At 69.9% G+C, this 112,359-nt stretch carries 110 protein-coding genes, 3 pseudogenes and 1 riboswitch (2 of these 114 running past the window's edge); of the genes and pseudogenes, 43 read left to right on the forward strand and 70 right to left on the reverse strand.

Annotated elements, in window-relative coordinates; all coding sequences use genetic code 11:
* Positions 1-148, reverse strand: partial view of a GTP cyclohydrolase II gene (locus ABD156_RS22385; RefSeq protein ID WP_344276826.1) — the start only. Its footprint begins 488 nt before the window's first position; the window shows 148 of its 636 coding nt (coding positions 1-148); its start codon is at positions 146-148; its stop codon lies off the left edge, out of view.
* A 99-nt stretch (positions 149-247) separates the two neighbouring features.
* Here ABD156_RS22385 and ABD156_RS22390 point away from each other — a divergent pair, with 99 nt between their 5' ends.
* Entirely contained in the window at positions 248-1,396 is a 1,149-nt protein-coding gene (locus ABD156_RS22390; RefSeq protein ID WP_344276829.1) for an epoxide hydrolase family protein, read from the forward strand.
* Here ABD156_RS22390 and ABD156_RS22395 read toward each other — a convergent pair.
* From ABD156_RS22395 to ABD156_RS22405, 3 genes are all read right to left on the reverse strand, one after another.
* Positions 1,393-2,124 (reverse strand): FHA domain-containing protein, encoded by a 732-nt coding sequence (locus ABD156_RS22395; protein ID WP_344276832.1) that lies wholly within the window; start codon positions 2,122-2,124, stop codon positions 1,393-1,395. The genes ABD156_RS22390 and ABD156_RS22395 overlap by 4 nt on opposite strands.
* Positions 2,125-2,230: 106 nt before the next feature.
* Positions 2,231-3,055 (reverse strand): FHA domain-containing protein, encoded by an 825-nt coding sequence (locus ABD156_RS22400; RefSeq protein WP_344276835.1) that lies wholly within the window; start codon positions 3,053-3,055, stop codon positions 2,231-2,233.
* Positions 3,052-4,839, reverse strand: a complete 1,788-nt coding sequence (locus ABD156_RS22405; protein ID WP_344276837.1) for a serine/threonine-protein kinase — start codon at positions 4,837-4,839, stop codon at positions 3,052-3,054. The genes ABD156_RS22400 and ABD156_RS22405 overlap by 4 nt, the downstream gene beginning before the upstream one ends.
* Positions 4,840-4,992: 153 nt before the next feature.
* On the opposite strand from ABD156_RS22405, the gene ABD156_RS22410 reads away from it, so the two are divergent.
* The 3 genes from ABD156_RS22410 to ABD156_RS22420 all read left to right on the forward strand — a co-directional run bounded on the left by ABD156_RS22410 (position 4,993) and on the right by ABD156_RS22420 (position 7,583).
* Positions 4,993-5,760 (forward strand): right-handed parallel beta-helix repeat-containing protein, encoded by a 768-nt coding sequence (locus ABD156_RS22410; protein ID WP_344276840.1) that lies wholly within the window; start codon positions 4,993-4,995, stop codon positions 5,758-5,760.
* Positions 5,761-5,917: 157 nt separating this feature from the next.
* Positions 5,918-6,187, forward strand: a complete 270-nt coding sequence (locus ABD156_RS22415; RefSeq protein ID WP_344276842.1) for a DUF3040 domain-containing protein — start codon at positions 5,918-5,920, stop codon at positions 6,185-6,187.
* 334 nt (positions 6,188-6,521) lie between these two features.
* Positions 6,522-7,583 (forward strand): DNA polymerase IV, encoded by a 1,062-nt coding sequence (locus ABD156_RS22420; protein WP_344276845.1) that lies wholly within the window; start codon positions 6,522-6,524, stop codon positions 7,581-7,583.
* A 56-nt stretch (positions 7,584-7,639) separates the two neighbouring features.
* Positions 7,640-7,713, forward strand: a riboswitch (S-adenosyl-L-homocysteine riboswitch).
* 41 nt (positions 7,714-7,754) lie between these two features.
* Here ABD156_RS22420 and ABD156_RS22425 read toward each other — a convergent pair.
* On the reverse strand, positions 7,755-8,507 hold the full coding sequence (locus ABD156_RS22425) for a class I SAM-dependent methyltransferase (RefSeq protein WP_344276848.1): 753 nt from the start codon (positions 8,505-8,507) through the stop codon (positions 7,755-7,757).
* Positions 8,508-8,610: 103 nt separating this feature from the next.
* On the opposite strand from ABD156_RS22425, the gene ahcY reads away from it, so the two are divergent.
* Positions 8,611-10,071 (forward strand): adenosylhomocysteinase, encoded by a 1,461-nt coding sequence (gene ahcY, locus ABD156_RS22430; RefSeq protein WP_344276851.1) that lies wholly within the window; start codon positions 8,611-8,613, stop codon positions 10,069-10,071.
* Positions 10,072-10,327: 256 nt separating this feature from the next.
* On the opposite strand, the gene ABD156_RS22435 is transcribed toward ahcY, so the two are convergent.
* The 3 genes from ABD156_RS22435 to ABD156_RS22445 form a co-directional block, all read right to left on the reverse strand.
* Complete coding sequence (locus tag ABD156_RS22435; RefSeq protein WP_344276854.1) at positions 10,328-10,534, reverse strand: hypothetical protein; 207 nt, start codon at positions 10,532-10,534, stop codon at positions 10,328-10,330.
* A 234-nt stretch (positions 10,535-10,768) separates the two neighbouring features.
* Entirely contained in the window at positions 10,769-11,632 is an 864-nt protein-coding gene (ku, locus tag ABD156_RS22440) for a non-homologous end joining protein Ku (RefSeq protein ID WP_344276856.1), read from the reverse strand.
* A gap of 162 nt (positions 11,633-11,794) precedes the next feature.
* On the reverse strand, positions 11,795-12,160 hold the full coding sequence (locus tag ABD156_RS22445) for a VOC family protein (RefSeq protein ID WP_344276859.1): 366 nt from the start codon (positions 12,158-12,160) through the stop codon (positions 11,795-11,797).
* Positions 12,161-12,265: 105 nt separating this feature from the next.
* On the opposite strand from ABD156_RS22445, the pseudogene ABD156_RS22450 reads away from it, so the two are divergent.
* Positions 12,266-12,394: pseudogene (locus tag ABD156_RS22450) on the forward strand (hypothetical protein); the annotation flags it as partial.
* Between the two features lie 30 nt (positions 12,395-12,424).
* On the opposite strand, the gene ABD156_RS22455 reads toward ABD156_RS22450, so the two are convergent.
* A complete protein-coding gene (locus ABD156_RS22455) occupies positions 12,425-13,717 on the reverse strand; it encodes a cytochrome P450 (RefSeq protein ID WP_344276861.1) in 1,293 nt (430 codons plus the stop codon).
* A gap of 3 nt (positions 13,718-13,720) precedes the next feature.
* On the opposite strand from ABD156_RS22455, the gene ABD156_RS22460 reads away from it, so the two are divergent.
* Positions 13,721-14,296: a TetR family transcriptional regulator gene (locus ABD156_RS22460; protein WP_344276864.1), complete on the forward strand. Its 576-nt coding sequence runs from the start codon at positions 13,721-13,723 to the stop codon at positions 14,294-14,296.
* 229 nt (positions 14,297-14,525) lie between these two features.
* Here the strand turns inward: ABD156_RS22460 and ABD156_RS22465 are convergent, their stop codons facing one another.
* From ABD156_RS22465 to ABD156_RS47840, 5 genes and pseudogenes are all read right to left on the reverse strand, one after another.
* Positions 14,526-15,509: an amidohydrolase family protein gene (locus ABD156_RS22465; protein WP_344276867.1), complete on the reverse strand. Its 984-nt coding sequence runs from the start codon at positions 15,507-15,509 to the stop codon at positions 14,526-14,528.
* Between the two features lie 37 nt (positions 15,510-15,546).
* Entirely contained in the window at positions 15,547-16,218 is a 672-nt protein-coding gene (locus tag ABD156_RS22470) for a VOC family protein (protein WP_344276870.1), read from the reverse strand.
* A gap of 17 nt (positions 16,219-16,235) precedes the next feature.
* Positions 16,236-17,012 (reverse strand): annotated as a pseudogene (locus ABD156_RS22475) (cytochrome P450); the annotation flags it as partial.
* 165 nt (positions 17,013-17,177) lie between these two features.
* Positions 17,178-17,804 carry a TetR/AcrR family transcriptional regulator gene (locus tag ABD156_RS22480; protein WP_344276874.1) on the reverse strand — a complete coding sequence of 209 codons (627 nt, stop codon included), beginning with the start codon at positions 17,802-17,804 and terminating at the stop codon, positions 17,178-17,180.
* Between the two features lie 59 nt (positions 17,805-17,863).
* Positions 17,864-17,971, reverse strand: a pseudogene (locus ABD156_RS47840) (DUF3885 domain-containing protein); the annotation flags it as partial.
* Positions 17,972-18,370: 399 nt separating this feature from the next.
* Between ABD156_RS47840 and ABD156_RS22485 the strand changes: the two are divergent.
* From ABD156_RS22485 to ABD156_RS22495, 3 genes are all read left to right on the forward strand, one after another.
* Positions 18,371-18,997 carry a TetR/AcrR family transcriptional regulator gene (locus ABD156_RS22485; protein ID WP_344276876.1) on the forward strand — a complete coding sequence of 209 codons (627 nt, stop codon included), beginning with the start codon at positions 18,371-18,373 and terminating at the stop codon, positions 18,995-18,997.
* A gap of 41 nt (positions 18,998-19,038) precedes the next feature.
* Positions 19,039-20,772, forward strand: coding sequence for an ABC transporter ATP-binding protein (locus ABD156_RS22490; RefSeq protein WP_344276879.1), 1,734 nt, complete (start codon positions 19,039-19,041; stop codon positions 20,770-20,772).
* 116 nt (positions 20,773-20,888) lie between these two features.
* Positions 20,889-22,778, forward strand: a complete 1,890-nt coding sequence (locus ABD156_RS22495; protein WP_344277621.1) for an ABC transporter ATP-binding protein — start codon at positions 20,889-20,891, stop codon at positions 22,776-22,778.
* Positions 22,779-23,053: 275 nt separating this feature from the next.
* Here the strand turns inward: ABD156_RS22495 and ABD156_RS22500 are convergent, their stop codons facing one another.
* A complete protein-coding gene (locus tag ABD156_RS22500) occupies positions 23,054-24,802 on the reverse strand; it encodes a pyruvate dehydrogenase (protein ID WP_344276882.1) in 1,749 nt (582 codons plus the stop codon).
* Between the two features lie 127 nt (positions 24,803-24,929).
* On the opposite strand from ABD156_RS22500, the gene ABD156_RS22505 reads away from it, so the two are divergent.
* Positions 24,930-25,676, forward strand: coding sequence for an SRPBCC family protein (locus ABD156_RS22505; RefSeq protein ID WP_344276884.1), 747 nt, complete (start codon positions 24,930-24,932; stop codon positions 25,674-25,676).
* A 2-nt stretch (positions 25,677-25,678) separates the two neighbouring features.
* Here ABD156_RS22505 and ABD156_RS22510 read toward each other — a convergent pair whose 3' ends face one another.
* The 3 genes from ABD156_RS22510 to ABD156_RS22520 form a co-directional block, all read right to left on the reverse strand.
* Positions 25,679-26,047, reverse strand: coding sequence for an SPW repeat protein (locus ABD156_RS22510; RefSeq protein ID WP_344276886.1), 369 nt, complete (start codon positions 26,045-26,047; stop codon positions 25,679-25,681).
* A gap of 60 nt (positions 26,048-26,107) precedes the next feature.
* Positions 26,108-26,452 carry an STAS domain-containing protein gene (locus tag ABD156_RS22515; protein WP_344276889.1) on the reverse strand — a complete coding sequence of 115 codons (345 nt, stop codon included), beginning with the start codon at positions 26,450-26,452 and terminating at the stop codon, positions 26,108-26,110.
* Positions 26,453-26,527: 75 nt separating this feature from the next.
* Positions 26,528-27,226, reverse strand: a complete 699-nt coding sequence (locus tag ABD156_RS22520; protein WP_344276891.1) for a DJ-1/PfpI family protein — start codon at positions 27,224-27,226, stop codon at positions 26,528-26,530.
* A 98-nt stretch (positions 27,227-27,324) separates the two neighbouring features.
* Here ABD156_RS22520 and ABD156_RS22525 point away from each other — a divergent pair, with 98 nt between their 5' ends.
* The 3 genes from ABD156_RS22525 to ABD156_RS22535 all read left to right on the forward strand — a co-directional run bounded on the left by ABD156_RS22525 (position 27,325) and on the right by ABD156_RS22535 (position 30,430).
* Positions 27,325-28,302 carry a GlxA family transcriptional regulator gene (locus tag ABD156_RS22525; RefSeq protein ID WP_344276893.1) on the forward strand — a complete coding sequence of 326 codons (978 nt, stop codon included), beginning with the start codon at positions 27,325-27,327 and terminating at the stop codon, positions 28,300-28,302.
* Positions 28,303-28,715: 413 nt separating this feature from the next.
* Positions 28,716-30,086 carry a YibE/F family protein gene (locus tag ABD156_RS22530; protein ID WP_352272269.1) on the forward strand — a complete coding sequence of 457 codons (1,371 nt, stop codon included), beginning with the start codon at positions 28,716-28,718 and terminating at the stop codon, positions 30,084-30,086.
* 83 nt (positions 30,087-30,169) lie between these two features.
* Positions 30,170-30,430 carry a hypothetical protein gene (locus ABD156_RS22535; RefSeq protein ID WP_344276897.1) on the forward strand — a complete coding sequence of 87 codons (261 nt, stop codon included), beginning with the start codon at positions 30,170-30,172 and terminating at the stop codon, positions 30,428-30,430.
* Positions 30,431-30,618: 188 nt separating this feature from the next.
* On the opposite strand, the gene ABD156_RS22540 is transcribed toward ABD156_RS22535, so the two are convergent.
* Together ABD156_RS22540 and ABD156_RS22545 are read right to left on the reverse strand one after the other, a co-directional pair.
* Complete coding sequence (locus tag ABD156_RS22540; RefSeq protein WP_344276899.1) at positions 30,619-31,260, reverse strand: hypothetical protein; 642 nt, start codon at positions 31,258-31,260, stop codon at positions 30,619-30,621.
* The gene (locus tag ABD156_RS22545; RefSeq protein WP_344277623.1) at positions 31,257-31,841 is read right to left on the reverse strand and encodes an MBL fold metallo-hydrolase; all 585 of its coding nucleotides are present in this window, start codon (positions 31,839-31,841) and stop codon (positions 31,257-31,259) included. The genes ABD156_RS22540 and ABD156_RS22545 overlap by 4 nt, the downstream gene beginning before the upstream one ends.
* 136 nt (positions 31,842-31,977) lie before the next feature.
* On the opposite strand from ABD156_RS22545, the gene ABD156_RS22550 reads away from it, so the two are divergent.
* Complete coding sequence (locus ABD156_RS22550) at positions 31,978-32,862, forward strand: peptidylprolyl isomerase (RefSeq protein WP_344276902.1); 885 nt, start codon at positions 31,978-31,980, stop codon at positions 32,860-32,862.
* Positions 32,863-32,869: 7 nt separating this feature from the next.
* A complete protein-coding gene (locus tag ABD156_RS22555) occupies positions 32,870-33,649 on the forward strand; it encodes an aminotransferase class IV family protein (RefSeq protein ID WP_344276904.1) in 780 nt (259 codons plus the stop codon).
* A 6-nt stretch (positions 33,650-33,655) separates the two neighbouring features.
* Here the strand turns inward: ABD156_RS22555 and ABD156_RS22560 are convergent, their stop codons facing one another.
* Genes ABD156_RS22560 through ABD156_RS22570 form a run of 3 tightly spaced genes read right to left on the reverse strand, consistent with a single transcriptional unit; the run spans position 33,656 to position 36,303 of the window.
* On the reverse strand, positions 33,656-34,402 hold the full coding sequence (locus tag ABD156_RS22560; RefSeq protein ID WP_344276907.1) for an N-acetyltransferase: 747 nt from the start codon (positions 34,400-34,402) through the stop codon (positions 33,656-33,658).
* A gap of 44 nt (positions 34,403-34,446) precedes the next feature.
* Entirely contained in the window at positions 34,447-35,226 is a 780-nt protein-coding gene (locus ABD156_RS22565) for an enoyl-CoA hydratase/isomerase family protein (RefSeq protein WP_344276909.1), read from the reverse strand.
* A 54-nt stretch (positions 35,227-35,280) separates the two neighbouring features.
* On the reverse strand, positions 35,281-36,303 hold the full coding sequence (locus tag ABD156_RS22570) for a helix-turn-helix transcriptional regulator (RefSeq protein WP_344276912.1): 1,023 nt from the start codon (positions 36,301-36,303) through the stop codon (positions 35,281-35,283).
* Between the two features lie 88 nt (positions 36,304-36,391).
* Between ABD156_RS22570 and ABD156_RS22575 the strand changes: the two genes are divergently transcribed.
* Positions 36,392-36,841: a cupin domain-containing protein gene (locus ABD156_RS22575; protein WP_344276915.1), complete on the forward strand. Its 450-nt coding sequence runs from the start codon at positions 36,392-36,394 to the stop codon at positions 36,839-36,841.
* 173 nt (positions 36,842-37,014) lie between these two features.
* On the opposite strand, the gene ABD156_RS22580 is transcribed toward ABD156_RS22575, so the two are convergent.
* The 8 genes from ABD156_RS22580 to ruvC all read right to left on the reverse strand — a co-directional run bounded on the left by ABD156_RS22580 (position 37,015) and on the right by ruvC (position 46,320).
* Positions 37,015-39,393 (reverse strand): RelA/SpoT family protein, encoded by a 2,379-nt coding sequence (locus tag ABD156_RS22580; protein WP_344276917.1) that lies wholly within the window; start codon positions 39,391-39,393, stop codon positions 37,015-37,017.
* A gap of 388 nt (positions 39,394-39,781) precedes the next feature.
* Entirely contained in the window at positions 39,782-40,300 is a 519-nt protein-coding gene (locus tag ABD156_RS22585) for an adenine phosphoribosyltransferase (protein WP_344276919.1), read from the reverse strand.
* 5 nt (positions 40,301-40,305) lie between these two features.
* Positions 40,306-41,538 carry a protein translocase subunit SecF gene (secF, locus tag ABD156_RS22590; RefSeq protein WP_344276922.1) on the reverse strand — a complete coding sequence of 411 codons (1,233 nt, stop codon included), beginning with the start codon at positions 41,536-41,538 and terminating at the stop codon, positions 40,306-40,308.
* Between the two features lies 1 nt (position 41,539).
* On the reverse strand, positions 41,540-43,258 hold the full coding sequence (gene secD / locus ABD156_RS22595) for a protein translocase subunit SecD (protein WP_344276925.1): 1,719 nt from the start codon (positions 43,256-43,258) through the stop codon (positions 41,540-41,542).
* A gap of 218 nt (positions 43,259-43,476) precedes the next feature.
* The gene (yajC, locus tag ABD156_RS22600) at positions 43,477-43,911 is read right to left on the reverse strand and encodes a preprotein translocase subunit YajC (protein WP_344276928.1); all 435 of its coding nucleotides are present in this window, start codon (positions 43,909-43,911) and stop codon (positions 43,477-43,479) included.
* Positions 43,912-44,029: 118 nt separating this feature from the next.
* Positions 44,030-45,118 carry a Holliday junction branch migration DNA helicase RuvB gene (gene ruvB / locus ABD156_RS22605; RefSeq protein WP_344276931.1) on the reverse strand — a complete coding sequence of 363 codons (1,089 nt, stop codon included), beginning with the start codon at positions 45,116-45,118 and terminating at the stop codon, positions 44,030-44,032.
* Positions 45,119-45,124: 6 nt separating this feature from the next.
* Positions 45,125-45,721, reverse strand: coding sequence for a Holliday junction branch migration protein RuvA (gene ruvA, locus ABD156_RS22610; protein ID WP_344276934.1), 597 nt, complete (start codon positions 45,719-45,721; stop codon positions 45,125-45,127).
* Positions 45,718-46,320 carry a crossover junction endodeoxyribonuclease RuvC gene (gene ruvC / locus ABD156_RS22615; RefSeq protein WP_037811289.1) on the reverse strand — a complete coding sequence of 201 codons (603 nt, stop codon included), beginning with the start codon at positions 46,318-46,320 and terminating at the stop codon, positions 45,718-45,720. The genes ruvA and ruvC overlap by 4 nt, the downstream gene beginning before the upstream one ends.
* Positions 46,321-46,454: 134 nt before the next feature.
* Here ruvC and ABD156_RS22620 point away from each other — a divergent pair, with 134 nt between their 5' ends.
* Positions 46,455-46,898, forward strand: a complete 444-nt coding sequence (locus ABD156_RS22620) for a cupin domain-containing protein (protein WP_344276940.1) — start codon at positions 46,455-46,457, stop codon at positions 46,896-46,898.
* A gap of 9 nt (positions 46,899-46,907) precedes the next feature.
* Here the strand turns inward: ABD156_RS22620 and ABD156_RS22625 are convergent, their stop codons facing one another.
* The 3 genes from ABD156_RS22625 to pdxT all read right to left on the reverse strand — a co-directional run bounded on the left by ABD156_RS22625 (position 46,908) and on the right by pdxT (position 49,119).
* The gene (locus tag ABD156_RS22625) at positions 46,908-47,429 is read right to left on the reverse strand and encodes a DUF4262 domain-containing protein (protein ID WP_344276943.1); all 522 of its coding nucleotides are present in this window, start codon (positions 47,427-47,429) and stop codon (positions 46,908-46,910) included.
* Positions 47,430-47,667: 238 nt separating this feature from the next.
* Positions 47,668-48,423, reverse strand: a complete 756-nt coding sequence (locus ABD156_RS22630) for a YebC/PmpR family DNA-binding transcriptional regulator (protein WP_116204315.1) — start codon at positions 48,421-48,423, stop codon at positions 47,668-47,670.
* A gap of 60 nt (positions 48,424-48,483) precedes the next feature.
* On the reverse strand, positions 48,484-49,119 hold the full coding sequence (gene pdxT / locus ABD156_RS22635; protein ID WP_344276950.1) for a pyridoxal 5'-phosphate synthase glutaminase subunit PdxT: 636 nt from the start codon (positions 49,117-49,119) through the stop codon (positions 48,484-48,486).
* A gap of 412 nt (positions 49,120-49,531) precedes the next feature.
* Here pdxT and pdxS point away from each other — a divergent pair, with 412 nt between their 5' ends.
* Positions 49,532-50,443, forward strand: coding sequence for a pyridoxal 5'-phosphate synthase lyase subunit PdxS (pdxS, locus tag ABD156_RS22640; protein WP_344276953.1), 912 nt, complete (start codon positions 49,532-49,534; stop codon positions 50,441-50,443).
* 62 nt (positions 50,444-50,505) lie between these two features.
* On the opposite strand, the gene ABD156_RS22645 is transcribed toward pdxS, so the two are convergent.
* The 10 genes from ABD156_RS22645 to ABD156_RS22690 form a co-directional block, all read right to left on the reverse strand.
* Positions 50,506-50,934, reverse strand: coding sequence for a hypothetical protein (locus ABD156_RS22645; RefSeq protein WP_344276956.1), 429 nt, complete (start codon positions 50,932-50,934; stop codon positions 50,506-50,508).
* A 60-nt stretch (positions 50,935-50,994) separates the two neighbouring features.
* Positions 50,995-51,447 carry a luciferase domain-containing protein gene (locus tag ABD156_RS22650; protein ID WP_344276959.1) on the reverse strand — a complete coding sequence of 151 codons (453 nt, stop codon included), beginning with the start codon at positions 51,445-51,447 and terminating at the stop codon, positions 50,995-50,997.
* A gap of 19 nt (positions 51,448-51,466) precedes the next feature.
* Positions 51,467-51,949 carry a flavin reductase family protein gene (locus ABD156_RS22655; protein ID WP_344276962.1) on the reverse strand — a complete coding sequence of 161 codons (483 nt, stop codon included), beginning with the start codon at positions 51,947-51,949 and terminating at the stop codon, positions 51,467-51,469.
* Positions 51,946-53,214, reverse strand: coding sequence for a dihydroorotase (locus ABD156_RS22660; RefSeq protein WP_377927530.1), 1,269 nt, complete (start codon positions 53,212-53,214; stop codon positions 51,946-51,948). The genes ABD156_RS22655 and ABD156_RS22660 overlap by 4 nt, the downstream gene beginning before the upstream one ends.
* Complete coding sequence (locus ABD156_RS22665; protein WP_344276965.1) at positions 53,160-53,333, reverse strand: hypothetical protein; 174 nt, start codon at positions 53,331-53,333, stop codon at positions 53,160-53,162. The genes ABD156_RS22660 and ABD156_RS22665 overlap by 55 nt, the downstream gene beginning before the upstream one ends.
* Positions 53,330-54,457 (reverse strand): acyl-CoA dehydrogenase family protein, encoded by a 1,128-nt coding sequence (locus ABD156_RS22670; protein ID WP_344276968.1) that lies wholly within the window; start codon positions 54,455-54,457, stop codon positions 53,330-53,332. The genes ABD156_RS22665 and ABD156_RS22670 overlap by 4 nt, the downstream gene beginning before the upstream one ends.
* Complete coding sequence (locus tag ABD156_RS22675) at positions 54,439-55,479, reverse strand: PrpF domain-containing protein (protein ID WP_344276971.1); 1,041 nt, start codon at positions 55,477-55,479, stop codon at positions 54,439-54,441. Before ABD156_RS22675 ends, ABD156_RS22670 begins: the two co-directional genes overlap by 19 nt.
* Positions 55,479-57,272, reverse strand: coding sequence for an asparagine synthase (glutamine-hydrolyzing) (asnB, locus tag ABD156_RS22680; RefSeq protein ID WP_344276973.1), 1,794 nt, complete (start codon positions 57,270-57,272; stop codon positions 55,479-55,481). Before asnB ends, ABD156_RS22675 begins: the two co-directional genes overlap by 1 nt.
* Positions 57,273-57,274: 2 nt before the next feature.
* The gene (locus tag ABD156_RS22685) at positions 57,275-58,075 is read right to left on the reverse strand and encodes a cupin domain-containing protein (protein ID WP_344276976.1); all 801 of its coding nucleotides are present in this window, start codon (positions 58,073-58,075) and stop codon (positions 57,275-57,277) included.
* Positions 58,076-58,597: 522 nt separating this feature from the next.
* Complete coding sequence (locus tag ABD156_RS22690; protein ID WP_344276979.1) at positions 58,598-59,182, reverse strand: TetR/AcrR family transcriptional regulator; 585 nt, start codon at positions 59,180-59,182, stop codon at positions 58,598-58,600.
* 286 nt (positions 59,183-59,468) lie between these two features.
* Here ABD156_RS22690 and ABD156_RS22695 point away from each other — a divergent pair, with 286 nt between their 5' ends.
* Genes ABD156_RS22695 through ABD156_RS22710 form a run of 4 tightly spaced genes read left to right on the forward strand, consistent with a single transcriptional unit; the run spans position 59,469 to position 62,798 of the window.
* On the forward strand, positions 59,469-59,894 hold the full coding sequence (locus tag ABD156_RS22695; protein WP_344276982.1) for a GlcG/HbpS family heme-binding protein: 426 nt from the start codon (positions 59,469-59,471) through the stop codon (positions 59,892-59,894).
* Between the two features lie 28 nt (positions 59,895-59,922).
* Positions 59,923-61,125 carry a Cmx/CmrA family chloramphenicol efflux MFS transporter gene (locus ABD156_RS22700; RefSeq protein WP_344276985.1) on the forward strand — a complete coding sequence of 401 codons (1,203 nt, stop codon included), beginning with the start codon at positions 59,923-59,925 and terminating at the stop codon, positions 61,123-61,125.
* Positions 61,085-61,270: a tautomerase family protein gene (locus ABD156_RS22705; RefSeq protein WP_344276987.1), complete on the forward strand. Its 186-nt coding sequence runs from the start codon at positions 61,085-61,087 to the stop codon at positions 61,268-61,270. Before ABD156_RS22700 ends, ABD156_RS22705 begins: the two co-directional genes overlap by 41 nt.
* Before the next feature lie 52 nt (positions 61,271-61,322).
* Complete coding sequence (locus ABD156_RS22710; RefSeq protein WP_344276990.1) at positions 61,323-62,798, forward strand: FAD-binding oxidoreductase; 1,476 nt, start codon at positions 61,323-61,325, stop codon at positions 62,796-62,798.
* Here the strand turns inward: ABD156_RS22710 and ABD156_RS22715 are convergent.
* The gene (locus ABD156_RS22715; protein WP_344276993.1) at positions 62,795-64,213 is read right to left on the reverse strand and encodes an FAD-dependent monooxygenase; all 1,419 of its coding nucleotides are present in this window, start codon (positions 64,211-64,213) and stop codon (positions 62,795-62,797) included. The genes ABD156_RS22710 and ABD156_RS22715 overlap by 4 nt on opposite strands.
* Before the next feature lie 68 nt (positions 64,214-64,281).
* Here ABD156_RS22715 and ABD156_RS22720 point away from each other — a divergent pair, with 68 nt between their 5' ends.
* Positions 64,282-64,782, forward strand: coding sequence for a MarR family winged helix-turn-helix transcriptional regulator (locus tag ABD156_RS22720; RefSeq protein WP_344276996.1), 501 nt, complete (start codon positions 64,282-64,284; stop codon positions 64,780-64,782).
* 4 nt (positions 64,783-64,786) lie between these two features.
* Here ABD156_RS22720 and ABD156_RS22725 read toward each other — a convergent pair whose 3' ends face one another.
* Positions 64,787-65,203, reverse strand: a complete 417-nt coding sequence (locus tag ABD156_RS22725; protein WP_344276998.1) for a VOC family protein — start codon at positions 65,201-65,203, stop codon at positions 64,787-64,789.
* Positions 65,204-65,370: 167 nt separating this feature from the next.
* Here ABD156_RS22725 and ABD156_RS22730 point away from each other — a divergent pair, with 167 nt between their 5' ends.
* Together ABD156_RS22730 and ABD156_RS22735 are read left to right on the forward strand one after the other, a co-directional pair.
* Entirely contained in the window at positions 65,371-66,420 is a 1,050-nt protein-coding gene (locus ABD156_RS22730) for an LLM class F420-dependent oxidoreductase (protein ID WP_344277000.1), read from the forward strand.
* Positions 66,421-66,502: 82 nt separating this feature from the next.
* Positions 66,503-67,018: a DUF1877 family protein gene (locus tag ABD156_RS22735; RefSeq protein WP_344277002.1), complete on the forward strand. Its 516-nt coding sequence runs from the start codon at positions 66,503-66,505 to the stop codon at positions 67,016-67,018.
* A 17-nt stretch (positions 67,019-67,035) separates the two neighbouring features.
* Here ABD156_RS22735 and ABD156_RS22740 read toward each other — a convergent pair whose 3' ends face one another.
* Positions 67,036-67,929 (reverse strand): aminoglycoside phosphotransferase family protein, encoded by an 894-nt coding sequence (locus ABD156_RS22740; protein ID WP_344277005.1) that lies wholly within the window; start codon positions 67,927-67,929, stop codon positions 67,036-67,038.
* Positions 67,930-68,023: 94 nt separating this feature from the next.
* Complete coding sequence (locus ABD156_RS22745; RefSeq protein WP_344277008.1) at positions 68,024-68,335, reverse strand: helix-turn-helix domain-containing protein; 312 nt, start codon at positions 68,333-68,335, stop codon at positions 68,024-68,026.
* 151 nt (positions 68,336-68,486) lie between these two features.
* Between ABD156_RS22745 and ABD156_RS22750 the strand changes: the two genes are divergently transcribed.
* From ABD156_RS22750 to ABD156_RS22760, 3 genes are all read left to right on the forward strand, one after another.
* A complete protein-coding gene (locus ABD156_RS22750; protein WP_344277011.1) occupies positions 68,487-68,762 on the forward strand; it encodes a hypothetical protein in 276 nt (91 codons plus the stop codon).
* Positions 68,763-68,990: 228 nt separating this feature from the next.
* The gene (locus ABD156_RS22755) at positions 68,991-69,422 is read left to right on the forward strand and encodes an Hsp20/alpha crystallin family protein (RefSeq protein WP_344277014.1); all 432 of its coding nucleotides are present in this window, start codon (positions 68,991-68,993) and stop codon (positions 69,420-69,422) included.
* Positions 69,423-69,895: 473 nt separating this feature from the next.
* Positions 69,896-71,137 carry a flavin-dependent oxidoreductase gene (locus ABD156_RS22760; protein ID WP_344277016.1) on the forward strand — a complete coding sequence of 414 codons (1,242 nt, stop codon included), beginning with the start codon at positions 69,896-69,898 and terminating at the stop codon, positions 71,135-71,137.
* A gap of 6 nt (positions 71,138-71,143) precedes the next feature.
* Here ABD156_RS22760 and ABD156_RS22765 read toward each other — a convergent pair whose 3' ends face one another.
* Positions 71,144-71,620: a cupin domain-containing protein gene (locus tag ABD156_RS22765; RefSeq protein ID WP_344277019.1), complete on the reverse strand. Its 477-nt coding sequence runs from the start codon at positions 71,618-71,620 to the stop codon at positions 71,144-71,146.
* Between the two features lie 64 nt (positions 71,621-71,684).
* On the reverse strand, positions 71,685-72,539 hold the full coding sequence (locus ABD156_RS22770) for a MaoC/PaaZ C-terminal domain-containing protein (protein WP_344277021.1): 855 nt from the start codon (positions 72,537-72,539) through the stop codon (positions 71,685-71,687).
* A gap of 117 nt (positions 72,540-72,656) precedes the next feature.
* Here ABD156_RS22770 and ABD156_RS22775 point away from each other — a divergent pair, with 117 nt between their 5' ends.
* A complete protein-coding gene (locus ABD156_RS22775; RefSeq protein WP_344277024.1) occupies positions 72,657-73,634 on the forward strand; it encodes an NADPH:quinone oxidoreductase family protein in 978 nt (325 codons plus the stop codon).
* A 39-nt stretch (positions 73,635-73,673) separates the two neighbouring features.
* Positions 73,674-74,291 (forward strand): TetR-type transcription factor C-terminal domain-containing protein, encoded by a 618-nt coding sequence (locus ABD156_RS22780; RefSeq protein WP_344277027.1) that lies wholly within the window; start codon positions 73,674-73,676, stop codon positions 74,289-74,291.
* A 54-nt stretch (positions 74,292-74,345) separates the two neighbouring features.
* Here ABD156_RS22780 and ABD156_RS22785 read toward each other — a convergent pair whose 3' ends face one another.
* Positions 74,346-75,521 carry an iron-containing alcohol dehydrogenase gene (locus ABD156_RS22785; RefSeq protein ID WP_344277030.1) on the reverse strand — a complete coding sequence of 392 codons (1,176 nt, stop codon included), beginning with the start codon at positions 75,519-75,521 and terminating at the stop codon, positions 74,346-74,348.
* Positions 75,522-75,696: 175 nt separating this feature from the next.
* Between ABD156_RS22785 and ABD156_RS22790 the strand changes: the two genes are divergently transcribed.
* Genes ABD156_RS22790 through ABD156_RS22800 form a run of 3 tightly spaced genes read left to right on the forward strand, consistent with a single transcriptional unit; the run spans position 75,697 to position 78,787 of the window.
* Positions 75,697-77,295, forward strand: coding sequence for an AMP-binding protein (locus ABD156_RS22790; RefSeq protein WP_344277033.1), 1,599 nt, complete (start codon positions 75,697-75,699; stop codon positions 77,293-77,295).
* A 27-nt stretch (positions 77,296-77,322) separates the two neighbouring features.
* A complete protein-coding gene (locus ABD156_RS22795; RefSeq protein WP_344277036.1) occupies positions 77,323-78,345 on the forward strand; it encodes an NADPH:quinone reductase in 1,023 nt (340 codons plus the stop codon).
* Between the two features lie 25 nt (positions 78,346-78,370).
* On the forward strand, positions 78,371-78,787 hold the full coding sequence (locus ABD156_RS22800) for a VOC family protein (RefSeq protein ID WP_344277039.1): 417 nt from the start codon (positions 78,371-78,373) through the stop codon (positions 78,785-78,787).
* A gap of 4 nt (positions 78,788-78,791) precedes the next feature.
* On the opposite strand, the gene ABD156_RS22805 is transcribed toward ABD156_RS22800, so the two are convergent.
* On the reverse strand, positions 78,792-79,355 hold the full coding sequence (locus ABD156_RS22805; protein WP_344277627.1) for a helix-turn-helix domain-containing protein: 564 nt from the start codon (positions 79,353-79,355) through the stop codon (positions 78,792-78,794).
* A gap of 70 nt (positions 79,356-79,425) precedes the next feature.
* Here ABD156_RS22805 and ABD156_RS22810 point away from each other — a divergent pair, with 70 nt between their 5' ends.
* Positions 79,426-80,121, forward strand: coding sequence for an AzlC family ABC transporter permease (locus ABD156_RS22810; RefSeq protein ID WP_344277042.1), 696 nt, complete (start codon positions 79,426-79,428; stop codon positions 80,119-80,121).
* On the forward strand, positions 80,121-80,441 hold the full coding sequence (locus ABD156_RS22815) for an AzlD domain-containing protein (protein WP_344277045.1): 321 nt from the start codon (positions 80,121-80,123) through the stop codon (positions 80,439-80,441). Before ABD156_RS22810 ends, ABD156_RS22815 begins: the two co-directional genes overlap by 1 nt.
* Positions 80,442-80,579: 138 nt before the next feature.
* On the opposite strand, the gene ABD156_RS22820 is transcribed toward ABD156_RS22815, so the two are convergent.
* Positions 80,580-82,172, reverse strand: coding sequence for a M4 family metallopeptidase (locus tag ABD156_RS22820; protein WP_344277048.1), 1,593 nt, complete (start codon positions 82,170-82,172; stop codon positions 80,580-80,582).
* Between the two features lie 445 nt (positions 82,173-82,617).
* On the opposite strand from ABD156_RS22820, the gene ABD156_RS22825 reads away from it, so the two are divergent.
* Complete coding sequence (locus ABD156_RS22825) at positions 82,618-84,729, forward strand: elongation factor G-like protein EF-G2 (RefSeq protein WP_344277051.1); 2,112 nt, start codon at positions 82,618-82,620, stop codon at positions 84,727-84,729.
* An 87-nt stretch (positions 84,730-84,816) separates the two neighbouring features.
* On the opposite strand, the gene ABD156_RS22830 is transcribed toward ABD156_RS22825, so the two are convergent.
* The 11 genes from ABD156_RS22830 to ABD156_RS22880 form a co-directional block, all read right to left on the reverse strand.
* Positions 84,817-85,329 carry an XdhC family protein gene (locus tag ABD156_RS22830; protein WP_344277055.1) on the reverse strand — a complete coding sequence of 171 codons (513 nt, stop codon included), beginning with the start codon at positions 85,327-85,329 and terminating at the stop codon, positions 84,817-84,819.
* Positions 85,330-85,344: 15 nt separating this feature from the next.
* Positions 85,345-85,830, reverse strand: coding sequence for a LemA family protein (locus ABD156_RS22835; protein ID WP_344277058.1), 486 nt, complete (start codon positions 85,828-85,830; stop codon positions 85,345-85,347).
* Positions 85,827-86,969 (reverse strand): glycosyltransferase family 4 protein, encoded by a 1,143-nt coding sequence (locus ABD156_RS22840; protein ID WP_344277630.1) that lies wholly within the window; start codon positions 86,967-86,969, stop codon positions 85,827-85,829. Before ABD156_RS22840 ends, ABD156_RS22835 begins: the two co-directional genes overlap by 4 nt.
* 17 nt (positions 86,970-86,986) lie before the next feature.
* Positions 86,987-87,898, reverse strand: a complete 912-nt coding sequence (locus ABD156_RS22845; RefSeq protein WP_344277061.1) for a phosphatidylinositol mannoside acyltransferase — start codon at positions 87,896-87,898, stop codon at positions 86,987-86,989.
* Complete coding sequence (pgsA, locus tag ABD156_RS22850) at positions 87,895-88,542, reverse strand: phosphatidylinositol phosphate synthase (protein WP_344277063.1); 648 nt, start codon at positions 88,540-88,542, stop codon at positions 87,895-87,897. Before pgsA ends, ABD156_RS22845 begins: the two co-directional genes overlap by 4 nt.
* Before the next feature lie 100 nt (positions 88,543-88,642).
* A complete protein-coding gene (locus ABD156_RS22855) occupies positions 88,643-89,173 on the reverse strand; it encodes a MarR family winged helix-turn-helix transcriptional regulator (protein WP_344277066.1) in 531 nt (176 codons plus the stop codon).
* Between the two features lie 50 nt (positions 89,174-89,223).
* On the reverse strand, positions 89,224-89,766 hold the full coding sequence (locus ABD156_RS22860) for an HIT family protein (RefSeq protein WP_344277069.1): 543 nt from the start codon (positions 89,764-89,766) through the stop codon (positions 89,224-89,226).
* The gene (gene thrS, locus ABD156_RS22865) at positions 89,763-91,790 is read right to left on the reverse strand and encodes a threonine--tRNA ligase (RefSeq protein WP_344277072.1); all 2,028 of its coding nucleotides are present in this window, start codon (positions 91,788-91,790) and stop codon (positions 89,763-89,765) included. The genes ABD156_RS22860 and thrS overlap by 4 nt, the downstream gene beginning before the upstream one ends.
* 155 nt (positions 91,791-91,945) lie before the next feature.
* The gene (locus tag ABD156_RS22870) at positions 91,946-92,557 is read right to left on the reverse strand and encodes a malonic semialdehyde reductase (protein ID WP_344277075.1); all 612 of its coding nucleotides are present in this window, start codon (positions 92,555-92,557) and stop codon (positions 91,946-91,948) included.
* A 157-nt stretch (positions 92,558-92,714) separates the two neighbouring features.
* Positions 92,715-94,265, reverse strand: coding sequence for a sugar transferase (locus ABD156_RS22875; protein ID WP_344277078.1), 1,551 nt, complete (start codon positions 94,263-94,265; stop codon positions 92,715-92,717).
* A gap of 603 nt (positions 94,266-94,868) precedes the next feature.
* On the reverse strand, positions 94,869-95,684 hold the full coding sequence (locus ABD156_RS22880) for a nitroreductase/quinone reductase family protein (protein ID WP_377927592.1): 816 nt from the start codon (positions 95,682-95,684) through the stop codon (positions 94,869-94,871).
* Positions 95,685-96,133: 449 nt separating this feature from the next.
* Between ABD156_RS22880 and ABD156_RS22885 the strand changes: the two genes are divergently transcribed.
* From ABD156_RS22885 to ABD156_RS22905, 5 genes are all read left to right on the forward strand, one after another.
* Positions 96,134-96,673: an RNA polymerase sigma factor gene (locus ABD156_RS22885; RefSeq protein ID WP_344277084.1), complete on the forward strand. Its 540-nt coding sequence runs from the start codon at positions 96,134-96,136 to the stop codon at positions 96,671-96,673.
* Positions 96,670-96,930 (forward strand): hypothetical protein, encoded by a 261-nt coding sequence (locus ABD156_RS22890; protein WP_344277086.1) that lies wholly within the window; start codon positions 96,670-96,672, stop codon positions 96,928-96,930. Before ABD156_RS22885 ends, ABD156_RS22890 begins: the two co-directional genes overlap by 4 nt.
* A gap of 563 nt (positions 96,931-97,493) precedes the next feature.
* The gene (locus ABD156_RS22895; RefSeq protein ID WP_344277088.1) at positions 97,494-99,194 is read left to right on the forward strand and encodes an AMP-binding protein; all 1,701 of its coding nucleotides are present in this window, start codon (positions 97,494-97,496) and stop codon (positions 99,192-99,194) included.
* Positions 99,191-100,993: an AfsR/SARP family transcriptional regulator gene (locus ABD156_RS22900; protein WP_344277090.1), complete on the forward strand. Its 1,803-nt coding sequence runs from the start codon at positions 99,191-99,193 to the stop codon at positions 100,991-100,993. Before ABD156_RS22895 ends, ABD156_RS22900 begins: the two co-directional genes overlap by 4 nt.
* Before the next feature lie 111 nt (positions 100,994-101,104).
* Complete coding sequence (locus ABD156_RS22905; RefSeq protein ID WP_344277092.1) at positions 101,105-102,028, forward strand: TauD/TfdA family dioxygenase; 924 nt, start codon at positions 101,105-101,107, stop codon at positions 102,026-102,028.
* A gap of 21 nt (positions 102,029-102,049) precedes the next feature.
* Here ABD156_RS22905 and ABD156_RS22910 read toward each other — a convergent pair whose 3' ends face one another.
* The 3 genes from ABD156_RS22910 to ABD156_RS22920 are packed head-to-tail and all read right to left on the reverse strand — an operon-like array spanning position 102,050 to position 104,671.
* Positions 102,050-102,763 carry a DUF4097 family beta strand repeat-containing protein gene (locus ABD156_RS22910; protein WP_344277095.1) on the reverse strand — a complete coding sequence of 238 codons (714 nt, stop codon included), beginning with the start codon at positions 102,761-102,763 and terminating at the stop codon, positions 102,050-102,052.
* Positions 102,764-102,767: 4 nt separating this feature from the next.
* Positions 102,768-103,409 carry a response regulator transcription factor gene (locus ABD156_RS22915; RefSeq protein WP_344277098.1) on the reverse strand — a complete coding sequence of 214 codons (642 nt, stop codon included), beginning with the start codon at positions 103,407-103,409 and terminating at the stop codon, positions 102,768-102,770.
* Positions 103,397-104,671, reverse strand: a complete 1,275-nt coding sequence (locus ABD156_RS22920; protein ID WP_344277101.1) for a sensor histidine kinase — start codon at positions 104,669-104,671, stop codon at positions 103,397-103,399. Before ABD156_RS22920 ends, ABD156_RS22915 begins: the two co-directional genes overlap by 13 nt.
* Before the next feature lie 134 nt (positions 104,672-104,805).
* Here ABD156_RS22920 and ABD156_RS22925 point away from each other — a divergent pair, with 134 nt between their 5' ends.
* Positions 104,806-106,944: an MMPL family transporter gene (locus ABD156_RS22925; RefSeq protein WP_344277103.1), complete on the forward strand. Its 2,139-nt coding sequence runs from the start codon at positions 104,806-104,808 to the stop codon at positions 106,942-106,944.
* Between the two features lie 70 nt (positions 106,945-107,014).
* On the opposite strand, the gene ABD156_RS22930 is transcribed toward ABD156_RS22925, so the two are convergent.
* The 3 genes in view from ABD156_RS22930 to ABD156_RS22940 are tightly spaced (at most 20 nt apart) and all read right to left on the reverse strand, a layout consistent with a single transcriptional unit that may run on beyond the window.
* Positions 107,015-108,259, reverse strand: a complete 1,245-nt coding sequence (locus tag ABD156_RS22930) for an MFS transporter (RefSeq protein WP_344277106.1) — start codon at positions 108,257-108,259, stop codon at positions 107,015-107,017.
* A complete protein-coding gene (locus tag ABD156_RS22935) occupies positions 108,256-109,203 on the reverse strand; it encodes an ornithine carbamoyltransferase (protein ID WP_344277109.1) in 948 nt (315 codons plus the stop codon). Before ABD156_RS22935 ends, ABD156_RS22930 begins: the two co-directional genes overlap by 4 nt.
* Before the next feature lie 20 nt (positions 109,204-109,223).
* Positions 109,224-112,359, reverse strand: the final stretch of a protein-coding gene (locus ABD156_RS22940; RefSeq protein ID WP_344277112.1) for an amino acid adenylation domain-containing protein. The gene runs 9,872 nt beyond the window's last position; 3,136 of the gene's 13,008 nt are visible here — the last part of the coding sequence; its start codon lies off the right edge, out of view; it ends in the stop codon at positions 109,224-109,226.

Below are 112,359 nucleotides of genomic sequence, written 5' to 3' on the forward strand. Positions count from 1 at the left end.
CCGGGCCGGGTTTGCCCAGCACGAAGGCAAGATGCTCAAGCCCGTCGGACAGCCCCGTGAACGTGACCGCCTCCGAGGGCACCGCCGGCCCGTCGCCGAACCGCAGCGGGATCCGCACACGGGTGCGCACCTGTGGAACTGTCGTCATCGGGCAACTCCTTTCCCCCTGAACGATTCCGACCCTACCCAGAACCACCGACAGAAACGCGTTCCCGGAGTGCGGCCGAGATCACGTAGGCTCGAGGGCATGGCCGACCGCCCGGAATTGTTCGCCCCGGAAACCGATCCCGCGCAGCTCGCCGACCTGCGCTCACGGCTGCGCGCGACCCGCTGGCCAGACGCCCCGGAAGAAGGCTGGGCGCTCGGCGCCGACGTCGGTTACCTGCGCGAACTGATCACCTATTGGGCGGAAGAGTTCGACTGGGCGAAGCAGGAGGCAGCGCTCGCCCAGCTGCCCCGCTACCGAGTCCGGCTCGGCGAATCGCGGATCCACTTCGTGCACGCCCGCGCGGTCGCGCCGAGCGGTCCGGCGCTGCCGCTCGTGCTGACCCACGGCTGGCCGGACTCGTTCTGGCGCTATTCGAAGGTCGTCCCGCTGCTCACCGACCCCACCGCGCACGGCGGCGACCCGGCGGACGCGTTCGACGTCATCGTCCCGGACATGCCCGGCTACGGCTATTCCGACCGTCCCACCGGCCCAGCGCCCGATTCGATCGCCGTCGCCGGACTGTGGGCCGAGCTGATGACCGTGCTCGGCTACCCGCGCTTCGCCGCGGCGGGCGGCGACATCGGCAGCAGCGTCAGCCGCTTCCTCGCCCTCGACCACCCGGACCGGGTCGTCGCCGTGCACAGGATGGACGGCGGACTGCCCGTGGTCGTCCCGGACGACGTGACGCCGGAGGAACGCAGCTGGCTCCAGGACGTCACGGCCTGGGGCGCGGCCGAGGGCGCGTACGCGGCGATGCACCGCACCAAACCGCAGACGGCTGCCGTAGGGCTCACCGATTCGCCTGCCGGGCTCGCCGCGTGGATCGTGGAGAAGCTCCGCGCGTGGAGCGACTGCGACGGAGATGTCGAGCGCGCCTTCACCAAGGACGAGATTCTCACGAACGTCACCATCTACTGGCTCACCGGGACCATCGGCTCAGCCATGCGGATGTATCGGGCCAACGCCGCGATCCCGCCGGAGCAGTACGCCAGGCGGGTCGAAGTGCCGTCGGGATTCTCGCTGTTCCCGGCTGATCTCGTCCGCACGCCGCGCGCGTGGCTCGACCGGATGGCCAACACGGTCCGGGTCACCGAACCTGAGCGCGGCGGGCATTTCGCGCCGTTCGAGGAGCCGGAGTTGTACGCGCAGGAGCTGCGGGAGTTCTTCCGCCCGTTCCGGACCGCTTAGCTGCCCCAGGTGGACGGCATCCACTCGTCCTCCCCCACCGGCGGCAACGCGGGCGACAGCAACGCCAGATCCGGCGGAACCAGCACCGCCGCCGAAACCAGCGCCGCCACCAGATCGTCGTCCGCGGATCCCGGCCGGAACCGGAATCGCACCGAGTCCAGCACCGCCGCCACGACTTCAGCAGTCCAGCCGCCATCGGGGTCCAGCGCCGACAACCGGCGCGCCGCCAGCGAAACCGGCACCGGACGCGGCCGTTCCTCCCGGCGCAGGAATCCCCGCGCCACCATCGCGAGCACGAGCCGTTCGTCCGGCCGCAGCCGTCCGGCCGGGGCCGGCGTCGGCGTTCCGTCCGCGAGCCGGACCTCCAGCACGTGCTCGCGGTCCCCCGAACCGCGCGCGTACACCGGCAGATAGCCGGGCGGCAGCGGGACCGGCGCGGCTCCGGCGAACAACAACCGCGACCGCGGCAGCCGCAGCGGCACCTTGCCGGTCGCGCGCACCCACCATCGGCCCGCGCGTTGCTCCAGCACGCCGTGACAGCGGCTGACCCGCCGGTCGTCCTCGCCGAGCGGCACCGTCACCTCCGGGGTGTTCCGCCCGAACGTGACCGGCCCGCGCGCCGCCGGCGGCACCAGGACTCCCCCCGCGCGTCCCAGCACCACCAGCGTGCCCGGCGGCGACGCGAACCCGAGCGCGAGGCTCGGGTGTCCCGCGGGCAGCGTCCGCATCGCCTCCCCTGCCACGGACACCCCCTGCGGAGCCGCTGCCGACCCCGGCCGGGCGACCGCGACGGCCCTCCGGGGGCGCGGGGCCGGATCCGCCGCGCACCGCGAGTCAAGCAGGAGGAGCCGGGACCCCTCCCGGATCGTCGCCGGGTTCGAGCAGCGCCAGGTCCGGCGGGACCAGCGACGTCGACAGCAGGAGTTCCTTGATCAGGTTGTCGTTCAACGCGTTCCCGACCGGTTCGCCGACTTCCTCCCTCGTCAGCCCGGCCACTCCAGCACGCGCCAGACGGGCGCGCACCGCGCCGACGAGGTGTTCGACGCGCTTGCCGCTCCAGCGCGCTTCCGGCTTCAGCTCGGACAGCTGCTCCGCCACCTGCCGCCACGCGAGCGGCTGCGGATACTGGTCCTGCAGCAGATACCGCTGCGCGAGCGAAACCAGGACGAGCCGTTCGTCCGGGGTGAGCCGCCACATCCGCGGCGGTTCGGTGACGTCCTGCGGCCGCGAATCCGGGCGGCGGCCGTCCGCGCCCGCGACGTACACCTCCAGCAGATGCTCGCGCCCGGCCGAACCGCGCACGAACGCCGCGGTGTAGCCCTCGGCCAGCGGCACCGGTTCCTCCTCCGGGAACAGCAGCCGCGAGCCGGGCAGCCGGATGGGCAGCTTCCCGGTGTTGTGGATCCACCAGGAATCCCTGCGGCGCACCAGGAATCCCTGCTGCCGGCTGACTTTCCGATCGTCCTCGCCGACGCACACGTGCACGTCGTCGCGGTTGCGGCCGAACAGCACCTGTCGCCCGTCGCGCGGCGGCATCCGCACGCCGCCGGTGACGGCGAGCGCGAAAATCGTGCCCGGAGGGGAAGGCGGAACGCCGTGCGCGAGGCTGCCGTGGTCCGGGCCCAGCTCTTCCGGCGTGCCGCCGGCGAACGCGGTCATGTTTTCGGCAGCTTTCCGGCCAGCGAACCGGCCAAGGTGGACGCTGGCGCGCACAGCCGTTCCGGCGGCCCGCCGCCCTTCACCACGACCCGCAGCCGTTCCACCCTGGGTTCCCCGTGCGCGTCGGTGTAGCGACGGTAGACGAGGACCGCCTGGCAGCTGCCGTCGGCGAAATCGTTGGTCTTGAGGTACGCGTCGTGTCCGCCGACCTGCACGAGCTGGCCGGTCTTGCTGTCCGGCGGCTGGTCCCGGTCGAACATGACGGTGACCGCACGGTCGCTCGCCGGGCTCGTCCAGTCGCACCACCAGCCGCTGAAACCGCGCTCGATCTTGACCGGCGCGGCGACCCCGGCCGCCGGGGAGATCGCGAGCGTGTCCAGCAGCGAGCACGCGTCCACGTACGCCAATGAACCCGCCGGGAACGCCGCCGCGCGCGCCGGAACCCCAGCCGCCGCCATGGCTTTCGTCGCCGAAGCGACCGCGGTGTCGGCGGCCTGGCACAGGTCGAGGCTGTACGCGTCGTCCAGCCGCTTGGCGGTCACTCGCACCAGGAAACGGTCCTGCAGCTGGATCGGCCGCTCGCACTTGCTGTCGTCCGAAGAACCGAACACCGTGAACGGGCCGGACTTCGACTGCGTGCCCTCCAGCGCCGCGGCCGGCGGATCGTTCAGCTCCACCAGGACGTCCGCCTGGAGCTTGCCGCGGCGCAGGATCACGTCGCAGCGGTTGAAGTTCCCGTAGTCCGGGACGACTTCCGGATCGCCGAACGGTTTCAGCGGCGCGGGATCGACCAGCCGGCACGGATCCGCGGCCCGCGGGTCGGGGCCGATCCCGAGCTCCGTCTGGGCCACCGGGGCGACCGGCGGCGAGGTTTTCGCCGGGCGGGTCACGAAATACGTGGCGACCACGACCGCGACCGCCGCGACGACCACCCCGGCGATCAGCAGCCCGCGCCGCTTGCCGGGCGGCGGCGGAACGTCGACCGGCAGGGTGTCGATCCCCTCGGCCAGCAGCTCCCCCGCCGCCACCGCGGTCGGCCGTTCGGCGGGGTCGAGCCGCATCAGCAGCTCCAGCGTCGGCGCGAGCCCGTCCGCGTGCCGCGGCGGCGGGACCGAGCCCTCGGCGACCCGGCGGATGGTGGCGTACTCGTTGCCGCCGGAGAACGGCGGCTTGCCCTCGACGGCGGCGAAAAGCGTTGCCCCCAGGGAAAACACGTCCGACGCCGCGGTGGGCGGATGCCCTTGCGCGACCTCCGGGGCGAGGTAGTCCGGCGTGCCGCCGATCAGCGGCGAATCGGTCACCGTCTCGTCCGTGCGGACCGAGCGGGAGATGCCGAAATCGGTGAGCTTCGCGCGGCCGTCCGAGGCGATGAGGACGTTGCCCGGCTTGACGTCGCGGTGCACGATGCCGTGCGCGTGCACCGCGCCGAGCGCCGCCGAGATCTGGACGCCGATTTCGGCGACCTTGCGCGCGGGCAGCCTTCCCTCCGCGGCGAGGATTTCCGCCAGGCTGCGCGAAGGGACGTACTCCATTACGAGCCACAGCTCGTCGCCGTCGGCGGCGACGTCGAAGAAGGTGACCACGTTCGGGTGCAGCACCCCAGCTGCCAGCCGGGCCTCGCGGCGCAGCGTCCGCCCGCTCACCACGTCGGACAGCCGGGCCTGTTTGAGCGCCACCTCGCGGCCGAGCCGGTCGTCGTGCGCCCGCCAGACGACGCCCATGCCGCCGCTGCCCACCCGCTCCAGCAGCCGGTACCGGCCCGCGATCAGCTGGTCCGCGTCCACCGACGCTCCCCTCGGCGTGGTCCGACCCTCTGTGAGGTAACTCGCAGTAACGATACTGCATCACCTCCGTCGGCAGAAAGCGGCCCGGGACCCCTCCCGCCGATCGGCCCTACCTTCGCCGACGTCCCCGTCCGCGCGATCGAAGGAGTCCCGATGCGCGCCCTCGTCCTCTCCGCCGCGCTTGTCCTGGCGGCCGTCTTCGCCCCGGCCGCACACGCCGCCGACTCGCGGCTGCACATCACCGCCGGCGGCACGCCGGACCAGCCGCGCGTGTACTCCGGCGCCGGGAAATCCGTGTCCGGCATCGACGTCGACGCCGACTGGGTCATCCTCGACGGCTTCACCCTCGACGAACCGTCCGCGCCCGGCGTCGAAATCCGCGGCAATCACGTGACCCTGAAGAACAGCAGAATCACCGCTCCGCACGGCGGCGACGGCGACGGCATCCGGTTCTTCGGCGACTACATCGCCATCGAGCACAACACGATCAGCAAGACGGTGAACCGCGACGGCGCGCACGCCGACTGCATGCAAACCTTTTCCAGCGACAGCCCGCCCAGCAATCACATCCGGATCGAAAGAAACCGCTGCGAGAAAATCGACAACATGTGCCTGATGGCGGAAGGCCCCAACGACGGCCAAGGCGACGGAAAAGGCCACACCACCGATTTCCTCATCAAGGACAATTTCTGCGAGACGCTCGTCGCTTCGCAGACGCTGATGTTCGAGGACGTCCAGCAGGCCACCATCACCGGCAACACCTTCGCCGCCGGTCCGGACCACGCGATCGGCTTGGCGATCCACTCGACCGGCGCCCGCGTCGAAGGCAACCGCGTGGACCCGTCGATCCCGTGCGAGGTCGGCATCGACGACTCCTCGCGCGAGGGCTACGTCGGCCCGGAGCCCGCTTGCGCTCCGTGACCAATGTGGACGGTCCGGCCGACAGCGCACGGTGACCGGACTGCCCGGATTCCCGCCGGATTCGGGCAGTCGGGTGAATCGGAGGCGACGCGGTTCACGACGAGACGGGGCGGGTACTTCCTCCAGGACGGCACGCGGGCCGCCGAAGGAGACCTCCATGCTCAGTCACCACGAACGCGTCGAGCTGGACAAGATCGAGCGCTGGTTCGAAACCAGCGACCCGGAACTGGCCGCCGCCCTGCGCCGCGGCAAACCGGCCCGCTCCGCCGCGCTGCTCTCCGCGTTCGCGATCCTGCTGGACGTCGCCGCGTGTGGCCTCCTGGTGGCCGGTCTCGTCGGGTCGAGCCCAGTGCTGACGGTGTGCTCCCTGTTCGCGGCGGCGGGCGGGGTGGCGGCGCACGTCGCCGGATGCCGCGACCGCGGGTGACCGGCTGACGCTTGCCGCGGGAATTACGGGCGGTCGCGGTCCGGGCTGGCCCGCGTCCAACCCGGACTGAAGCGCAACGACGCGTCGGCAAGTCCTGCGGCAGCTCCTGACCAAGCCGGGAACGACGGTCGCCGCGGCATCCAGCCGGAAAGCCGCTCCGGCAGGGATCGCACTGGGCCGGATCGAGTTCAACCCGGCTGCTCGCCCCGCCCGGAATGCCATCTAGCGCGGGCATGCCCAACCCGCCGCCTCCGGATGCGCCGCCCGCCCGGCACACCGGTCAGCCGCTCCAGCCCACCCCGAACGCCACCCAAGCCCACCCCGCCGCCTCCGGATGCGCCACTCGCCCCGCACACCGCACACTGGTTCCGTGTCCGAGTGGGTGCTGCACGTCGATCTCGACCAGTTCATCGCCGCCGTCGAGGTGGCGCGACGGCCGGAGTTGCGGGGGCGGCCGGTGATCGTCGGCGGGAACGGCGATCCGGCCGAGCGCGCCGTCGTGGCCACCGCGTCCTACGAGGCGCGCGAGTTCGGCATCGACTCCGGCATGCCGCTGCGGCTGGCCGTCAAACGCTGCCCGGACGCCGTCCTCCTCCCCGTCGACGCCCCGGCCTACCAGGAAGTCTCCGACCGCGTCATGGCCCGGCTCCGAGAGTTCCCGGTAGTCGTCGAGGTGCTCGGCTGGGACGAAGCCTTCCTCGGCGCGACCGCCGGCGATCCCGAAGCTCTCGCGGCGGAAATCCGGCGCGGAATCGAGGAGGAAACCGGGCTTTCGTCCTCGGTCGGGATCGGCGACAACAAGCTCCGCGCCAAGCTTGCCACCGGTTTCGCGAAACCGGCCGGAATTTACCGGCTCACCCAGGAAAACTGGTGGGACGTCATGGCGGACCGGCCCACCGACGCGCTGTGGGGAATCGGCCGGAAAACCGCGAAGAAACTGACCGAAGCTGGGTATTCCACCATTCTCGATCTCGCCGCCGCCGATCCGGACGCGCTCGCCGCGCGGTTCGGGCCGAAACTCGGCCCGTGGTACCGCCTGCTGGCCGGCGGCATCAGCGACGCCGAGGTCAGCGCGACCCCGTACGTCGCGCGTTCCCGAAGCAGGGAAACAACATTCCAGCAAGACCTCACCGACCCCGAGGCCATCGCGCGGGAAACCGCGACCCTGGCCGCCCGCGTCGCGCAGGACGTCGCCGACGAGGGACGTCCGGCGGCGCGCGTCGCGGTCAAGGTGCGGTTCGCGCCGTTCCTCACGCACACCCACAGCGTGACGCTGCCCGCACCGTCCTCGGATCCGGCAGTGCTCGCCGCGGCGGCGCAGGACCTGTTGGGCCGCTTCAGTTTCGGCAAACCGGTGCGGCTGCTCGGCGTCCGCGCGGAGTTCCGGCGCGCTTGACAGCCCCGCGCCGGGCTTGCCAAGGTGGAACCCACGCGCCCGCCGGGGCGCGGCTCGGGGCCGAGAGGCGCTGCGACGGGGTTTCCCCGCCACGCTCGGCCCGCGAGAATGCGAACGAAGGGCGCCTCCTGGTTCAGGAGGTGTCGCGTGCCATTGGCGATTCCGGCCCGGTCAGCACCGTCGTGCGAGGTGCGCCGTGTGGTCGGAGACCAGTTCGACCGTATCCGGCAACACTCGCCGGATCCGCTGGAAAACCTGCTCCCGCACCGAAATCGGCAGTATCAGGTACGCCGAGACAGTGGAAAGCAATCCGACAAGGTCGTCCGCGCTGAGCGTCGCGCGCTGCTGGACGACGACCTGCCGAACGTCGGCGAACAACTCCGACTGCTCGAGTTCGGTGCCCGGCCACTGGAGTTCGTCCTCCGGCGGCGTGCCGTCCGGCGACGGGACCTGCGCGCTCTCCAGAAACGGAGCCTGGGCCTCGTCGATCGCTTTCCGCACCGCGGGATCCGCCGGTTCGACGGGTCCGCCGAACGACGCGAACACCCCGCCCGGAGCGAGCAGGGCGGCGATGCGCGGCCACCGCCCGGCCGGGTCCGTCCAGTGCAGCGCCGAGGCCGAGTACACCAGTCCGTACTGCCGGTCCGGCCACAGGTCTTCCAACGCACCCACGCGAGTTTCGGCGGACACGTGTTCGCGCAGTTCGGCGAGCATCGCCGGATCCGGGTCGGTCGCGGTGACCGCGATCCCCCGCGCCGCGAACAGCCGGGTCATTTTCCCTGTCCCGGCCCCGATTTCGAGCGCCTCGCCCACCGGCGTGCCCGCGTAGTCCAGCACCTTCTCGACTAGTTCGGCGGGATACCCCAGGCGGAACCGCTCGTACGCCGCGGCCACCGGCCCAAAACTCAACGCGCGCTCTGTCATGCCGTCATTCTGGCCTGATCCGCACCGCGCGCGCCTCCCTTTTCGGGCGCCAGCAAGGCGTCCGCGACCGAATCTGCCCGAAAAACCTTGAAAGGACCGGAAAATGTCGCCCACCCTGCGCACCGTCGACGGCCTGGAGTTCGCGGTCGCCGACCTGTCGCTCGCCGCGGCCGGACGCATCCAGCTCGACCTCGCCGAGCACGAGATGCCCGGCCTGATGGCCATCCGCCGCGAATTCGCGGAATCCCAGCCGCTCAAGGGCGCGCGCATCGCCGGCTCGCTGCACATGACCGTGCAGACCGCGGTGCTGATCGAAACGCTCGTCGCGCTCGGCGCCGAGGTGCGCTGGGTTTCCTGCAACATCTTCTCCACCCAGGACGAGGCGGCCGCGGCCGTCGTCGTCGGCCGGAACGGGACTCCGGAGCACCCGCAGGGCACCGCGGTCTTCGCGTGGAAGGGCGAAACCCTCGACGAATACTGGTGGTGCACCGACCAGCTGTTCCGCTTCCCGGGCGGCGACCTGCCGAACATGATCCTCGACGACGGCGGCGACGCGACCCTGCTCGTCCACAAGGGAGCCGAGTTCGAGAAGGCGGGCGCGGTGCCCGCCGCGCACGAGGACGACCCGGAGGACTACCGGATCCTGCTGCGCACCCTGGCCGCCAGCCTGGCCGAGGAGCCGCGGCGGTTCACCCGGATCGCCGGAGCGATGCGCGGCGTCACCGAGGAGACCACGGCCGGCGTGAACCGGCTGTACCAGCTCGCGGCCAACGGCGAACTGCTGTTCCCGGCGATGAACGTCAACGATTCGGTCACCAAGTCGAAATTCGACAACAAGTACGGAATCCGCCATTCGCTCCCGGACGGCCTCAACCGCGGCACGGACGTGATGATCGGCGGAAAGTACGCCGTCGTGTGCGGGTACGGCGACGTCGGCAAGGGCGCGGTCGAGGCGCTGCGCGGACAGGGCGCGCGCGTCGTGGTGACCGAGGTCGACCCGATCTGCGCGCTGCAGGCCGCGATGGACGGGCTCGACGTGGTGGAACTCGACGACGTCGTGGAGCGCGCCGACCTCTTCCTCACCACCACCGGCAACTTCGGCATCATCTCCGCCGCGCAGATGGGGCGGATGAAGCACCAGGCGATCGTGGCGAACGTCGGCCACTTCGACAACGAGATCGACATGGCCGGGCTGGCGAAGGTCCCGGGCATCGTCAAGACCGAGGTCAAACCGCAGGTGCACACGTGGCGGTTCCCGGACGGGCACGCGATCATCGTGCTGTCCGAGGGCAGGCTGATGAACCTCGGCAACGCGACCGGGCACCCGTCGTTCGTGATGTCCGCTTCGTTCGCGAACCAGGTGCTCGCGCAGATCGAGCTGTTCACCAAGCCGGGCGACTACGCGAACGACGTGTACCGGCTGCCGAAGCACCTTGACGAGAAGGTCGCGCGGCTGCACCTGGACGCGCTCGGCGTCCGGCTGACGAAGCTCAGCAAGGAGCAGGCGGAGTACATCGGCGTGGACGTGGACGGTCCGTACAAACTGGACCACTACCGCTACTGAGGCCGGGAGCGCCGGATTCTGCGGGGGCGGAGCGGGGGCCGCGCCGGATGCGCGCGGGCCCGGCCGTTCCGCGACGGAGATCGCGCGGGTTCGGCGCACCGAAGCTGAAAGGGGTCCTCCGGCTCCGAGGGGGAGGGAGAGCCGAAGGACCCCCGGTAGTGTTAGCACACTGCCAAGCAGCTTGTACACGGCCCGGTACCCGATCGGGTACCGGCGCCGGGGCCGCGCGAGCCGGTCGACCCGGTGCGGCCGGCGGTCAGGAAGCGTGCCGCAGCAGAGGTTTCGCCGCTCCGGTGCAGGCGCACCCGGCGTCGAGGGTGTGACAGTCGATGATCAGGCCGTGCCGGACCCGGTCGAGGTCCAGGCAGGACGGATCCGTGCACTCGGCGAACCCGCGGTCCGGGTGGACCACCAGAGTTCCGTGACAGTGGTCGATGCCGCTCGTGCAGAACGCGCACTCCATGCTCAGCCGCCTTCCGCTCAGGTTTTCGAATCCCCGGCTCCGCTGCTCCGGGCCGGACTCCTCTTTGGTACCACTGGAAAACTCGCCGCGGCAGGATACCCGGCGGCGTGTCGGCCCACTCGGTCCGGTGAAGTCCGCCGCGCTCGCTCACCGGGCGTGACGATCGCCGTTTTCCGGACAGCGGCGGTGAAATTTCACTGTTCCGCGTCGCGGAACATCCCCGGCCGCCCCGGGTCAGGCGCTCTTCGGCCGCCGAGCCGGCTTCTTCGCCGCCGCTTTGCCGTCGCCGGCGGCTTTCTTCGTCTCCTTGGCGGGCCCGCGGGTCTTCTTCGCCGCCGACACGCTCGCCTCCAGCGCCGCCATCAGGTCGACGACCTCGGCCTTCTCCCCCTGTTTCGGCGCGCCGACCGTCTCGCCGCCGCCCGCCTTCGCCTCGATCATCGCTTCGAGCGCTTCCCGGTAGGAGTCCGAGTATTTCTCCGGTTCGAAGACCGGCTCGGACAGCGAGTCGATCAGCGAACCCGCCATCGTCACCTCCTGCGGGCGGACCTGCGGCGGATCCTCGTGCAGGAACGGGAAATCCGGGACCCGGACCTCGTCGGCCCACAGCATCGTGGTCATCACGAGCACGTCGTCCACGACGCGCAGCAGCGCCAGGCTCTCCCGCTGGCGCACCGCGACCTTCGCGATCGCCACGTGGCTCGCCTTCTGCAGCGCGTCGCGCAGCACGATGTACGGCTTCACCGCGTTCTTCTGCGGCTCCAGGTAATAGGTGCGGTCGAACCGGATCGGGTCGATCGACTCCAGCGGCACGAATTCGAGCACGTCGATCGAACGCTGGGTGGGCAGCGGCAGTTCGGCGAGGTCGGAGTCGGTGATCACCACCATCTCGCCGTCGGGCAGCTCGTACCCCTTGGCGATGTCGGAGTAGGGCACCTCCTCGCCGTCGATCGAGCAGAACCGCTTGTACTGGATCCGCCCGCCGTCGGCGACGTGCACCTGGCGCAGCGACACGTTTTTGTTCTCGGTCGCCGCGTACAGCTGGATCGGGATGCTGACCAGCCCGAAGGACACCGAGCCCTTCCACATCGACCGCATGCCGCGCACCTCCGCCGAGTTCGCCGGTACGTATTCACGCTCGGTGACCACCGTAGCCGCGATCGTCCGAATCCGACAGTCCGCGCACGTAGGGGGCCTGCGCACGGCCACCGCGAGTACGCGACCGCTCCCCGGCAGTGCCCTCTTACGGCCGTGTGCTCGTCAGGCCGGGGTCCCCGGGAAATGCGGGTTTTCGATCACCCCGACCAGATTCCCGTCCGGCGAGCGCACCAGCGCGGTCCGGATCCCGCCGCCGAAGTCGGTCACCGCCGAGTGCTCCGCCGCCCCCTCCCCGACCAGCTTCGCCACCGCGGCTTCCACATCGGACACTCCCCAGTACGTGACCGGCCCGTCGCCGTTCTCCGCGCGGCCGTTCGGGTCGAGGGCAAGCTCGTAGCCGTGCACGCTGTAGCCGACGTAGAACGGCTCGTCGAAGTACGGCGGCACCCCGAGCACGCGGGTCCACCATTCCTTGGCCGCCACGAGGTCGTCGGCCGGGTACACGATCGTGCGCAATCCATCGAACATGTGTTCATCCTGGCACAATTGCCGCTGGTCATGGGGCGGCCGACCGCGCGGTGACGACAGGCGATAGTTGGCATATCCCAGCGCTAGTCGGCATGGCGTTCAGCGATGCGTGACTACGACACTGTGACGGAGCGCTTCAGTTGGCCAGTTGTGGTTGTCGGCGCGTTCGCCTGGCTGGGCAAATCGGTCGGCGGTGTCTTCCTGACCGCTTTGCTCACCGTCATCGGGCTGTCGGTCAACGACTCCGGGGCGGTGGTCTGGATGTCAGTTCCGGTCCCAGGTGACGGGGAGCCGCCACGTCCCGTAGACGGCGGAAGACTCCCGCATCGAGATCTCCTCGGCCGGGACAGCCAGGCGCAGGGTCGGGAAGCGTTCGAACAGCGCGCGATAGGCGATGCGCATCTCGATCCGGGCGAGTTGTTGGCCAAGGCACTGGTGCACACCGTGCCCGAAACCCAGATGGTGCTTGGCATTGGCGCGGTCGAGCCGCAGGGTGTCAGGGTCGGCGAACTGCCGGGGGTCCCGGTTGATCGCGGGCAGCCCCAGGACCACGGTTTCGCCCTTGCGGACGAGCTGGCCCGCTAGGTCGACGTCCTCCAGCGCGGCGCGGTTGGGTGCGCCCAGGTGGACGATGGTCAGGTAGCGCATCAGTTCCTCGACCGCGGTCTCGTCCAGCGCGGAGCCGGCAAGCTGCCGGGGGTGTCGCAGCAGCGCGAATGTGCCCAGGGCGAGCATGTGCGCGGTGGTCTCGTGTCCGGCGACCAGCAGCTGCAAGCCGATGTTGGTCAGTTCCTCATCGCTCAGGCCGGTCTCGACGATCAGGCCGCCCAGCAGGTCGTCGGCGGGCGTGGATCGCTTGTGCTGCACCAACTCGTTCAGGTAGCGGGAAAGATTCCCCATAGCGGCCATGGCTTGTTCCACTGTGCTGTCCAGGCTGGCGACCACCGTGGTCTGTTCCTCGAAGAACGCGTGGTCGCGATAGGGAACGCCGAGCAGTTCGCAGATCACCAGGGATGGGACCGGGAGCGCGAAGGCCGGCACGAGGTCCGCCGGCGGACCGGCCTCGGCCATCGCGTCCAGGCGATCGGAGGCGATCTGCGCGATGCGCGGTTCGAGGGCTTTCATCCGGCGAACGGTGAACCGGCCGGTGAGCAGGCGCCGGTAGCGGGTGTGCTCGGGCCGGTCCATGCTGGCGAACCAGCCGGGCGCGGGAGGCTTGTCATGGCCGCCGGGGCGGACGTTCGGACGGGGCAGCGCAGAGTGCCGCAGCTCGGGCCGGATGGTGAAGCGGTCGTCCGACAGCACAGCGCGCGCGGCCTCGTAGCCGGTCACCAGCCACCCCACGTGCCCGTCCGGGAAGGCGAGGCGGATCAGCGGCTCGCGCTGCCGCGCCAGCTCTGTCAGCTGTGGGGGCGGGTCGAACGGGCAGCCGGGAGTGCGCGAGGCGGGCAAGGCGACCGGGTTGTCACGGTGGTGATCGTTCAACGGACACACTCCATATCGATAGTCGAGTCTCTTATGAGACTGCAGTATCATTTGTGCGTCAAGTATGATCACTGAATGAGCGGGCTGCGTGAACGCAAGAAGGTCAAGACCCGGGAGTCGATCCTCCGGGAGGCATTCCGGCTTTTCCGCGAACGCGGCTACAGCGCCACCACGATCGAGCAGATCGCCGAGGCCGCCGAGGTCTCGCGCGCCACGTTCTTCCGCTACTTCCCGACGAAGGAAGATTTGGTCACGCTGGACCACTTCCCGCCGCTGATCGAGGCGCTGAAGGCGCAACCGCCTGCCGCGGCGCCGGTCAGTGCGCTGCGCGGCGCGTTCCGCACCGCGTTCGCCGGCCTCTCCGCGGAAGAGATCGCCGCCGGGCACGCGCGGGAGGTGTTCGCGGCGACCGTTCCCGAACTGGTGGCGGCCAACCTGCGCAAGAGCCCCGGCTTGATCCGGCAGGTCGGCGAGATCCTGGCCGCCAGGGCCGGGTGCCGACCCGACGATCCCCGGATACGGAATGTCGTGGGTGCGGTTCTCGGGGTCGTAGCCATGACGTGGATGCGCTGGGCCCAAGACCCCGCCATGGACGGCCCGGCCGAGATCGACAGGTCACTGGCGCACCTGGAGTCCGGGCTCAACCTCTAGACCAGACCCCCGACGTAGCCTGTCGCCACCTCCCAGCCGGCCAGCGCATGCGAGGTCGAGGCTGTCGCAGGGTCGATGGCCGACGCGACCGCCTCCGGTGCCAGATCCACTCGGCCCGTCACCCGGCCACCCCGACCAGCGTCCCGTCGCCCAGCGGCTGCCGCAGATCCATCGTCGGCCGCCGGTGCCAGAGCAGATGCAGCAGTTAGGCCCGTGTGACTGCGGGTCGTCACCGCGGCACCGTGTCGAAGTCGAAGAGAGCCCGCGCATTGCAACGGAGGATCGCCTCGATCTCCTCGGCGGCCAAAGGGGATTCCTTGATGTACTCGAACGTCCGCCGGTAGGACTCGACCGACAGCAGAATCGGGAAGTCGCTGCCCGGCAGGAGGCGGTCGGCGCCGAAAGCTTCGCAGGCGCACCGGAGGGCGGCTTGCGAGCCCCATCCGACAGTGTCGTAGTACAGACTGCGGGCCATCACGCTGGGCGGGCTGAGCAGATCCGGCGTGTTCGCCTGGCCGTCGAGCCTCGCCAGCTGCATCGGGATCATGCCGCCCAGGTGCGGGATGACGATCTTGATGTCCGGATACCGCACCGGGATGTTCCGCTTGATCAGATGGAGGACGAGGGCGGTGTCCTCAAGGGACGCCCCGGCTGCCGCGGTGAAGCCGTAGTCGTTGATGAACGGCGAACAGATGCCGTTTTGAGCCGGGTGAAAGAACAGAGTCGTGCCGCGCGCGTTCATCTCCTCGTACAGCGGGTCGAATTCCTCTTCCGCTGTCGAGCGGTTGAACACCGAACAGTTCATGGTCACGCCGGCCATGCCCAGTTCGTCCAGCCCGCGCCGCATTTCCTCGAGTGCCGCGTCGATGTGCGGCAAGGGCAGGGAAACGAAGGACGAGAACCGGCCGGGGTGCGAAGCGGTCAGCTCGCGGTAGCTGTCGTTGAGCACCCGCGCCGCCTCGACCGCCACCCGGGATTCTGCCGCATAAGGCGCGATACCGGCGGCGGAGAGGATCTGCCGCTCCACTCCGGCCTCGTCCATCATGGCGATCCGCTGCTCGATCATTCCGGGTTCGTCGGTCATCACCGCGAGCGTCTTGCGCTCCCCCAGCACCGAACTCGCCGTGGTCGACGCTCCGGACTTCGCGGCCAGCTTTCCCAGCATCGGCCGATACGCGGCAGGAAAGTAATGGGCGTGCACATCGATGATCATTTGTGTCGATCCTCCCCGCAATCTCGTGAATGCATCTCTAGAAATCCGCTGGGTCCCGGCGCAGGGTGACCTCGCGTCCGGTCGCGGTGCGCACCGTGACCGCGTGCACGCCAGGCGGGCCGGACACGACGGTCAGCGGCAGCCGGTCGAAGGTTTCGGCGCCGATGTGCTCCCTCAGTTCCCGGGCGTCAGCGCCGATCTCCAGCCCGGTCACCGCCGCCCCGCGCTCGCCGTTCTCCGCCGCCCCGCGATCCGGGTTGGTGGCCGGATCCTCGCGGTAGAACCAGTTCGGCAGCCCGCGTCGCCAACACGTGTCGAGCGCTCGGCCAGGGCCGGGCGCGGTGGTGATGATGCGCTGGGTCCCGTCGGGCTGAACGCGTCCCGGAACCCGCGCCACTTCGCCGCCGAGGCGTTGCGCGATCTCGGCCAGCTCTTCGAGGGTGTCGGCGCGCAGGCTCCAGAACATCCACCGGTCGCCGTCCGCGACGACCCGGTCGAACCAGGCGACCGCCGCCTCCCGTTCGGCCGCGGGAGCCGTCACCGCCTCGACCTCCAGGTAGACGTCCTCGCCGAGCGGGAAGATCGTGTTCGCGATGCCGGCGGCGAAGGCGCCCCCGTCGTAGCAGGCGAGCCCGGTCTCCTCCCGCACCCGGCGGACGCCGTCGGGCAGGTCGGGGACGCCGAGGCAGAGGTGATCGAGGTGGAACATGCCGGTCCTTTCCGGATTCACCACGTCACGGGGAGCTCGTGCACCCCGTGGACGACCATGTCGTGCTTGAACTTGACCTCGCGCAGCGGAATCGCGAGCCGCAGCGTCGGGATCCGCCGGTAAAGCGCGCCGCAGGCCACTTGCAGTTCGATCCGCGCGAGCGCCTGGCCGAGACACTGGTGCACGCCGTAGCCGAAGGCGAGATGCCCGCGCGCCTGCCGCGTCACGTCGAGCCGGTCGGGTTCGGGGAACTGCGCCGGGTCGCGGTTGGCGGCATTGTCCGCGGCGATCAGACCGTCGCCCCTTGCGGATCCGCTGCCCGCCGACTTCCAGGTCCTCCCGCGCGACGCGCCGCCGTCCACTGTGGACGATGGTGAGGTAGCGCAGCAGTTCCTCGACCGCGTTCGCCACGAGCGCGCCGTCGCCGTCGCGGACGGCGGCGAGCTGATCCGGGTTCTCCAGCAGCGCGGCGGTGCCCAACGCGATCATGGTGGCCGCACCAGCCGTTCGAGGTAGCCGAGCAGTTCCTCCAGCGCGGCAAGCGATTCGGCCGCCGGGACGTCGCTCGAAGTCAGCACTTCGCTGATCTGGTGGAAGAACTCCCGGTCCGCGTACGGCACGCCCAGCAGTTCGCAGATCACCTGCGAAGGAACCGGAAGCGCGAACGCCCGCACCAGATCGACCGGCTTCGGACCGGCGAGCAGGCCGTCGATCAGGCTGTCGACGATCTGCTGGATCCGCGGCCGCGCAGCCTGCGGCCGAGTTCGGGCGGCGGGTCGAACGGGCAGCCGCCTCGCGCCATCGGATAAGGGGGCACGACCTCCGACATCGGAGTCCTCCCTGCGGAGAGTTACCAAACGAATGTTCAGAAACTTACTGAACACATGTTAGGAATCTCGGGCGGCCTTGTCCACCCGCTTGATCAAGGTCGCCGCGCAGGAAGGGAAAGTCGTGGTATTTCAGGCGAAAACGAGCGAGAAGAACTCGTCGACAAACGCCAGCACGGCGTCCGCGCCGGAGTGCTCGGCGGAGTTCGGGAAGAGGGCGACGCGTCCGTGCGCCCCGACGAACGCGATCACGGCGGCTCGCTCCGCGGGCACCCGGAGCGCGATCCCCGCCTCGGCGCACCGTGCGAACCCGTCGACGAGCAGACCGATCACGTCGGCCAGCGGCCCGACCCGCCGCGCGCCGGGCTCGGTGCGGGGAGGCCCGTTGGCCGTCATCAGCCGGTAGTGCCCCGGGTTGTCCACCGCGAACCGGCAGGAGGCGTGCAGCATCGCCCGCACGCGGCCGACCGCGTCGTCGGAGTCCACGCGCGCCTCGGCCGCCTCCATCGCGACGCGCAGACGGCCGAATTCGTGCTCGGCGAGGCCCGCCACGAGCGCGGCCCGATCGGTGAAGTGCTGGTAGATGCTGGCCGGCGCGATCCCGGCGGCGCGGGCGACTCCGCGGATGGTCAGCCCGTCCTCCCCACCGAGCTCGGACAGCAACCGGCTGGCCGCGTCGAGGATCTCCCCGCGCAGCAGCTCGCCCTCTCCCCAGCGATTGCGCGTGCGCGGAGCGCCGACCTGGGCCTCTTCCGACATGTCCCCATTCTTACGCCCGCGTCGCCGCAGAGCTCGGGCAGCTACGCGGGACGAAGCGCTCAGCAGCCGAGAGGATGAGCGGAGAGCCAGCCGGAGTGCCGGCTTTTCAGCAGGTCGCGTTCCGCGGTCGTGGGCAGCAGGACGTCGGCACCTCCGTCGTACGGGTGGTACCCACGGTCGTGCCGGTGTCAGGCACCGGGATTCCACAGCGAGTGCTGCTCCGACAGCCCCGGAGATTCGGACGAGCACGGTGGCATACTCCGCGTCGTTGCCGGGATAGCGCGGTAAGCGTGCTTCAGCCGGCGGGCCAACGACGGACGCTCGCACCACTGCTGCCACAGCGCTGACAGATCGACCTCCGAACTCGGTCGTGCACCCACGTGACGGGCCGGTGACAGCGGACTACGACGATCGCTCCGTGGCAAATCCTGCTCCCGCACAACCCGATCCTCCCCCATCGTCCGCACCTCCCCCGCCTCGGCCGGCCGTCCCGCTGCGAGAACGCAACTTTTCGCGGTCCGCATAATTTTTCGCGTCGCGCAACTTTTGCTGCTACTCTCGTCCCGGTGACCTCCACTGCACCTCTGGGCCTGCGCGAGCGCAAGAAGCGAGCCGCGCGAAGGGCGCTTGCCGAAGCCGCGTTGCGGATCGCGCTCGAGCGGGGGCTCGAGCAACTCCGGGTGGAGGACATCGCGAACGAGGTGGGCGTTTCGCCGCGCACCTTCAACAACTATTTTTCCAGCAAGGAGGAAGCTGTCTGCGCGTTCATCGTCGAACGGCAGGAGCGCGTGCGCGAGGCGCTCCTGGCCCGGCCCGCTGACGAACCGCTGTGGGACGCGGTCGTCAACGCCTCCATCACCCGGTTCGCCGAGGACGACCGCCCGATCCGCGAGGACGTGCGGCGGGTGCGGGCGATGATGGAGAACGGCGGCCTGTTCGGCGAGATGCTGCGCGCGTACGCCACCGTCGAGCGCGTGCTCGCCGACGCGATCGCCGAACGAGCGGGCGAGCACGCAAATCCGTTGCACGCCCGGCTGATGGCGAGCATTGTGCAGAACGCTTCGCGCATCGCCTTCGACACCTGGCTCAATTCGGACTCCGACGACAAGGAGTTCGTAACGGCCTTCACCGGCCTCCTGCGGGAGGCCGCCGCCGGGATGCCGGCCCTGGCCGCGTCCGGCGCGGCCCGCTAGACCCGAACCGACGCCATTCACTTTTGGGGGAGTACCCGACCGTGCTGGTCAAACTGTTGCGCAGCTACCTGCGCCCGTACCGGGCCGCGCTGTGGCTCGTCGTCGCACTGCAACTGGTGCAGACGATCGCCGCGCTGTACCTGCCCACGCTCAACGCCGACATCATCGACGGCGGCCTCGTCAAGGGCGACACCGGCTACATCATGAAGATCGGCGGCGTGATGCTGCTGATCACGCTGGTGCAGATCGCCGGGTCGATCGGGGCCGTCTACTACGGTTCCCGCGTCGCCTCGGCCGTCGGCCGCGACATCCGCGCCGGGGTCTTCCACCGCGTGCAGGATTTCTCCGCGCGCGAGATCGGGAAGTTCGGCACGCCGTCGCTGATCACCCGCACCACCAACGACGTCCAGCAGATCCAGCTGCTCGCCGCGCTCACCTTCACGCTGATGGTGTCCGCGCCGATCATGTGCGTCGGCGGCATCCTGCTCGCGCTGCAGCAGGACGTGCCGCTGTCGTCGCTGCTCGTCGTCATCGTGCCGGTGCTGGGCATCGCCGTCGGCCTGATCATCATGCGGATGCGCTCGGCCTTCCGGCTCATGCAGGTGCGCCTCGACAAGATCAACCAGGTGCTGCGCGAGCAGATCATGGGCATCCGGGTGATCCGCGCGTTCGTGCGCGACAAGCACGAGCGCGAGCGTTTCGGCCGCGCCAACGACGAGTTGTTCACCGTGTCACTGCGGGTCGGCAGGCTGATGTCGCTGATGTTCCCCACCGTGATGCTGGTGGTGAACGTGTCGAGCGTCGCCGTGCTGTGGTTCGGCGGGCAGCGGGTAGACAGCGGAGCCATGCAGATCGGCGCGCTCACCGCGTTCCTGGCCTATCTGCTGCAGATCCTGATGGCGGTCATGATGGCCACCTTCATGTTCATGATGGTGCCGCGCGCTGAGGTCAGCGCCGAGCGCATCACCGAGGTGCTGGACACCGAGTCGAGCGTGCGCCCGCCCGCCGAGCCGCTCCCGGCCGGGGCCGAGCGCGGGCACCTCGACCTGTCCACTGTGGAATTCCGGTACCCCGGCGCGGAAAAGCCGGTGCTGCAGGACGTTTCGCTGTTCGCGCGGCCCGGCGAGACCACCGCGATCATCGGCAGCACGGGCAGCGGGAAGACGACGCTGCTCAACCTGATCCCGCGGCTGATGGACGCCACCGAGGGTTCCGTCCGGGTGGACGGCGTCGACGTGCGCCGGCTCGATCCGGCGACGCTCTCGTCCGTGGTCGGCATGGTGCCGCAGAAGCCGTACCTGTTCGCCGGGACGGTCGCCAGCAACCTCCGCTACGGCAATCCGGACGCCACCGACGAAGAACTGTGGCACGCGCTGGAAGTCGCGCAGGGCAAGGATTTCGTGGAACGGATGGAAGAGGGCCTCGACTCCCCCATCTCCCAGGGCGGCACGAACGTCTCGGGCGGGCAGCGGCAGCGGATCGCGATCGCCCGGATGCTGGTGCACCGGCCGGAGATCTACCTGTTCGACGACTCGTTCAGCGCACTCGACTACGCCACCGACGCCGCGCTGCGCCGCGCGCTCGCCGACGAAACCCGCGACGCGACCGTCGTCATCGTCGCGCAGCGGGTCAGCACGATCCGCGGCGCGGACCGGATCATCGTGCTCGACGACGGCCGCGTCGTCGGCACCGGAACCCACCACGAGCTGATGGACACCAACGAAACGTATCGGGAAATCGTGCTTTCGCAGCTGACCGAACAGGAGGCGGCGTGAGCGAGGAAACGAAAACCGCCACCGCGCCCGACGCCGACGAACCGGCGGCCGTCGCGCGCGACAAGACGCGGCCGCAGGCGCCCGCGGTCGGGCCCGGCCGGATGATGTCCGCCGGCATGCCCGCGGAAAAAGCGCTCGACTTCAAGGGTTCGCTGGCCCGCCTGCTGCGGCTGCTGCGCCCGCAACGGGCGGCGCTGGCCGGGGTGCTGGTGCTCGGCGCGATCGGCGTCGCGCTGACCGTGGTCGGGCCGAAGGTGCTCGCCCGCGCGACCGACCTCATCTTCGCCGGCATCACCAGCAGGCACCTGCCGCTGGGCGCGACCAAAGAGCAGGTGATCGACGGCCTGCGAGCGCGCGGGGAGAACACCCTGGCCGACATGTTCACCAGCGTCGACCTGATGCCCGGCCACGGCATCGACTTCACCGCGGTCGGCCAGGTCCTGATGATCGTGCTGGCGCTGTACGTCTTCGCGTCGTTCCTGGGCGTCATCCAGGCGCGGCTCACGACGAACCTGGTGCAGGGCGCGGTGTTCCGGCTGCGCCAGGACATCGAGGAGAAATTCGCGCGGCTGCCGCTGCGCTACTTCGACCGCCAGCCGCGCGGCGAGGTGCTGAGCCGGGTCACCAACGACATCGACAACCTGGCCCAGTCGCTGCAGCAGACGTTGTCGCAGATCGTCACGTCGCTTTTCACCGTCCTGGGTGTGCTGGTGATGATGTTTGTCATCTCGCCGCTGCTGGGCGTGATCGTGCTGCTGACGGTGCCGGTGTCGGTGTTGGTCGCCGCCAAGGTCGGCAAGCGCGCACAGCCGCAGTTCATCCGGCAGTGGGGCACGACCGGAAAGCTGAACGCGCACATCGAGGAGATGTACACCGGCCATTCGCTGGTGCACGTCTTCGGCCGCCGCAAGGAGGCCGAGGAGCTGTTCCGGCAGCAGAACGAGGCGCTGTACGAGGCGAGCTTCAAGGCAGCTTTCATTTCCGGCACGATCCAGCCGGTCATGATGTTCATCGGCAACCTGAGCTACGTCCTGGTCGCCGTCGTCGGTGCGCTGCGAGTCGCCTCCGGCACGTTGACGCTGGGCGACGTGCAGGCGTTCATCCAGTACTCGCGCCAGTTCAGCCAGCCGGTCACGCAGATCGCGAGCATGGCGAACCTCCTGCAGTCCGGCGTCGCCTCGGCCGAGCGGGTGTTCGCGCTGCTGGACGCCAAGGAGCAGGAACCGGAGCCGGAGCACCCGCAGCGTCCGGAGGTCGTGCACGGACAGGTCGATTTCGAGCACGTGTCGTTCAGGTACCTGGAAGACACCCCGCTCATCGAAGACCTGTCGCTGTCGGTGGAACCCGGCCACACCGTCGCCATCGTCGGCCCGACCGGCGCGGGCAAGACCACCCTGGTCAACCTCCTGATGAGGTTCTACGAAATCGACGGCGGCCGCATCACCCTGGACGGCGTCGACATCAAGGCCATGGACCGCGAAGAACTGCGGTCGAAGACCGGCATGGTCCTGCAGGACGCCTGGCTGTTCGGCGGCACCATCGCGGACAACATCGCCTACGGCGCGGACAACGTCACCCGCGAACAGGTCATCGAAGCCGCGAAGGCAACCTACGTGGACCGCTTCGTCCGCACCCTCCCAGACGGCTACGACACCGTCCTGGACGACGAAGGCGGCACGGTCAGCGCAGGCGAGAAACAGCTGATCACAGTCGCCCGAGCCTTCCTGGCCAAGCCAGCGATCCTGATCCTGGACGAAGCGACCAGCTCGGTGGACACTCGCACTGAAGTCCTGATCCAGCACGCCATGAACTCCCTGCGCACCGGCCGCACGAGTTTCGTGATCGCCCACCGCCTCTCCACCATCCGGGACGCAGACGTAATCCTGGTGATGGAAAACGGCAACATAGTGGAACAAGGAAACCACGAAACCCTCATCAACGCAGGCGGCGCCTACTCCCGCCTCTACGCAGCCCAATTCGCAGAAGCCATGGCAGAAACCGAATAACCCGCACCACATTCCGTGAGGGGAACCCTGAGGAACTCAGAGTCCCTCAGGGTTCCCCTCACGAACTTTCACCCAACCGCAGCCGATGCACCCACCCAAGGCAGCCACACTCCCCCGCACCCCGATACGAAGCCAAAACGCGGCGCGGGGGTGTTTGTCAAGGCATCTTTCCCGCCTTGACAAACACCCCCGCGCCGCAGTCACAATCAAGCTTCGGGGTGCCCCACGCACCAACGGGCCAATGTCGCCGCCAGGCGACGAGGCCCAGCGAACCATCAAGGCCGAGGAATATTCCGCAAATTAGACTTGGCCAGCCCCAACATCTTCCCCACTCCCCCACTCAACACAGTCTTACTGGCCGCCAACGCAAACCCCTTAACCTGAGCAGCAGTAATATTAGGCGGAATAGACAACGCGTTAGGATCCGTAACCACATCCAACACCGCAGGCCCGTCGTGCGCCAAAATATCCCGAAGCCCCTCCCGGACCTCCCCAGGCTTCTCCACCCGCCGCGAATACAACCCAGCCGCCCGGGCAATCCCGGCAAAGTCGACCTGATCGTGGTCAGTGCCGAACTCCGGCAACCCGTCCACGAGCATCTCCAGCTTCACCATTCCCAACGAAGAGTTGTTGAACACCACAGCCTTAACCGGCAACCCATGCGTCTTAAGCGTCAACAACTCCCCCATCAACATCGCCAGCCCGCCATCGCCGCACATAGCCACGATCTGCCGCCCCGGAGCAGCAGCCTGCGCCCCGATAGCATGCGGCAACGCATTAGCCATACTCCCGTGCACGAACGACCCCAAGATCCGCCGCCGCCCGTTAGGCGTGATGTACCGAGCCGCCCACACATTGCACATCCCAGTGTCCACAGTGAACACCGCGTCCTCGGCAGCTTCCTCGTCCAGCACATCCGCGACGAACTCCGGATGCAACGGAACATGCTTGGAAACCTCGGCCGTATAAGCGTCGACTACCCGTTGCAACCCCCGCTCGTGCTTGCGCAGCATGGCATGCAAGAACGACCGGTCCTCGCGCTCCCGCAATCGCGGCAGCACCGCCCGGACCGTGGCCCCGACATCGCCTTGGACCCCGAACTCCAGCACCGACCGCCGGCCCATCCGAGCCGGATCGATGTCCACCTGCACGGTATTGCGCTGCGGCAGGAAGTTGTCGTACGGAAAGTCCGTACCCAGCAACAACACGAGATCGGCCTCGTGCATCGCCTCGTAACAGGCCCCGTACCCGAGCAACCCGCTCATCCCCACATCGAACGGATTGTCGTACTGCACGAACTCCTTGCCCCGCAACGAATGCCCCACCGGCGCCCCGACCGCCTCCGCGAGCGCGAGCACCTCGTCATGCGCGTCCCGGCACCCCGCGCCGGCCATGATCATCACCTTCTCGGCCCGATCGATCCGATCGGCAAGACGGGCGATGTCGGCCTCAGCGGGCACCACGGCAGGCGGACTCCCCAGCGACGCCGACTCCCCCGTGGCGTGCGCGGCGGGCTCGTGCGACACATCCCCGGGCAGCACCAGCACCGCCGCCCCGCGCCGCCCGACCGCGTTCTGCACCGCGATCCGCGCCAGCCGCGGCATCTGCTCCGGCGAACTCACCATCTCGCAGTAGTGCGAACACTCAGCGAACAACTGCTGCGGATGCGTCTCCTGAAAAAACCCAGTGCCGATCTGGTCGGACGGAATGTGCGAGGCGATCGCGAGCACCGGCGCTCCCGAGCGATGCGCGTCGTAAACCCCTTGCAGCAGATGCAGGTTCCCCGGTCCGCAGCTTCCCGCGCACACCGCGAGCCGCCCGGTCAACTGCGCCTCGGCCGCGGCGGCGAACGCGCCCGCCTCTTCGTTGCGCACGTGCACCCAGTCGATCCCGCCGCGCGCCGAACCTCCGGTGCGGCGCACCGCGTCCACGACGGGGTTGAGGCTGTCGCCCACCACCCCGTAGATCCGGCGCACCCCGGATTGCACCAGAACGTCGATCAACTGGTCGGCCACCGTTGCCATGCTCAAGCGTCCCTTCGTGAGAGTCCCTTCGCAGTCTGTCACCGATCAGGCGAACCGCCACCGCATTGACAAGTATTGTTGTCAATGGCACCGTGGCCAGGACCGACCACGAGGAGGAACGCCGCAGATGCCACGCGAGTTCGAGGTGCGCAAAGAGGTTCAGCTGCCCGCGGGGCCTGAGGCCGTGTGGGAGGCCGTCGCGACCGGGCCCGGCATCGATTCGTGGTTCATGGGCCGGCACGAGGTCGACGCCGCGGCCAGGCGGATCCGCTTCAGCCTCGGCGAAATGCGCACCGAGGCCGAGATCACCACGTGGGATCCCCCGCGCCGGTTCGCCTACCGGGGCGAGGCGGCCGAGGACGGCACGTTCGACGCGATGGAATTCCTCGTGGAGGCGGCCGAAGGCGGCACTTCTGTACTCCGTTTCGTGCACCGCGGGTTCGTCGAGGACGGCTGGGACGACGAATACCACGAGTCCTTCGCCGTCGGCTGGGAGATGTACCTGCACACGCTCGCCGAACTGCTGGCGCACTTCCCCGGCCGCTTCGCGACGTACGTGACCGCGGACGGCCCGGCGTCGTCGGCAAGCCGGGACGCGTGGCCGAAGCTGCTGGCCGCGCTCGGCTTGCCCGCTGAACCCGCGGCCGGGCAAGCGGTCCAGTTCAGTGTCGGCGACGAGGTGGTGGAGGGCGTCCTCGACTACTCGACCCCGAACTACGCCGGAGTCCGCACCGAGGACGCCCTCTACCGGTTCCACGAACGGTCGCTGCTCGGCATGCCGATCGCGGTGGGACATCACCTCTTCCGCCCGGACGTCGACGAGACCGCCGAAACCGCGACCTGGAACCGCTGGCTCGCCGACGCGCTCGGCTGACGTCAGCGGCGGCGCAGGAGCAGCGCCGCCCCGCCGGCGGCCACGACGACCCCGGCGATCACGTTGCCGGTCACCGCACCGGCCGACGGCACCGTTTCGTCGCCGTACCGGAGCAAGAACGGAGACACCGCGGCCCATACGCCGAGCACCGGCAGCACCCAGGTCAACGCCTGGGCACCGGAATCCCGCGCGCGCATCGCGGCGAAAACGACGATCGCGAGCCCGGCCACGGTGTTGCTCACCGCGAGTTCGGCGGCCCCGCCGAAGCGCAGCAGCCACGGCGCGGCGATCAGGTACAGCCCGGCCAGCACAGCGAGGCCCGCTGCGCCCCCGGAGACCGCGGTCTTGCCGGACATCGTGCTGGTGGACATCTGGATCACCTCAGCAGATCTCGGTTCCACCCCACGGGTACCCAGATTCCGGCCGGACATTCACGCCCCCGCGGCGGCGCACGCCTCGCGAAGACCGCTGCGCACCGGCGCCTTGATCCCGGACACCGCGAACGCGCGCAGCACGAGCGGCCCGGTCGCCACGATCGACAACGCAGGCCGGACGTGGCTCGTCTCCTCGAGCACGCGCAGCCCGGCACAGCTGAGATAGCCGACCCGCGACAGGTCCACGACGAGTTTCCCGCCGGCTCCGGACGCGGCGGACAGCGCGGAGCGGAACTGCCCCACGGACGCGATGTCGATCTCGCCCGCCGCTGTGACCAGCACGATGTCGCCGTCCCTCCGGCTGGTGAAGACGGTGAGACCGGCATCCCCGCGAGAACCCATTGGCGGAACGGTACGCGCCGCAGAGGCGCTGGCAAACCGTTCTGCCTCAGCCGGGTGGGGCAGTTTACCCGCGCGTCACCGCTGCGCCAGCAGCTTTTCGCGCAGCTCCGGCTGATCGGCGAGACCCTCGCGGACGGTGTGGTCGACGAACGGCCGCATTTGCTCGCGCGGGGCGAGCGACCAGTCGAGCGGGCCGAGCGGCGGCTGCGGGTCGTACTCGATGCCGAACTGCACCAGCCGCGCGACGTCCGCTCCGCTCATCCGCTCCACCAGGTGCAACGCCAGGTCGATGCCGGCGGACACGCCGGCCGCGGTGATCACCGGCCCGCTGTCGGCCCAACGCTGCCGGACCGGCTCGGCCCCGAACGCGCGCAGGGTGTCCAGGAAAGTCCAGTGCGTCGTCGCTTCACGGCCTTCGAGCAGCCCAGCTTGCCCGAGCAGCAGCGAACCGGTGCACACGGACGTCATCAGCTCGGCGGACTCCGCGGCGCGGCGGAGGTAGCCGATGAGCGTCTCGTCGCCGAGCGCGCGCAGCGTCGGCGCGCCGCCGCCGGGGACCAGGACCCAGGACGGGTCCGGAATCTGGTCGAAGGTATGGCTCGGCGCGATCCGCAGCGGCGTGTCGGTGCCGAGGGCCTCCAGGGTTTCGCCGACCACCGCCACCCGGACCGAGGGGTCCACCGCCGCGTGGCCGTTGATCACCTGCAGCGGTCCCACCAGGTCGAGCGGCGTCAGGCCGGGGTACACGACGAATGCGAACGTCTTCTGAGTCATGCCGCCAGGCTCCCGCCCCCGCGACCCGGCCGGGACACGCGTGTCCGAAATCCTGCGAACCCGGTTGATCCGGCCCGGCGAACTGCTACCGTGCGGCCATGCCGAGTACCGCCCGGCAGGTCGTGATCCTCGGGTACCCCGACGCCGAACTGCTCGACATCGCCTGCGTGTCCGACGTTTTCGACGCCGCCACCCGGCTCGGCGCGGCCCGGCCGTACGAGGTCCGGCTCGCCAGCGTCGACGGTCTCCCCTTCGCCTGCCAGTCCGGGCTCACGCTCGCCCCGCACGTCCGGATCGACCAGGTCCGCGGCCCGCTCGACACGTTCGTGGTCGCGGGCGGGCTCGGCCACCACGCCGCCGCCAAGGACGAACGGCTGCTCTCGCACGTGCGGCGGCTGTCGCAGGAGAGCAGGCGGACGGCGTCGGTCTGCACCGGAGCGACCGTGCTCGCCGCCGCCGGGCTGCTGAGCGGCCGTCGCGCGACCACGCACTGGTCGCACGCCTCGCGGCTCGCCGAGCAGTACCCGTCGGTGACGGTGGACCCAGTGCCGCTTTTCGTGCGGCACGGCGACGTCTACACCTCCGCCGGCGTCACTAGCGGGCTCGACCTCACCCTCGCGTTCGTCGAGGAGGACCACGGCCCGACGCTCGCCCGCGAGGCCGCCCGGTCGCTGGTCACCTACCTGCAGCGGCCCGGGAACCAGGCGCAGGTGAGCATGTTCCTCGCCGGGCCGCCACCGGAACACCGGCAGGTCCGCGACCTCACCGCGTACGTCGCCGAGCACCTCGCCGACGACCTCGGCGCCCCCGCGCTGGCGAACCAGGCCGGCATCAGCACGCGCCAGCTGACCCGGCTGTTCGACGCCCATCTCGGCACCACACCGGGCAAATACGTCCGGACCGTGCGCGCGGAACACGCCGCCCGCCTGCTGTCCGGCACCGACCTCCCGCTCACCGCGATCGCGCGACGCTGCGGTTTCGGCTCCACCGAGACGCTCCGGCAAGCGTTTCTGGACCATTTCGACACCCCGCCCTCCGCTTACCGGCGGGTGCACCTCCGTTCTGCGCACGCCTGAACGAAACGCCGGATACGCCCGCCTCCTCCCCCACCCGGTACGGGTGAGCCGCGAGCCGGGAGGGCAGGATGTCCGCCGTGGCACCGCACGACTACCCCGATCAGGACCCCGACGACACTGGCCCGCTGCCGCGAGTGCCGGGCGAACCCGCGTCCCCGTCTCCCGCCGTGCCACCCGCCGCCCCTCCCCGCGCCCGTCCGGACGCCCCGCGCCGCCCGCGCCGCGCCGAACCCGGACGACCGGCTGAACGCACTCCCGGACGCACCGGCGACCCGGGACGCCACCCCGAGCGGTCCGGCGAACCCCGACGCCCGCGCGCCGCCGCGCCGCGCCCTGCCCAACCCGGTGCCCCGCGCTCCGCACAACCGGGCGCCCCTCGCTCCGCCGATCCCCGAGGCTCGCAATCCGGCGAACTGCGCGTCCCCCGCCGCCCAGGCGACACCCCGCCCCCCGGCACCCGCCGCCGTCCGCCCGGGCGACCCCCGCAGTCCGAAAAGGACACTCCAAAACCCGCCGCCGCCAAGGAAACCCCGCCACCAACCGGACACGGCCACGGTCATGGACACGGACACGGCCCGGCCGCCCCCGCGTCGCAACGAGTCCGCAAACTCCTGATCTGGCTCCTAGTACCGCTGGCCCTGGCGACCGTCGTCGGCATGATCATCCTGTACCCGTGGGGCAGCTCCCTGCCGAAGAGCGCCGTACAGCAAGGCACCCCGGTCCAGGCAGCGATCACGACCGCGACCTCCGGCCCGTGCCTGCAACCCGGCCAAGTGCAAGTCGGCTCGCAACCGGACCCGAACGCGAAACCGTGCCTCACCGTCGACCTGCAAATGTCCGACGGCCCAGCAGCCGGAAAACCGGTACGCCTCACCGTCCCCATCGAACCGAGCACCCCAAGGTTCACCGCAGGCGACAAGGTCGTCCTCGCCTACAACGGCGGCAACCCGCTCGACCCGCAGTCGTTCACCCTCGTCGACTTCCAACGCGGCACCCCTTTGGTACTGCTCGCCGCGCTGTTCGCAATCGCCGTACTCGTACTAGGCCGCTGGCAAGGCCTGGCCGCGCTAGTCGCCCTGGTACTGAGCTTCGTAGTGATCGTGCTCTTCGTCCTGCCAGCGATCCTCTCCGGAGAAAATCCGCTGCTAGTCGCGATCGCCGGAGCAGGCGCGATCATGTTCATCGCGCTGTACCTGACCCACGGCCTGTCCGCGAGAACCTCAGTCGCCGTACTGGGCACCCTGGTCAGCCTCGCCCTGATCGGAATCCTGTCCGCGATCTTCTCCGCCGCCGCGTCGCTGACCGGCCTGGACGACAGCACCACCACCCTGATCGCGTCCCTGGGCCACGGCATCGACGCCCGAGGCCTCCTGCTGGCCGGAATCGTCATCGGCGCACTGGGCGTCCTGGACGACGTGACGATCACCCAAACCAGCGCAGTATGGGAACTGCGCCGAGCAAACCCGTCCCTGAGCTGGCGCGACCTGTACAGCTCAGGCCTGCGAATCGGCCGAGACCACGTAGGCTCCGCGGTAAACACCCTGGTCATGGCCTACGCAGGCGCCGCACTGCCGGTAATGCTCTACTCCGCCATCTCCGGCGTAGGCCTGGGCTCTCTCCTGGGCAGCGAAGACATCGCCGCAGAAATCATCCGCACCCTGGCCGGCTCAGTAGGCATCGTCGCCGCAGTCCCAGTCACCACAGTCCTGGCCGCCCTAATCGCCTCCCGCGAGCCCATCGACCACCTCATCAACACCACCACCCCCACTGATTCACACCAGTAACACCCCACAGCCCCCGCCCGGGCGCGCCCTCCGCGAATGAGGTACGAAGACTCGCGACCGCCGTACCCCCGTAGGAGGGGCCTGTGTTCTCAGCAGTCCTGGCCGGACCCCGAGTCACCGTGCACCTGATCCGCCGCCTATTCGCGTCCGCCCTAGAAGCAGCCGAAACAGTGCCAAGAATCGCCACCGCCCTAGACGACGCCCGCACCACCCTGCGCCACGTAGAACGCCTACTCACCTACGTAGCCGAGCAACTCCCAGAACTAACCGACCACCTAGACCAAATCCGCGCCCGCCTAGACGCCCTAGACGAACACACCCGCACCCCCACCGGCCTCGACTAACCCAGCCCCCCACGCACTTCCCTAAACCCGACCACCACGCGGGATCGCGCCGGCGTTTGGGGGCTGCCCGGCGTGACAGGCCGAAGGCCCCTCACGCCGGGCAGCCCCCAAACGCCGGCATAAAAGCGATCCCGCACGCGACGACGAAGTCGGCGCCAAAAACACAGCTGGTGACCTAGTCACCCAACTCACCCCAGCGTAGCCACAAACCGACTAACAGCCTCCATGGGAAACCTCTGCAAATACTTCCCCCCAGGCGCAGCAGAAGCCAACCGATACAACGGCCTCTCCGCCACCGCATCCCCCCGAGCCTCAGCCCGCAACTCCGCCACCAACAACTCCGAAAACACCAACCCATTAGCCTCAGTATTGTTCAACAACGCATCAGCCAGCCTCCGCAACTGAAGCGCCCCCAACTCCCGCCCCCCAGTCCCGGAAAACACGGCCAAATCAAGCTTCACAGCCCGCCGCCGCTGCCCAGCATTAACCAGCAACGCAACAGTCCGATTCCCCCGAACGTCACTGATCACCACATCCAACCGAGGCGCCTCAAGCAAATCCACCCGCCGAACCCCCCAGGTCCGCACGACGAGCGTCGTCCCCTCCAGCCAAACCCGCCGCCGAGCCGCATACAACACCACGTAAACCAACGGCACAGCCACCACAGCCGCCACGATCAGCCCGGCCACCTGCCCGCCGATCAACCCCACAATCCCGCCAAACGCAGCAGCCAAAACCACCACGCCAAAAATCCCAGACCAAGCCCGCCGCCGCCGCAACTTCGGCTCATCAGCGAACAACGGCACCCGCTCCACCGGCTTCTCAGTCACCGCGCACCCCCCGGCACGAACGGATTCCCGGCGCGCTCGCGCCCGATAGTCGTAGCCGGCCCATGACCAGGCAACACGACGGTCTCATCAGCGAGCGTAAGCAATGTGCGCAACGAACTCTCCAGGTCAGCACCGGACCCGCCGGTACGCCCGACCGATCCGGCGAAAAGCGTGTCCCCCGTGAACACCAGCCTGCCACCCTCGCCCGTCTCGACCGCGAACGCCACGGACCCCGGCGTGTGCCCAGGCAGCGAAAGCACTCCCACAGCCAGCCCAGCCGCCTCGACGCAGTTCCCGGTGAGCGGTTCAAACGCCCCGTCGTACCACTCAGCGTCCCCCGGATGCATCCACAGCGGCACCCCGTGCACCCGCGACAGCTCAGCAGCAGCACCCACATGATCCGGATGCCCATGCGTAGCCAGCAACGCGACCGGCGTCAGCCCGTGCTCCGCCGACGCCTCGGCCAGCGGTTCGGCAGCCCCCTCGCCCGGGTCGACGACGACGCACGGACCCTCGGCGGCAGGGGCCAGCAGGTAGCAATTCGAGCGGAGCGGACCCGCGGCGAACCCGGCGACGAGCACCGAACCCTCCTCCCAGGAAGCGGCCTTGATCACGACCCGGTGAAGACTAGCCGCCCCTGTACGGAGTCCTCACAGGCTGTGCCCATACACTGCCGCTACCTCAGACGTGTGACTTCGAGCGGAAACTGGAGGGCGGGTGGCGACCAACCAGCAGCGCCGAGAAGCCGCTAAGCGCAAACTCGAGCGGCAGCTCGTGCGCCGGGCGGAACAGGCGAAGCGACGCAAGATCGTGGGCGCTGGAGTGGTCGGCGGTGTGGTCCTCATCGTCGCCGGTCTCGTGGTGTGGATCGTGAACAGCGGGGGCAGCGGCGACCAGCAGGCCGCCACGCCGCCGCCGTCGAGCTCCGCGCCGCCGGTCCCGAGCGTCACGAACATCCCCACCGAGCGCACCGCGCTCCCCAAGCGCCCGAAGGCGCTGCCGAACCCGACGACGTGCTCGTACCCGGCCGACGCGAGCGGCAAGCCGCCGTCGACGAAGAAGCCGACTGTGCCGGACGGCAAGAACGTCTCCTCGAGCGGGACCGTGAACATCACGATGAAGTCCACCCAGGGCGACATCCCGATGACGCTGGACCGCGCGCTCGCGCCGTGCACCGTGCAGGCCTTCGAGAGCCTCGCGAAGCAGGGCTTCTTCACCGACACGATCTGCCACCGCCTCGGCGTCACCGACCTGCAGATGCTGCAGTGCGGCGACCCGGACGCGAAGGGCGACGTGCTGAAGGACGGCCGCGGCGGCCCGGGCTTCACCGTGCCGGACGAGTTCATCGACACCGCGAAGTACGGCCGCGGCGTCCTCGCGATGGCCAACACCGGCCAGCCGAACAGCGGCGGCAGCCAGTTCTTCATGGTCTACGGCAACGCGCCGCTGCAGCCGCAGTACACGATCTTCGGCAGCATCTCCGACGAGGGCCTGAAGGTGCTCGACAAGATCGCGAAGAACGGCATCGGCGCCATCGGCCAGGACGGTTCGACCGGCGAGCCCAAGGAGCCGGTCAAGTTCACCGCGGTCACGGTTTCCTGAGTTGACGATGCGAGTCGAGATCGGCGGCACCGCTCCCGGTACCGCCGATCTCGCCGCCGCGGCGACCAGCTACGGCCACTTCACCGCGATGCAGGTCCGCGACGGGCGCGTGCGCGGCCTCGGCTATCACCTCGACCGCCTCGCGGCGAACACTCGCGAGGTGTTCGGCAGCGAACTGGACACGGATCTGGTCCGCGCCTACGTCCGGCGGCTCGTCGCCGGTCAGGGCGCGTTGTCGGTGCGAGTGATCATTTTCTCGCGCTCGTCGCCGCACGACGCCGCGATGACGCCCGAAATCCTCGTGCGCACCGCGCCGCCCCGCTCTCACGTCGCCACGCCGATGCGGCTGCGATCTGTTGCCTACCAACGGGATCTGCCGCATGTGAAGCACCTCGGCGGCTTCGGTCTCACGCAGCATTCGCGCGCCGCCGCCCTCGCCGGTTACGACGACGCCGTGTTCCTCGCCGCGGACGGCCGGATCAGCGAGGCGACGATCTGGAACGTCGGCTTCCTGCGCGACGGGACGATCGTGTGGCCGGAAGCCCCGGTGCTGCCGGGGATCACGTACCTGGTGCTCGAGGAACAGCTGCGCGCGGCTGGCGTTCCGCAGGAGACGCGGCCGGTGTACCCGGCGGAGCTTCCGGAATTCGACGCGATGTTCGTGACCAACTCCGCGACCATCGGCCGCCCGGTCGCGTCGGTGGACGATGTCCCCCTGCGCACCTCCCCTGTCGCGACGGAACTCCTGACGGCAGCTTACGAAGCCGCGCCCTGGGACGAGATCTAGCAGCGCTCAGGGCCTGCGATGCTCCACCCAGACATTCGGCTCCACATACACGGCAGAATCCTGCGCCAACGACACCAGCACCGGGCTCAGCGCGCCTTCCACGACCACCGGCCCGTCGGTGTCGAACGGCAGCCCCGTCCACTCCCGCCACTGCGCGAGCGTTCCGGGAATCGTCATCGACACCGGGCAGACCTTCAGGATCCGCCCGCCCGCGCGCACGTGCACCCGCAGCCACGCGTCGTAGGGCAGGCCGTCGTCCCGCACCCGGAAGGCGTACTCACTCATCGGAGTCTCCGGCTCGTCAGCCTTCCGCGACGGCCGCACCGGGGCGTAGAGCACCTCATGCCCAAGCCGGAAAGCGTTGTCCCGCAGGGCATTCACCATCACCGAAGCAAGCCCGGCGCCCTGACGTTCCTTGCGGACGACGATCTCCAGCGCGGTCGCCGCGTTGCGGTCCCGGCCAGCCAGCCGGTCGCTGTGCTGCCACCGGATCACCTCGTCCCACCCGCCGTCGGGCAGTGCCTCGCGCCCCGGGCCGCCGAAGGCGAAGGGCGTCGAGTAGGCCTTGGCGACCGGCTCGTCTCCGTCGGTCGCCAGCAGCACGTAATCGGCGACGGTGTCGAGCTCGCCGTAATAGAGGTGCCCGGTCGGGTTGTGCTGCATGAAAACCGGCCACGACCGGTCGAAATCGGCGTGGTCGACCGTCCGGAAAAGCTCCGGGTTCTGGCTGCGTCGGTGAATTGTCAGAGCCACAGGCCCCAGTCTCACCGAGCCGTCAACCGCTTTATCGCGCTGGTCTAGCGGTAGGTGAACTTCGGCGCGCGCCGGTTCAGGAACGCGTCCACGCCCTCCGCGTAGTCCTCTCCGTGCAGCGCGGCGAGCCGGATCTCCTCGACCTCGTCGTCGGTCTTCTCCTGGCCCGCCGCGATTTTCTCGATGATGCGGTTCATCCCGCGGATCGACGCCTGCGACCGCCCGCACAGGGTCTCGGTGAACCGGGCCGTCGCGGCTTCCAGGTCCGCGGCCGGGACCACGTCGTTGACCAGCCCGATCTCGCGGGCCCTGGTCGCGTCGACGAGTTCGCCGGACAGCAGGAAGTACTTGGCGTTCGCCGGACCGACCAGCGATACCAGCTGCCGCGTCGAGGCGAAGTGGTAGACGATGCCGAGTTTGGCCGGGGTGATGCCGAAGCGCGCGTCGTCCGCGGCGAAGCGGAAGTCGCAGGCGACCGAGATCTGGCAGCCGCCGCCGATGCAGTTGCCCTGGACCATCGCGACCGTCGGCTTGCGCATCGCGGTCAGCGCCGCCACCGCGCTGTCCACGGCCTCGTCGTACTTCGCGGCGGCGTCCGCGGTCGAGCGCAGCTCGCGGAACTCGCCGATGTCCGCGCCCGCGGAGAAATGCCGGCCGGCCCCGGTCAGCACGAGCGCCTTCAGCTCGGGATCGGCCTCGACCTCGGCCGCCACGCCCGGGATCGCCGCCCACATGCCGTGGGTGATCGCGTTCATCTTCTCCGGGCGGGAGAACGTCAGCCGGGCCACGGCGCCTTCGCGGGTGAACTCGAGTCCGTCCGTCATGCCAGCACCCTAATGCGCCCTCGCCTCGCTCCCGCTGTGGGACAGATCACCGGCCTAACCGGACAGCCGTGCGGTCAGCTCGCCGCGGCTGCGCACGCCGACCTTGCCGAACACCGACTTGAGGTGGTCCTGCACGGTGTTCGCCGAGATCCCCAGCCGCGCCGCGATGTCCGAAGTGGACAGTCCGGACAGGACTTCCCGGCACACGTCGCGTTCGCGCGAGGTCAGCCGGTACGCCGCGAGCAGCACGTCCAGCAGCTCGCCGCCGGAGGCGCGGCGGATCGTCACGACGATGTCGCGGGCGTCGTCGTCCGAGACCAACCTGCTGGCCTGCAACACAATCCAGCCGCCGCGCGCGTCGCGGACCCGGGCTCGGAACGTCCCGCTCGCCGCGGCCTGAGCACCGACCGCGACCGCGCGCAGCAGCACCGCGAACCGGCCGTCGGCGATCGCGTCCAATTCGGACTCCCACGCGCCGACCTCCTCGGTCGCCCCGCGACGGCGGCCGTCCGGTCCGACCACGACAATCGCCGGTTCCGCCGCCGAAGCCGCCCCTTGCGCCAGCGCCGCCACCCGAGTGGCGGCGGCCAGCGTCGGCCCGATCGAGGTCAGGAACTCCACCTCCCGGTCGCTGAACTCGCCCCGGCGCACCAGCCCGGCGGCGGCCCAGCAGACGCCGTCCGCGCGAAACCCGACGCGCAACTCGCTTTCCAGCCCGAGCGGCCGCCACACCTGCGCCCACCGGCCGCTGCGCTCGCGTTCCCGGCGCGGCAGGTCGGAAAGCCGCGCTACCGGCACCGGCCGCCGGGCGAGCTGCGCGAAGGTATGCGGCTCCGCGCCGTCGTATTCGTACGTCGCCAGCAGCGGCTCGTACTCCCCCGGGATGCGCGCGCGGCCGCTGGTCATCGAGCTGATCACGGCGGTGTCCGGATCGAGCGACGCCCAGCAGGTCAGCTCCGTCGGCACGACCCGGTCGACCAGTTCGATGGCCGCCGCGTGCAGCTCGGCGACGCCGCAGCCGGCCGTGGCGAGAGCCGCCAGCTCCCGCCGCACGCCCTGCGCCCGGCCTTCCCACACCCGAGGAAGTATGCGCGCGCCCTCGCGCAGCCGGTATCCCTGATTTCCGGGATGGTCGCGCGGCCGCGGCGTTTCTACCTTCGGTGCTATGACCATTCACTTCAGCACTGCGGGCGAAGGCCCGGAACTAGACACGAAAGATGCCATCGTGACGGTGAAAGCGTCCGCCGCGGACACCGGCGGCTACGAGCTTTTCGAGGTCGACGCCTCGCGCGGCCCCGCCGTGCCGCCGCACGCCGACCCGTGGGCGAAAGGGTTCTACGTCCTGCACGGCCGCATCACCGTCTGCCTCGACGGCGAACTCCACGACCTCGGCCCCGGTGCCTTCGTGCACATCCCGGCGGGCATCCCCAACACCTTCACCGTGCACACGCCGCACGCGAAGTTCCTCGTGCTCACCCCGGACGACGCGATGGGCGAGTTCTTCCGCGAGATCGACCGCAGCGTCCCGGCCAACGCCCTGTGGCCAGCCGCAGTGCCGCTGCTCGGCGACATCGCGGCCAGGCACGGGGTCACCTTCGGGGAGCTGGTGCCGTGAGCGCCGCGCGCAGGTCTTCGCCGGAGTCGCAGTCCCGCTGCACCTGCTGGCGCTCGCGGGAGAAATGCGCCTGTTCGACCGGCCAATCCGGCGCGCAGGCCTACCCCAGGGCCCGGCCGAGAAACTGCCAGCCACCCGTCTCGGCCCGGACGGCTTGCACGCCGCCGGATCAGCTATGACGCGGAGGTCACCCGGTACACGTCGTACACGCCCTCGACGCCGCGGACGACCTTGAGCACGTGCCCGAGGTGCTTCGGGTCGCCCATCTCGAACGAGAACCGGCTCACCGCGACCCGGTCCCGCGACGTCGTCACCGAGGCCGACAGGATGTTCACTTTCTCGTCCGCCAGCACCTTCGTGACGTCCGACAGCAGCCGGTGCCGGTCGAGCGCCTCAACCTGGATCGCCACCAGGAACACCGAGGACGACGACGGCGCCCACTCCACCTCGACCAGCCGCTCCGGCTGCGTCCGCAGGTCGTCGGCGTTCGTGCAGTCCGTCCGGTGCACGCTCACGCCGCCGCCGCGCGTCACGAAACCAAGGATCTCGTCGCCCGGCACCGGCGTGCAGCAGCGCGCCAGCTTCGCCCAGACGTCGCTCGCGCCCTTGACGATGACGCCGACGTCGTTGGAGCCGCGGCGGCGCGTGACGGTGGACGGCGTGGCCCGTTCGGCCAGCTCCTCCTCGGCCTCCTCGACCCCGCCGATGAGCGCGACCAGCCGCTGCACCACGTGCTTCGCGCTGGTGTGGCCCTCGCCGACGGCCGCGTACAGCGACGAAATGTCGCCATGCCGCAGTTCGGTCGCCACCGAGCCCATCGACTCCGCCGACACCAGCCGCTGGATCGGCAGCCCGACCTTGCGGATCTCCTTGGTGATCGCTTCCTTGCCCGCGTCGATCGCCTCGTCGCGGCGCTCCTTCGCGAACCACTGCCGGATCTTCGCGCGCGCCTTCGGCGAACCGGCGAACTGCAGCCAGTCGCGGCTCGGCCCGGCGCTCTCCGCCTTGGACGTGAAGATCTCGACGACCTCGCCGTTCTCGAGCTTCCGCTCGAGCGCGACCAGCCGCCCGTTCACGCGCGCGCCGATGCAGCGGTGGCCGACCTCGGTGTGCACCGCGTACGCGAAGTCCACCGGCGTCGAATCCGCGGGCAGCGTGATCACGTCGCCCTTCGGCGTGAACACGAAGATTTCGCGCGCGGCCAGCTCGTAGCGCAGCGATTCGAGGAAGTCGCCCGGGTCCGCGGCCTCGCGCTGCCAGTCGAGCAGCTGCCGCATCCACGCGATCTCGTCCAGCTCCATCGCGTTGTTGCTGGCGTGCGTGCCCTTGGTTTCCTTGTACCGCCAGTGCGCGGCGATGCCGTACTCGGCGGTGCGGTGCATGTCGTAGGTGCGGATCTGCACCTCGAGCGGCTTGCCGTCCGGGCCGATCACTGTGGTGTGCAGCGACTGGTACACGCCGAACCGCGGCTGCGCGATGTAGTCCTTGAACCGTCCCGGGACCGGCTGCCACAGCGCGTGCACCACGCCCATCGCGGCGTAGCAGTCGCGCACGTCTTCGACCAGGATCCGCACGCCGACCAGGTCGTGGATGTCGTCCAGGTCCCGGCCTCGGACGATCATCTTCTGGTGGATCGAGTAGTAGTGCTTCGGCCGTCCCTCGACCTTCGCGGTGATCCGCGACGACACCAGGTTGTTCGTCAGGTCCGCGATCACCTTGCGCAGATAGGTGTCGCGCGAGGGCGCGCGGTCGGCGACCAGCCGGACGATCTCGTCGTACTTCTTCGGCTGCAGGATCGCGAACGCGAGGTCTTCCAGCTCCCACTTCACCGTGGCCATGCCCAGCCGGTGCGCCAGCGGGGCGAGCACCTCGAGCGTCTCGCGCGCCTTGCGGGCCTGCTTCTCCGGCGGCAGGAAGCGCATCGTGCGCATGTTGTGCAGGCGGTCGGCGAGCTTGATGACCAGGACGCGCGGGTCCTTCGCCATCGCGATCACCATTTTGCGGATGGTCTCCGCTTCGGCTGAAGTGCCGAGCTTGACCTTGTCCAGTTTGGTGACGCCGTCGACCAGTTCGCCGACCTTGTCGCCGAAATCGGCCTTCAGCTGTTCCAGGGAGTAGCCGGTGTCTTCCACTGTGTCGTGCAGCAGGGCTGCTACGAGGGTGGTGGTGTCCATGCCCAGTTCGGCGAGGATGGTGGCTACTGCCAGGGGGTGGGTGATGTACGGGTCGCCGGATTTGCGGCGTTGTTCGCGGTGGAGTTCTTCGGCGACGTCGTAGGCGCGTTGGAGCTGGCCCAGGTCGGAGTTGGGGTGCAGTTCGCGGTGGATGACCGCCAGGGGTTCGAGGACCTGCTTGACCGGGGCGGCGCGCTGGGCGGTGATCCGGCGCGCCAGGCGGGCGCGGACGCGGCGGGTCGCGGACGGGTTGGGCGCGGCTCCGTTGGGCCGTCCGGGGTCCGCGGCGGTGGCCCCCGTCTTGGCGGGGGTGGTGCCGCCTTTGGAGGGGGTGGCACCGCCCTTGGCGGGGACGTTGGCGTCGAGCTCTTGGCTCACCCGCACCTCCAGCTGCTTCGTGCGGCCTCGAACCTTCAGGGTAACCGGTTGGTCTTTTGGCGGGGTGGGTGACGTGCCGTTGCGCTCTGTGGCGGTTGGCTCGTCGCCTGGCGGCGACATTGCGCCTGCTCGGGTGGGGGCCACCACCCCGAAGTTTTATTGTCCTGACGGTTCGGGGGTGCTTGTCAAGGCGGGAAAGATGCCTTGACAAGCACCCCCGAACCGCAGAGGAGGCTTCGTATCGGGGTTGGGGGCGGGGTGGGTGGCTCCATGGGTGGGTGCGTCGGCGGCGGTTGGTGGGGTGGGTGCGGGGTCGTCAAAGTCCGTGAGGGGAACCCTGAGGGACTCAGAGTCCCTCAGGGTTCCCCTCACGGATTTGCGTGGAGGGTCAGACTGTGCGGAGCGTGTGGACTGTGCGGCCGTCCAGGGCGGAGCGGCCATGCAGGGCGGCCAGTTCCAGGACTACTGATACGCCGGTGACTGTTGCGCCTGCGTCTTCCAGGAGTTTTGCGGTCGCTGCCACTGTGCCGCCGGTGGCCAGGACGTCGTCCATGATGGCGATGCGTTGGCCTGGCTTCACTACGTTCGCGGGGAGTTCGACGCTGGCGGTGCCGTATTCCAGGGAGTAGTCGACTCGTCCGGCTACCGAGGGGAGTTTGCCTGGTTTTCGGACCAGGACTACGCCCATGCCTCGGGAGTAGCCGACTGCTGCTGCCAGGAGGAAGCCGCGGGCCTCGACGCCGGCCACCAGGGTGGAGGCCGGGTCGAGGGTTTCCGCTAGGGCGTCTGCTACTGCGGCGAAGCCTGGGCCGTCGGCGAAGAGGGGGCTGAGATCGCGGAACAGGACGCCTGGTTCCGGGAAGTCCGGGACTTCGGCGATCAGGTCCAATGCCTCGTCGAGCTTCATGGGGCTCAGCGCTTCTTCTTTCCCGACGGACGCTGCTTCGGGTGCCGTGCGGGGACGCCGGCAGCAGCCGCCATGGCCTTTTCCTTGCGGAGTTCGGCGGCCAGCTGGTCCTCGTCGTTGGCGTCGAAGTCGTCGTCCGCTGCTTCGCGCTTCGCGGCCTTCGCCCGGCGGGCGGCGACGCGGTCGGCCTGCTGGCGATACTGCGGGTCGCGCATCTTGAAGTCGACCAGCAGCGGCGTCGCCAGTGCGACCGACGACAGGACGCCGACAAGGGTACCGGTGAGCTGCACCAGCGCCAGGTCCTGCAGCGTGCCCGAGCCGAGCAGGATGTAGCCGACGATCAGCAGGCCCAGGATCGGCAGCAGGGCGATGAACGCCGTGTTGAACGATCGCATCAGGGTCTGGTTCAGCGCCAGGTTCGCCGCTTCGGCGTACGTGCGCCGCGACAGGCCGAGCAAGCCCCGGGTGTTTTCCCGGACCTTGTCGAACACCACCACGGTGTCGTACAGCGAGAAGCCGAGAATCGTCAGCAGACCGATCACCGTCGCGGGCGTGACTTCGAAGCCCACGAGCGAGTACACGCCCGCGGTGACCACGATGTCGTGCAGCAGCGAGATGAGCGCCGCGAACGCCATCCTGGTGTCGAAGTAGATCGCCAGGAAGATCACGACGGCGACCAGGAACACGCCGAGCGCGATCAGGGCCTGGCGCGAGATCTCGTTGCCCCACGACGCGCTCACCGCGCTGTCGCTGATGGCCTGCTCGCTCGACTTGCCGTTGGTGCCGACCGGGCCGAGGTCCTCGAAGATCTGCTTCTTGACCTTGGCCACCTGGTCGGCGGTGAGGGTCTCGGAGCGGGTCTGGATGGTCGCCGCGTTGCCGGTGCCGACCGTCTGGGTCTCCGCCGGGGCCTCGCCGAGCGCGGTGTTGAACGACTTGATCACCTGGTCCTGGGTGATCTGGCCGTGCGAACCGTGCGCGGGCAGCTGGATCTGCGTGCCGCCTTCGAACTCGATGCCCACGTTGAAGCCGCGGAAGATCATCGAGCCGATGCACACCAGGAGCAGCAGCGCGAAGAACATGTACCAGCGCTTGCGCGAGCCGACGATGTCGACCGCGCCGGTGCCGACGTAGAGCCGGTGGAAGAAGCTTTCCTTCTTGCCGGGCTTGGCCGCGGCGGCTCCGCTTTCCGGGCCGTCCGGGGTTTCCGAGGTGACGCCTGCGGTTTCGTCGCTCACGTCAGGCCTCCTTCACGTTCGCGCGGCGGCCGGGAGCGGGGCGCGTGGACTTGCGCTGCGCGCCGAGCTTCTGGACGGCGCCGAGGCCGAGATTCCGGGGGTTGGACAGGAACTTCGACTTCGAGGTCGACACCATCGCCACGAGCGGATGCGTGACCAGGTAGACGACCACCAGGTCCAGCACCGTCGACATGCCGAGGGTGAACGCGAAGCCCTGCACGTCGCCGACGGCGATGATGTACAGGATCGCGGCGGCCAGGAAGCTGACCGCGTCCGAGGCCAGAATCGTGCGCCGCGCCCGTGCCCAGCCGCGCGGCACCGCGGACCGGAAGGTCCGGCCCTCCCGGATCTCGTCTTTCAGCCGTTCGAAGTAAATGACGAACGAGTCGGCCGTGATGCCGATCGCGATGATCAGGCCGGCGACGCCCGCGAGGTCGAGCGTGTACCCGATCCACCGCCCGAGCAGCACCAGCACCGCGTACACGAGCAGGCCGGACAGCACCAGCGACCAGATCGTGAGGATGCCGAGCAGCCGGTAGTAGAACAGGCAGTAGACGAACACGACCGCGAGGCCGATCGCGCCGGCGATCAGGCCCGCCTGCAGCGAGGCGTAGCCCAGCGTCGCGGACACCGTGGTGGCGTCCGAGGAGTCGAACGACAGCGGCAGCGAACCGTACTTGAGGATGTCCGCCAGGTTCTTCGCGTCGGTCTGGGTGAACTTGCCGGTGATCTGCGTGTTGCCGCCGAGGATGGCGTTCTGCACGGTCGGCGCGGACACCACGTCCGTGTCGAGCACGAACGCCGCCTGCTTGCCGATGTTGGCCGACGTGAAGTCGCCCCAGGTCTTGCCGCCCGCGCCCTTGAAGCTCAGGTCGACGATCCACTGGCCGCGCTGCTGGTCGTAGCCGGAGTTCGCGCTGGAGATCTCGGTGCCGGGGATGAACTCCGGGCCGAGCACGTACTTGGTGGCGTCCTTGTCGCCGCAGGTGACCAGCGGCTGGCCGGGAAGGTCGTTGCCCTCCAGCGGGTCGGCGGCGTTGGGCGCGCAGGTGAGGGCGGCGAGCGCCTTCTGCTGCGCGGCCTGCGCGGCGGCGGCCTCCTGCTGGTTCTTCGGGTCCTTCGGCATCAGCGCGGGAGCCTGGCGCACCGCGCGGGCCGCCTCGATCGGGTTCTTGCCCGCGTCCTGGCCGGTGCCCGCGCCGGGGGCCGACGGGGTCGAACCCGGCGGCTGCTGCGCCGGGGCGCCTTCCGCTCCCCCGCCGCCGGCCGGCTTGCTCGGCGCGGTCGCCGGGGCGCTCGGGGCGCCGGAGGCGGGAGCCGAGGGCGGCGCGGCCGGGGTGTTCGGGACCGAGGTGATCACCTCGCGGATCCCGAGCTTGGCGGTCCGGCCCAGGTTCTTCGCCTCGTCGCCCTGCTCGCCCGGCACGGTGATCACGATGTTGTTGCCGTCGAGCACCACCTCGGTGCCGCCGACGCCGATCCCGTTCACGCGGGTCTCGATGATCTGGCGCGCCTGGTTCAGCGAATCGCGGGTGGGCTGGCCGCCGTCGGGCGTGCGCGCGGTGAGCGTGACCCGGGTGCCGCCCTGGAGGTCGATGCCGAGTTTCGGCGTCGCTTTGCCGCTGCCGGTGAAGAACACCAAGGCGTACAGCACGACCACGATCAGGGCGAAGAAGGCGAGATAGCGTCCCGGGCGGAGATGCCCGGCCGATGGTGCCACGGTGCTTCGGTCTCCTCGAACTGGCACGGACTGGATGGACCCCAAGTGGTTCGGGTGCGCGAGCCGGAAGGGGGTCCTCCGGACGCGGCTGGGCGTGAACTATGACGGCGGACACGCACGCAGCACCGAGACAGTACTCGGTGCTGCGTGAGCCCGGCGTTCGCCCGTACCGACTTTCGTAGGCTGTGGGCGGATCACTGCCCGGTGAAGCCCGGAGGCTACTTCTTCCCGTGCTCCAGCGGGGGCGCCACCTGCGCACCGGAGGCCTGGCTCTCCTCGGCGGAGATCGACTCCTGGGCCGGGGCCTCCGACGAGGACGCCGCGGTCTCCGGGGCCGAGGCGATGCCCGCGGCCTCGTCGGCCGTCTCGGCGGTCTCGTCGCCCTCGACGACCGGCTCGACCTTCTCGCGCACCGCGAGCCGCAGCCAGGTGGTGACGACGCCCGGCGCGATCTCGATGTCGATCGTGGTGTCGCTGCTGGTGTCGGCGACCGTGCCGTACATGCCCGACGTGGTCATCACGCGGTCGCCAGCGGAAATGCTGTTCTGCATCTCCTGCTGAGCCGCCTGCTGCTTCTTCTGCTTGCGGGTGCCCATGACGAGCGGCACGGCCACCACGAGCAGCAGCAGCAACGGCAGCAGTAACTGGTTCATGACTCTCCTCGACGGACGCCTTTCTCGGCTGCCCGCGTCCGGTTTCGACGGATGTGCTGTGTTCGAGTGTGCCAGGTACCGGCGGAAACGCCACCACCCGGGCCGCTGTCCGCCCTTGTCAGGCCTGGTCGAACAGCGTCGGACCGCCCGCGTCGGGCCGTCCCGCCTCCGGGGGCGGGACCAGTCCGAGGTGCAGCCACGCGGCCGCGGTCGCGACCCGGCCGCGCGGAGTGCGGGCGAGCATACCGGCCCGGACCAGGTAGGGCTCGCACACCTCCTCGACCGTTGTGGCCTCCTCGCCGACGGCGACCGCGAGCGTCGAAATGCCCACCGGTCCCCCGCCGAACGAGCGGGTCAAGGCGCCGAGCACGGCCCGGTCCAGCCGGTCCAGGCCCAGCTCGTCGACGTCGTAGACCTTCAGCGCGGCCTGCGCGACCTCCAGGGTCACCTTGCCGTCGGCGCGCACCTCGGCGTAGTCGCGGACCCGGCGCAGCAGCCGGTTGGCGATCCGGGGCGTGCCGCGCGAACGGCCGGCGATCTCGGCGCAGCCGTCGCTGTCGATCTCGATGCCGAGAATCTTCGCGGCGCGGCGGACCACCAGCTCCAATTCGGCCGCGGAGTAGAACTCCATCTGGCCGGTGAAGCCGAACCGGTCGCGCAGCGGGCCGGTCAGCGAACCGGACCGGGTGGTGGCCCCGACCAGCGTGAACGGTGCGATCTCCAGCGGGATGCTGGTGGCGCCGGGCCCCTTGCCGACGACGACGTCGACCCGGAAGTCCTCCATCGCGAGGTACAGCATTTCCTCGGCGGGCCGGGCGATGCGGTGGATCTCGTCGATGAACAGGACGTCGCCGGGCGCGAGGTTGGACAGCATCGCGGCCAGGTCGCCCGCGCGTTCCAGGGCGGGCCCGGAGGTGATCCGGATGGCCGCGCCCAGTTCGGCGGCGACGATCATCGCCATGCTCGTCTTGCCGAGGCCGGGCGGGCCGGACAGCAGCACGTGGTCCGGCGGCACGTCGCGCCGCCGCGCGCTCTCCAGCACCAGTTCCAGCTGCTCGCGGACGCGTTCCTGGCCGACGAACTCGTCCAGTTTGCGCGGCCGGAGCGAGGTCTCCAGGTCGCGTTCGCCGGTCTGGGCGAGCGCGGACAGCGTTTCGTCGTCCGCCTCGTAACCGCCGGTGTCGAACTCGGTCACTTCGTGGTTCATCGGCGGCTACCGCTTGCGGCCCAGCGCGGCCAGCGCCGCGCGCAGCACCGAGGACGTGGTGTGCCCGTCGCCCTCGGACAGCACCCGGTCCACCGCCTGCTCGGCTTGTTTGGCCGGGAAACCCAGCCCGGCCAGCGCTTCCACCACCTCGCCGCGCAGCGCGCCGGGCGCGGTGACGACCGGGGCGTCGGCGGCGCCGCCGAGCGCGGTGACCTTGTCCCGCAGTTCGAGGCTGAGCCGCTCGGCCCCCTTGCGGCCGATGCCGGGGACCTGAGTGAGGACGGTGATGTTGCCTTCGACGAGCGCCGCGCGCAGTTTGTCCGGCTCCAGCACGGCCAGCGTCGCCAGCGCGAGCCGCGGCCCGATCCCGGACACCGTCTGGAGCAGGCCGAACAGCTCGCGCGCGTCCTCCTCGGCGAACCCGAAGAGGGTCAGCGAGTCCTCGCGCACGACCAGCGCGGTGTGCAGCCGCGTCTGCTCGCCGCGGCGCAGCGTAGCCAGCGTCGCCGGGGTGGCCTGCACCGCGAGGCCGACACCACCGACCTCGACCACCACGTGGTCGAGCCCGACGGACAGCACTTCGCCGCGTACCGAGGAGATCATCGTCGTGCTCCTGTTTCGTTCTGCTTCGTGGTGGTTCCAGCAGCCTTTGCCGCGGCCGCCAGCCGGGCTTTGTGCGCGCGGACCAGTTCGGCCGCGCGAGCCTCGGCCTCGGCGAGCCGGACCCGCATCGGCTCGCGCCAGAGGTGGCAGATGGCGAGCGCGAGCGCGTCGGCCGCGTCCGCCGGATGCGGTTTGACCTCGAGCCCGAGCAGCCGCATCACCATGGTGGTGACCTGCGCTTTGTCCGCGCGGCCGGACCCGGTGACGGCGGCCTTGACCTCGCTGGGCGTGTGAAAAACGACCGGCAGCCCGCGCCGGGCGGCCGACAGCGCCACGACCCCGCCCGCCTGCGCGGTGCCCATCGCGGTACGGACGTTGTGCTGCGCGAACACCCGCTCGACGGCGACCGCTTCGGGCCGGTACTTGTCGAGCCAGCGCTCCACCTCGTCGGCGACACCGAGCAGCCGCTGCGCGAGATCCTGGTCGGCGGGCGTGCGCACGACCCCGACCGCGACCGGGCGCACCGACCGGCCCTTGCCGCCGTCGACCACGCCGAGGCCGCACCTGGTCAGACCGGGGTCGACCCCGAGCACCCGCACCGTTTCTCCTTCGCCCGCGCGAACATCCGTTCGACGTGCAGGCTAGCGGTCGCGGTGCGCAGGCCCGCGCATGGACACGCGCAACGCATGGTCACACCTGGCGGGCGACCCTTGTGCGCGAGCACGATGGAGGCATGCCGGGACCGGAGGACTACGTCGCGCACCTGGGCCTGGAGCCGCTGCCGGTGGAGGGCGGCCGGTTCGCGCAGAGCTGGCGCGCGGACGAGGGGTCGGCGATCTATTACCTGCTCACCGCGCCCGAGATCTCCGCGCCGCACCGCCTCGACCGCGTCGAGGTGTTCGTGCACCACGCGGGCTCACCTGCGCGGATGCTCCTGCTGCATCCCGGCGGCGAGGTGACGCGTCCAGTGCTGGGCAGCGACGTGGCCGCCGGGGAACGTCCGCAGGTGGTCGTGCCTGCCGGGACGTGGCAAGCGACAGTGCCGCTGGGCGAGTGGAGCCTGCTCGGCACCGTGGTGATGCCGCCTTATACCGACGACTGCGTGGAATTCGCGGATCCGGCGACGCTGGCCGCCCAGTTCCCGGACGCCGCCGGCGACCTGGCCGCGCTGGGTTGATCAAGCAGGTCAGGGACCGTCGACGCCGGGAGTCCAGCTTTCCGGGTCCCCGCTCTCGGTGAGGACCGGCTGCCATTCGGCGAAGCCCTCGGGCGCGTCGGCGTGCCACGGGAAGTACCCCTCCGGCGTCGCGACGATCATCTGCAGCGCCGGGAAGTCGCCGTCCGGGTAGACGAGGAACGCGGACCCGAAGTACTCCGGGTAGTGGCCTTTCGCGACGCGTTCGAAGATCACCGGCGCGCCGTCGAAGAAATCGTCGTAGCGTTTGCCGACCTCGAAGATCTCGCCGTTGGCGGACCGGTCGACGTACGCGTCGAGCAGCACCGGGGCCATGTGGTCGGGCAGGCCGATCACGACCGCCTCGGGCACGTTGTGCAGCGCCCACGCGCACGCGGTGAAGCAGTAGCCCGCGCCCTGGTCGTCGGCGGGCACGGCGATGACCGCGTTCCCTCGTTCCCTCGCCTGGGTTTCGATCCAGGCGATGAGGCTCTGCTCTTGCTCGGTGAGCGCGGAGGTCGTCACGGCCGACATTCTGCCCCACCCGCGCGCCCGAGCCCAGTCCCCGCGCCGGTCATTTTCCCGCCGTCCCAAGGATTTTCGCGCTTTCCCTTGCGCGCCAAGGGAAATTCACGCGAAAACGGCCGCGCCCCCGGAGTGCCGGGGGCGCGGCCGTGTCGCGGGCGATTGGATCAGTCCACCGCGGCCATGACCTCATCGGACACGTGGAATCCGGCACCGCGCGTACACGTTGCCAGTCCCACTGCCGAGATCAGTCCACCGCGGCCATGACCTCATCGGACACGTCGAAGTTCGCGTACACATTCTGCACGTCGTCGCAGTCCTCGAGCGCGTCGATCAGCTTGAAGACCTTCTTCGCGCCGTCGACGTCGAGCGGCACGCTCACCGACGGCAGGAAGGTCAGCTCGGCCGATTCGTACTCGAACCCGGCCTCCTGCAGCGCCTTGCGCACCGGCACCAGGTCGCCGCCCTCGGAGACGATCTCGAAGCTCTCGTCGAGGTCGTTGACCTCCTCGGCGCCCGCGTCGAGGACCGCCATCAGGACGTCGTCCTCGGTCGCGTCCGCCTTGGGCATGATCACGACGCCCTTGCGGTTGAACATGTAGGCGACCGAGCCCGGGTCGGCGAGCGAGCCGTTGTTGCGCGTGAGCGCGGTCCGGACCTCCATCGCGGCGCGGTTCTTGTTGTCGGTGAGGCACTCGATCAGCACCGCCACGCCGTTCGGGCCGTAGCCCTCGTACGTGATGTTCTGCCAGTCGGCGCCGCCCGCTTCCTCGCCGGCGCCGCGCTTGCGCGCGCGCTCGATGTTGTCCTGCGGGACGGAGTTCTTCTTCGCCTTCTGGATCGCGTCGTACAGCGTGGGGTTGCCGTCCGGGTCCCCTCCCCCGGTCCCGGTGCGGGCGGCGACCTCGATGTTCTTGATCAGCCGCGCGAAGAGCTTGCCCCGCTTGGCGTCGAGGTTCGCCTTCTTGTGCTTCGTCGTGGCCCACTTGGAGTGGCCGCTCATCTTTCCTCCATCTGTTCCCGCGGCCGCGTGCCTCCCGGCGCGGCCGCCGCAATCCTTTGCTCAGGCTTTCCGCACGAGCTCGACGAACAGCCGGTGCACGCGCTCGTCCCGGGTGATCTCCGGGTGGAACGCCGTGGCCACCACCGCCCCCTGCCGGACGGCGACGATCCTATCCGCCCTCGGCCCGTCCGGCGGGTCCTCCGGGTCGGGCACGGTGGCCAGCACCTCGACGCCGTCTCCCGCCTTCTCGACCCACGGGGCCCGGATGAACACCGCGTGCAGCGGCCCGCCGGGCACGCCGGCGAACGGGAGGTCGGCTTCGAAGGAGTCGACCTGCCTGCCGAACGCGTTGCGCCGCACGACCACGTCGAGGCCGCCGAGCTGCTGCTGGTCCGGGCGCCCGTCGAGCACCTGGCGGGCCAGCAGGATCATCCCGGCGCACGAGCCGAAGGCGGGCAGGCCGCCCGCGATCGCCTCGCGCAGCGGTTCGAGCAGCTCGAAGGTCTCGAGCAGCCGCGACATCGTGGTGGACTCCCCGCCGGGCAGCACCAGGCCGGCTATTCCGGACAGCTCGGCGGGGCGGCGCACCGGAACCGCACGGGCACCCGCGCTTTCCAGCATCGCGACGTGCTCGCGCACGGCGCCTTGCAGGGCGAGCACGCCGACCGCCGGCCGTGCTCCCGTAGCTGTCGCCACCCGACCTCCCGTGAGACGTTCGCATCAGCTTAGGGGGACCGTCCGGAGCGCAACCGGGCAGGTCAGGCGGGCAGCACCGGGGCCGCCGCCCACCTGGGGAGCGCTCCGCCGGCCGATCCTGAACCGAGGCGAAGTGGACTGCTGAAATCTGTCGCCAGTGGCCACCTCGAAGGTGGTCTCCACCGGCACCGGTCCATTCTGCCGTTCCCGGCCCGGACCTGTCTTCCATGGTAGGCCGATCCGGAAGCCCCAGGTCAACGCTCCCCAGCGGAAAAGTGACCGAGCCCAAGTGGATCTTCCGCCGAGGGAAGTGGCCTTCCGAGATACCCGTGCAATGGCCTGCCTCAGCGGTCCACCGCCGACTTACGCTGGAGGGGAAGAACGCTTCCGCTCCCCCGAGAAAGGCCCGAAGGTGTCGCAGCAGCAGAACGCCGAACCCCAGACCGTCACCGGCACCGCGAAGGTGAAGCGCGGCATGGCGGAGATGCTCAAGGGCGGCGTCATCATGGACGTCGTGACCGCCGACCAGGCCAAGATCGCCGAGGACGCGGGCGCGGTCGCGGTCATGGCGCTGGAGCGCGTCCCCGCGGACATCCGCGCGCAGGGCGGCGTCGCCCGGATGAGCGACCCGGACCTGATCGACGGCATCATCGAAGCGGTGTCGATCCCGGTCATGGCGAAGGCGCGGATCGGCCACTTCGTCGAGGCGCAGGTGCTGCAGTCGCTCGGCGTCGACTACATCGACGAGTCCGAGGTGCTCACCCCCGCCGACTACGCGAACCACATCGACAAGTGGGCGTTCACCGTGCCGTTCGTGTGCGGCGCGACCAACCTCGGCGAGGCCCTGCGCCGCATCACCGAGGGCGCGGCGATGATCCGCTCGAAGGGCGAGGCCGGCACCGGCGACGTCTCCAACGCGACCACCCACATGCGCAAGATTCGCGGCGAGATCCGCCGCCTCCAGAACCTGCCGGAGGACGAGCTGTTCGTCGCGGCCAAGGAACTGCAGGCACCGTACGAACTGGTCCGCGAAGTGGCCGAGGCGGGCAAGCTGCCGGTGGTGCTCTTCACCGCGGGCGGCATCGCGACTCCGGCCGACGCGGCGATGATGATGCAGCTGGGCGCGGAGGGCGTGTTCGTGGGCTCGGGCATCTTCAAGTCCGGGAACCCGGCGCAGCGTGCCGAGGCGATCGTGAAGGCGACGACGTTCCACGACGACCCCGATGTGCTGGCGAAGGTGTCGCGCGGGCTCGGGGAGGCGATGGTGGGGATCAACGTCGAGGACGTGCCGGAGCCGCACCGGCTCGCTGAGCGCGGCTGGTGATTGTTCGGCTCTGATTCAGGTTTCGATACGAACGGCGAGGGCACTGTGCCCTCGCCGTTTGTTCATTGCGAAGGAGCGCGCTCGACTCGATCCCGCCGATCCGTGTCCGCGATCTCCGAGCTTGCCATCCGGCCGAGCAGCTCCGAGACGAATTCGCGGTCGAAATTCGGCAGTCGCGCCATCTCGACGGCCCAGGGAACGGCCAGCAGCATCCCGTAGGGACGTCCGGAATTCCAGGCCGACTCGACGGTAAGCTCGATCAGCCTCTCCGGAGTGGGCACGCCTCCCCCGTCGAGAGATTCCCACGCGCGGGAGAACTCGCCGAGGCAGGCAGACAAGTCGCGCTCCAGGAAGGGCCACATCGGCACGAACCCGGATGCTTCAAGGGTCGCCCGGCCCTCCAGTTCAACGCCTGCGCCGATCAGGCCGCCGGGCATGATGCCGATCCATGCCCCGTCTCCGCGGTACACCGCTGGAGTCCACTCGGTCACGGGAATGATTTTAGCCCTCGCACGCGGCTGGTCGATTCGTCCGCCATCAACCCCGAGCGCTCATTCGCTGTGCCGCCCCCGCGCATAGCTGTACGACTCCAGCACCACCCGCCACACGATCTCGATCTCCTCACGGTCCCGAGGCCCGTACACGAGCTGCGTGTTCTGGATCGGGTGCGGCACGCCCCAACCCGCCTCGGTCACCAGTTTCTTCGCGATCGGCGGGAGCGTCAGATGCAGGCTGCCGTCCTGCTGCGGGTGCAGATGGGCGAATTCCCGGCTGTGCTTGATGAACGCGTCGTCCGGACCGGTGCCGAACTCCGGGGCCAGGTGGATCGCCCTTGCTTCCGGGTAGGGCACGTGCGTCGGCGCCAGGTAGACGCCTGCCAGCGAGCGCATCCGTTGCCACAGTTCTTCCTGCAGCGTCGTCGGAGCGATCTGGTTGAGCTGGCCGTGCGGGATCGGGCCGCGGGTGCGCGGGGCCGGGCCGTCGCGGTCGGGGATGTCGAACATGAGTCCTCCAAGGGGTGAGTCAGACTGGCCGGGTGCGCTGGTAGCGCCTGCCGTGGTAGACGAGGGGGTCGCCGGGCCGGGTGGTCGCTGCGCGGACCTCGCCTAGCAGGAGGCCGTGGTCTCCGGCGTCTACGGTTTCCCGGCGATGGCATTCGATGGCGGCCAACGCGTCTGGGTGCAGGAGGGTGCCCTGCTCGCCTGGTTGGAAGCCGGTGCTGCCGAAGCGGTCGGCGCCGGGCGTTGCGAACAGGGCGGCCAGTTCGGTTTGCTCCGCCGTCAGGACGTTGACGCCGAATCGTGAGCAGCGGGAGAAAACATCGTAGGAGCTTGACGTTTTCGCCTGGCAAACGAGCAGCAGCGGCGGGCGCATCGATACTGAGGTCACCGAGGTCGCGGCGTATCCGCGTGGGGTGCCGTCGTCGGCGAGGGCGGTCACCACGCAGACGCCGCCGGCCAGTGCCGACATCGCGTCTTTGAACTCGTCGAGCAGTGCGGCGGTCATCGGGCATCACCAGTTGCGGCGGGGACGGCCGAGGGCTTGAGCCATTCGCCGTCGGGGGTGCCGAAGCCGTGTTCCAGGCGGAAGACCGTGCGGCCCCTTCGGATTGTGCGTGCGACGCGGCCGGTGAACATCCAGCCCGCATACGCGGTCCAGCCGCATTTCGCTTGGACGTCGCCGGGGCCGAACGACCAGTTTTCGGCGGGGTCGAACAGGACCAGGTCGGCGTCGAGGCCGGGAGCGATCGCGCCCTTGCGGTCGGCGATCCCGAACAGCCGGGCGGGTTCTGCGGCCAGCACGCGGGTGACGATCGGCAGCAGGTCGTCCGGCGTGGCATCGGGTGCGCGGCGGCACAGGCCGGTGTACAGGGCGGGGAAAAGTTCCTGCACTCCGGGCAGGCCAGGCGGGGCGTCGGGAGCCGCGACGGTCTTGTCCGCGAACGCGTGCGGTGCGTGGTCACTGCCCACAGTGGACACTTCGCCGCGGAACACCGCGTCCCACAACCGGTCCTGGTCGGCCTGTTCCCGGATGGCGGGGCTGAGCCGGATGCGCGAACCGCACCGGGCGGTGTCGGCCGCGGTGAAGGACAGGTGGTGCCCGGTGGCCTCCCAGGTGACCGGCAGCCCGGCCGCGCCCGCCGCGGTGAGCAGGTCGGCTTCCTCCCGGCTGGACACGTGCAGCACGTGCGCCGCGGTGCCGTGCCGCCGGGCCAACTCGATCAGCTTGGCCACGGCGACGATCCCGCCCGAGCGCGGCCGGAACCGTTCGTAGTCGCGGTAGGTCGCCGGGGCGCCCTGCCACTGGTCGAGGAGCGCGAAGACGTCGTCGTCCTCGGCGTGAAAGAGCAGCCGCAGGCCCTGTCGTTTCGCGACGGCGAACAGTTCGTCGAGCCGACCGGGGTCGCGCAGCACGTGCGGTGCGGTGTGGTGCCCGGTGAGGAATGCCTTCGCGGTTAGTGCTTCGGCGGGTTCGAACGTTTCCAGCGATTCCACGGCCTCTGGGTTGACGCCCGCGTGAAAGCGGTAGTCGACCAGGCTGGTGCCGCGGATTTCCGCGTCCTTGGCACGGGCGTCGGCGGGAGTGAACGTCGCCGGGCGCGTGTTGGGCATGTCGAACACTGTCGTGACGCCGCCCGCCACCGCGGCGCGCGACGCGTGCGCCCAGTCCTCCTTTTCGGTCAGGCCCGGAGTACGGAAGTGCACGTGGGAATCGATCAGGCCGGGCAGGACGTGCCGCCCGGCGGCGTCGATTTCCTCGGTGCCGGACACGGTGCTCCCGGCGGGGAGCACGTCGGCGATTTCCCGCCGGTGACGGCGATGTCGGCGAGGCGGACGCCGCCGGGGCCGGTCACCCGGCCGCCCCGGACGACGAGGTCGTAGTTCTTCACGCGGCCCATGGCAGGCTCACCAGCTCTCGGCTCAGGTCGTTGGTCGGGCCCATCAGCGCGACGGCGCGGGCGTCGCGGGCCATCCGGTTGATCGGGTTCGTCACCACGTATCCGGCGCTGCCGAGCAGCCGGGCGATCGCGGCGACGACTTCCTCGGCCGTCTGCGAGGCGTGGATTTTGCTGTGCAGCGTGACCTCGCCGGGGTCGGCTCCGTCGCGGCGGCCGGCCCGTTCGACCAATGCGCGGGCGGACTCCACCTGCCCGCGCAGGTCCACCAGACGGTGCCGGACGGCCTGCAGGTCGAGCAGCGATTTCCGTTGTGCCGCTTGGAATCCGAGGTCCCACGCGGCTTCGGCGATCCCGGCCGACACCGCGCCGAGGGTGGCCCCGGACTGCCGGACGCCCGCGATGATCGTGCTCGCGGTATCACGCGGCCCGAGCAGGGCTTCCGGGCCGAGGCGGCAGTCCTTGAGCTCCACGAACCCGGTCGCCGACGCGCGCATGCCGACCAGGTCCAGGCTCAGGTCCGGCTCGATGCCCGGGTTGGTCGCGGGCACCAGGAAGAAACTCTGCCCGCCGGATCCGTATGCGGCTTCGTCGGACTCCCCCACCGGCGTGCTCTGCGCGAGCACCAAGTAGACGTCGGTGATCCCGGCGCCGGTGGTGAAAGCCTTGCCGCCGCTGACAGTCCAGCTGCCGTCGGGCATTTCGTCGGCGACGGTCGAGAGGTTTTTCTTCGCCGCGCCTGCGCCGGATTCGCTCCACGCGGACGCGGCCAGCCACTCGCCGGACGCGAGTTTCGGCAGCAGTTCTTCGCGCTGGGCGTCGCTGCCCCATTCGGCGATCCGGCTACATACGGCCAGGTGCTGGAACGCGATGATCGCGGTGGACGGGTCGTGCCGCGCGATCCGCGCGATCATCCGGTTCCCTTCCAGGGCGTCCGCTCCGGCTCCGCCGTACCGGCGCGGGACGACGAGGCCGGGCAGCGGCGAGTTCCGTAGCGCGGCCAGCACCTCGGGAGCCGGGCGACCGGCTTCGTCGGCCGCCGCGGCGTGCTCCGCGAGTACGTCGACCAGCTCGTCGACGCCGAGGCGCACGGGGGTGGTCAGGTCGACAGCAGACACGAATCCTCCTTCAGGGCATGGGGATCGAACGAATCGATGGTCACCGCGCCGGTGAACGACACCGCCTTCTCCGGGACGCTGACCCAGGACAGCTCGCTGTCCTGGTCGTGGCCGGACACCGCGGCGTCCGAAGTGGTGCACCCGCCGGCGGTGCGGATGCGCAGCGACGCGGTGCGCCGGGTCTCGCCGCCGGCCAGCTGGAACGGGATGGTGCCGCGGATCCGGCGGGCCGCGCCGAGGCACACAGCGCCGGTCAGCGCGAGCGTCGGATGCCACGACGGCACCGAGACCGCGCGCGCCGCCAGCCCGTTCTCGCCGTCCGGCAGGACCGCGGCCACCTTCGGGAACGCGCCGTCGACGGGATAGCCGTACTGCCGCGCGGCCGAGCGGCGGATCGCGCTCATCGTGCGGAACAGCGGCTGCCCCGCGGCGAAAAGCTCCTCCGGGGTGTCGACGCCGAGGTCGTGGCCGGACAGGAACAGGTACGGGTTCCCGACCGAGACCGCGGAGACCCGGATCGCGCCGTCGTCGAAGGGCAGGTCCGTGGTGGTCTCGCCGAACGGCAGCAGTTCGCCGAGCGGCACCGCGGGGTGGTTGAGGAAGTGCGCGGTGAACGTCGTCCGGTCGCGGACGCATTCGTCGACCTCGCACACCACGTGGTCGTTGTTGTTGAGCACGCGCACCCGGACGCGGTGTTCGGGCGCGAGCCTCCCGATCCAGCCGAGCCTGCTGGCCACGACCACCGACGAGAGCACCGAATGGCCGCAGCTGCCGCGGAAGTCGAACCGCGCCGGATCGCCGGGAATGACCTGCACGAACCGGTAGTCGAGGTCGAACAGCGGATGCTCGGACACCGACACGAGCGCGATCTTCGTGACCGCGGCGAGGCCGTGCTCGGCGAGCCAGGCGACGCCGTCGGACAGCGCTTCGGCGAGCGCCTCCTCGGACGCCGGCAGCCGCTCGGCGGGCAGCACCAGCGTGGAACTCGGGCTGCCGTGGGCATGGGCGATGTGGGCGAGCATCAGGCCGCGCTCCTTTCCCTGGCGCCGCCGCTCACCAGCTGCTCGCTCCAGATCCGGTGGATGAGCAGCGACCAGATGGCCAGCGCCGATTCGTCGTTCGGCCGGGCGGCCTGCGCGTCGAACAACCCGGCCACGGCCTGCGGATCGAGCTGCCCGCGATCGGCGAGCGACGGTCCGGAAAGCATGTCTCGGGCATAGCTGTGCAACGGCTGTCCGGCCGCGAGCATCGAGGTGATCGGCAGCGTGAACGGCTGTTTCGGCCGTTCCAGCACCGAATCCGGGACGAGGCCCCGGCCGGCCGCGTAGAGCGCGCGCTTCACCTCGCGGCCGCGCACGCGCTGCTCGGCGGGCAGCCGCCGGGCCAGGCGCGTCACCGAGCGCTGGCAGAACGGCAGCCGCACCTCGACCGAATGCGCCATGCTCAGGTGATCGACGCGGCGCAAATGATAGGCGGGCAAGCGTTCGTCCACTTCGAACTCGGTGATCGCGTACAGCCGGTCCGGCCCGGCCCCGCGCAGCCGCCGCGCGATCCGGTCGGCCTCGGTTCCGTTGCGCCGCACCAGGTCCCGGTATTCGTCGGTGTAGAGCCGGTCCCGCAGCGCGGCGGGCACGGCAGCGAGCGCTTCGACGTATCCGTTCGGCCAGTCCTCGGCGCCGCCCACCGCGTCGCTGATCCGGCGGTAGCCGCCGAAGATCTCGTCCGCGGCGTCGCCGGAGAGCGTCACCTTGAACCCGGCGTCGTGCACGCCCTGGAACAGCAGGTAGGTGCTCAGCGTGATCGGGTCCGCGTTGGGCTGGCCGAGGTGCCACACGACTTCGCCGAGCAGGTCCGGGAACGTCGCCGGGTCCGCTTCGATCTGGTGATACGTCGCGCCGCAGCGGGCGGCGACCTCGCGGGCGTAGGCCTTTTCGTCGAACGGCCAGTCGCCGGTGTAGGCGATGTTGAACGCGTGCACGTGCGGGACCTTCTCCGCCAGCAACGCCGTCACCAGGCTGGAATCCAGTCCCCCGCTGGTGATCGTCGAAATCGGGACGTCGGCCAGCGCGAGCCTGCGGGTTTCGGCGCGCAGCGTGTCGCGCACACGGCCGCCCGCCTCGTCGAGGTCGCCTCCCTCGACCGGGAACGCGCTTTCCGCGCGCCGCGAGATCTTCAGCCCGCCCGAGCGCGTGTAGACGGCGGTGGCCGCCCGCGGCAGCACCCGGACGCGGTCGAACATCGTCCGCTCCCCGAAGGGCGTTTTGGTGGTGAGGTAGCTGTCGAGCCCCTCGTCCCGCTGCTCCCACCCGACGCCGGGGACGCTCAGCAGAGCCGGCAGCTCCGACGAGAAATACAGCTCCCGGCGTTCCGGGCTTTCGTGGTGGTACAGCGGTTTCATGCCCGCGTCGTCGGTGACGAGCACGAGCTTCGGCTCGGTCCGCAGGTCCAGCACCGCGATGGCGTACATCCCGTCGAGGTGGTCGACGAAGTCCAGGCCGTACTTGTGGTACAGCGCCGGGAGCACGTTGCCGTCGCAGTGGTCGTGGAAGACGTAGCCCGCCGCGTGCAGGTCGCGGCGCAGCACGTCGTGGTTGTAGATCTCGCCGTTGAAGACGACCTGGATCTCGCGGCCGAGCCGGTAAGGCTGCTCGCCGCCGTCGAGGTCCACAATGGCCAGCCGGTTGTTGCCCAGCGCCCAGCCTTCGCCCGCCGCGCTGAACCGGGCATCCGGGCCGCCGTGCCGCTGCAGCGCCGAAACCGCGCGCAGATGGTGGTGCGCGAGATTCCCGCCCAAGTGTCCGTAGATCCGGCACATGACTACTGCTTCACCTCCGCGGATACGCCCGCACGGGCGTAGAGGACAGGGTCGAACGGCGTCGGTCCGCCGCACGTGGCGAACCGCCCCTCGGCCGATTCCGGATTGCGCGTGCCGTGCGGCACGCCGGGGGCGGCGAACAGCACGTCGCCGGGAGAGACGTCGTGCCAGCGGTCGATCAGGTACATCTGGCCGTCGCCCTCGAAAGCGATGAACGCTTCTTCGCTCTCCGGGTGCTGGTGGACGTTGAAAGTCTGGCCAGGGTCCTGGATCCCGCAGTGCAGGCACAGCCGCGCGCTGCCGGTTCCGGGCCAGAAAAGGAAATTCATGACGGCGGTCTTCTCGTCGGCGGCGATCTCGCCGGTGCCGCTGAACCCGTGCAATTGCGTTTCGGTGTTCCACAGTTCGCTCTCGAGCCGCGGCGCGGAGCCGGTGGGTTCGTTGCCCGCCAAGCGGGTTCGCCACACGTACGCGGTCAGGCCGTCGTCGCCCGCTTCGAGTTCGAGCGTCCGCCCGGTCGGCGAGTGCAAGGCCGAACCGCGGGCGATTTCCGTGCGATGCCCGGTGACGTCGCCGTGGCCGGAGCCCGCGAAGACGACCGCGACGTTCTCTTCCTCCAGCGCCCAGCCGAGACGCCACGCCTTCCCCGGCGCGACCTCCACGACGAGCAAAGTCACCCGTTGCGCCCCCATGGCCGGGCCCACTGGCTCGGCGACGCGGCCCCAGTCGAACGGCGAGAAGACGAAGTCCGCGGCGCGGACGATCGTTCCCTGAATGTGGTCGACAAGCATCCCATGTCCCATCAGGTTGCCGATAATTGCCCAGTGACGGAAGCTGAATTGATCAACGCGATTCGATTCCGCGTTTCACTTCCGGTGGCGACCGTACTAGCCGGGCACAGCGCGCCGCAAAGCCGTCAACGGGCCGGTCGAATTGGCGCAAATTACGCAGCGGTCATTGACTGTATCGATCCAGTACATTTCCCGCTCCGCCAAATGCCGCAACCGGAGCGTCCGCTGGCGCCCGGAGGGCAATCAAAAAGACGGGGCAGATTTTTCCTGTGAGCGTCGCCACAGTTTAAGGGGACGGAACATTGACCTTACCAGCGCGAATTCACGAAAGCTCCTGCCGCATAAGGAAACTTGGCAACTCAGGACCACACAAGACAGTCGTAATTTCCCGTGAAGACGACGTGCCGCCGAGGCCGGAGCCAACACTTTCCGACATGCCGGAACATGATCGGCAACGAAACCGGCGACCGTCTTTCCGGCACGAAAAAGAGGCGACCATCCTTGAGATGATCGCCTCCGGGCGCGGAAATGGAACTATTCCGGAATAGCGTTCAGCGCGGTGTCGACAACCTGTGCCAGCAACGTCTTGTCGCGGCAGACCGCACTCATCACGCGCAGCCCCTGAATCATCGTCACCAGGAAATTCGACAACGCCGGGATATCGGTGCCCTGCGGCAGTTCGCCCATGCTGCGGGCCAGGTGCAGCGTTCCGTAGAAGGAATCCTGCAGCGCGGCGATCGCGTCGCACACGATCCGGTTGGCCGCGTCGTCGTGCGGCACCCGCTCGGTGATCGCCATGACGAGCAGGCAGCCCGGCCGGCCGGGCTCTTTCATCGCGTCGTCGATCCGGCCGAGCAGCAGGTCTCGCATCACCTGCCGGATCGGCACCCGCTGCATCAGCGATTCCCGGGTGGCGTCGGTGGTCTGCCGGACGTACCGCTGCAGCGCTCGTTCGTAGAGGCCGTGCTTGCTGTCGAACGCGGCGTAGAGCGACCCGCGGCCGAGCCCGGTCGCCTCGGCGAGGTCCTGGATCGAGGTGGCTTCGTAGCCCTTGCGCCAGAAGACCTCCATGGCCTTCTGGATCACCTCGTCGGTGTCGAACTCGCGAACTCGGGGCATGCCTCCAGGGTAAGGAAGCTGGAACGACAGGTCAACAATAGAGCGCTTCATCTGGACTGATAGGTCAACAATAAGAACCTCAGATTTCTCGTTTTGCTTGCTACACAAGGGGTATAGCGCTGAAGGTAAGGCTTTTGACTCAACTATTATTTGCCGATCGTTCCAGATTTGGTACCGTCGAAGCGACCGCCGGATGCGGTCCGTGTGCGACCGGTCCCGGTGCGCACCCTCCTGTGGCCGGCGGCACCGAAGAGAAAACCGCACTCGCCAGACAAGGAGAGTTCTCATGCCTCACGTGCAGCGCCGGTCGTCCGTCAGCGACGAATTGGCCTGGCAGATCGTCCGCGCCGCCGACGAGGCCGCGAAGGCGACCGACAAGCGGTTCGCCGTCGCGGTGGTGGACGAAGGCGGAAACCTGAAGGCGTTCCTGCGCCAGGACGGCGCGAAGCTCAACGCCGTCCAGGTCGCGCAGGACAAGGCCTACACCGCGGCGTCCTCGGCGATGCCGACGGAGAAGTGGTCCGAAGTGCTCGACGCCGACCCGGTGCTGCGGACCGCCGCGCCCACGGCGATCGACCGCCTGGTCGGCATGGGCGGCGGCCTCCCGATCGTGGTCGACGGCGAACTGGCCGGCGCGATCGGCGTCTCCGGCGCGCATTGGACCGACGACGTCAAGATCGCCGAGGCCGGACTGTCGGCGCTCGAGTCCTGATCATCGCCCGAACCCTCCGGGAGTCACGATGCCCATCGCCCTGTTCGTGCTCGGGCTGACGGTGTTCAGCCTGGGCACGACCGAGTTCATGATCGCCGGCCTGCTGCCGGAACTGTCCGGCGCGTTCGGCGTCTCCCTGCCGCAGGCCGGGCTGCTCATCTCGCTGTTCGCGGTCGGCGTCGTCATCGGCGCTCCGCTGATCACCGCCGCGACCACCAAGGTGCCGCGCAAGACGGCGCTCGTCGCGCTGCTCGTGGTGTTCATCGCGGGCGAGGTGCTCGCCGCCGCCGCGCCGTCGTTCGGCGTGCTGATGGCCGCCCGCGTGGTCACCGCCGTCGCGCACGGCTCGTTCTTCGGCATCGGCGCGGTGGTGGCGTCGAACCTGGTCGAACCGGGCAAGCGCGCCCGGGCCATCGCGATCATGTTCGGCGGCCTGACCATCGCCACCATCGCCGGGGTTCCGCTCGGCACGTTCGTCGGCCAGCACTTCGGCTGGCGCGCGACCTTCCTCGCGGTCGCGATCCTCGGCGTGATCGACCTGATCGGCGTCCTCGCGCTGGTGCCGCACCAGCCGCGGGCGGGCCACCTCGGCCTGCGCCACGAACTGGCCGCGTTCCGCAATCCCAAGGTGTGGCTGGCGCTCGGCACGACCACGCTCAGCCAGGCGGCGCTCTACACCGCCTACACCTACATCGCGCCGTTGCTGACCGACCTCACCGGGTTCTCCGCCGGAATGGTGCCTCCGCTGCTGGCGCTGTTCGGCTTCGGCACGTTCCTCGGCAGCGTGCTCGGCGGCAAGCTCGCCGACCGTTCGCTGATGGGCACGCTGTGCGCGGGCCTGCTGCTGCTCGCGGTGATGCTCGGTGCGTTTTCCCTTGCCGCGCATAGTAAACCGGCCATGATCGCGACGCTGTTCCTGTTCGGGATCGGCAGCTTCCTGATCAACCCGGCGCTGCAGACCCGCGTGATGAACGAGACCGAAGGCGCGCCGACGCTGGCGAGCACGAGCAACATTTCGGCGTTCAACGTCGGCAACGCGCTCGGCCCGTGGCTCGGCGGCGTCGGCCTCAGCGCGGGAGCCGGGCTGCTTTCGCCGAGCTGGATCGGCGCCGGGCTGGCCGTGACGTCGCTGGTCGTCGCGCTCGGCGCGGTGGCCCTGGACCGCCGGACGGGAAAGGAGGTGAACGACGATGCCGGTCGTGCACGTGAACTGGTGGAAGGGAGCCGGTGAGGCCGAACGCCGCGAGCTCGTCGAGGAAGTGACGGGCACCGTTTCGAGGCTCGCGAAATGCCCCGAAGCCGCGGTCACGGTCATCATCACCGACGTCGAAAAGGACCACTGGGGCCTCGGCGGGAAGCTCGCCGGAGACCTCTGAACGGAGGCCGGGGCGGGCTGCCCGCCCCGGCCTTCCCCTTCCGGGAGGAGCCATGACCGGACGCGCGATCGGGCCGGAAGACCCGCGCTACCCGGATTTCACCGCCGGAGTCAACCAGCGCTACACCGCGAAACCGGCGTCGGTGCACCTGCCGCGCACCGCCGACGAGGTCGCCTCAGCGGTCTCCGGCGCGAGCGGACAGCTCTCGATCCGCAGCGGCGGGCACTGCTTCGAGGATTTCGTCCACCACGAGGGGGTCGACGAGATCCTCGATCTCAGCGAACTGTCCGAAGTGGACTACGCGGACGGCATCTACTCCGTCGGAGCCGGGGCGCGGCTGCAGGACGTCTACGAACGGCTGTACCGCGGCTGGGGTGTGACGATCCCGGGCGGGATCTGCTACTCGGTCGGCGCGGGAGGCCACATCACCGGCGGTGGCTACGGCCTGCTGTCGCGGCGGGACGGCCTCACCGTCGACCACTTGCACGGCGTCGAGGTCGTTCTGGCCGACGGCCGGACGATCGTGGTCACCCGCGATTCGTCCGGTCCGGAGGCCGATCTTTTCTGGGCGCACACTGGGGGTGGCGGCGGCTCGTTCGGCGTGGTGACACGGTTCCTGTTCCGTGCGCCGCTCGTCCGGCCGCCGTCCGAAGTGCTCGTCGCGGCCTTGTCGGTGCCGTGGGCCGAGCTCGACGAACGGCGGTTCGCGCGGCTGCTCGGCGGTTACGCGCGCTGGCACCACGAGCACCGCGCGCCGGACTCGCCGGGCGCGGCGCTGTCGAGCCTGCTGATGCTGAACCACCGCTGCAACGGGACGGTCGGCCTGGTGGCGCAGATCGACGCCGGCGCACCGGATTCGGACCGGCTGCTCGACGAGTACCTCTCGAGCGTCCTCGGCGATCTGGCGGCGACCGGGTTCGCGCAGGCCGGCGAATTCGGCCCGATGCCCGGACTCGCCGCTGCGCGGCGGCTCCCCTGGCTGCGGGCGACGCGGCTCCTCGGCACGAACACTCCGGTGCTCGCCGACCCGACCTTGCGCGCCGAGCACAAGTCGGCTTACGTCCGGAGCACTCTGCCGGAGTCGCAGCTGCGGACCGCCTACGAGTATCTGACCCGGCCGGACGTGACGAACCCGGAAACCATGCTGGTCGCGTTTTCCTACGGCGGCGCGATTTCCGCAGTCGACCCGGCCGCGACCGCGGTGGCCCAGCGCGACAGCACGTTCAAGCTGCTGTACCAGGCTTTCTGGTCCACAGTGGACGCGGATGCGGCGAATATCGGCTGGGTGCGGGACTTCTATCGCGCGATGTACGCGGAGACCGGCGGGGTGCCGGTGCCGGGCGAGGTCGCCGACGGGTGTTATATCAACTATCCGGACGCCGATCTGTCCGATCCGGACTGGAACACGTCCGGAGTTCCTTGGCACGACTTGTACTTCAAGGACAATTACGCACGACTGCGGCGGGCGAAGACGCAGTGGGACCCGGAGGATGTGTTCCGGCACCGCCAGTCGATCCGGCCTGCCTAGCGCGGGCCGAACCACCCGGCGAGGGCGGCGGCGAGCCCTGAGTCCGGTCCAGCCCACGCGACGTATCCGTCCGGGCGCAGCAGAATCGCCGGTTCGCCGAGATCCTCGTCGTGCGCAACAACGTCAACGCCGTCTTTCCACTTCGCCGCCACGTCTTCGGCACCGGCAGCACCGGGACCGAGCAGGAGCACCGGGCGGCCCGGATGCAGCATTTCCGCGACCGTCCGCTCGCCGAGCGGGAAGTTCGGCAGGAACTCCCCCGTCCTGCCGCGGCCGTCGCCGTAGCGCACGCCCTGCGCGCTGACCCGGTCGCTGAGCAGCCGGTTGCCGTCCGAAGTGGACAGCAGGTCGGCGACCAGCGCGCGCAGCGGTTCGAACTCCGGCCCCGGCCGCATCAGCGCGGCTTGCGCACGGGTGTTCTCGATGACGGCTTCGGCGACCGGATGCCGTTCCGCGTGGTAGGTGTCCAGCAATGCGTCCGGAGCCGTGCCCGCGACGACCATCGCGAGCTTCCAGCCGAGGTTGAACGCGTCCTGCAGGCCGAGATTGAGCCCCTGCCCGCCGAGCGGCGCGTGCACGTGGGCCGCGTCGCCGGCAAGGAAGAGCCTGCCGCGGCGGTAGGAGTCGGCCAGGCGCGTGAAGTCGCTGAACCGGCCGACGAACGTCGCGTCGGACATCGGCACGTCGTGGCCGAGGATGCGCGAGGCGGCCGCCCGAAGATCCTCGAGACCTGCCGGGGCGCCGCGTTCCGGGAGCGGCTCGGTGAACTCGTGGGTGAGGATCCTGCTCTGTCCGGCCGGGTTGACGTTGATCAGCGTCCAGCCGGTCGGCCCCTGCGTCCAGCCGCCGGGCACCCGCGCGGGGTCGCCCAGCCTGGCCAGGCCGAGAAGCCCGGCGAACGTGGCCGGGTGGGTCGTCCCGGTGAACCCCGCCTCTTCGCGGACAATGCTGCGGGCGCCGTCGCAGCCCACGACGTAGTCGGCGGTGAGTTCGCCGTGGTCGGTGGAGACGCTGACCTGCTCGCCGTCGTCCCGGACCCCGGTCACCCGGCGGCCGCGCAGGATCGTGACGCCGAGCGAACGGGCCTGCGCCTCGAAAAAGCGCTCGATGTCGGATTGCGCTTGCCCGACCATCGGCGCGCCTTCGAGCGCGGGCGATTCCAGCGTCAGCACCGGACGGCCGCCGAAGTGGAACGGAGTCTCGACGATCGTGCGCGGGTCGCGCGGCGGCGGCACGGGCAGATAGCCACGGCGCAGCAACGACTGTGCGGTACGCGCGTGCAAAGTCCCCGCACGTGGTTCGTCGTGCGTGGCAGTGAGTTTCTCGACGACTGTCACGGGTACACCGTGCCTGCCGAGTTCGGTGGCCAGCAGCATGCCGACCGGCCCGCCGCCGACGACGATCACTCCGGGCATCTTCCCTCTCCTTCGCTGCGGAGCCGAAAGGTACGAGGTCGTAATGTCCGTCATTGTATAGTACGAAGATGGAGCGTGACTTCGTCGACGACGTCCTGGACCAATGGCGCGCGCAACGCCCAGACCTCGACCCCGCCCCGCTGTCGGTGCTGGCCCGCCTGACGCGGATCGCGCGCCGGGTGACCCGCCGCCTCGACGAAACCCTGAAGGACTACGGCGTTCTCCACGCGGACCTGGACATCCTCGCCACTCTGCGGCGCGCGGGGGCGCCGTACGAGCTGACCCTGTCCGAGATCGCGCGCTGGATGCTGGCCGGCAACAGCACCATGACCAGCAGGCTGGACCGGCTGGTGGCCGCGGGTCTGGTCGACCGCAAGCAAAACCCGGCGAACCGCCGCACCGCGCTGATCCGGCTCACCCCGGCCGGGCTGGCCCTCGTCGACGAGGCGGTCGCCGTGGAACTGGCCGAGCAGGAGAAGCTGGTGAGCGGCTTGAGCGGCGAGGACCAGCGCGAACTGGCCGATCTGCTGCGCAGGCTGTGCCGTTCGATGGGCGAGATTCCGGACTGAGCGCTCAGGATTGCCGCTGGGCGATGTCGACCATCCACGTGATCCCGAACTTGTCCACGAGCGAACCGGCCTCGTCGCCCCACGACTGTTTCTCCAGCGGCAACGTCACGGTGCCGCCAGCGGACAGCTTCTCGAAGCAGCCCCGGAGCTTGCCGTCGTCGCCCCCGAGGAACAGCGCGACATTGTTGCCTGACTGGAAGGACACCCGCTCCGGCACGTCCCACGCCATCACCGTGTAGCCGTCCGGCGTCCTGAGCACGGAGTGCATGATCTGGTCCGCGTCGCCGCCGGGAGCCTCCGGAGAGCCGAAATCGCCGTAGGTGCCCAGGTCCAGTTCGCCGCCGAGGACTTCCCGGTAGAACTCCATCGCCTGCCTGGCGTTTCCGGCGAAGGCGAGGCACGGGTTGAGCTGGGATCCCATCCGATACTCCTTGGTTCGAGGCGGAAGCCGAGCTTCTCAGGCGAATCACGACACCCTGTGTCAGGTATTCCCGGAAGTCCACTGTGGACTCGAGGCAACCCCTATCGCGCCCCCTGAACCCGGGAACCACCGGTGTCCTTTCAATTACCAGCAGTAACGTCGGCCGCATGAAAATAGGACTCAACATCGGTTATTGGGGCGCCGGCAACGACGCGACGAACCTCCTGCTCGCCCAGGAGGCCGACCGGCTCGGGTTCTCCGTCGTGTGGGTGGCCGAGGCCTACGGCTCGGACGCCGCGACCGTGCTGGGCTGGCTCGCCGCGCGCACCGAACGCGTCGACCTCGGCAGCGCCATCCTGCAGATCCCGGCCCGCCGCCCGACCATGACCGCGATGACGGCGGCGACCCTGGACAACCTCTCCGGCGGCAGGTTCCGGCTCGGGCTCGGGGTTTCCGGGCCGCAGGTGTCCGAGGGCTGGTACGGCGTCCCGTTCCGGAAACCAGTGCAGCGGACCCGCGAATACGTCGACATCGTGGGCAAAGCGCTGCGCTACGAACGGGTCCGGCACGACGGCGCGCACTTCCAGCTTCCGCTTCCCGGCGGCCCCGGCAAAGCACTGCCGCTGGCGGTGCCGCCCGCTCGCGAGCACATCCCGCTCTACCTCGCCGCCCTCGGCCCGCAGAACCTGGAACTCACCGGCGAAATCGCCGACGGCTGGCTCGGCCTGTTCTTCTCCCCCGAGCACAGCCACGAATCCCTGGACCGGATCCGCGCCGGCCGCGAGAAAGCCGGCGCCACCCTCGACGGATTCGACGTCGCGACCACCGCCCCGCTCGCCGTCGGCGACGACTGGCTGGAAGCGGCCGACCACGCCCGCCCCTACGTCGCCGGATTCGTCGGCGGAGCGGGCAGCCGCGAGAACAACTTCTACCGCGACCTCATGGCCAGGATGGGATACGAGGCCGCCGCCGACGAGGTCCGCGAGCGGTACCTGACCATGGACTACGCCGGTGCGATGGCCGCCGTCCCGACGGAATTCCTCGACAAGACCTCGCTTCTCGGCCCGAAACAGCGCATCGCCGACCGGATGCAGGCGCTCGCCGAGAGCGGCGTCACCACTCTTGCGCTCTCCCCCACTCATCCCGATCCGGAAGCCAGCAAGCGCGCTCTGCGAGTCGCCGCGGAAGCCCTTGACGCGTCTGGTGTCGGCGACTGATCCACAGTGGACACAACGCTGGGATGCGTTGCCACAGCGCATGCCTTCCGACGCGCGGCCGAGCCTTGACATACTGGACGGCATGGCTGTCACCCAGCAGCTCGCCCGAATCCCCGCCGCGCAACTCGCCGCTTGCCGGGAGTCGGCGGACGCGCTGGACGCACTCTGCTCGTTCACCGCGGCTCCGGACGAGGCCTACCTCGATCTGAACTGGTGGCCGGTCATCCTGAAACGGGCCTGGGCGATGGCCGGAGCCGACGAGCGGACCTTCGCCTTGCTGCGGCGTGGATTCGACGGCGACGAGGAAGTCAATCCGGCCTACCGCGACTATCCCTACGGGATCTTTGACCACCCGGTGACCGCACTGGAGCCGCCCGAGGTCAAGGCTGTCGCCGAAGCGTTGCGTTCCCTGACCCCGGAAGCTGTGCACGCCGTCGTGCCGTCGGACCCGGCGCAGATCGAGGCGAAACTGAGCCCGACCGCACTCGAGGTGCGCGGTGATCTGGCCGGGTTTCTGGCCGAGCAGCACACCATCCTGCGCGACTTCTACGAGGAAGCCGCGCGTCGCCAGCTCGCCGTCGTGCTGTGGTGGGACTGAACCTTCCGGCCGAAACCTCAAACGCCCTTCAGCACCCGGTCGAGCGCCGCCCGGCCCGCGGGTCCCCAATGCGGCTTGCCGCCGGGAAGGCCGCGATCGCCGTTCTGCCCCATGAGGATCAGGAAAAGGCTCTTCATCGCAGCCAGCCCGCGCGCACGCCGGATCGCCGGTTCGTCCGCCCGCGCGTAACTGTCGAAGAACCGCGAAGCCGTCCCCTCGGGCAGCAACACCCAGGCAGCGGCCAGATCCCACGCCGGATCGCCGGCGAACAGATCACCGAAATCGACGATGCCCGAGAGCGTTCCGTCCGAGACCACGACATTCGCGGGATGGAGATCGCCGTGCACCCACACCGGCGGCCCCTCCCACGCGCCGGCCTCGACGGCATCGTCCCAGACCGCCCGGACGTCGGCGGCGAGGTCGTCGAGGACAACGGCCTGGAGGAATTTCTCGAAGCCGGCCGTGCAATCCCGAGGATGGGCTCCGCGATCCGCGGCGACCGGGGCCTCGGCGGGCGCGGGCACATGGAGCGCCCGGAGGAACTCCGCCAGCGTGTCGGCCGAGTGGCCGCGGCTGATCGTGCCGTGGTCGAGCGGTTCGCCGGGAACCCACGTCATCACGGTCCAGTACTTGGGGAAACGCACGGACGGTTCGCCGAACCGTACCGGCGTCGGCACCGGAAGCGGCAGGTGCGGAGCCAGCACGGGCAGCCATCGCCGTTCCTTGAGCTGCAGCTCCGGGGTCGGGTCCATGCGCTGCACGCGTACGGCCAGATCGTCGCCCAGACGCCACATTTGGTTGCCCCAGCCGCCCGGCACCTCGCTAATCGCCAGCTCGGCGAGGTCTGGATGCTGTTCTCGCAGCAGGTCGCGGACCAGGTCGGCGGTGATCACGATCTCGGGGCCGGTCATGCGAAGCGACAGTACCGATGCGGCAGCGTCCGCCTCCGCCCGGCAGTGACTGCGGTGCGGCACAAGGGAACTCTTCGAGGAATTCCGGCCGCCGTCAGCGCTCGCCGAGGCGGGCGCGGAGGCCGGTGATGACGTCGTGGGCGTCGGCGAGTTCGTCCTGCAGGCCGATGATCCGCGCGGCCGAGGCGAGGGAATGTCCCTCGTCCAGTTGTTCGCGCAGCCGCACCACCAAGGTCAGCTGACGGCGGGAGTAACGGCGATGCCCGCCGCCGGAGCGTTCGGGCCGCACCACGGCCGCGGTGTCCAGGCTGCGCAGGAAGGCCTGCTGAACGCCCAGCATTTCGGCGGCCTGCCCGGTCGTGTAAGCCGGATAGTCCTGGTCGTCGAGCCTGTCGAGTCCGGTCACGCGCACCTCCTCTCCGGGATCCCGTCGCGCCAGCCTGCACAAGATTATCTCGGCTCGCTGCTTGACACAATCTACAGTCCGCGCTATAGAAATTGTGAGACGCGATAGCTGACCTGGGTGCTGGGACGACGTAACCGGGGAGTGATCGACGATGCCGGACACCATCGGCCGCCGGGACGCGGCCGCCAGCGAATTCGCCGAGCTGATCTGCGCCGATCCGGCCTGGCTGCGCGCCGAATTCGAGGCGATCGTGGCCTTCGGCTTCGGCGACGCGCCGCTGCACGGCGATACCCCCGGTCCGCGGAACGCCGGGCGCGAGGCGCGGCAGGCCACGACGAGCGTGTGGCGGGCTTGGCCGCCGGAGCGCCGCGAGCGCTCCCCTCCGACGCGGAGCGGAAGCACTGCGGCGGCATTTTTCGGGAGGTGATAGAGCACGCACAGATCATCGAGGTTGTTTCACCTGAACTGGTTCCGGTCCCGCCGCTCTGCCCGGCGGCGGGACCGGGTCTCCGCGGCGGCCGCCGGTCCGTCAATCCGAGGTCAAGAAGATCTGCGGTCACAGGAGCAAGAAACCCGGGCAAACACGCGACAGCCCGCCTCCGGCCGAGCGCGCCGGACGGCGGGCAGCAGGGAAGGAGAATGGAGGCGCATGGTCATGTTGATGCGAACTGACCCGTTCCGGGAGCTCGATCGGCTGACCCAGCAGTTCTTCGGCGGCAACGGCACCACGACCCGCCCGGCGGTGATGCCGATGGACGCCTACCGGTCCGGCAACGACTACGTGGTGCAGTTCGACCTGCCCGGCGTCGCGCCGGAGTCGATCGACCTGGATGTCGAGCGCAACGTGCTGACCGTGAAGGCCGAACGCAGGCCCGAGTACGGCGAGGACGCGGAGGTCCAGGTCTCCGAACGGCCACGCGGGGTGTTCTCCCGGCAGCTTTTCCTGGGCGACACGCTGGACGCGGACCGCATCAAGGCCGACTACGACGCGGGCGTGCTCACCCTGCGGGTGCCGATCGCCGAGCAGGCCAAGCCCCGCAAGATCGCTATCGGCGGCGACAGCGAAACCAAGCAGATCAACGCCTGACTGTCCCGAGACCGGCCCCGCCCGCCGCGGGCGGGGCCACGGCGACCCGGCGCGCCGTTCGATTCCGTCGCCGCCCGACGCTTCCGCCGCCAGCCACCCCATGCCCAGCACGGCGTGCAGCGGCAGTCGCACCCGGCGTGCGGTGGCCGCGACCCTCGCACGCCGACCGCCAGCGGAGTCGCTGCCCGGGGACGCGCCGTCCTGCTCCTGCCCGGCGACAGTCGGTCCAATCGCGACATCACCGCCGAACTGTGCCTGGCGGAGCGCACGGTGAAGGTTCCTGCTGGCACAAGTTCAGGCGGACAGCCGGACACCGGCTGGGCGGTTCCCGCTGATCGGCCCGCAGGCAACCGTCCGATATGGACAGTTGGCCGCCGGGAAGAACCTCCTCCCGCCCGGCCCCCTCCACTCGGCGGTAGCGCCCCCATCCGATCTCCGCCACCCTGAGTCGATCGACGACAGGGAGGTTCGCGGTGAAGGTCGTGATCGTCGGAGCGGGGATCGGCGGGCTGGCCGCGGCCCTGCGGCTGCACCGCGAAGGCGTCGAATGCGCGGTCTACGAACAAAGCGCCCGCATCGGCGAACTCGGCGTCGGCATCAACGCCCTGCCGCACGCGGTCAAGGAACTGGCCGCGCTCGGGCTGCTCGACCAGCTGGACGAGATCGGGATCCGCACCCGCGAGCTGTCCTACACCCACCGCCTCGGGCAGGTGATCCTCCGCAAACCCTGCGGTCTCGACGCGGGCTTCGCCCTCCCCCAGTACTGCCTGCACCGAGGCAGGCTGCGCGACCTGCTGCTGCGGGCAGTCCAAACGCGGCTCGGCCCCGACGCGGTGCGGACCGGATACCGGCTGACCGGGTTCGACCAAAGCGCACAAGGCGTCCGGGCGCACTTCGCCGAGCGGGACAGCGGCGCCCCGGTCACCGCGACCGGCGACGTTCTCGTGGCGGCCGACGGGATTCACTCGGCCGCGCGAGCCCTGTTGTTCCCCGAGGAGGGACCGCCCCGCTGGAACGGCGTCCTGATGTGGCGCGGCGCCACCGACTGGCCGGAATTCGGCGGCGGCGCTTCGATGATCGTCTCCGGCGGCACGGCGGCCAAGCTGGTGATCTACCCGATCGGACCGGGCAAGAGCGCGGGCAGCAGGCTCACGAACTGGGCGGTCTGCATCCGGACCGGAGAGCCCGGCGCCCCGCCGCCGGACCGGCAGGACTGGGCCAAACCCGGCGACCGGGCTGAGCTGGCCCGGCACCTCGGGCGGTTCCGGTGCCCGGCGGTCGACCACTCCGCGCTGGTCGAGGCCACCGAGGAGATCTTCGAATTCCCGATGTGCGACCGGGATCCGCTGCCCGCGTGGTCGCACGGACGCGTGACGCTCCTGGGCGACGCCGCCCATCCGATGTACCCGATGGGTTCCAACGGCGCCGGCCAGGCCATCCTCGACGCGTCCAGCCTCGCCTGGCACCTCACGCGGCGTTCCGATCCCGTCGAGGCGCTTCGCGCGTACGAAGCCGATCGTCTTCCGGCCACCAGCGACATCGTGCTGCGCAACCGCCGGGGCGGGCCGGAAAACGTCATCGACGAAGTCGAACGGCGGGCCCCGGAAGGCTTTACCCGCCTGGAAGACGTGATCGACACAGCCACGCTCGAGGCGATCGTCGCGGGCTATGCCCAGGCTTCCGGGGCCTCCCAGCAGCAGGTGAACCGCGCCTGAGCCGGGTCAGGCGCCCTCCACCGAACCGGGCGGCAGGAACTCGACGTCGTGCAGCGCCGACACCCGGACCACCTCCGCCGGGTCCGTCAGATTGTGCAGCTTGTCGAACAGCGTCGCGAGCTGCCCGGCCGGGCTCACCCAGAACAGCCCGCGGGTCAGGCCCTCGCTGCGGTTGTAATACGCGTGCGGAAGCCCCTTCGGCATCCGCACAGTGTCGCCGGGGCCCGCGGTCTCCCACTTGCCGTCGAGGTAGAGCGTGAACACGCCTTCCAGGATGTAGATGTGCTCGTCCTGAGTCGGATGGACGTGCGGCGGCACTCCGGTGCCGGGTGGGTCGAGGGTCTCGAACGCGAAGCTCGACTCGCTGGCCGCCTTCATCGAGTAGGTGTGGCCGAGCACGTTCCACACCTTGTTCCGCATGCCCTCGCGGGCGGGCGTGATCCCCTTGGGCAGGGGACCGAGCACGATTTCCTCGCCGGTCATCACACCTCCTGGCCGATGTTTCGTCCGACTCTGCGCTATCGCGCCGCCGGTGTACAGCCGCCAGTCACGACGACTCGGCCGCGAAGGCGAGGAGGCCGTCCGCGAGCACTGGTGTCCCGTCCGCCGCGCGCACGTCGAAAGCGACGGTCCCGGGACGTGTCCGGCCCGCGTGGACCGACAGCGTCATCCCCGGGAAGACCGGGTTGGTGAAGCGGCAGTCGACCCCGGTGACGTCAGGGCCCGGGTAAGCGCGGGTCACGGCGGACACTGCCCGCGCGAGTGTTTCGGTGCCGTGCAGGACCGTGTCGGCCAGGCCCGCCGCACGCGCGACGCGAATGTCGGTGTGGATGGGGTTCCAGATCCGCGCGCACTCGCTGTAAACGACCGCGTTGGCGGTGTCGGTCTCGAACGTCGCGATCCGGGAGAGTTCGGCCGGCCGGGGTTTTGGTGACGCGGCCGCGATTTCGCCGCCTTCAAGCCGGACACCGCGGTACAGCGTGCTCACCTGCGAGGTGACGAGGAGCGTTCCGCCGGGCGTCGTGGTGCGGAACTCCGTGACGATGAGCGCTGCGCCCGTTCGCGCCTCAGCGCGGTGCAGCCGTGCCTCGGTCCGCACCCGCTCGCCGGGACGCAGTGGTGACCGCAGCCGGATCCGGTGCCCGACATGCAGGCCCAGCCTCAGCGTGTCCTCGGACAGCTCGATCCCCGGAGCCCCTTGCTCGATGAGCGGCCATTCGACGCAGACCGGGAACACCGGGTGGCCGACGATGCCGCGGTCGAGATCGAAGAACTCGTCGCGGGTGTCGCCGACGGCGGCCGCGAAGGCGCGCAGCCAGCGCTCGTCGACGCGGCTCTCGGCCGTCCGGACCAGCCCGGGGCTGTCGGTCGGCAGTACTCGGATCACGTGCTCGGTCGCCATGGGCCGCCCGTCCTCGCTTGCCAAAAACTGAACAGTCGGTACAGTAACAGAACCTCGCCGGGCGCGGTCCGCCTTCTCGCGGACCGGCCGGCCCGCAATCCGACTTGAGGGAGCACAGTGCGCGCTATCCGGATTTCCTCGCTCGACGGACCCGCCGCGGTGGAACTGGTCGAGGTGGCCGAGCCCGAGGCCGCCGCCGGCGACATCGTCATCGACGTGAAAGCCGTCGGCGTCAGCTTCGTCGACGCCCTGATGACCCGCGGCCAGTACCAGGTGCGGCCCGAACTACCGTTCGTTCCCGGCGTCGAGGTGGCCGGGATCGTCCGGTCGGCTCCCGAGGGCGCGGCGGTCAAGGCCGGCGACCGGTGCGCCGCCTACGTCCCGCGCGGCGGATACGCCGAGGTGGTCGCCGCCAAGCCCGCGGTGACGTTCCCGCTGCCCAGCGAGCTCTCGTTCGAGCAGGGCGCGGCCTTCGCGATGAACTTCCAGACCGTCCACTTCGCCCTGGTCCGGCGCGGCCGGCTGCGCGCGGGCGAGCACGTGCTGGTGCACGGAGCCGCGGGCGGAGTCGGCACGGCGGCGATCCAGGTGGCCAAGGGCCTCGGCGCGATCGTCACCGCGGTGGTCGACTCCCCAGGCACGGTCGCCGTCGCCGAAACCGCGGGCGCGGACCACGTCGTGGTGGCCGGACCAGGCTGGGCCGACGCGGTGCGCGCCGCCGCCCCGAAGGGAATCGACGTCACCGTGGACCCGGTCGGCGGCGAGTATTTCGCGGACTCCATCCGGCTGCTGCGCCCGGAAGGCCGGCACCTGGTGATCGGGTTCGCGGCGGGCGGGATCCCGGAGATCGCGGTGAACCGGTTGCTGCTCAAGAACATCGAGGTCGTCGGCGTGTACTGGGGCGGTTTCGTCGAACGGGACGACACCGTCGCGGCCGCTTCCGCCGCGGAGCTCACCCGGCTCGCCCGCGAGGGCTTCGTGCGGCCGGTGGTCGGCCACGTCTTCCCGCTCGCCGACGCCGCCAAGGCGCTGCAGGCCATCGAAGACCGCGCCACGTCCGGGAAGGTCGTTCTCGCCGTCGCGCCGATCGGCTAGCCTCGTCTCCTCCTCCTCGACCAGCGAAGGAAGCGTTCTATGCCTGTGAAGCCCGGCGGCACCGCACGACGCACGAACCGGGCGGGGACGGAAGCCAGGCAGCGCATCATGACGTCCGCTGTCCGGCTGTTCGCCGAGAACGGCTACCACGCCACCGGGATCGAGATGATCTCCCACGACACCGGGATCGGCCGGGGCGCGCTGTACCACCACATCGGCAGCAAAGAGACGCTGCTGTTCGAAATCTGCCACACGCGGCTGTCGGATCTGCTCGAGCAGTCGGGCTGGATCGTCGCGACCGAGACGACGTACCGGGAGCGGTTCCGGCAGCTGATGCGGTCCACCATGCGCAATCTCGCGGAGCACGCGCTGGAGTGGACTGTCGCGTTCCAGGAGTTCAAGGCCCTCACCGGGCAACGGCACGCGGTCATCCAGGACGCGCGCGACCGGTACGAGACGATGGTGGCCGGAATCCTCCGCGGCGGCGCCGAGGCGGGCGAGTTCCGCGAGCTGGATCCCCTGGTGGTCAAGGGCATTCTCGGGCACTACAACTACTCGTACGCGTGGATCCGGCCGGACGGCGAGCGCACTCCGGAGGAGATCGCCGACCTCTTCACCGACACGCTGCTCAACGGAATCCGCCAAGACCCCCGGTAGCTCACGAAAAAGCGGGGCCGATCCGAGTCGGCCCCGCTTTTTCGCGCGCCGTGCTTACCAGACCGCCTCCAGCAGCTCGCGGATCACCGTCTCGTCGACCGTCCGCGGCGATTCGCGGACCACGATGTCGCCCAGCGCGGCCCGCGCGACGCCGTTCAGCTTCTCGCGCCCGACGCCGAACTCGGACACCCGGCGCGGCACGGCGAGTTCGTCGAGAATCCGTTCCAGGCGGTCCGCGGCGGACAGCTCCTCGGCGTCGCCCTGGACCCGCCGCAGCGACTGCGCCATCCGGGCCTGCTCCGCCGACGTCACCGGCTCCAGGAAGCGCATCACGTGCGGAAGCATGATGCAGGAGGTGACCCCGTGCGGGATCCCGACCGCGCCGAGCTGGTGGCCGATCGCGTGCGAGAGGCCGAGCGAGACGTTGTGCACCCCGACGATCGACATCCACGCGGCCTGCAGGCACTTGAGCGCCGATTCGTGGTCGTGCGGATCGCGGACCGAACGCGGGAGGTGCTCGGCGAGGATGGCCAGCGCGCCTTCGGCCAGCGCCGTGGTGAACGGGTGGGCGTTCTTCGCGTAGGCGGTTTCGACCGCGTGGTCCAGCGCCCGCACGCCGGTGGTGGCCCAGAGGTCGCGCGGGGTGCCCGCGCAGAACTCCGGGTCGAGGAAGACCACGCGGGGCGTCGCCTCGAGGTAGACCGTCAGGTCCTTGGTGTCGCGCGATTCGTCGACCGACCCGGCGAAGCCGTCCCATTCGGCCGCCGACAACGTCGTCGGCACCGCGAAGACGGGCATCGGCGTGCCGGTCAGCGGACGACGGCGGATCGTGCTCGGGTACTCGAACTCGAGGTAGTTGCGGGCGAGGTCCTCGACCGAACCGGACCCCTCGCAGAGGCCGATCGCGGCCAGTTTCGCGGCGTCGCACGGCGAACCGCCGCCCACCGCGACGAACGCGTCGGCCTCCGCGGCACGCGCCTGCCCGATCAGCTCCACGATCAGCTCGACCGGGTTGTGCGCCTTGATCCGGGAAAACGTCCCGGCGACCCGGTCGCCGAGGTCGGCGGCCAGTTTCGCGAAGGCCTCGCTCCCGCCGACCGACCTGCCGGTCACGAGGAACACCCGGCGCAGCCCCCGGCGGTCCAGCTCCGCGCCGATCTCGCGCACCGCGCCGGTGCCTTGGACGACCGTCTCGACCCGGGGCATCTCGAACGTCAGGACTTCAGGCATGGGCAACCTCCGGGGTTCGCACGTCGTTGTGGCCGGCCCGACCGGGCAGCGCGCAGAACTGTACCGGTCATCCGGTATTTAGTCGAGACCGCGCCGCGCGTTCTCGCACTTGACGCGATGCGGTTAGCATGAAACTGTACCGACCGTTCGAGAAGTGATCCGAAGGGAGCCCGCCGTGCCTGTGGATCCGAGGGTCCCGCCCCGCGAGGAGCTGGTGCTGAGGTACCTGCTCGAGCGCCGCGCGGTCGAAGACCCGGACAAGGTGTTCGCGGTCTTCGACGGAGGGCCGACCTGGACGCGGGCCGATCTGCTGCGCGAGGTACGGCAAACCGCCGCGGCCTTAGAGGCGCTCGGCGTGCGGCAGTTCGACAACGTCGTGTGCTGGCTGCCCAACGGACCTGACGTGCTGCGGTTCTGGTTCGCGATCAACTATCTCGGCGCGGTGTTCGTGCCGATCAACACGGCGTATCGCGGCGGTCTTCTCGCGCACGTGCTGGACAACTCCGAGGCCGAGATCCTCGTCGCGGACGCCGAACTGCTCCCCCGCCTGGCCGAGATCGGCCCGCGCGAAGGCCTCCGCCTCGCGGTCCAGGTCGGCGACGGCGAGCCCGGCCTCGACGGCATCTCGGTGGTGCGGGCCGCGGAACTCCCGAACCTTGACGGCGAAGTGTCCGAGCCGAGCGTCCCCATCGAGCCTTGGCACACCCAGGCGATCCTTTACACGTCCGGGACGACCGGCCCGTCCAAAGGCGTGCTGAAGTCGTACATGCAGGCATGGTCGGCCTTCGGCCCGGTCTCGATGCCGATCATGACCGCTGACGACCGGTTTCTCATCAACATGCCCGCTTTCCACGCCGGCGGCTCGACCCTGCTCTACGCGATGCTCCTGAACGGCGGCTCGGTCGCGGTGGTCGAACGATTCAGCGGCGAGCAGTTCTGGCGGCAGATCCGGCAGACCGGAGCCACCATGATTTTCCTGCTCGGCGTGATGGCCAATTTCGTGAACCGCCTTCCGCCGGATCCTCGCGACGCGGACAATCCGCTGACCAAGATTTTCGTCGTTCCGCTCCTCGACGACATCGCGGCGTTCTCGAACCGGTTCGGCGTCGACGTCTACACCATCTACAACATGACGGAATTGTCCGCGCCGATCGTGTCCGGGCCGAATCCGGCCGAGAAGGGCACGTGCGGAAAGGCCCGGCCCGGCGTCGAGATCCGGCTGGTCGACGAGGCCGATCGCGAGGTGCCGACCGGCTCGGTCGGCGAGATCGTCCTCCGCGCCGACGCGCCGTGGGCGTTGTCCCACGGGTACTTCCGGATGCCGGAGGCGACGGCGAAAGCCTGGCGCAACGGCTGGTTCCACACCGGCGACACCGCACGCAAGGACGCGGACGGAAACTACTACTTCGCCGACCGTCTCAAGGATTCGATCCGCCGGCGCGGCGAAAACATCTCGTCGATGGAGGTCGAAGCGGAGATCATGGCGCATCCGAGCGTGCGCGAGGCGGCCGTCGTCCCGGTGCCGAGCGAGATTTCCGAGGACGAGGTGCTGGCGGTGATCGCGACCGTTCCCGGAGCGCACCTCGACCCGGTGGAATTGATCCGCTTCCTCGAACCGAGGATGGCGTACTACATGGTTCCCCGGTATCTGCGGTTCGTCCCGGAATTGCCCAAGACGCCGACCGCCAAAATCCAGAAAGCGGTCCTGCGGGAATCGGCTGTCACCGCCGACACCTGGGATCGCGAGGCCGCGGGAATCAAGCTCGCTCGCTGAAAGCCAATGCTCGGAAAGGGTTTATTCGTGAAGGCAGTGGTCTACCGCAGCACCGGCGGCCCGGAAGTGCTCCGTCTCGTCGAGCGCGACCTTCCCGTCGTCGCGCCGGGACAGGTGCGGGTCCGCGTAGTCGTGTCCGGGGTGAACCCGACCGACTGGCGCAGCCGTTCCGGCCAGTCGTCCGCACTGCGGTTCGAGGAACAAGTCCCGCACCAGGACGGCGCGGGTTTCGTGGACGCGGTCGGCGACGGCGTCCAGGATTTCTCGCCCGGCCAACGGGTTTGGCTGTGGGATGTTGCCTTCGACAGCCCAGCGGGAACCGCGCAGGAGTTCGTCTCGGTGCCCGCCCGCCACGTGATACCGCTGCCGGACGGCGCGAGCTTCGACGTCGGCGCGAGCCTCGGCATCCCGGCCCTGACCGCGCACCGCACCCTGACCACCTCGGCACGCGGACCGCGCCGCCTCGGCCCTGGAACCATGACCGGCCGAACCGTCCTGGTCCAAGGCGGCGCCGGTTCAGTGGGACACGCCGCGATCCAGCTGGCAGCGTGGTCAGGCGCGACTGTCCTGGCGACCGTCAGCAGCCCGGAAAAAGCAGAACTCGCCCGCGCGGCCGGTGCCGACCACGTCATCGACTACCGCACCGAGGACGTCGCCGCGCGCGTCTCGCAGCTGGCGCCCGGCGGAGCGCACCACATCGTCGAGGTCGACCTTGGCGCCAACCTGACAACCGACCTGCCCGTGCTCGCCCACGGCGGCAACATCAACGTCTACAGCTACGGCGACGCCGACCGCCTCCCGATCCCGTCGCGGGAAATGCTGGTCAAAAACGTGCAGCTGGATTTCACCTTCACCTACACGACCGACCCGGAAAGCAAAGCGAACGCCCTGGCCGACGTACACGCCGCCGCGGCGGACGGCGCACTGGAGGTCGGCGCCGAGCACGGGCTGCCGATCCACCGGTACGAACTCGACCACGTCGCGGACGCTCATCGCGCGGTCGAGCGAGGAGTCCTGGGGAAGGTTCTCGTCGAAGTGGCTCCGGAATGACCGGCCGAACCGGCATGATGGGGCGATGGCCGACGACGTTCCCGCGCAGACGGTGTACCCCAACCTGAAGTACGCCGACCCCAAGGCCGCCATCGCTTTCCTGACCGAAGCGTTCGGTTTCACCACGCACTTCGTCGTTGAGACCCCGGACGGGACGGTCGAGCATGCCCAGCTTCGTGTCGGCAACCAGCTGATCTTCCTCGGCAAAGACCAGCCAGCCGACCGATACGGCATGCACAGCCCCCTGACACTGAAGGGCACGAGCCACGCTTTGTGCGTATGGGTCCCCGACTCCGCCCTGGACGAGCACCAACGACGCGCGCGGGAACACGGGGCGAGGATCCTGAACCCCGTCCACGCGTCGATCGCCGGAGTCCGCGAATACTCCTGCGCCGACCCGGAAAACCAAGTCTGGACCTTCAGCAGCTACACCGGCGAATGACCGCTCAGTTGTACTCGGAAATCTCCACTCCGAACGTCCCCGGCTCCAGCGCCTCGAAGATGTGCGGCACATCCCCCGGGTAACAGATGTAATCCCCCGGCAGCATCTCCACCGGATCGTCCATGATCCCGATCCGCGCCCGCCCCGCGCACAGCACCGTGTGCTCGACCACGCCGCTCATGTGCGGATCCGACCGCCGCGGGACGCCCGGCTCCGCGCTGACCAGGTAGATGTCCCGGCGCGCCGCGGACGGGCACGCGGACAGCAGGGTGCACGCGTAGTCGGCGTGTTCGGCGAACACCGTCGGGCCCTTGCCCGCGCGGATCACCTTCACCTCCTGCCGTTCCGGCTCGACCAGCCTCGAGAACGGCACGTCCAGCGCGACGCCGAGCGCCCACAGCGTCTCCACGCTCGGGTTGCCGGACCCCGACTCCAGCTGGGACAACGTGGATTTCGCCAGGCCGGCCCGCCGCGCGACCTCGGTCAGCGAGAGGCCGGCGCGGGCTCGTTCGCGGCGCAGGGACGCGGCGATGATGTCCAGCGGCGCGCCCGTGCTCTCGTTCGGCATGTGTGTTCGCTCCATCAGTCTTCTCGTTCGCCTTGACGAACAGGCCCCGACGTGTTCAGCATAGGACACTATGCGTTCGATTTGGCGAACACTCGATCGCGGCCTCGCCCGCGACATCGGTCTCGTGTGCCTGGCCGACACCCTCGTCGGCGTCTCCTACGGCGCCATCGCGGTCGGCTCCGGCTTCCCGCTGTGGGCGCCGATGCTGCTGTCCCTGCTGGTCTTCGCCGGCGCGTCGCAGTTCATGTTCGTCGGCATCGTGGCCTCGGGCGGCAATCCGCTCGCCGCGGTCGCCGCCGGGCTGCTGGTGAACGCGCGGCACGTGCCGTTCGGGTTCGCGGTCGGCGACGCGCTCGGCCGCGGCCTGCTCGGGCGACTGGCCGGAAGCCACTTGATGATCGACGAATCGGTGGCGTTCGCGCTGGCCCAGCGCGAGGCGGACCGGCGGCGGGCGGCGTACTGGGCGTGCGGCATCGGGCTGTTCGTGTGCTGGAACCTCGGGGTCGTCGTCGGCGCGTTCGCCGGGTCCGCGATCAGCGACACCGACGCGTTCGGCCTGGACGCCGCCTTCCCCGCGGTGCTGCTGGCGCTGGTGCTGCCGTCGTTGAAAGACCGGGCCGCTCGGCTGCCGGTGCTGATCGGCGTGGCGGTCGCGCTCGTGGCCACTCCCCTGCTCCCGGCGGGCCTGCCGGTGCTGCTGGCGCTGGTCGGAGTGGTCGCCGGAGCCGCGGCGAAGGAGCCGAAGACCTTGGAAGGAGCGCACTGATGGACGGCGCGGAACTGATCGTCGCGACGCTCGTGCTGGCGGCGGGAACGTTCGCGTTCCGCCTCGCCGGGCCGCTGCTGCGCACGAAAGTGCGGTTGTCTCCGCGAGCCGAGCGGCTGATGACGCTGTCGGCGGTGGTGCTGCTCGCCGCGCTGGTCGCGACCAGCGCGTTGACCCAGGGGCACGAATTCGCCGGGATCGCGCGGCCGGCCGGGGTGCTGGTGGGCGGGGTGCTCGCCTGGCGGAAGGCGCCGTTCGTTCTCGTGGTGATCGCCGCCGCGGCGACTGCCGCTTTGCTCCGGCTCGCCGGAGTGCCGTAACCGCGCCCGGAAAATTGCGCGGCGCCGTTCGAGGCCGAATTCCCGGAAAGCGAATTCGCGCCCGGCGGGCAATAACGATCGGGAGGGGGAGACGAGTGCTCGTCTCTCCCTCCCGCCGGTGGGGAAATCAGTTTCGGGTCATCGAGCGGAAATCGCCCGCGAACCGGTCGCGCCGACGGCGCCACAGGTCGGTTCGTCCGGCTGCGCGGACACGCTCACCGCGTCCCAGGCCGCCTTCACCGAGTTGAACTCGGTGCAGCCGTTGGGGAACAAGCTCTTCGCCGCGGTCAGCGTCCAGGTGCGGTAGCTCTGGTACGAGCTGCCGCTGGTCTTGAGCAGCATCGCGTTGTAGAAGATCTTCACCGCGGTCTGCACGCCGAGCCCGGTGACCGTCGAGTTGTTGCAGGTCGGGCTGGTCGGCTGGCCGTTGGTCGGGTTCGAACCCTCGGCCAGCAGATAGAACCAGTGGTTGCCGGGGCCGGCCGCGGCGTGCACCTCGGTGCCCGGGATCGAGTCGTCGTAGCAGTTCGCGTGGCCGAGCTGCGACGGGTCGTACATGTTGCGGATCGGCCCGCTGCCGGTGAGGTTCACCTGGTTGCCGACCAGGAAGTCGGGGACCGCGTAGGGCGCGGGCTCGTTGGCGAACCATTCGGACGAGGCCCCGAAGACGTCCGCGACGAATTCCTGGGTGCCGCTGCCGGACATGCTGCCCGGGGTGTGGTCGTCGATGCCGTGGCCGAACTCGTGCCCGATCACGTCGAGCGAGCCGATCCACTGGCCCGCGGTGTTGTTCCCGACCTGGACCTGGGTGCCGTCGTAGTAAGCGTTCTGCTCGTTGAGGCCGACGCGGATCGGCCAGGCGCCGCCGTTGCCGTCGAAGCTGTTGCGGCCCAGCCATTGCGTCAGCATCTTGTTCTCTTGCTGGATGCCGTACAGGGCGTCGGCGCAGCCGGTTTCCTTGTCGGTCTCGTCGCCGTTGCCCCAGCTGTCAGTCGACTTCGTGAAAGTCTGCTGAGTGGAGGCGTCCTGGCAGCTGAGGTTCGAGATGGTCGGGTCGGTCATCGAGAAGCCGCCGGCGCCGTCCGACGTCGTGTCGAGGTGCAGCGGCTCCGGGCCGTTCCACACGCCCTGCGCGTCGCCGTAAGCCACGTGCTCCTGAGTGTGCAGGACTTTCCCGGTCGCGGCGTCGACGACGACGTCCAGCTTGCTCGGTCCTTCCGCGTTCCGCCCGGTCACGCGGGTCGTCCAGGCGAGTTTCGGGCTTCCGAGCGCGTACGCGGCCAGCTTCGCGGGCTGCACACTGTCCACAGTGGGCACCTGAGTGCGGGCGATCGCTTCGGCTTGCTTCGCGGTCAGCTTCGGCGACGTGCTGGGCAGGTCGATCGCGGCGGTCTGCGCGACCGAGGTGGCGAGGACCTGGCCCGCGGAGTTCGTGGACACGACGAAGTCGCCGCCGATGACCGGAATGCCTTTGTAGGTGCGGTCGTACGGCACGTACTTCAGCCCGTTGGTCGACGAGATCACCTTGTGCTGCTGGAAAACGTCGTCCTTGCTGGCGTGCAGCGCGGCGGGCCGGGAGGCGACCAGCGCCTGCGCGGCGTTGGCGGCCATCGCTTCGGCGGCCTGCGGACTCTGCGGTTCGAGCGGCTGTGCGTGGGCGGCGGTGGCCGTGGTGACGGCCCCGGCCAGCACCCCTGCTGCGAGCAGCACGAGCGGTCGGCGCGATTTCATCGGCGGTGTTCTCCTCCGGACAGGCCGGATCAGACCCGGGGGTGGGGGCCGGATTCGGAAGTGGAATGGGATCGAACCCCGACAAGAGTCGGGTTTTTCCCAACTCCGGACAACCGACGAAGGTCGCTAAGTTATCAACTTCGCCGCCGTCGGCTCCGATTTCCGCGCTCTGTTTTCCGGAAATTCCTCTTTCCGCCCAAGAATCGCCAGTCGCCCACCTCGGCAGCAGACCGGCGTTAGGGATGAATCCGGCAGGAATTGCCCGGTGAATCCTTTGTGGACAGCCGAAGCCAAGGCAGTCCACAGTGGAATCAAGGGCCCTGGGCCGCCGGAGCCGGAGGCGAGCGAACGGCTGGTCCCGGGCCGTCCGCCTTGCCTCCCGGCGGGTCGCGGGTGTGTGATCGGGGACACAGTTCTTCCATCCGCCGTCGCTGAGGAGGCCGTCATGGCCGACAAGCAGAACAGGAGTGCCGACCCCGGGGCCGCCGTCGCTGTGGACGACCCCGCCAAGGTGCGCAACGTCGTCCTCGTCGGGCCGTCCGGTTCCGGCAAGACCACGCTCACCGAGGCCTTGCTCGCCGCGTCCGGCACGGTGCCGCGCGCCGGTTCGGTCGTGGAGGGCACCACGGTGTGCGACCACGACCCCGCGGCCGTGCGCCAGCAGCGCTCAGTCGGGCTTTCCGTCGCCCCGGTGCTGCACGCCGGGCACAAAATCAATCTGATCGACACCCCGGGGTACGCCGATTTCGTCGGCGAGCTGCGCGCCGGGCTGCGGGCCGCGGACGCCGCGCTGTTCGTCGTGTGCGCCGCCGAGGGCGTGGACGCCGCCACCGTCGCGGCGTGGGAGGAATGCGCGTCGGTGGGCATGCCGCGCGCCGTCGTGGTGTCGCGGCTCGACCACCACCGCGCCGACGCGCTCGCCGAGATCGCCGCCTGCCAAGCCGCTTTCGGCGCGGGCGTGCTGCCGCTGTACCTCCCCGCGCCGGACGGCCTGGTCGGGCTCGTCACCCAGCGCCGGTACGACTACTCCGCCGGCTACCCGCCGCGCGTGAGCGACCCGGACCCGGCCGCGCTGGACGGGCTCGCCGACGCCCGCAACGAGCTGATCGAGGGCATCATCGCCGAGAGCGAGGACGAGACCCTCATGGACCGCTACCTCGGCGGCGAGGAGATCGCCGAGGACGTGCTGATCGCCGACCTCGAAACGGCCGTCGCGCGCGGTTCGTTCCACCCGGTCATCCCCGTGTGCGCGACCAGCGGCATCGGCCTCGCCGAGGTGCTCGACGGCATCGTGCGGGCCTTCCCCTCTCCGCTGGAACACCAGCCGCCCGGCGTGACCAGCCCCGACGGCACCGCCCACGCCGCGCTGTCGGCCGACCCGGCCGGTCCGCTCGCCGCCGAGGTCGTGCGCACCGCGGTTGACTCGTACGTGGGACGCGTTTCGCTCGTCCGGGTGTTTTCCGGGACGCTGCGCCCGGAGAACCCCGTGCACGTCTCAGGCCACGGCCTCACCGAACGCGGCCACGAAGACCACGACACCGACGAGCGCGTCGCCCACCTGTATTCGCCGCTCGGCGCGAACCTGCGCGAGGTGCCGTTCTGCGTCGCGGGCGATCTGTGCGCGCTCACCAAGGTGGGCTCGGCCGAAACCGGCGACACCGTGTCTTCGCCGGACGATCCGCTGCTGATGAAACCGTGGCGGATGCCCGAACCGCTGCTGCCGGTCGCCGTCGTCGCGAAGTCCCGCAGCGACGAGGACACGTTGTCCCGCAACCTTTCCCGCCTCGTCGCGGGCGATCCGACGCTGCGCTTGGAACGCAACGCGGAGACCGGCCAGCTCGTGCTGTGGTGCATGGGCGAGGCACATTCGGAGGTCGTCCTCTCGCGGCTGCGCGCGGGCGGAGCGGACGTCGGCACCGAGCCGGTGCGGATCAGCCTGCGTTCCACGTTCGCGAAATCCGCCCGCGGGCATGGCCGGCACGTGAAGCAGTCCGGCGGGCACGGGCAGTTCGCGGTGTGCGACATCGAAGTCGAGCCGCTGCCGCGCGGAGGCGGGTTCGAGTTCGTGGACAAGGTGGTCGGCGGAGCCGTGCCGCACCAGTTCATCCCGAGCGTCGAGAAGGGCGTTCGCGCGCAGCTGCAGCGAGGTGTCCAGGATGGTTACCCGGTGGTGGATGTGCGCGTGACCCTGACCGACGGGAAGGCGCACAGCGTCGACTCGTCGGATGCCGCGTTCCAGACCGCGGGCGCGCTGGCCCTGCGGGAAGCCGCGGCGGCCAGCCGGATCTCGCTGCTGGAGCCGCTGGACACCGTCGAGGTGAGCCTGCCGGACGAACACCTAGGCACGGTGCTCGGCGACCTGTCGTCCCGCCGCGGCCGGGTGCTGGGCACGGAATCCGGAGAAGGCGGGCACACCGTGGTGCACGCGGAGGTCCCCGCGGCGGAACTGCTCCGGTACGCGGTGGATCTGCGGTCTCTTACGTCGGGGACGGCTACTTTCACGCGCCGGCATGCCCGCTTCGAACCGATGCCGGAGGGGGCGGCGGTCCCGACCTGACCCCGGGCGAAGTCCGTGAGGGGAACCCTGAGGGACTCTGATTCCCTCAGGGTTCCCCTCACGGACAAACCGCGGTGGGCGCCACTGTCAGAACTCGAAACCGCCCGGTCGCCCGTTCCGGTCCGCCACCAGCCCCGCCAGCGTCGCGATCGCGATCTCCGCCGGAGTCCGCGAACCGATGTTCAGCCCCACCGGCCGATGCACCCGCGCGATGTCCGGTTCCGCCACGCCCAGCGCCCGCAGCGCTTCCACGTGCGGACCCGGATGCCGCGGGTTGCCCAGCACGCCGACCCACCGCGTCGGCACCGCCAGCGCAGCCTGAAGGACCGTCCCCAGCTCCGGCCGGTGGTGGTCCGTCACAACGACATCCGCGTCCGGCCCAGGAGAGGGCGCGGTGGTGCGGACCTCGACGCCCTCGGGAGCATCGCTGGCCCGCGCCTCATCCGGCTCGAAAAGCACGGTGTGGTAACCCAAATCGGCGGCATAGCGCAGCAGGTACCGGGCCACCGGCGAGGCGAACACAGCCACCAAAGTCCGTTCGGCGGGCGCTTCTTCGACCTCGCCGTGTGCGACGGCGCAGGCATCGGGTTCGGTCGTCATGCGCCTCAGTCTGCCTCAGAGGTCCGGCTCGGCGAATTCGAAGTACTCCGGCAACGGCGCGGTCCCGGCGAGCTTGAAATACCGCACCTTCCGACGACGCCGCAGCGCCAGCGTGTCCCGCACCGCGTCGTTGTGCACGCGGCGCGCGATGACGACCCGGTGTTCGGCGTCGGTCAGCTCTTCGGCGAGCACCAACGGCAGCCGGGACCGGTCGATCGGGGCCAGGACCAGCGTCAACTCGTTCTCGGCTGCCTCCCGGTCCGGGCGAGAAGCAGCCTCCGCCCGCGCGGCTGCGGCGTGCAGGTCAGCACCGTCGTGCAGCACCGCGGCGACCGCTCGCGCTACCACGGCCCGGCGCGCGAGCGCAGCTTCCAAGGCAGCCCAGCCGGCGTCGGTCCGGACGTGCAGGCGGTCCAGCCGGTTCGCGGTCGCGACCAGGAACAGCCCGCCGAGCACCACGATCGCGGCCGCCGCCACGAGCAGCCACACCAGCACCGTCACGCGAGCTCCCGCTCCCCCGCCGCGACCAGCCGGGGATCCGCCGCGATGGCCGTTTCGTACACCCGCAGCACCTGGGTGACCACGACCGCCCAGTCGTACGCCGTCACCCGCTCGCCAGCCGCGGCCGCGAGCGACGCCCGGCGCGCCGGGTCGCCCAGCAGTTCGCGCAGGCCGTCGGCGAGCGACGCCGGGTCGCCGGTCGTGGTGAGCATTCCGGCATGGCCGTCGTCGAGCACGCGGCGGAACGAGTCGAGGCCGCTGGCCAGCACCGGAGTGCCCGCGGCCATCGCCTCGGTCAGGATCATCCCGAAGCTCTCGCCGCCAGTATTCGGCGCGCAGTAAACGTCCACGCTGCGCAGCGCCCGCGCCTTCGTCTCATCGTCGACCTGGCCCAGCAGTTCGATGTGCGGCCACAACTGCGGCCCCGCCATCCGCCGCAGCTGGTCCGGCTCGCCGCGGCCGACCACTAGCAGCCGCAGGTCCTCGAACTCCGGTAGCAGCCGTCGAGCGGCCTCCAGCAGCACGTCCATGCCCTTGCGCGGTTCGGTGAAGCGCCCGACGAACCCGATCGTCCCGCCTGCGCGCGGGTAGCCGTCCAGCGGCAGCGCGCGGGAGAAGAACTCGACGTCGACGCCGTTCGGGATCTCGACCGCGTCGCCGCCCGCGTGCTCCACCTGCACGCGCCTGGCCAGCGCGGACACCGCGATCCGCGCGGTGATCTTCTCCAGCAGCGGACGCAGCACCGGCTGGAACGCCGCCAGCGTCCGCGAGCGCGTCGTCGCGGTGTGGAAGGTGGCCACGATCGGCCCGTCCGCGACCTTCAGCGCCAGCAGCGACAGGCTCGGCGCGGCCGGTTCGTGCAGGTGCAGCACGTCGAAGCCGTTCTCCCGGATCCACCGCCGCACCCGCGCGTAGGACACCGGCCCGAACTGCAGCCGCGCGACCGAGCCGTTGTACGGAATCCCCAGCGCTTTGCCCGCCGGGTGCACGAAATCCGGCAGCTGCGCGTCCTCGTCCGCCGGAGCCAGCACCGACACCCGGTGCCCGCGTTCGAGCAGCGCCCGCGCCAGGTCGATCACGTGCCCCTGGACCCCGCCGGGGACGTCGAACGAGTACGGGCACACGATCCCGATCTTCAACCCGCGCGCCACCCGGGTCAGCTCGCTTCTTCCAGCGGCTTGGGCTCCTTCGCCGCCGCGTCGGCGGGCCAGAACGGCTGCAGCATGTGCCAGTCGGCCGGATGCGCGGCGATGTCGCCGGCGAACACGTCGGCCAGCGCCTGCGTCGCGGCGGGCACCTCGGCCCGCTGCGTGACGCGGATGCGCGGATGGATCCGGATCTCCCAGCCGTCCTCGGTGAACCAGCAGCCGGTGGGCAGCAGCGCGGCGCCGGTGGTGGCGGCGAGCCGCGCCGGGCCGGGCGGCAGGTGCGTCTGCTCGCCGAAGAACCGCACCGGGATCCCGGACGACGTCAGGTCCCGGTCCCCCAGCAGGACCACCACCTTGTTCTCGCGCAGCCGCCGCAGCAGCAGCCGCATGGCCGCGCTGTCGCCGGTCAGCGGCACGATCTCGAAGCCGAGCGACTCCCGGAACTCCACGAACCGGCGGTACAGCGATTCGGGCTTGAGCCGCTCCGCGACCGTGGTGAAGGTGCCCGCGTAACTGGCGAGCCAGACGCCCGCGATGTCCCAGTTCCCGCTGTGCGGCAGCGTCATCACCGCGCCGTTGCCCTCGGCGAGCGCGGCGTCGATGTTCTCCGCGCCGGTCACCGTCACCTGTTTCGCGACCGCCGCGTGGTCCATCGCCGGCAGCCGGAACGTCTCGAACCAATACCGCGCGTACGACCGCATCGCGCGCCGGACCAGCTCGTCCAGCTCCGCTTCCCCGGCCTGCGGCACGACGCGGGCGAGGTTCGCGCGCAGCTGCCGCACGCCACCGCCGCCGCGCCGGGCGGCCATGTCGGCGCCGAAGGCGAACGTCGCCGACCCGAACGACTCCGGCAGCCGGCGGACGAACCGCCAGCCCGTCGCGTAGCCGAACTCGCCGAGCCGCTGGGACAGTGTGCTCACGGTTGCGCCCCGCCTGCCGATGAGTCGGCCTGTTTCGCCGCGACCGCCCGCGCCGCGCTCGCCACCGCCGCCGCCCGCTGCAGCAGCGTGATCACCGACAGCACGGCGAGCAGCCACAGCGTGATCTCCACGGTGTAGGGCACGCCCAAGCCGTGCAGCCCGGTGCCGACCAGGGCGATGATGAGCCGCTCCGCGCGTTCCACCAGCCCGCCGTCGGCTTCGAGGCCGGACGCTTCGGCGCGTGCCTTCACATAAGAAATGACCTGGGCCAGCACGAGACAGATCAGCGCGGCGGCCGCGGCCCGGTTGTTGTGGTCCTGTACGAAGCACCACCACGCGATCGCGGCGAACAACGCGCCGTCGACCAGCCGGTCGCAGGTCGCGTCGAGCACCGCGCCGAAGGGCGTGCCGTACCCGCGGGCGCGGGCCATCGCGCCGTCGAGCAGGTCGAGCATCGCGAAGCCCCACACGGTGAACGTGCCCCACAGCAGCATGCCCTGCGGGAAGAAGACCAGCGCGCACGCGACGGCTCCCGCGGTGCCGAGCACGGTCATCGCGTTCGGGGTCAGTCCGGCGCGGACCAGGGTGGCGCCGATCGGGTCCGTCACGCGGGAGACCGAGGCACGGGCGAAAATGTTGAGCATCTTCCTCGTCTGTGCACCTGATTCGGGGGCGGGTGGGCGACGAAAGCCTATCGACCCCGCTCACCGGACCGGACGTGCCCGCCCGCGACCCGCCGGAACGTCAGCCGGATTTCGGCAGTTCGACGACCGGCGCGGCGAATTCCGCGGCCTCTTCGGCTTCCCGGACCGCCTGGCACTTGGGCCGCAGCCCGGCCAGGATCGCCTCGGAAATCTCGCCCAGCTGGCGCACCTGCTCGGCGCTCAACTGGTCGAACAGCGTCTCCCGGACCGCCTCGACGTGCCCGGGCGCGGCCTCTTCGAGCGCGGCGAACCCGGAGTCGGTGAGCACCGCCCACGAGCCGCGTTTGTCGGTCGGGCACGACTCGCGCTGGACCCAGCCCTTGGCCTCCAGCCGCGCCACCGCGTGCGACAGCCTGCTGCGCGACGAACCGCGCACCGACGCGAGCTCGCTCATCCGCAGCCGCCGTCCGTCCGCTTCGGACAGCGCGACCAGCACCTCGTAGTACGTGTGCGGCATGCCCGACTCGTGCTGCAGCTGTCCTTCGAGGTGGGCGTGCAGCAGCGAGCTGGCCTGGGCGTAGGAGCGCCAGACCCGCTGCTCGTCGTCGGTCAGCCAGCGTGGTTCGGACATATGGTCATCATACGCTGGTTGAGCACTCAATTACCGTGGCGCGACGGGCCTCACCACGCGCCCGCGAGCAGGTCGCGGGTTTCGCCGAGCAATTGCGGCAGCACCTTCGTGTGCCCGATCACCGGCATGAAGTTCGCGTCGCCGCCCCAGCGCGGCACCAGGTGCTGGTGCAGGTGCGCGGCGATGCCCGCCCCGGCGATCACGCCCTGGTTCATCCCGATGTTGAACCCGTGCGCCGCCGACACCGCCCGGATGACGCCCATCGCGTGCTGCGTGAACTCCGCCAGCTCGCGCGTCTCCTCAGGCGTGAGATCGGGGTAGTCCGCGACGTGCCGGTACGGGACCACCATCAGGTGGCCCGGGTTGTACGGGTACAGGTTCAGCACCGCGAACACGGTCTCGCCGCGGGCGACGATCAGCGCGCGCTTGTCGTCGCCGAGCCCGGGCAGGCGGCAGAACGGGCAGCCGTCGGACTCGTCGCCGTCCGGCTTGTCCTGGCCGCGGATGTAGGCCATCCGGTGCGGGGTCCACAGCCGCTGCAGCGCGTCCGGGACCCCGACCCCGTCCTGTTCGACGAGTTCCGGCTCGGTCACTTCAGGATCTTCTCCACGGCCTCGGCCGACGGCGACGCGTTCTCCCGGCGCTCGATCCATTCGGCGATCGCCTCGACCGCCTGGTCCACCGGGACGCCGTTGATCTGGCCGCCGTCGCGGAACCGGAACGACACCGCGCCCGCCTCCGCGTCCTTCGCGCCGGCCAGCAGCAGGAACGGCACCTTCTGCGTGGTGTGCGTGCGGATCTTCTTCTGCATCCGGTCGTCGCTCGCGTCGACCTCGACGCGGATCCCCTTGGCGCGCAACGCCTTCTCGACGCCGCGCAGGTACTCGACCTGGTCGGCGGTGATCGGGATGGCCACCGTCTGCACCGGCGACAGCCACGCCGGGAACGCGCCCGCGTAGTGCTCGGTCAGCACGCCGAAGAACCGCTCGATCGAGCCGAACAGCGCGCGGTGGATCATGATCGGCCGCTGGCGGCTGCCGTCGGAGGCGGTGTACTCCAGGCCGAAGCGCTTGTTCTGGTTGAAGTCCAGCTGGATGGTCGACATCTGCCAGGTGCGGCCGATGGCGTCCTTCGCCTGCACCGAGATCTTCGGGCCGTAGAAGGCCGCGCCGCCCGGGTCCGGCACCAGTTCGAGGCCGGAGTCGACGGCGGCCTGGCGCAGCGTCTCGGTGGCCTCCTCCCACTCCCAGTCCTCGCCGATGAACTTCTCCGAGTCACCCCGGGTGGACAGTTCGAGGTAGAAGTCGGACAGGCCGTAGTCGGCCAGCAGGTCCAGCACGAACTTGAGCAGCGACCGCAGCTCGGACGGCATCTGCTCCTTGGTGCAGTAGATGTGCGAATCGTCCATCGTCAGGCCGCGCACGCGGGTGAGGCCGTGCACGACGCCGGACTTCTCATAGCGGTAGACGGTGCCGAATTCGAACAGCCGCAGCGGCAGTTCGCGGTAGGACCGCCCGCGCGAGCGGAAGATCAGGTTGTGCATCGGGCAGTTCATGGCCTTGAGGTAGTAGTCCTCTTCCTCGAACTGCACCGGCGGGAACATGGTGTCCGCGTAGTACGGCAGGTGCCCGGAGGTGTGGAACAGGTCGCCCTTGGAGATGTGCGGCGTGTTCACGAACTCGTAGCCGGCTTCCTCGTGCCTGCGGCGCGAGTAGTTCTCCAGCTCGCGGCGGATGATGCCGCCCTTGGGGTGGAACACCGGCAGTCCGGAGCCGATCTCCTCGGGGAAGGAGAACAGGTCCAGCTCCGCGCCGAGCTTGCGGTGGTCGCGGCGCTCCGCCTCGGCGAGGCGCTCGAGGTGGGCGTCCTGCGCCTCGGCCGATTCCCACGCGGTGCCGTAGATCCGTTGCAGCTGCGGGTTTTTCTCGTTGCCGCGCCAGTACGCGGCGGCCACCCGGGTGAGCTTGAAGGCCGGGATGAACTTGGTGGTGGGCACGTGCGGGCCGCGGCAGAGGTCGCTCCACACGCGTTCCTTGGTGCGCGGGTCGAGGTTGTCGTAGATCGTCAGCTCGCCGCCTCCGACCTCCATGACCTCGGTGGTGTCCACATCGGACTTGATGTCCACCAGCTCGAGCTTGAAGGGCTCGTCCTTCAGCTCTTCCTTCGCCTCGTCGACGGAGTCGAAGACGCGGCGCGAGAACTGCTGCGCGCCCTTGACGATCTGCTTCATCCGCTTCTCGAGCTTCTGCAGATCCTCGGGCGTGAACGGCTTTTCGACGGCGAAGTCGTAGTAGAAGCCGTCGCGCACCGGCGGGCCGATGCCGAGCTTAGCGTCCGGGAATTCCAGCTGCACGGCCTGGGCGAGCACGTGCGCGGCGGAGTGCCGGATCACGCTGCGGCCGTCCTCGGTGTTCGCCGCGACGGCTTCGACCAGCGCCTCGGCTTCCGGGCTCCACGCGAGGTCGCGCAGTTTCCCGTCGGCGTCGCGGACGACGACGATCGTGTCCGGGCCCTTGGTGGGCAGCCCGGCTTCGCGCACCGCGGCGCCCGCCGTAGTGCCCGCCGGCACCACCACGCGCGGGGCGGGTACGGCGGCTACTGACGACGGCTGGGACACGATCGGGCTCCTTCGGGAGAAGTGACTGAAACGGCTTCCGCTGATGCTAGTCGGCGGCGACGAACCCGATTCGACCGCCGTCGGCTGATCCTGCCCGCGGACGCCGAGAGGCCGCCCCGGGCGTGCGGGGCGGCCTCTCGGCGGCGAAAGAAGGGTCAGAGCGTGTCGACGACCTGGTCGAAGTCGAGCCGCGGCAGGCGGTCGTACCACGGGTTCTCGCCCGGCTTGCCGACGTTCACCACGACGAGCGAACGCCAGTTGTTGCCGGAGAAGAACTCCTTGTCCACGCCCGCGGCGTCGAAGCCGGTCATCGGGCCGGCGGCCAGACCGGCGGCGCGCACGCCGATGATGAAGTAGCCGACCTGCAGCAGCGAGTTCAGCTTGGAGAACTCGACGCGGCCGGACTCGTCGGCGAAGTTGTCCTTCACGCCGGGGTTGTGCGGGAAGATCTGCGGGATGTTCTCGTGGAAGTCCACGTCCGCGGCCAGGATGACGGTCAGCGGCGCGGCTTCGGTCTTGGCGCGGTTGCCCTCGGCCAGGTGCGGCAGCAGGCGCTGCTTCGCCTCGTCGCTGCGGATCACCAGCGCGCGCAGCGGCTGGGTGTTCATCGACGTCGGGGCCCACTTGACGAGGTCGTAGATCGCGCGGACCTGCTCGTCGGTCACCGGCTCGGCGCTGAAGTTGTTGGCCGTGCGCGCCTCGCGGAACAGCAGGTCCTGCACCTCGGCGGGCACCTGCAACTGCTCGGTCTCTGCGAAAGTAGTCATCGGTTCGGCGTTCCTTCCCGTGCTGTCGCCTACGCACGGCACCAACATGGTTGAACGCTTGACTATTTCTCCTCCGGCGCGGTTGTGACCCAGCGCACGAGCGACGGCCGCCGGCCCTCGCGGGACCGACGGCCGTCGTCAGCGGAATCCTCGCTGGTCAGTAGGCGCCCTGCCCGGCGAGCACGGCGCGGAAGGTCTTCCAGAGGATCACCAGATCGAGAGCCAGCGACCAGTCCTCGACATAGCGGAGGTCGAGGCGGATGCTCTCCTCCCACGACAGATCGCTGCGCCCGCTCACCTGCCACAGCCCAGTCAGCCCCGGTTTCACCAGCAGCCTGCGGCGCGCGGCCGGGGCGTACGTCGCGGTCTCCTCCGGCAGCGGCGGCCGCGGCCCGACCAGCGACATCCGCCCGGCGACGACGTTGAACAGCTGCGGCAATTCGTCGAGCGAATACCGGCGCAGCAGCCCGCCGACCTTCGTGACCCGGGGGTCCTTCTTCATCTTGAACAGCGGCCCCGCGCCTTCGTTCGCCGTCTCCAGGTCGTGCCGGATCAGGTGCGCGTTCACGACCATGGTGCGGAATTTGAGCATCGTGAAGGCTTCGCCGTCCTTGCCGATGCGCCGCTGCCGGTAGATCACCGGATCCCGGTCGCCCGCCTTCACCGCGACCGCGATCGCCAGCAGCAGTGGGGAAAACAGCGCGAGCAGCAACGCCGCGCCGCAGCGGTCGACGACCTCTTTGACGAAGCGGCGTCCGCCGGTGAACGCGGGCGCGGTGACCCGCAGCAGCGGCATGCCCAGCACTCCGCTGACGTTCAGCCGCGGTCCGGCGACCTCCATCAGCATCGGCGCGACGACCATTTCCGACGACGTGCCTTCGAGATCCCAGGCCAGCCGCTGCAGCCGCTCCGGATTCCAGTACTGGTCGGCGGTGATGGCCACGACCCGGTAGCCGCCCCGGCGCACGTGCCGCGAAAGCTCCTCGAGCCGCCCGACGACCGGCACCCCGTCGATCTCGCCGTGCCCGGTGGACGTGCAGACCGCCTCGACCCGCCATCCGACGTGCGCCTCGGTCCGCGTCCGCTTGATCAGGTCGGCGACGGTGTCCGCGTTGCCGGCCGCCATCACGGGCAGCAGGCACAGCCCGCGCCGCCGTCTGCGGTGCAGAATCTGCCTGAGCACATATCGCTGCGGAAACAGCACCAATGCGACGGCTGGAACCACGAAAAACACCCAGGGCTGCACTTCGAGGGCACCGAACAACAATCCGCCGAAAGCGACCAGGACCGCCGCGGTGATCAGCGCCCGGCCCAGCGTCCGGTACTCCTCGGGGCCCTCCCCCAGCACCCGCGCGCTCCACGCCCGGCTGACCGGAAGGGCGCAGAGGATCGCGAACGCGGTGCCGAACGCGTGCATGTCGTGCGGAGCGACCCGGTCGATGATGAACGCGCTGATCGCGATCACCACGCAGGCCGCGACGAGATCCGACGCGATCACGGTCCTGCGGTACCGTTTCTCCCATTCCGCGGCGTGCGTTTTCGGCGGATCTCCCTCCGCCGGACAGACAGTCGCCGGGTCGAGCCCGTCGTCGGCGGCACGGCCGGGCGGCGGGGCCGCCACGTCGACCGGCGGTGCGGGGACCGCCCTGAGGTCGACCCGCGGCAGCGCGACGCCGTCCGCGGGCCAAGGCCGCACCGGTTCTTCCATCAGTCCTCCCGCGCTACGCAAGCTCCCCGGACCTGATCGCCACCGGCACACTGAGTCAGGACCGCCAATCACAATCAGTGATCATGAGACGGTTCGGCCCACTGTCGCCGAAGGTGTGACACTCGCCAAGGTATCGGGTGGTCAGCGAGCGGTGTTACAGAGATTTTCGAGCCACAGCCTGCGAGTCTTCCCCGTCAAGAAGCACCGGGAAGATAACGGGAATGTCACGATGGGTCACGCTGGCTCGGCAACCGAAACTACCGGCAGTAGTCAAGTTTCCCACTACCTACACCGAACGGCCCAGCAGGCCCGCAGCCGATTCAGCTCCCCCGCACGGGTCAGCGGCCGCGGGCGAACCCGCCCCAACCGCCGTTCGGGCACAAGCTCTGCGCCGACCCGCCGATTTCCTTTGCCCGCAGCGCAATCCGCTCCGAAATGCGCGGGAGGTCCCGTCTTCGACCATTTGGGTGGTCTGAACCATTCCCGGCGCGCTCTCCGCCGCGCCGGGAACCCCCGCCGCACATTTCTCCCGGATTAGCCCGGAACCCGCCTTCGCGGCGGGGCCAGGTCCACACTGGACACTCGAAAAGCGCAGGTCTTCGCTCAACGCGACGGCGGTGCCGCCGCCGTCGCGTTGAGCGCGGTCACCACGGTCCGCTCCTCGAAGTCGAAATGCGCCTCCAGTTCACTGGCGAGCCGCTCCAGTTCGATTCGCAGCCGCGCCGGGTCGGATTCGCCCGGGACGAACCCGTCGACCAGCTCCCGGATCGAATCCTGCAGCCGCGCCACCACGTAATGCTGCTCGGCGAGCTGCGCGATGACCGGGGCCAGCGCCGGGAACTGCTCGGCCAGGGAGGGGAACACCACCGAGTCCTCGCCGACGTGATGCCGCCGCAGTGCGGTGCAGAAGCTGAGGCAGTGAGTGCGCATCTCCTGCGCCAGGTCCGGTTTCGGCCGGACGATCGCCGTCGCGCCGCCGTTGGCCAGGTTGTCCGCCTGCTCGCGCAGCGTCCGCAACTCGCCGCGAAACCATTGGTGCACTTCGACGAGCCAATCGCCCATGCCTTTGACGCGCTCGTCGATCCGATGCAAGACGACCACCGGAATCTCGCGCGTTGTCTTCGCCTGATAATCGCCGTAGCCCGGCGCTTCAGCGACCACTTGCGCGAAAAGTTTCTCGTACGCGGTTCCCCGCGGAATAGCCGCCATCGCCTGATACGTGTCGTTGCCGGTCTCGACAGTCACTCTCGGATTCCGCCGGATGTTGTGGTACCAGGCGGGATTGCGGTCCGCCCCGTTCGCCGACGCGACGACCACGCCGTTGCCGTCGATCCGCAAGCAGCCGAGCAGCACCTCCCGGTTCAGGCCGCTTCTCGCACCGGTCGTCGTCAGCACTGCCAGCGACCAGCCCTCGAACATTCCGCTCAGCGCACCGCGGTTCGCGCGGAACTCGGCAATGAGCCTGCGGTGAAAATCGTCGCTCACGCAATTCCTTTCGGTTATTCCCGGAAAGGAGGCATCGAGCACAGGACAGGACGCGAAAAGACCCCGCAGGCACAGGCATGGCGCAGCGATCCGGCTGACGGATCCGCGGAACTGCGAGAGACGGAGAGCCCGATCTCTGTGCTGGCTGGTTAGCCGCTACCTCCATGCATAGGCCCATACGGGGCGCACGGCTAAGTTAGCACAGCCGCGGATCTTCGCGCGGCTGAATCCTTTCGCCGGGGCGATCGCTCTTATGGACGTGCGGCCACGAGGCCGACGCGTCGAAGGAGGTCCGATGACCGTAGTCATTGTCGCCGTGGTGGTCGTGGCGGTTCTGGTGTGCAGCTGTGTGGTGTTCCTGCGAGCGCGGGGCAGGTCGAAGCGTGGCTGAGTCCTGGCCCGCCGACCAGCTCGTGCTGGCGGCGCAGCGCGGCGACGAGGCGTCGATCGCCGTGCTGGTGTCCGGCACGTACCCGCACGTCCGAAGGTTCGCGTTCTCGTTGTGCGCGAGCAGCCAGGACGCCGAGGACGCGGCGCAGGAGGCGATGATCGTCCTGTTCCGCAAGATCGGAACCCTGCGCGCGACGGCCGCGCTCGCGTCGTGGATGTTCCGCATCGTTCGCAACGAATGCCTGCGCCGGGCACGGGCACTGGTGCGACGCGACGAGCCGATCCCGGACACCGCGGGTCCGTCCGCCGAGGACGACGTGCTGAGCAGGCTGGAGGTCGAACGCCTGTCCGCCGCCATCGCTTCGCTGCCCGACGACCAGCGCGGGGTGCTGATCATGCGCGACGTCCAGGGCCTGCCGGGAAAGACCGTCGCCAAGTCGCTGGGCTTGAGCACCGCGGCGATGAAGTCGCGCCTGCACCGCGCCCGCGCCGCGGTCCGCGAGTCCCTGGATCTCCCGGAGGGAGGCCGATGAGCACGTCGTACGCCAGCAAGTCCCTGTCGGCCCATCTCGCGCGCGGGATCGTCGGATTCGGCTTGATCGCCGCGTCGCTCGCACTGGCCCCGGTCGTCGGGTGGATCAGCCTGCTGGCGCTGCCGGCGGGCGTGCTGGCGCTGCGCGGATGCCCGACGTGCTGGGCGATCGGACTGGTGCAGACCGTGTCGCGCGGGCGCCTGGAGCGGACCTGCGAGGACGGGGTGTGCCGGCTGGAACCGGCGCGGGGACGCTGATCCGAGGGACGCGGTCGCCGCTCTAGCCGCGACCGCTTCCCTCGTCGCGGCTACCGCCGGCGCAGCGGCCGTCATTCCGGAACGATGTCGGCTCGTTCCGGAATTCGTACCGGAAGCGGACCAGCTGAACCCGAAATCCCGGTATTCGGTTTCTGTCGCATGCTTATTTCGACGCGCGGGAACGCGGTTCGCGAGTCCCGGTAAAGCACGCCCGCATGCCGGAATGATTCCCTTCGGCGACGCTGCCGCATGGACCGATCGGCCGCCGCGATCGCGACCTTTGCCCCGCACGGGAAGCCAGGCCGACCCCCGAGCGGTCGCGCGCACATCATGTGCCCGCCAAGAACGCATCCCGGGGATCCGCCTGAACAGCCTCGTCGACTTTGCCCGAGCGGCAGCGACACTCGATTTTCGGATAGGGCGTCCATTGGACGATGCGAGTGGCTGATGCGAATGGAGTGTATTGTCGGCGGTCTTGGAGGGGATCGAGACCAGAGCTGCGGTCCGTCGCGGGGAGGCGACCGCGCTGTGGCATTCAGGCATCGACCCGTGGGGGGGAACACGTGTCCAAGCTGCCCGATTTCGTGCGCACGCTGACCGACAACGCGCAAGCCCGTCCGGACCATGTCGCGATCACGACGGTCCGGTGGACCGGCAACGAGATGACCGACGAATGCCGGACATACCGCGAACTGGACCGGGAAGCCAGGTCGCTGGCCGTGTGGCTGTCTCAGCGACATCGCCCCGGGGAACGCGCGCTGCTGCTCTATCCGTCTGGGCTCGAGCAGGTGCGAGCGCAGTTGGCCTGTCTGTACGCGGGCCTGCTGCCGGTGACCGCGCCGGTGCCACGCGGGCGCAAGCACCACCTCACGCCCGCCACCGCGCTCGCCTTCGACGCCGAGGTGTCCGTGGTGCTCACCGACAGCGCCGTCGTCAGCGTGGTGTCCGACTGGATGGGCCAGGACGGGCTGTCCGACGTGCCGGTGGCGATCACAGACACGATCGCCGCGGATCCGGCCGAGTGGACACCGCCGGCCCGCCCGCCAGACGCGCCCGTGCTCTTGCAGTACGTCGCCGGGTCGGCGATCGACCCGAAAGGCGTTCTGGTGTCGAACGCCAACCTGGTGTCCAACATGGACCGGACGCGCCGCGCCTTCAACCTCAGCCCGCACGACCGGTCCTGCGGCTGGCTGCCCCAGCGGCAAACCCACCGGATCATCGGCGTGCTGCTGGCGCCGCTGTGGCTCGGCGCGTCCACCGTGCTCATGGACCGGGACGACTTCCTGGATCACCCGCACCGATTGCTGCGGGTGATGGACCGCTACCGCGCCACCGTGACGATCGCGCACAGCCACGCCTACGACCTGTGTGTGCGCGACCTCGTCCCGGAGCGGCTGCGCGGGCTCGACCTGACCCGCTGGCGATGCGCGGTCACCATCGGCGAAGACATCACGCCGTCCACCCTGCGAGCGTTCGCGGACAAGCTGGCCGAGGCAGGGTTGCCGACGGGCGCCGCCCGCACCGCCTACCTGCGGCCCGAGGCGACGTTCCTGGTCTGCAGCTCAGGACTGCGGGTCGCGAAGCACGACGTGACGGCCGCGGCCGTGCCGGAGCGGGCCGGCGACACGGGCGGCGAGCGGCGGGTGCGCATCGTGGATCCGACGACCCGCCAGGTGCTGCCGCACGGCCACCTGGGCGAGATCTGGATCCGCGGCAGCGACGTGGCCGTTCAGTACTGGCGCCGCCCCGGCGAGACCAACCGGGTCTTCGACGCCGTCACCTCCTGCGGCGAGGGCGGCTACCTCCGCAGCGGCGATCTGGGCATGGTCCGCGACGGCGAGGTGCACGTCGTCGGCAGCGTCCGGGACATGCTCCCCTCCGACGGGCGGGTGGTGCACGCGCAATCGATCGAGGGCGAGGTTGTCGCGCTCGACGTCGCGTTCGCCGGCCTTTCGTGCGGTGTGTTCGTGCTGCCGGAGCACGGCGACGACGTCGCTGTGGTGCAGGAAGTGCACACCGCGGGCCGGGCGGCTCCGGACCTGGCGGCGCTGGCCCGGCGCGTGTCGGGGCACGTGCGTCCGCGGCTGGCGGCGCGCACCGTCAACGTGGTGCTGGTTCGGCCGGGCGGGGTGCCGCGCACTCCGCACGGCGGGGCCGACAGGTCGCTGCTGCGTGAGCTGTTCCTCGCCGACGCGCTCGAACCGTTGTGCGAGCAGCTGGACGAGGAGGTACGACGTCGCCGCAGACCGGTAGCCGCGTCGTGACCAAGTTCCGTTTGCTCGGTCCAGTCGAGGCGCATGACGAGCGCGGGCCTGTCGCGCTGAGCGCCACCAAGTTGCGCACGGTCCTCGGCGCCCTGCTGTTGTCGCGGTCCCGGGTCGTCTCCGACGACCGGCTCACCGCGTTGCTGTGGGGTGACCGGCCGCCGGCGACGGCGGGCTCGCAGATCCAAACCTACATGTCCCGGCTGCGCCAGCGGCTCGGCAGAGATGTGGAAGTCATCCGGCGAAACCCCGGCTATCTGCTGCAGGCGGCCCCGGACCAGATCGATCTGTACGTGTTCGAGCGGCTCACGGCGCGCGGCCGGCAGGAGCTGGCCTCGGGCCGCGCCGCCGAGGCGGCGCGGCTGCTCCGCGAGGCGCTCACGATGTGGCAGGGGCCCGCGCTGGTCGGCGTCACGGAGTTCCTCGGCGACGCCGAAAGGCCGAGGCTGGAGGAGGCGCGGCTGGCAGCGATCGAGGACCGGATCACCGCCGATCTCGCGTTGGGCGTCCCGGACGACCTCGTGTCGGAGCTGACACGGCTGGTGGCGGAGCACCCGCTGCGGGAGCGGCTGCGGGCTCGCCTGATGACGGCGCTGCACCTCACCGGGCGCCGCGCCGACGCGCTCACGGCGTACGCCGCGTATCGCGGCTGGCTGGCCGACGAACTGGGCATCGATCCCGGAGCCGATCTGCAGCAGCTGCACGCGTCGATACTCGCCGAGCCGGACGTGCCCGCGGCGCAGGCGGCGCTGCCCGCGCGGCTGCCGGCCGACGTCGCGGACTTCACCGGCCGACAGCGCGAGATCGCCAGAGTGGTCGATGCGCTGCGCCCCGAGCGGGCTGCGGGCCGCCCGGCGGTCTGTGTGGTCGCGGGCATGGCGGGTGTCGGAAAAACGGCGCTCGCCGTGCGCGCGGCGCACCGCAGTGCGGCCGATTACCCGGGCGGCCAAGTGTACGTGGACCTGCGCGCCCCCGACGCGCTGGCGACGATCCTGGAAACGCTGGGGCTGCCGCCGGAGAACTTGCCTGCGGACATCGACGAGCGGCTGCGTGCTTATCGAGACCTGTTGTCCGGCCGACGCGTGCTCGTGTTGCTGGACAACGCTGTCGACGAGCGACAGGTGCGTCCGCTGTTGCCGCAGCAGCCCGGCTGCGCCGCCTTGGTGACCGCACGGGCCCGGCTCGTCGCGCTGCCCGGCGCGGAACTCGTTGACATCGGCGTGCTGCCGCCGGACGATGCGCTCGCGCTGCTGTCCCGGATAGTCGGCGATGCCCGTGTGGCACGGGAACCCTCTGCGGCGCAACGGATCGTACGCTTCTGCGGTTGCCTGCCGCTCGGCGTGCGCATCGCGGGGGCCAGGCTCGCCGCGAAACCGCATTGGAAGCTGAGCCAGCTGGCCTCGCGGCTGGCCGACCACTACGGCCGGCTGGACGAGTTGCAGGTCGCCGACCTGGAGGTCCGGGCCAGCGTCGTGGTCAGCTACCAGGGCCTGGACCAGCCGGCGCAGCGCGCGTTCCGGCTGTTGTCGCTGGTGGCCGGCCGGCAGTTCCCGGCGTGGACGGCGGCGGCGGTGCTGGACCTGCCGCTGGCGCGCGCGACCGAGCTGGTGGAGAGCCTGGTCGATGTCCGGCTACTCGAGGTCGTGCACGTACCAGGCGCGTCTCAGGTGCGCTACCGGTTTCACGACCTCGTGCGCTCGCTGGCGCTGGAGCGCGTCGCCGCCGAGGAGCCGCCGGAGCAGCGGCGTACCGCGTTGCGCCGGGCATTGGGCTGGTGGCCGCGCGACGGCGAGGGCTGAACGGTCGTCGAGGGAAGCCGGATTATCGAGGGAGTATGGGAACCCGGCTTAGGTTCACGGCGGGCTGGCCGCACGGGCCGACCCGTCGCGACGAGGCGGAAGGACGTCCTGATGCAGGATCGCCGGCTGTGGAAGCCGATGGAAATCACGCCGCACCGCGGTGAATCACTCGTGGACCGATTGGCCGCCGAGCCTGGCCTCGAGGACCTGCTCGTCCACCACAAAGCCCTGGTGTTCCGCGGCTTCGCCGTCACCGAGCAGACCCTGGAGCCGGTGCTCGACAGTCTGTTGCCCAACCGGCTGGCTTACGTCCACGGCAACTCGCCGCGCACCAAAGTCGGCGACAACGTCTACACATCGACCGAGTACCCGCCGGAATTCGTCATCTCCATGCACAGCGAACTCTCCTATGCGCACGCCTGGCCGTCCCGGCTGCTGTTCTTCTGCCACACCGCCGCGGCGACGGGTGGCGGCACGCCGGTCGTCGACGCGGCGCTGTGGCTGGAATCCCTGGACGACGAGGTTCGCGAGGCGTTCGCATCGGGTGTGCGTTACACACAGAACTTGCACGGCGGCCGCGGGCTCGGCAAGAGCTGGCAGGACACGTTCGAGACGGACCAGCACGATGACGTGGAACGCTTCCTGTCCGCCGCCCAAGCGAAATGGGAGTGGCTGCGCGACGGCGGGCTGCGGGTCGTGCAGGAGCGGCCGTCGACCGTACGGCACCCGGTCAGCGGCGACGAGGTGTGGTTCAACCAGGCGGACCAATGGCATCCCGCGACCCTGGGCGACACCACCGCGGCGGCGCTGGCCAAGGTGCTCGGTCCCGACGAGCGGCCGCAGTCGGTCACCTTCGCGGACGGCAGTCCCATCCCGGACGAGCACGTGATCCAAATCCGCGATCGGGGTTTGGCCAACGCGGTGGACGTGGACTGGCGGGCCGGCGACCTGATGCTGATCGACAACGTGGCGCTGGGGCATGGCAGGCAGGCGTTCACCGGCAGCCGCCGCGTGCTGGTGGCCATGTCGGACTGACCGCGACAGCCGTCCCGGGGATCAGTCGCTGTAGTCGACGCGCAGGTCACCGGTGACGGTGCCCAGCACGATGCGGTGCGTCGAACCCGGCGACTGCCTGACGCCGATCTTGTTGCGGCCGGTGACGCTGGATATCTGTACCGCGTAGGCGTCGGCAGGCAACTCCACGTCGACCGCACCGCTTGTCGCCGCCGCGCGCACCACGTCCGGTGCGAGAGCGAATCCCAGCGACACCGGTCCGCTGCCTGCTTGCACGTCCACTCGGGGCGACCGCAGGCCGGTGCCAGTGACCGTGCCGCTTGAGGTGTTGAGGCGCAGTGGTCCGCGAAGATCGCGCATGGTCAGCGCTCCACCGCCGGCTGTGGTCGCTTCTATGGACGTTCGGGCCGGCACGCGCAGCACCAGCGCGGCCGAGCAGCCCTGGAACGGCAGCGATTGCGGGCAGTCGGCGGTGATCGCCAATCGGTTGCCCTGCCAGCTCTTCCGCACCACGGGCGGCGTCACGGACCAGGTGAGCCGCTGCTGAACGACTACCTCGTCGTCGTCACCGGCTTGCACAGTGACTTCGCCCGCCGCGACGGTAAGCGCCACCTCGCCCACTGACCGGTGGTAGGCCTGGTTCGTGGTCACGGTGCGTCTGGCCAGCAGCGACCACATCGCGTCGGCGGTGGCCAGCACGCCGATGAGGCCGACCACCGCGGCCGTTGTCAGCCAGACTGCCCTCTTGCCCACCACAGCCTCAATTCTGGAGATACCGCAGCACGGCGAGCACCCTGCGGTTGTCACTGTCCACAGTGGCCAAGCCGAGCTTGCCGAAGATGCTGTTCACGTGTTTGGCAACAGTGCTCTCGCTCACCACGAGCGCGTCCGCGATGCCCGAGTTGGACCGGCCCTGTGCCATCAGCCCGAGCACGCCCCGCTCGCGCTGTGTCAACTGGTCCAGCGCGTCGTCGCGGCGGCGGGCCAGGATCTGCGACACCACTTCGGGATCGAGCACAGTGCCGCCGGCCGCGACGCGGTGCAGCGAGTCCAGGAACTCCGCCATGTCCGCGACGCGATCCTTGAGCAGATAGCCGACACCGCGCACGTCGCCGGACAGCAGTTCGGAGGCGTAGCGCTCCTCCACGTACTGCGAGAGCACCAGCACTGCGAGGCCGGGCTGCTCCCTGCGCAGCACCAAGGCGCAGCGCAGCCCTTCATCGGTGTGCGACGGGGGCATGCGCACGTCCACGACCACCAGGTCCGGCCTGTGCTCCGCAGCGGCGCGCATCAGTTCGTCGGCGTCCCCGACTGCCGCCACCACGTCGAGGTCTGGGCCCTGCATCACGCGCACCAATCCCTCGCGCAGCAGCAGTGAGTCCTCCGCGATCACGACTCGCACGGCAGCTCCACCTCGATCGTCGTGCCGCCGCCGACGGGGCTGTCGCAGCGGAAGCTTCCGCCGACGGAAGCGACACGATGCGTGAGACCGCGCAGGCCCGTGCCGCCGCCCTCGTCCGCGCCACCCCGGCCGGCGTCCGCGATGACCAGCCGCAACGTCGCTCCGTTCCGGGCGACGGTCACCTCCGCGGCACCGACTTCCGCATGCTTGCTGATGTTGGTCAGCGCCTCGGAGACCACGAAATAGGCCACGGACTCCACGGTCGGCGACGGTCGCTCCGACACGTCCACGCTCAGCCGGACACGCACCGGAGACCGCGCCACTACGCCGGACAGCGCCGCATCCAGGCCGCGGTCGGACAGCACGGCCGGATGGAGTCCGCGGACGAATCCGCGTAGTTCGGCGATCACCTGTTTGGTCTCCTCGTGCGCCTGCTCGATGACTTCCCTCGCCGGCCCGGACAAGTCCGGCAGGGTCTGCCTGGCGATGCCCAGGTTGATGGCCAGCGCGGTGAGCCGCTGCTGGGTGCCGTCGTGCAGGTCGCGCTCGATGCGGCTGCGCTCGGCGTCGGCGGCGGCGAGCACCGCGTTCCTGCTCTGCGTCACGGAGACGAGCTGACTGCGCAGCCTGTCGATGTCGGTGGGGCCGAGCAGCGTTCTGGCCAGCCATGTGTCGGCGGCGGCCAACCCGACTGTGACGAACGGGGCGAGGTGGAACACCAGCAGCCCGCCGACAGTCAGCTCGATGACCATCGACGGCGTGTGCAGGTGCCGTCCGAACGCGCTGTCGGCAGGCAGAGCCCACGCGTAACACGAGACCAGCGCGCACATCGTGCTGACGGTCCAGAGCACGGTGGTGACGACGAAGCCGACGACGCCCAACGGCCCGGCCAGCAGGTGGTAGCAGAACTGCCGCCAGGTGCCGGGTTCGGCAGCCTCGGCGAGCAGCCGCCGCACGCGCCCGGGTTCCTCGCGGCAGTGCGCGGGCGGGTCGATGACCACACCGAGCAGCGTGGCGAACCTGTCGCGTTGCAACGCGGTGTAGCCGCGCACGCACCACAGCAGGGCCGCGAGCGTGACCAGGGCGGGGGCGAAGGTGACGAGCAGTCCGGTGGTCACGCCGCCGAGCAGCACCACGGTGAAGCAGGTGAGCAGGCCGAGCGGGAAACCGGCAAGCAGGTGGGCGCACGCCTGCCAGGTCCGCGCCGACCAGGGTCCGACCAGGACGGCGCGGGCGGCACCGCGCATCGTGTCCCCCGTCACGCCGCCCAGCCTAGAGATCGCCAACGCCGGCCACCATCGTTCTGACGCCACTGTGTGTCTGGTAGCTAGCACCCAGACGAAGTCGGATGCTGGAGCCGATGTGGTGGCGCGGGCCGCGCCCCAGGCTTGATCGCATGCTGACACGTCTAGGACGCAACTGTTTCCGGTTCCGGTGGTGGGTCGTCGGCGTCTGGGCGGCGATCGTGGTGATCGGCGGCGTCGCCGTCGGACCGGTGCTGGTGGGCACCTCGGCCGCGCGCCCGATCCAGGACATGGAGTCCGACGCCGGCGTCCAGGAGATCCTCGCCCACGGCGACCACGGCATGCAGTTCACCGCCGTGGTGGAGGGCATCGACGCGAGGGCGCCGTCGGTGGGGCAGGCGGTCGGCAAGGCCGCCGCGGACGTACGGGCGATGGCGCACATCAAGTCCGTCGGGCCGCTGGTGACCGCCAGGGACGACCGGGGCATCGCGGTGCCCGTGTCGCTGGACCGCTTCGACCGCAAGGCACAGCCGGCCGTGATGACCGCCGCCGAACAGCGGCTGCGCGAGCTCGGCTCCCAACTGCCGGGCGCGTCGGTGCGGATCGGCGGCCCGGACGTGATGGCGCAGCAGGCGAACACGGCGTCGCAGGCGGACCTCGCGCAGGCCGAGTCGCTGGCGCTGCCGATCACGCTCATCGTGCTGATCCTGGTGTTCGCCGGCGTCGTGGCCGCGCTGTTGCCGCTGATCGCCTCGGTGGCGACCATGCTCGGCGCGTTCGCCGCGCTGTTCGTGTTCGCGCTGTTCGTGCAGATGGACAACACCGTCTTGAGCGTGGCCACACTGCTCAGCCTGGGCATGTCCATCGACTACGGGTTGCTGCTGGTGTCGCGGTTCCGCGAGGAACTGGCGGCAGGCCACGATCGGGCGACCGCGGTGGAACGCACGTGGCGCACCGCGGGCTCGACGATCCTCTACAGCAGCCTGACCGTGGTGGTGTCGTTGGTCGGCCTGCTGGCATTCCAGATGCCCCGGCTGCAAGCGATCGGCGCGGCCGGCGTGTCAGCGGCGCTGCTGGCCATGCTCGCCGCGCTCACGCTCACCCCGGCGCTGCTGAGTATATTCGGGCGCTGGGTGAAGCCGTCGAAGCGGGCCGTCGCCCGGATGCGAGCCGCCCAGGGCAAGTCGCCGGAGGACTTGGAGCGCGGCTTCTTCGCCAGGCTCGCCGGTTTCACGCAGCGCAAGCCGCTGCTGGTCACCGTCGTGGTGACAGCCGCGCTGGTGGGGATGGCCGCGCCCGCCGCCAGCATGGCGGTGGAGCTGCCGGAAATCGCCGGCCTGCCGCCGACGCTGGAATCTGTGCAGGTGGACAGCGTGCTGCACGACAACTACGGCTTGCCCACTGAACCGGCGGTGCAGGTGGTCGCGCGCACGTCGCCGGATGCACTCGACTCCTGGGCCGCGAGATGGCGGTCCGACCCTGAGGTGGCGCAGGTGCACCCGGCGGTCTCCGAGGGCGGCGGTCTGTCGTCCGTCGTGATGGACACCCGCGGGGACGACCAGGCGCCGGCGGCCAAGGATCTGGTGAGCCGACTGCGAGAGCATCGGCCAGAAGGCGTTCAGTCATGGGTGAGCGGCGACAGCGCGGTGCTGGTGGACCTGCTCGGCCGCACGGCCGCCGGCGTGCCGTGGGCACTGGTCATCACCCTGCTCGCGATGACCGTGCTGTTGTTCCTCATGACCGGCTCGATCCTGGTGCCGCTGAAGGCGGTCGCGATGAACGTGCTCTCCCTGGGCGCCACCGTCGGCCTGCTCACGCTGCTTTTCCAGCACGGCGTGCTGGCGCGGCCGCTCGGGATGCTCGTGCAGACCGGGATCAGCCCGTACCTGCTGGTCACCGTGTTCGCGTTCGGGTTTGGATTCTCCATGGACTACGAGGTGTTCCTGCTGTCCCGGATCAAGGAGTTCCACGACGCTGGGCAGCGGACCGATGTGGCCGTGCGACACGGCCTGCAACGCTCCGGACGCATCGTCACCTCGGCCGCGCTGCTGATGCTGGTGGTGTTCGCCTGCTTCGCCACCGCCCGCCTCGCCGACATCCAGGAGCTGGGCATCGGCCTCTTCGTGGCGGTGCTGATCGACGCCACGATCGTGCGCTGCCTGCTGGTGCCGGCCACGATGACGCTGATGGGCAAGTGGAACTGGTGGGCGCCGGGGCCGCTGCGCCGGTTGCACGCCCGGTTCGGGCTGAGCGAGCACGACGACCCGCGCCAGCTGTCCTCGATTCCCTGACAGCCGGGCGTCGCGAATGGAGCCGGCCAGCCACTCCCCCGGCTGGTCGGCTCCTCCCGCTTTCGGCGGATCAGACGAGCCGGCGGCCGTGCTCCGTGCCGGAGACCGTGCGCACCGTCGGGCTGAGCACCGCGGCTACGGCGAGCAACGCCATCACGATGCTCATGGCGCCGACTGTGCGGCCGGTGCCCCACGAGTCGAGCAGCACACCGCCGACGAGCGGGCCGAGGGCGTTGGTGCCGGAACTGACGAACGTGGCGACGCCGCCGACCCGGCCCATCAGCTCGTCCGGCGTGATGCGCACCGTATACACGCCGCCGCAGACGTTGAACAAGCCCCCGACGTAAGCGATCGCGGCGAACAGCGCGCTCAGCAACACCAGACCGGAGGTGAACGCGACGAACGCCATCAGCAGGGCCCATACCGCCAGGCCGCCGACGACGATGGCGTTGAGGTTGAGCCGGCGCATCCACCAGGTGCCGTTGACCGCGCCGATCAGGCCCCCGACGCCGCCTACACCGGTGACAAGGCCGATCACCGCCGGCGAACTGCCGCTGTCCCTGACGAGCACCATGAGCGCCAGCGGCACCACCTGGAACGGGATGTTGCTGACGGCGATGAGCGTGAGCACCACGCGCAGGAAGCGCTGCCGCCAGGTCCAGGCCACGCCTTCGGCGAGTTCGTGCCGCCACGGCCGGCGAGCACGCGTCGTCTCCGAGCGCAGCGGTTTGCGGATCAGCAGCAGCGAGACGAGCGACAGCAGGTGGGTGACGGCGGTGGCGGCGAACGGCGCCCAGCGCAGCAGGCCGAACAGCGCGCTGCCGGCGGGTTGGCCGAGCAGGCCGGCCGCGCGGCCGCGGGCCTCGTTCTGGGTCAGCGCTGCGGGCAACTGCTCGGCGGGCACCAGGTTCCGCACCCCGGCGCGCTCGGCCAGCTGGTAGATCACGGCGAACGCGGCCTGCACGAACGCGACCAGCACCAGCTGCGGCAGCCAGAATCCGCCTGCCGCGACGACGACCGCGACGCTGGCGGTCGCCAGCAGGCAGCCCACGTCGCAGGCGATCATCATCCGCCGCCGGTCGTAGCGGTCCACCAGCAACCCGCCCGGGATCTGCACGAGCAGGTTCGGCAGCTGGGCGGCGAAGCCGACCACACCGGCCTCGACAGCGGACCCGGTGTGCCACAACACGAGCATCGGGTAGGCGATGGCCGTGATGCGGGCGCCGAGCATGGTGGCCCCGGCTCCCGTCCACAGCAGCAGGAAATCCCGATTCCGGCGCAACGGCACCGGAAGTGTCGACTCCGGGACGCTCACCCGACCGCACCGGCCAATGGCGACACACAGCCGACCCGGCACCACTCCAGCACCGCCATCGCGCTGGCCAGCTTCATGGCCGCCTGGTCGAACGCGATGCTGGCTGGCCCGTCGAGCACCTCCGCGGTGACCTCCTCGCCCCGGTGCGCGGGCAGATCGTGCATGAACACCGCGCGCGGACTGTGCCGCCAAAGCGAACTGTCCACCTGGAACGGCGCGAAGCGGTCACGCCAGTCCTCATGCACCTTCACCGTCCCGGTGGTCTGCCACCGCGTCGTGTAGATGACGTCCATGGCCGGCGGCAGGTCGGCCATGTCGTGCCGCTGCCGCACAGAGCCGCCATTGCGGGCCGCTACGTCGGCCGCACGGTCCATGACCTCCTTGGGGACGCCATGACCGTGCGGCGTGCGCAGTTCCAGCCGCACCCGCTCGTAGCGGCTCAGCGCAAGCACGAGCGCGACCGCAGTGTTGTTGCCCTCGCCGACGTACAGCACACGCAGCCCGCTGACGCCGCCGAAGTGCCAGGTCAGCGTGCTCAGGTCTGCCAGCGCCTGCGTGGGATGCTCATCGGCGCTCATCGCGTTCACCACAGACATGTCGCCGACGGCCAGTTCGCGCAGCTCGAGAGGATCCCCCGCGGTGCGGGCCACGAGCACATCGAGCATCCGGGAAAACACTCGCCCGGTGTCGGCGATCGTCTCTCCGGTATTGGTTTGCAGGTCGTCGGGGCCGTACGCGACGAGGTGGCCGCCCAGCCGCAGTGTGCCGCTGGAGAACGCGGTCCGCGTGCGGGTGGACGTCTTGCGGAAGTGCACGCCGACCACGGCGCCGGCCAGCGGCCGGGCGTCGCCGGCGCCGTGCTCGCCGAAGTGCGCGCCGCGGGCGACGATGGAACGCAGGTCGTCGTCGCCGAGATCGTCGATGCAGATCAGGTGTCGTGCCACGGTCGGTCCTTCCACTCCGGTCAGTCCTTCCAGGCGGTCTTCGCCTGGGCGACACCGAACTGCCGGCCCAGCTGGGATCCGATCTCGGTGGCGACAGCCCGGTGCACCTCCTTGCCGTTCTCCCCGTTGGTGAGCACGACGAAGCCGTTGCCCGAGGCCATCCGGCTGAGCATCATCGAGCGGTAGCCTGCCGACTCGCCGACGTGGCCGAACTCGACGTCCCGACCGGTGTGGTCGACCGAGGTGCCCAACCCGTACAGCACCGCGGCGTCCCCGGTGGTCAACAGCTGCCTTGCCAGCTCCTGCGTCAACACCGTGCCGCCCGCGTTCACGTAGGCGCGGCGAATCTCCACGGTCATCCGGGCGAGGTCGGCGGCGGTGGTCCACAGGCCGGTGCTGGCCAACGCCGGCGTGATCGCCCATCCGTGTGGCAGCACGTCGCCGTGCTCGTCGTGACCGAGGGCCACCGGCAGTCCGGAGACGGCCGGGAACGCCTGGTCGAAGCTGCTGTGCGTCATCCCGAGCGGAGCCAGCACCAGGTCGTGCACCACCTCGGCCAGCCCTCGGCCGGTGACGTCCTCGATCAGCTGCTGCACTACCCAGAAGTGAGCGTTGCTCTTGCGAAATGTCTCGCCCGCGGGCAGTTCCGCCCGCACCCCTTCCGCGCTGAGCAGCTCCGGCAGCGTCGGCACCGGCTCGTCCGGCCGGTACGCCTTGTTGTGCGCCACGGTGAGGCCGGCGAGGTGTCGCAGCAGCATCCGGGTGGTCACCGGCCGCGGACCGGCCCTCAGCTGCCACGACGCGAGCAGCTCGTTGACGTCCGCATCGAGGTCGAGTATCCCGTCGCCGGCCATCCGCAGCGCCGCGACGGCGGTCACGTGCTTGCTGATCGACCCGGCGCGGAACAGCGTGTCGTCGGTGACCGGCGAGTCGCCGCCGGCACGGAGCGCGCCGAAGTTGTGCACGCCGGCCGGTTCACCGTCCTCGATGACCGCGACCGCCGTCGCCGGCACGCCGTGACGCCGCATGGCCTCCGCGGGCGGGGACACCGCGATGGACCGCCGCTGCGGGCAGACCTCCCGCACGATGCCGGACAGCTCGACGATGAACTGCTCCGCCAACGCCGTGATGGTCGCCTCGTCGTGCACCGCGCGGGAGTAGCCCCAGTGCGCGTGCAACTGATCGCCGTGCGCGCCGATCGACACCTGAAGCAGGCGCGGCCGGGGGCGGTCCGGGTCGCTCGCGCCGCCGAGCCCCTGCGGCGCCAACGAAAACCGTCGCCTCGCGCCACCGCCGATCGAGCCGTGGCCGGTGTAGTTCAGCACGATCTCCGGTTCCGGCAGGCACGCCAGCGACTCGCGCAGGGCCGGGTCCGGCGACAGGTAGCGCAGCAGCCCGTAGCCGATGCCGCGTTCCGGCACGGTTCGCAGCTGGTCGCGGACGGCGCGCAGCGCCGCCCGCGGCTCACGCCCGGGCGGCGCCCACAGCGTGACCGGATAGATGCTGGTGAACCAGCCGACTGTGCGCGAGAGGTCGACATCGTCGAACAACGCCTGCCGACCGTGGCCCTCCAGCTCGAGCAGCACCCGATCGCCGCCGCTCCACTTGGCGACGGCCGTGGCGAACGCCGCGAGCACCGCCTCCTCCGCGGTCGCGCCGCTCGCCGCCGGCAGGTCCCGGATCAGCCTGGCGGTGAGATCGGCCGGCAGGCTCGACCGCACCGATCGGGCGCCTGCGACGGTATTGGCGCCGTCGGCGTGGTCAACCGGCAGTGGCTCCACCGCCATCCGGCTCAGCCAGTACGGTGCCTCCGCCTCCACCTCGGGGGTGTGTTCGACGAGCCGGCGGGCCCAGTGCTGACACGACGTCGTGCGCTCCGGCAGCTCCACAGCCAGGCCGGCGGCCGACTGCTCGTACGCGGTGTCGAGATCGCCAAGGATGATCGACCACGACACGATGTCCACCGCCAAGTGGTGCGCGCTCAGCAGCAGCTTCGCCGGCGCGCAGGCGTCGCCCCGGAACAGCACGGCCTGAAACATGCGGTCGAGGCGGTGACCACGCAGCACTGCCTCGGCTTCCGACGCCTCGTCGCCGGCGGCGAGCCGGAACAGATCGTCCGGAACGTCCGCGGCGACGCTCGCTCGCCACTCGCCGTTCACCCGGGACAGCGTCAGCCGCAGGGCGTCGTGGTGCGCGACGACAGCCCGCAGTGCGGCATCAACGTGGACCGGATCGGGTTCGGGGTCGACAGCGACCCACGCGGTCTGCGTGTACCGCGCCGGATCGCCCGGCAGCTCGAGGAAACGCCGCTGCACCGGAGTCAGCTCGACCTCGGCGCCGTCCAGGTCCTGCCCGGCGGTCTGCACCGGGCCGTCGGCCTCGTTCTCGGCGTCCAGCGCGGCGGCCAGCTCGGCCAGCGCCTCGTGCTGGTAGACCACCGACAACGAGAGCTGCCGGCCCGCTTGCCGGACCGCCGCGATCATCTGGATCATCAGGATGGAGTGGCCGCCCAGCCCGACGAACGTGTCCCTCCTGCCGACCCGCGGCACCTCGACGAGGGTGGCCCAGATGTCCGCGAGCAGGTGCTCGGTCGGGGTGGCCGGCGCTTCGTACGCCGGGCGGCCGGCGTCCCCGGGCTCGGCGTCGGCCGGCAGCGCCGTCCGGTCCACCTTGCCGTTGGCGTTCAGCGGTATCCGGTCCAGCCGCCGGTAGCTGGCCGGCAGCATGTACTCCGGCAGCCGCTCGGCGCAGTGCCCCACGAGGTCGACGTCGTCGGCCGACACGTAGTACGCCGCCAGCCTGGTGTCCGGCCGCACTACGACGACCGCCTCCCGGACCGCCGGGTGTTCGCGCAGCACCGCGGCGATCTCGCCGAGCTCGATGCGATAGCCGCGGATCTTCACCTGTTCGTCGGCGCGGCCGAGGAAGTCGACCACACCGTCCTGGGACATCGACGCCACATCGCCGGTTCGATAGCAGCGCGCCCCGGGCGGCCCGTACGGGTCGGGCAGGAAGCGCTCGGCGGTCAGGTCCGGGCGGCCGAGGTAGCCGCGGGCCACCCCGACACCGCCGACGTACAGCTCGCCGGGAGCGCCGGCGGGCACCGGCCGCATGGCGTGGTCGAGCACCCTCGCGGCCATGCCGGGCAGCGTCCGG

This window comes from Amycolatopsis albidoflavus (genome assembly GCF_039525725.1).
In the GTDB taxonomy this organism is placed as follows: domain Bacteria; phylum Actinomycetota; class Actinomycetes; order Mycobacteriales; family Pseudonocardiaceae; genus Amycolatopsis; species Amycolatopsis albidoflava.

Bases quoted from the DNA above. Each gene is read 5' to 3' on its own strand.
- ABD156_RS22390 (WP_344276829.1), top strand. From the start codon at position 248: ATGGCCGACCGCCCGGAATTGTTCGCCCCGGAAACCGATCCCGCGCAG.
- ABD156_RS22395 (WP_344276832.1), bottom strand. From the start codon at position 2,124: ATGCGGACGCTGCCCGCGGGACACCCGAGCCTCGCGCTCGGGTTCGCG.
- ABD156_RS22400 (WP_344276835.1), bottom strand. From the start codon at position 3,055: ATGACCGCGTTCGCCGGCGGCACGCCGGAAGAGCTGGGCCCGGACCAC.
- ABD156_RS22410 (WP_344276840.1), top strand. From the start codon at position 4,993: ATGCGCGCCCTCGTCCTCTCCGCCGCGCTTGTCCTGGCGGCCGTCTTC.
- ABD156_RS22415 (WP_344276842.1), top strand. From the start codon at position 5,918: ATGCTCAGTCACCACGAACGCGTCGAGCTGGACAAGATCGAGCGCTGG.
- ABD156_RS22420 (WP_344276845.1), top strand. From the start codon at position 6,522: ATGCGCCACTCGCCCCGCACACCGCACACTGGTTCCGTGTCCGAGTGG.
- ABD156_RS22425 (WP_344276848.1), bottom strand. From the start codon at position 8,507: ATGACAGAGCGCGCGTTGAGTTTTGGGCCGGTGGCCGCGGCGTACGAG.
- ahcY (WP_344276851.1), top strand. From the start codon at position 8,611: ATGTCGCCCACCCTGCGCACCGTCGACGGCCTGGAGTTCGCGGTCGCC.
- ABD156_RS22435 (WP_344276854.1), bottom strand. From the start codon at position 10,534: ATGGAGTGCGCGTTCTGCACGAGCGGCATCGACCACTGTCACGGAACT.
- ku (WP_344276856.1), bottom strand. From the start codon at position 11,632: ATGCGGTCGATGTGGAAGGGCTCGGTGTCCTTCGGGCTGGTCAGCATC.
- ABD156_RS22445 (WP_344276859.1), bottom strand. From the start codon at position 12,160: ATGTTCGATGGATTGCGCACGATCGTGTACCCGGCCGACGACCTCGTG.
- ABD156_RS22460 (WP_344276864.1), top strand. From the start codon at position 13,721: ATGAGCGGGCTGCGTGAACGCAAGAAGGTCAAGACCCGGGAGTCGATC.
- ABD156_RS22465 (WP_344276867.1), bottom strand. From the start codon at position 15,509: ATGATCATCGATGTGCACGCCCATTACTTTCCTGCCGCGTATCGGCCG.
- ABD156_RS22470 (WP_344276870.1), bottom strand. From the start codon at position 16,218: ATGTTCCACCTCGATCACCTCTGCCTCGGCGTCCCCGACCTGCCCGAC.
- ABD156_RS22480 (WP_344276874.1), bottom strand. From the start codon at position 17,804: ATGTCGGAAGAGGCCCAGGTCGGCGCTCCGCGCACGCGCAATCGCTGG.
- ABD156_RS22495 (WP_344277621.1), top strand. From the start codon at position 20,889: ATGCCCGCGGAAAAAGCGCTCGACTTCAAGGGTTCGCTGGCCCGCCTG.
- ABD156_RS22500 (WP_344276882.1), bottom strand. From the start codon at position 24,802: ATGGCAACGGTGGCCGACCAGTTGATCGACGTTCTGGTGCAATCCGGG.
- ABD156_RS22505 (WP_344276884.1), top strand. From the start codon at position 24,930: ATGCCACGCGAGTTCGAGGTGCGCAAAGAGGTTCAGCTGCCCGCGGGG.
- ABD156_RS22510 (WP_344276886.1), bottom strand. From the start codon at position 26,047: ATGTCCACCAGCACGATGTCCGGCAAGACCGCGGTCTCCGGGGGCGCA.
- ABD156_RS22515 (WP_344276889.1), bottom strand. From the start codon at position 26,452: ATGGGTTCTCGCGGGGATGCCGGTCTCACCGTCTTCACCAGCCGGAGG.
- ABD156_RS22520 (WP_344276891.1), bottom strand. From the start codon at position 27,226: ATGACTCAGAAGACGTTCGCATTCGTCGTGTACCCCGGCCTGACGCCG.
- ABD156_RS22525 (WP_344276893.1), top strand. From the start codon at position 27,325: ATGCCGAGTACCGCCCGGCAGGTCGTGATCCTCGGGTACCCCGACGCC.
- ABD156_RS22555 (WP_344276904.1), top strand. From the start codon at position 32,870: ATGCGAGTCGAGATCGGCGGCACCGCTCCCGGTACCGCCGATCTCGCC.
- ABD156_RS22565 (WP_344276909.1), bottom strand. From the start codon at position 35,226: ATGACGGACGGACTCGAGTTCACCCGCGAAGGCGCCGTGGCCCGGCTG.
- ABD156_RS22575 (WP_344276915.1), top strand. From the start codon at position 36,392: ATGACCATTCACTTCAGCACTGCGGGCGAAGGCCCGGAACTAGACACG.
- ABD156_RS22585 (WP_344276919.1), bottom strand. From the start codon at position 40,300: ATGAAGCTCGACGAGGCATTGGACCTGATCGCCGAAGTCCCGGACTTC.
- yajC (WP_344276928.1), bottom strand. From the start codon at position 43,911: ATGAACCAGTTACTGCTGCCGTTGCTGCTGCTGCTCGTGGTGGCCGTG.
- ruvB (WP_344276931.1), bottom strand. From the start codon at position 45,118: ATGAACCACGAAGTGACCGAGTTCGACACCGGCGGTTACGAGGCGGAC.
- ruvA (WP_344276934.1), bottom strand. From the start codon at position 45,721: ATGATCTCCTCGGTACGCGGCGAAGTGCTGTCCGTCGGGCTCGACCAC.
- ABD156_RS22620 (WP_344276940.1), top strand. From the start codon at position 46,455: ATGCCGGGACCGGAGGACTACGTCGCGCACCTGGGCCTGGAGCCGCTG.
- ABD156_RS22625 (WP_344276943.1), bottom strand. From the start codon at position 47,429: ATGTCGGCCGTGACGACCTCCGCGCTCACCGAGCAAGAGCAGAGCCTC.
- ABD156_RS22630 (WP_116204315.1), bottom strand. From the start codon at position 48,423: ATGAGCGGCCACTCCAAGTGGGCCACGACGAAGCACAAGAAGGCGAAC.
- ABD156_RS22650 (WP_344276959.1), bottom strand. From the start codon at position 51,447: ATGTTCGACATCCCCGACCGCGACGGCCCGGCCCCGCGCACCCGCGGC.
- ABD156_RS22655 (WP_344276962.1), bottom strand. From the start codon at position 51,949: ATGACCGCCGCACTGCTCGACGAGTTCAAAGACGCGATGTCGGCACTG.
- ABD156_RS22675 (WP_344276971.1), bottom strand. From the start codon at position 55,479: ATGCTCGCCCACATCGCCCATGCCCACGGCAGCCCGAGTTCCACGCTG.
- asnB (WP_344276973.1), bottom strand. From the start codon at position 57,272: ATGTGCCGGATCTACGGACACTTGGGCGGGAATCTCGCGCACCACCAT.
- ABD156_RS22685 (WP_344276976.1), bottom strand. From the start codon at position 58,075: ATGGGACATGGGATGCTTGTCGACCACATTCAGGGAACGATCGTCCGC.
- ABD156_RS22690 (WP_344276979.1), bottom strand. From the start codon at position 59,182: ATGCCCCGAGTTCGCGAGTTCGACACCGACGAGGTGATCCAGAAGGCC.
- ABD156_RS22695 (WP_344276982.1), top strand. From the start codon at position 59,469: ATGCCTCACGTGCAGCGCCGGTCGTCCGTCAGCGACGAATTGGCCTGG.
- ABD156_RS22700 (WP_344276985.1), top strand. From the start codon at position 59,923: ATGCCCATCGCCCTGTTCGTGCTCGGGCTGACGGTGTTCAGCCTGGGC.
- ABD156_RS22705 (WP_344276987.1), top strand. From the start codon at position 61,085: ATGCCGGTCGTGCACGTGAACTGGTGGAAGGGAGCCGGTGAGGCCGAA.
- ABD156_RS22710 (WP_344276990.1), top strand. From the start codon at position 61,323: ATGACCGGACGCGCGATCGGGCCGGAAGACCCGCGCTACCCGGATTTC.
- ABD156_RS22715 (WP_344276993.1), bottom strand. From the start codon at position 64,213: ATGCCCGGAGTGATCGTCGTCGGCGGCGGGCCGGTCGGCATGCTGCTG.
- ABD156_RS22720 (WP_344276996.1), top strand. From the start codon at position 64,282: ATGGAGCGTGACTTCGTCGACGACGTCCTGGACCAATGGCGCGCGCAA.
- ABD156_RS22725 (WP_344276998.1), bottom strand. From the start codon at position 65,203: ATGGGATCCCAGCTCAACCCGTGCCTCGCCTTCGCCGGAAACGCCAGG.
- ABD156_RS22730 (WP_344277000.1), top strand. From the start codon at position 65,371: ATGAAAATAGGACTCAACATCGGTTATTGGGGCGCCGGCAACGACGCG.
- ABD156_RS22735 (WP_344277002.1), top strand. From the start codon at position 66,503: ATGGCTGTCACCCAGCAGCTCGCCCGAATCCCCGCCGCGCAACTCGCC.
- ABD156_RS22740 (WP_344277005.1), bottom strand. From the start codon at position 67,929: ATGACCGGCCCCGAGATCGTGATCACCGCCGACCTGGTCCGCGACCTG.
- ABD156_RS22750 (WP_344277011.1), top strand. From the start codon at position 68,487: ATGCCGGACACCATCGGCCGCCGGGACGCGGCCGCCAGCGAATTCGCC.
- ABD156_RS22755 (WP_344277014.1), top strand. From the start codon at position 68,991: ATGTTGATGCGAACTGACCCGTTCCGGGAGCTCGATCGGCTGACCCAG.
- ABD156_RS22765 (WP_344277019.1), bottom strand. From the start codon at position 71,620: ATGACCGGCGAGGAAATCGTGCTCGGTCCCCTGCCCAAGGGGATCACG.
- ABD156_RS22770 (WP_344277021.1), bottom strand. From the start codon at position 72,539: ATGGCGACCGAGCACGTGATCCGAGTACTGCCGACCGACAGCCCCGGG.
- ABD156_RS22780 (WP_344277027.1), top strand. From the start codon at position 73,674: ATGCCTGTGAAGCCCGGCGGCACCGCACGACGCACGAACCGGGCGGGG.
- ABD156_RS22785 (WP_344277030.1), bottom strand. From the start codon at position 75,521: ATGCCTGAAGTCCTGACGTTCGAGATGCCCCGGGTCGAGACGGTCGTC.
- ABD156_RS22800 (WP_344277039.1), top strand. From the start codon at position 78,371: ATGGCCGACGACGTTCCCGCGCAGACGGTGTACCCCAACCTGAAGTAC.
- ABD156_RS22805 (WP_344277627.1), bottom strand. From the start codon at position 79,355: ATGCCGAACGAGAGCACGGGCGCGCCGCTGGACATCATCGCCGCGTCC.
- ABD156_RS22810 (WP_344277042.1), top strand. From the start codon at position 79,426: ATGCGTTCGATTTGGCGAACACTCGATCGCGGCCTCGCCCGCGACATC.
- ABD156_RS22815 (WP_344277045.1), top strand. From the start codon at position 80,121: ATGGACGGCGCGGAACTGATCGTCGCGACGCTCGTGCTGGCGGCGGGA.
- ABD156_RS22820 (WP_344277048.1), bottom strand. From the start codon at position 82,172: ATGAAATCGCGCCGACCGCTCGTGCTGCTCGCAGCAGGGGTGCTGGCC.
- ABD156_RS22825 (WP_344277051.1), top strand. From the start codon at position 82,618: ATGGCCGACAAGCAGAACAGGAGTGCCGACCCCGGGGCCGCCGTCGCT.
- ABD156_RS22830 (WP_344277055.1), bottom strand. From the start codon at position 85,329: ATGACGACCGAACCCGATGCCTGCGCCGTCGCACACGGCGAGGTCGAA.
- pgsA (WP_344277063.1), bottom strand. From the start codon at position 88,542: ATGCTCAACATTTTCGCCCGTGCCTCGGTCTCCCGCGTGACGGACCCG.
- ABD156_RS22855 (WP_344277066.1), bottom strand. From the start codon at position 89,173: ATGTCCGAACCACGCTGGCTGACCGACGACGAGCAGCGGGTCTGGCGC.
- ABD156_RS22870 (WP_344277075.1), bottom strand. From the start codon at position 92,557: ATGACTACTTTCGCAGAGACCGAGCAGTTGCAGGTGCCCGCCGAGGTG.
- ABD156_RS22875 (WP_344277078.1), bottom strand. From the start codon at position 94,265: ATGGAAGAACCGGTGCGGCCTTGGCCCGCGGACGGCGTCGCGCTGCCG.
- ABD156_RS22880 (WP_377927592.1), bottom strand. From the start codon at position 95,684: ATGTTCGAGGGCTGGTCGCTGGCAGTGCTGACGACGACCGGTGCGAGA.
- ABD156_RS22890 (WP_344277086.1), top strand. From the start codon at position 96,670: ATGAGCACGTCGTACGCCAGCAAGTCCCTGTCGGCCCATCTCGCGCGC.
- ABD156_RS22905 (WP_344277092.1), top strand. From the start codon at position 101,105: ATGCAGGATCGCCGGCTGTGGAAGCCGATGGAAATCACGCCGCACCGC.
- ABD156_RS22925 (WP_344277103.1), top strand. From the start codon at position 104,806: ATGCTGACACGTCTAGGACGCAACTGTTTCCGGTTCCGGTGGTGGGTC.